The following is an 83,672-nucleotide window of genomic DNA, read 5'->3' as shown; positions in this document are numbered from 1 at the left end:
TTCAGTAGTCTTTTCATCGTTCTGGTAGGTTAGGGACGGTAATGGTACTGGTAATCCGTAAGCACGTTCTTCTCAAAGTCGAGAACGTCCTTCAGGCGCTGGAAACCGTCGTACTCGTAATGCTCCGTGATCCCCCGAGGGTCCGTCTTGCTCGTCATACCTATCAAAGGTTTGTACGTGTAGCTCGTGACCTGTGAATGATCAAGGCTGTCACGCAGCGTCTTCATGTGCGTATTGATTGTCGCATCACTTACAGTGGCCGAATTCAGGCCGTTCAGGATCGTCGCAGAACTGTTTCCCAGAGCCGAAACGACTTCCGAATACGTCGCGTTCTCGATCTTGGCGATTGGATACTGGCCACCATAACCCCACAGGTAAACCGTAGGGGGGGTTGAACCTACAGTAATTTCCAGGACATTACCATAATTATCCAACCTATTGACCACATAATCCAATTTATATCTTAAATCGGCACTATAGTTTGAAACACTTCCTAATGGAGGGACTGTCCCCATCGCCCTGTTGCTGAACTTAAATGAGGAAATTAATGGAGCAATATCAAGATTTAAAGTTGATCCTTTAATGGGTATCCCCTTTCCACCAGCATCGTAGGTAAAAGTTGTTCCCGAAATAACTCTTTGTTCAGTGCCTTTTTGCAGGATATTTACCCGCTCTACTGGAATATCCAAAATATGGCTGTTTAATAGAGGTGCAACCAGAGGATCGGAGCCATTAAAATCTTTTGGATAAAATGTTTTAGATATTAAATTGGTTCCGTCACTTTTATTTTGGAGGATTTCACTATTTTGATAAATGGAATTATAACTATAAATATTATTCTGGGACTGCCCCGGCAAAATAATTGTGGTATCCCTTTCCAATAGTATTACGTCAGAATAAATGTCATATTTTGCTATGAACTTACTTGAATAGAGCGTAGCTTCATCGACTGGTGAAAGATAAGCTATGTTAGAACCAATTTTGACTCCTTTAACAGATTTGATGGAAGGAGCGGGAATTATATACTTATTAGAAATTGATTTTACGATAGCATTGGTATTACTTTTTTGATATATCTTCAATGGTTTACCCCTCTTCCAATCAGTGATCGATAAAGGTGGACTTGGAAATCCAATCCCACTGTTCTTGTCTGGATAGTCGGAGTAATTAGTGAACAGATGTTGGGTCTCTCCATTTTGTTTGCTCTCTCCCTTGCTTATATTGACATTCTTATAACTAACATATCCTCCATTGCTACTGGAAAGAGGATATTTGGATTCAGATTTATAGACCTTATAATCAAATATTTCCATGTAGCCAGCTCCTGGATAAGTTTCGATTGGCACTTTCCTAATTGTCTTTAAGGAATTATGAAAATATTCTGGAATAGTTGATACCTGTCCACTTTCCAAACCGGTAACAGGATCTCGGTAGTCAAAATTTTCCACTTCAATATTATCCTTAAAATTTTTGGTAATTTTCTTTATCCGAAGTCCTGGACCGTCAACATACCCTCCCTGATTTAGCGTCTTAAACTTCCCTGTCATCGATATACTGAAATAGACATATGGAACGCCATTGAACTCTGTTTCTATTGTTCCCTCCAACACATAAGTTCCAGGCAAAAGTTTAAAGATTTGAGGGGATTGGTGAGGAATCTGTACATAGGCATTGGTTGTCTTGTTCCTTACCCCAAGCGTAATAAAACATGAGCAGTTTGCAGAAAAACCCTGTGTATTTACCGTTGGCTTGAATTCAACTTCACCTACAGAGGGGTTTATGACAAACTCCTTTGAAAAATTAAAAAGATAGTCTGAGGTGTTATTATTTCCTGTTAGTGTGGCAAAAACACTGTCCCTATCCATTTCTTCAGGGTTACCCTTATATTTATTGATCTCATAATCAAAGGAAATCTCCCCTTTGGTAGGATAAATTATTTTTTTCAAAACTCCTCTTTTTAAAAAATTAAAATCTGGCCTCCGATCAGCTCCCATCCAGGTTCCCGATACTTGGTATGGAACCAAGGTCGTATTGGTACGACCGTTGTAATATCCCCAATGATCCTGAGAAAAGGAATTCCTGAAAGGGAGATTACCTGGTTCATAAATAAATCTATGCGGTGGGATCAAAGCGTTATCCTGGCCAATCTCTTGCACGGAATCAAGTCTCAACCTAAAATTATCATAAATCGTATTAAAAGGATGGGGGCTCCCAACAAAATCCTTATCCATGTAGGAATGATAAAGTCGAAAAGTCTTTTTGAACTGTCCACGGAGAATTTCGATTTCCTTAAGTCTGAAATCACCTTCCACATCCTTTCGTGGAGTAGTGTCCGGAATAAAATTGATCTGCCCACCTGCAAAGGTTATTTTATTAAGAAACGAGGAAGAAACATTGGTATTTGAAATAAAAACAGATCTAGATTCTTGGGCGTCTACATCTAGGGTGACTGGGATGGTTCTAGTTTCTGCAGTAATTGATGTAAATCTATTTGAATACGTTAGATATTCAAAATCAACTTTATTTCCTAGAACGTCCTCAATCTGTTTCAATAACCATCCTGTATTGGATTGGTTTTCACCCAGGTCATTGGAAGGACCGTTAAATAGAACAGTGGACAAACTTGTGGAACTTTCCATATCGTTAAACTTATACTTCGTTCCGTCCGTATCCGTAATGATCCAAGCATAGCCGGAGATAGCTCTCTGGATCCTAACATTTTTGTCGCCTGGAATTACTAAATACTGACCATCTAAATCGATTACAAAGCGAAAATTCAATGCACCAGCGCTGACAATGTATACATCCGGCTCCCCATCAACTGTTCCCCTGGAAATTGAGTTAATAAATTGGATCTTTTCATTTTCGGTCATTCCATTGTTGATGTATTTTTTCAACTGCGCCCTATCCAGATAAAGATCGTCATCCAATCCGTTTGTCTGCTTCATGACCCTTCCGCCAGCATTTAGGGCCCACCCCATACCTATACGGCTTGAAATCTCATCGACCTTTATTCCGCTAGAATTATAATCCAGCTGAATGGGGAAATTAATTTTCCCAACTGATACATTATATATCGGAATTCCTATTTGCGGAATTCCAGAAGAGAGGTTGACATTCATTTCATAGAACTTACCAATTGATGCCGCCTCGGGAGAAACAAAGTGTTTTGAAATGGTCTCTATCAACATGTTCTTATCCTGTTGGACATTTTGAGCATATAAGTTACTGTAAATCGTCAGATAAAAACCAATGCTTAAGAAGCTAAGGAAAAATGAAAAAGAATATTTCATAAAATATTTTAAAATTAATAATTGGCAATTGATATTATTTAAACCACTATAACAGATTAGAAAAATTATTGGCTTGTGTTATAAATAAAATTCAATATTTGATATTGTTTATCATGACAATGAGTAAAAAAACAAAAAATCCGGTTAACTTTCAACACTTTGTTCCTTCAGCCTGCCATCCTTTCTAATTTTCTTAACCTCTTCTTTGAGTTCCTCAATTTCCTTTTCCTTTTCAATCAGATGAAGGGTAATCTCCTCCAATTTTTTAAGCAACAGCTTATTCAACTCTCCAAGGGATATTCCTTCAGCCTCTACCTCTTTAGCTGTTGGGACATCGGGTAAGTGACCATGGTTCTTAATAAACTCAGCGGTCTCTCTAAGAGGAGGCACTCTATAATCATCCTTAAACACATAATCTGGCCAATTACTGGCTTCAACCTTAATTTCCTGTGAACGTATCTTCCCATTCACAGCTAGATCGAAATCTCCAGGGGTATCGGTCTTGACACCAACCTTCCCTGCAAAATAGAAATTCTCACCGCCATTCGCATTGTTCAATAGTGAGGCAATGGTTGGTTCATTACCATTGACCTCCTCTACCCTCGGTCCATAAAAGTATTGTCTATCATTGGCATTATTATCATAGAACAGGTAAGATCTTATCTTATTGGTCGTACTTCCAGAAATTGATTTGTAATCCGTTATGGATACAACTTTTTTTCCAGTAATTCCATCATAAATCCCACCCAGGCTGACCGTGGAGGCATCTGTACTGGCATGAATATATCCTACGATTAAATACCACTTGTTCAATTCCGGTAAATCTCCATTCCAGAAGTACGCATTGCTATTTAATGTTCCTGCTAAAGTATTCACATTTCCGCAACCAAAATAACTACTTCCATCCGTGGAGTTTGCCTTTTTCATCCAGATGGTATAGCGGTACATTTTTTTGTGGTCCAGGGAAAAATCAGTACTGTTAAAACCTCCATCGTTATTTCCGTCTCCACTCGGCATGGCCTTCCAGAGGACAGCTCGGTTCCCTTGGGGGCCATCCCCCCATTCCCTGAGGTTTTCAGTAGTGGGACCATTTAAGGTAAAGCCAGCAATTGGCCCTTCACCTGCGGCCCACTCATTTAAGTTCAATAAATTTTGCGTATACCCCCTTTGCATGCCGCAAAGCAGAAGTGCAATAAAAAATAACTTTAAAAATTTCATTTCTAAATCGGATAATTTGGTTTGGCAATTTTTAATCGACCGATGTAAGATACTAAAATTCTTTAAAAGAAATATAAAATTTATTTTTAACAGAACCGACCATAAATGTCATTAATAAAAAAATTCTGTGAAATTCTTATTGATGGTATAAAAAAGAAGGAAAATATTTGAAAGTTATAATTACATTTGAACCTTTATCCAATGTATCATCTAAAAACATCAGTACTTTTAGATAAAATTCATTTTTTATAATTCACTGTCTGTTTAAATTAAAAATGAGAAAAACTCCTTAATTTCCTTAGGTTTTTTAAGATCAATTAAACTTTTAACCTAAAAAGGCTATACGATCCTTATAAGAATTATATATATTTACCCTACACTTAATATTATGAATAAGCTGGTTTATTATTTACTGTTTTTTTTACTGATAACCTCTTGTGCCGATTTTATAGAATACCCATTGGAAAAGGAATCTGTAGAATTGAAAGCACCCGCTGATGACCTGAGTACCAGGGACTCAGTTATCACCTTTTGGTGGAATACGCATCAGGATGCCAAATATTATAGAATACAGATCGTATCTCCCAGCTTTGAAAACAGTGCGCAGCTAATCCTTGATTCTCTTGTTGATAAGAATCAATTCCAGATCGAACTCAATCAGGGCGAATATCAATGGCAGGCAAGGCCTGAAAACGATGGTTCCGTAGGATTATTCCAGGAACGGCGAACTTTACGTATTATTAAGTAATGAAAGAGAAAAAGCATAACATTTATATCCTGTTTACCTTAGTACTTGGAATATGGGGCTATGTGATCTATGTGGTCCTTTCAAAATTTTCAGATCATGATCCGCTTCCCCTATCCAATAAGGGCATGGTAGAGGTACGATCGAATTTGGACACTTATCGATGGAAGGAAGATCTTACCTATGACAGCATTCCCTCCGATGCTTTCTTTCAGGAGGTATCCTCGACCGAGAATAAACCTGATGAACAGGTTGATCAGGATGCAGGGCAAGGTTTACCTATGGAAACCTATGACCCTTTGGCCTATGCCCCTGCCCTAGATATCCAATACTTGGGTTTTATCGAAAACTTAAACATGAATCAAAAGGTGGCCTTAGTTCAGATTGCAGGAAAACAGCACTATCTGAAGACCAAACAATCGATTGATGGTTACACCATTCTCTCGATTTACCCGCATGAAATAAAGGTAAAAACCAATTCTCAAACAGTAACCATTTCCAAACAATGAGACCCCTAAAATTTATCATCCCCATGATCATCCTATTTTCTTGTTCAAAGAATGCTTTCAGCCAATATCAAAGGTCGGAATATGAAAAATTATTGGATATAAAGAATAGGATAACGATCAATCATGATGACGGGAGATTGGAGTCTTTTTATATTACAGATGAAAAGACAAATGTACGATCGGAAAAATTCTATTTCTGGTACCAATCCAGAAAGGTCCAAAGGACACAGGGTGGTTTTTCAGGAAAATTACTTCATGGGAGCTATCAAGAATTTTCTGGGAATAAACAATTACGTAGGCAAGGATTTTACAGGAAAGGCCTGCCCCATGGAGAATGGAAATATTGGTCCGACAGCCAGCACCTCCTAAAAGAAGAGCATTGGAACAAAGGCAGCCTGAATGGACTGGTCAGCCTATACAATGAAAAGGGGGGGGTATCAATGAAAGGCCCGATGAAAGATGCCCAGTGGGATGGAAAAATACAGGTATTGGATACTCTTGTGAATGATTATCAATGGAAATATTATCACGAAGGGGTCGAAATCAGTGCGGAGGAATATATTGATCAGAATATATTCCGAAGAACGGCAAATTTCTTCAACTCACTGTGGGATAAGGTATCTCTAGGTAACAGGACCGATAAGATCCTCCCATCTAAAAACCAAGAAATATTACCAGACTTAGATTCCAATTAAATGCTGAAGGCCTCTTCCCTACAGATCTCCATTATTATCTCATTGATACTAGCTATTTTGTTAGGAAGTCTTATTCTGATGTTCTATTACTTTAGGACGCAACAACAGAAATTCGACAGGTGGGAAAACTTAAATGCCGATGTGGAGGCCGCTACAACATTATCGCTCTCAAATTATTTTGCAAACACTTCCGGAGATACCGTGATCTATTTGCCCATACGTTCCAATGATTCAGTGAAGATCAATAAAAAATTTTGGGGAATGCTCGAAGTTGCCTCGATTACCGCAGTTGAAAATTTGGACACATTGAAAAGGAGCTTTCTTATCGGGGAGAAGCCCATGGATTCTACCATCCTTTATATCACAGATGAAGACCGTCCGGTATCCATCAGCGGTAAAACTAAAATTCAGGGAAATGCCTTCTTGCCAAAATCAGGGATCAGACCGGCATTTGTTGACGGGGAATATTACGATGGAATCAAAGAATTGGTAGATGGCAAAATCTTGGAAAGTTCCCAGAAAATGCCACAGGTGAACCTTGAAATATTACGTGCTATCGAATCCAATTTCAAAGGTGTAAATGATAATAACCGGCCGCTATTAAATGGTAATCCTATCCTGAAGAACTCCTTTTTTAATGAGACCCAATTTTTCAGGATAGAATCCCCACAGGTGTTAAGCTTGGATTCTGTTAAGGGTAATATTGTGCTGGTCTGTGACAGTGCCATTACCATAACCGGGCAAACAGTATGGGAAGATGCGATCGTCTTTGCGCCCGTTATAAAAATTGAAAGTAATTTCAGGGGAAAGGGCCAATTTTTTGCGACCGATTCTTTGGTGATCGGAAAGGATGTCGTTCTGGATTACCCTTCGGTAACAGGACTTATTGCGAAAGATAGCGTCAATTCAATGGCTAAAATATCCATTGGAGAAAACACGAAGATAAGAGGCCTGGTATTCCTATACCGGGAAGAGTTAAATGAGCAAATGGACTTGATCGAGCTTGGAAAGAACAGCAACATCCAAGGAAATATCATTAGTTTTGGTCTGCTTAAATATTCGGATCCGCTTGAGATTAATGGTAGTTTATATTGCTATAGAGTTATAACGGAACGACCGAGTTCGCTCTATGAAAATTATTTGATAAATTTAACCCTAGAGCGAAAGAAACTGAATCCCTATTTTATCAGGCCCTATTTTTTTTCGGGAGACCTTCATCTTGAAAAAGGCATTGCATCATGGCTGAATTAAAACGCAGAAAGAAATATCACCTGAAGGCCTCAACCTTGATTGAGGTTCTTATTGCCATGATTATTTTGCTCACCGTATTCTCCATTGGTATACTCATTTTTACCAAACTGACCAGTTCAGTCAAAAGCAATAGTAAACAGGACGTTCAGTGGATGATGAAGCAGATCAAATTTCAATATCTCAACGAACCGGATATTCAAGATCCTGAAACTGCTTGGGAACATCATAATTTTACCGTTCAGGAGGATAGCCTTACAGGTTATCCCGATTTGAGAAAAATAACCATTTATGCAATGGACTTCAATCAAGATAGGCTTACCGATAGCATGGTGTTCTTAAAGAGAATCTATGAAGAATAAATTACATTTGTCTGCATTTACGTTAATGGAACTTACCATTGCTATGTTGATTTCAGCAATATGCCTGGGAATTGCATTTTTTATTTTGAATAGCTTTTATAAATTTGGGACGGTTCAACAGAAAGAAAGGACGGAGAATTTAAATGTCAGTCATTTTTATCATCATATGAACAAAGAGATACGGAATGCTGACGAAGCATATTTCTTGGACAATGTCGTACTGCTTAAAAGGAACGATTACATTTCCCAATACATAATTATGGATTCCTTAATAATTAGAAAGCAGGGGGACATGATTACAGATTCCCTCCTTAGCGTAATAGAAGATATTCAGCCTGAATTTGTAAAAAGCATGGATAATGGATTAATAAAGTCAATTAACATAACCCTAAAAACCAAAAATAGATTGATTCCCTTTGTCCTGTCAAAGGATTACAGTGCAGAACAATTGATAAAAATTTCCAACTAGCTTCTCTTATTATGTCGAAGGTCAATATCTCACGGTACAAAAAAGTTCAGCACCGCTTGTCCAAACCAAATCCAAAGGGGACTCATCGTAAAACTGAAGGCAAATTTGACCTCATCGAATTTCTTAATAGGGATATCAGCTTTGGAAACAAGCAGCTATCGGATAAAAGAAAAGAAGAATTCTATCTTGAATTTAGCACGCTACTCTTATCAGGAATCGATATTCGAACTGCATTTGATTTAATACTGGTTGATCAAAAGAATAAAAAAGGAAGATCGGTCTTTGAACAGATTAAAGAGGACGTCATTACGGGATTCAGCCTCTCGGAAGCCATTAATAAAAGCAATAAATTTAGTTCTTATGAAGTGCACAGTATTAAAATAGGGGAAGAAACGGGGAAAATTGGCGATATACTCCAAGAGTTGGCACTTTATTTCAAAAGCAGGATCTCTCAACGCAGAAAAATCGTTTCCGCCCTCACCTACCCCCTTATCGTTCTTCTGACCTCCTTTGGAGCCGTATTCTTTATGCTGAAATTTGTCGTGCCGATGTTTGCCGATGTATTTAAGAAATTTGGGGGAGAACTTCCCTGGGTGACGCAGTTTATCCTCAATATTTCAGAGCTGATAGATGCCACGTTCTATTTAAACATTCTAGTATTTGCATCCATAATATTCATTTTATATTACAGTCAGAACAAACTATGGTTCCGCAAATGGTCATCATGGATCATTTTAAGGATTCCGTTTGTCAATGATATCGTAAAAAAAATCCACTTGGCGCGATTTGCCAATACGATGAGGCTATTGATCAGTACGAATATTCCTTTGATTCAAGCTATTCAACTGCTCCAACAAATGACCGAATTCTATCCCATACAGGTTTCCCTGGATAAAATTGAACAATCGATACTTCATGGTCAAAGCCTCCATTCCAGCTTGGAAAAGTTCGACTTTTATCCAAAGAAAATGATTCAGTTGATTAAGGTCGGGGAAGAAGTCAATAGGCTGGATTTCTTTTTTGAAAAAATATCACATCAGTACACTGAGGAAATTGAGTATAAAACCTCAACCATATCAACGGTTATGGAGCCGTTGATCATTATCTTTCTGGGCTTGGTAGTTGGATTGATTTTAGTAGCGATGTATCTGCCGATGTTCCAAATGAGCAGCAGCTTTTAAGTTATTTTGGAATTAGAAACAATCTGTCCCCTCGATCAAATAATTCTACATGCATATCCATAATTATAATTCACTATTTTATCCGATCTCGCTGCCGCCCACAGGCAGGCTTGAATTTGGAACGCATCATTCCGTCATAGGTTAGAATGTTTAGATACAGTATTTCCCTTACTGGAAATATGGTTATTAATCCCAAATGAGTCCTTAACAACATTAAAGCAATTATGCAATTACAACTGAGAAAGAATAAAATGAGCATTTCTTTCTTTCGTTCTACAAAAATTTATACATTAAATTGTTTCACAGATTGAATAGGGTTTCATTTAGAGGCGTTCTTGGAAGCATGACTATCCAAATTTCGTTGATAAACCTATGTTATTAAGGTATTATTGAACTATTAATATGACCCAACTATTTTTACGTAAACTAAACGTCTTATTTTAAGTGTTTTGCAAAGTAATAGTTAAATCATTTTGTCCTACTAAAGAACAACAAATACAAGGTATTCTTGCCTAAAAAACGTCCGTAATTAAGACAAGGCCTTATCCATTAGGTGGAAAATTTAGGGTTATTTAAAGTTTCCATTCATTTTAGAGTTTACCATGGTCATGAAAAGATCTTAACTATTCACGTTCTCAGGATAGTTAGCTTTGACTTTGTCTAAATTTCCATCTCTTAATAAGTCCATCCAATCTTGAAGGGTCAAAAATAGTTTTTCCTGATTATCCACTAACACAGAAGCACAGTACTCACCCTAAACTTCTTTCCTCCATCTTTCACCGCCCTGCTGATGCAGTGTTTCCGTGTTTCATATCAAGTCTGGCCTTAGTTGGAAATTTTCCAATAGCGGGCATTTTACGTCTACAGGGAAATAAGACCCCCTAAGAAAGTATTTCTAAAAATATTATTTAAATTCCATGCTAATTTTTCTCAAGCAATTTTATCCTTTCATCTAGAGAATTGATTCTCTCCTCTTTTTCAATCAGGTGAAGGGTTAATTCTTCAATCTTCTTTAATAGTAAAGCGTTCATTTTGCCTAAATCTATTCCCTCCTTTTCAACTGTTGATGCAGACGGTACTTCAGGAAGGTGCCCATATCTTTCGATATGGTTTTTAACATCCGTTAAGGATGGGAGGTCATAGCCATCCTGAAAGACATAATCAGGCCATGGGCTTGCTTCTACCCTGACTTCTTTTGCCCTGACCGTTCCGTTTACTGAAAGTTTTGAAGATGGATTTAAGGTCCCTATTCCCACATTACCGTTAAATGCAACCATTAGATTCTCACCGATTGCCAATTTCCCAACTTTTGTCAGCGCTCTTACAGTCCCCCCTCCATTGGGCAGGATACCGGAAAAAGGCTGTGCGCTATTCCAACCGTATGTATCGGAAATAATCGCCATCGACCCGACATCCCTGGTAAAATTGACTTCAATAAATGTTGAATCCCCATCGTAAGTCAATCTAGCTTCATTCCAATAGCCAGAAGTACTGTTGCTGCTTATAGAAATCCCTCCGGTTACAGACCAATCCTTAAACCATTCTATATCCAGGTGGTAGGGAGTTGATGAACTTCCCGTAGAATAAACGCTTACCTTACCGAAGCCCCGTCCTGATGCGCTATTGACAAAAGCGACTCTCTTCCATCCTGCGGAATTTACCGCAGCACTTACAGGAGTTTGGGCAAATCCTAAAACAGGTAGGCAAAAGGCTAAAAGCGATATTAATAATGATTTCATAATTTTGTTTATAAATGATTAATATTGGATAAATTAAAAGAATCTAATCCTCCATTGATTCGGAAAGCAATTTTATTAAAATAAAATCTCTTGAAAAAATAAATTTTTCACTTTTTCTACCAAAAAGCATTAGCAAACTTTCCTTTCTCAATTATCAGGTAAAAGATAATTTAAATATAGACTTTAAAATTTCTTCAAGGTTCTATTTTCTTGAGACGTATTTCTTTACAAGCGCATTGGAACATTCTACATTGCCTGGAATATGTTGAGTTATTACTGCTTAACACTCATTAGATTCCTTTCTTATCCAAGCTGTAAAAGTTTAATAATGTTAATTTTAATCGGTAATTTTGTCCTATACTGACATAATATTCTTCATGTCCAATTAGGCGACCGTGCACCGTTGCAAAATTTAGAATTTTCGTTGATTCACCACTACTAATTGAAGTTTAATTTCGAATTAAGGACAGGCAATATTATCAGCGATTTTGAGTAAAAAACTCCTTTTCACTTTAGCGAATATTTGGTTACTCATTTGTGTTATTGAAAAAAAACATAGGACATTTAGCAGAAGGAGCAAAATATAGTCATTAATCTTTATTGAACCGATCTCATTCAAATTTGTGAAGCGACTTATTTAACTTTTAACCAATTCCGAACCTAATAGATGCATTTTTTTAGACTAAAAGATTTGTACCGAAGAAAAACGATATACCCCAAAGAGAAATTTCCAATATCCTATCAAAATTTGAATCTTGGAAATTTAGGTTATTATTTTCCTGATTGCATCCCATTTAATCTTTCAGTGAGTTCATTTAATTTATTTTCCATGGATTCGACCTGATGGTCTTTTTCAATTAAATGAAGGGTAAGCTCCTCAATTTTCTTTAATAATAACTTATTCATTTCTCCCACTTTGATTCCTTCTGCTGCTACCTGGCTTGCTTTTGGTATTTCTGGCAAATGCTTGTTGCTGAGAATAAACTTTTCTAGATCACGAAGGTTCATTTTTTCATAACCCTGATCAAAGACATAGTCTGGCCAATTAGTGGATTCTACTTTGACCTCACGGGCCCTGATGTTTCCGTTGACAGAAAGAGACTCCTGAGGATTATTTGTTCCAATTCCAACAAAACCATTAAAGCCGACAACAAACTGGTCCTTTAGGTTGAAACGATGAATCTTTGCCGTGGCGCCAATTGTACCATTTCCGTCTGACAGAGCTCCTGAGTATTCCTTTGCGGGATTCCATCCATAGGGATCTATTTTTACATAGAGATTATTTGCTATAGCGCGAGTAAAATAAACCTCGACAAATGTGGTGTCCTGGGAGGAAGTCACACGAGCGTCACTCCAATAACTTCTATTATTGCTATTGGATTCGATACTTATACCGGATTGGGACAACCAATCTTTATACCAATATATATCCGTATATTCAGGAGCATAACTGCCCCCAGTAGTATAAATGGTTATCTTTCCAAATCCTCTTCCTCCAGACAGATGATTGTATGCAACTTTCTTCCATCCTGGAGAGTTTACGCTTATTAAGGTTTGCCCTAGTACGGTACTGGCTGACATCAGGATTCCAACAAGGAGAAATAATTTTTTCAATTTACTTTTCATCTTTAATAATTCATTTTGATCGAAAATTGCAAAGAAGTTTAAAATGCAAAAGCCAAAAAAAATTCAGGCTTTTTCTTATGCCATTTCCTTATTAAGTTCAATAATTTCTTTACTATCGCAGTTTTCATTTAATCTTTCATTCAATGATTTCATAAGTGCATAGGATGCCAGACCTTTCTTCACAAAATTTATATCCTGAATATAACCTTCGATTAAAATCCAAGCATGATCGTTCATAATTGATTCTTCTTTTGTGCCAACTCTTGCCCAACCGTCTATTTCTCCATTAAAACGTTTGTATATCTTGATTTTATCTATTGTAATCACGGTATAAAAAAAAATTGATAAATTATATTATTTTTTCCATTCAATAGCGAATATTCAACAGTCCTCCAGACACTATTTAATCTTACCCTTGTATTTGAGTTTGAAAAAAGTGTACTGAACCATTTACGCCTTTTGCATACATGGCCAATAGTCTTTGCCACATAGGTTCTGCTTGGTCCCAAGACATTCATAACAAAAGCCCGATTAAATCGGTCTTTGCTCTTGTAATTTCTCTTGCGTCTCGATTAACTTTTGTTTTAACTCTTCTGCGGTATAAAAACCTTTAGGGTATTTTATATGATCTTCTTCAAATTCGGAAAATCTGTCCGAAATAGTGCTTAACTCCGAAAATGCTTTCTTTTCAATATCAGTAAGAGTATCAATATCAATTTCTAAATCATAAGAATAATAAAATTCATCACAAAAGATTATATCGGTAATATTACCCGACAAATACATATCCATCAAATGATATAACCTTCGTTTATCGTTCTTTTCAAACATAACTTATTATTTTATTGCAGGCAAAGAACCAACGGCTTTGGGGTATATTTAAAGTGCATTATTGTAATAGCCTCTTTGTCGTATAAAACCTCTGCATTATATAGCTTGCCGTTCTTCCACATTTGTGAATAATGCATAAGCGCACTTGTTCCTTGCGGATCTTTAACTACAGACATCGGGGCTTTTATTATATCATCCAGAGTTTGTATTGGAATAGCTCTCGCTTTATCAGCCATTCGGCTTGCTGCCTTGCCCGTAAAATTAAATAACTCTGTTCCCGTTTTAGCGGCAACTACTTATATCTATGAAAAACTCTCCTTCAAACCGTTAATAAATTCATTAAAATCATTTGCCACAAAATACAAATTGGTATAATCATTATCGCCTGATGTATTATAATCTACCTCATTTTCATGATCCCAAAAATACACATACCCTTCGTCTTCTAAGTCACAGGAAATACAAATCAAATTCCCTCCAGGGTCATGCGCTATTGGTAATATATTAAGCGGAAGTCTTTTCTCTTCTAACTTATATGTTTTAATGTACTCTTTTAGATTATCATATTCTCCATCGTATATTGCCAAAAACCAATCAATACAAGACTCTGTCCATTTTCCGTTTTCGTTAAACTTAAAGACATTTGGACTACATTGTCCACCATTATTTTTGAGCAAATGTTCTTTGTACTGATTTGGAAAGCTTAAACCGACATATTTTTCAATTTCTTCAATTCGTATCGAGTTCAATTGCTTTTCTGTTTGTGAAAAAGTTACCATAATTAAAACTATTATAATTCTTAATAATACCATAATGAAAATCCTCCGGTATGACCTGTCTTAGAATGAACACCAGTTTCTACTAACTGCATTCTTCCAGTTGTTTGATGATGATGCCATGTATATCCTTTAGGTGTGGAACTATACCCTGCGGCTTTATTTGCCGCTGCAAAATCAGCAACTCTGCTTCCTGTTGGCTTTATTATAACATCACTTAAGCCTTCCTTATATAAATTACCTGAGAAGTCAGGAAAACCTGCCTTATCAAAAGGAACTCCTGTTTTAAGGTGAACCTTTCCAGCTAAATGCCGATTCCTTAACACCTTAGCTGCAAGTTTAGATTGACTTCCTCCTGGAATAAATGCTGCCAATGACAAAAATGTTCCTGTGCCATTACCCTGATAGAGATTGCTGCCAAGAGATATGGCATCACCTAATTGCGCAAGACCCGGGATTTCGGTTGCCCCAAGGATATCTCCTGCCTGCTCCCATTCCTGTGCTGTCTGAGGACCGCCCCAAGGACGATATGGATTTGGTCCAAACAGGTACTGATGTGAAGGAGCTATGTACCTGGTATACCCCCGTCCTTCCTCATAAGCTGAAACGCTAGACTCCATGATCTCGCCTAGCTGCGATCCTCCGAACCGCGAAGCATACACATGAACTGCAGGAAGCCTTACATAGTTCATATCTTCCATCGGAGAATAGAACGACTGTAAAAGCTTCAGGAAGCTACGTGCATCATCTCCGGTAAAAGTGTAATAATAGGAAGCTCCGTTCCCATCGGGTTCCATACCATTGGGGTCAATGTAAAAAATTGGGTCGTTCAGTGCATAAGCATATGGGGAAACCCCGCTATATTTTTCACCAAGTGGATCAACAACATTCCATCTTCCTATCTCCGGGTCATAGAACCTCGCTCCATAGTCCAGCTGATCCTTTATCTCCGGTAGCCTTTCCTTACCGTTGTAAAGATAGTGATTTACCCCTCCCGTTACAAGGGACTTCGTCTTTCCGAATGGGTAATAGTCCTGTTTCTGTATTATTTCAGGAACCGTAGCACTTGCTCCTCTTTTGTAAACGGACCTGACATTCCCCAAATGGTCCATATTATAATAATGGTAGGAATATGTCCCCGAATTGTTCTGTAGGTATCCCTCACCCGTGGTTACCAATTCGATAATAGGAGACCCTGTCCCTACCTTACTATATTCGATGCCCCCCAAATAGTCCCTCACGGTGGTAACTCCGGAAACGACGGACGTCTTTCTGAGCTTATTACCCAATGCATCGTACATTATGGTCAGATTCGTACCAACACCACCTACCGCTTTGGGAAGATTGAGAAGGTTGTAGCTGAAGTTCATCCCGCTCCTATCGGTAAGCGCATTCCCATTTGCATCATAGGTAAAGTTTCCGGTAAGCCCCCCAGATATCCCCATCAGCCTGTTGCTCTTATTCCCGTTTTCGTATGAGTAGGCTATTGTAGCTTGGTTATCACGCTTTAGGCTCAGGATGTTCCCCATATCGTCATAGCTCATTATTTCGGTCATATTCGAACCGTCCGTACCGTTGACAAGTCGATCCAACCTGTCGTAGGTATACGAGAATGAAGATGTTATCACCTGTCCATGTCCCCATTGCTGTCTTGCAATATTACCGTTGTACTGTGCGTTGCTAATTATATTACTATTAGTATCCTTATTATAGTCGATTCTTTGCGTAAAATTAAGAGATGAGGAACCGTTTGTCCATCCCCGTTCGTTATAGGAATAGGTAATGGAATTCAGGAAAGAATTTCCTCCATTTTCACTGTGAACCTTTTTCTTGGTCAATTGTCCGATACTGTTGTATTCAAGCCGTGACTGGATAATCTCGGTTTGTGAATTTACTTTCAACTTCGTATCTATCTGCCTACCTTGGTGGTCATAGGTATGGCTTGAGACCAGCGTCGTTTTCGGGGCGGAGGCAACGGGGCTACCTGTGTGCTCCCTTTTACTGATCAAGTTCTCGCCATTGAAATTATAGGTATTGGTCATGACCTCCATGCCGCCAAGATGGTTCTTTTCCCTAGATTGGACCATCCTGGCCTTTTCGTCGTAATAAAAAACGGAAAGCAATGGACCGGTTCCGTCCACATTATACACCCTTTTACCCGTAGTTAGTCCCTTGGTTTTATTGCTCCTTATTATTCCGGAAGGGAGAAATATAGGAGTTCCGGCATCGGGAAAGGAATAGTCATCATAATAGGTGACCGTGAGAACCGTAATTCCTGAAACTGGAAATGCTAAATTGGTATATTCGGAGGTTTGGTCCCTACTTTCATATAACTTTTCGGCCCCGCTGTCCCTATGGTTTGTGACCGCAGATTGAGCGGCTGGTCGGCTAGTGATTAACGGATTCTTATAGATTCCTGAATTAGCAACTCGCTGAATTCCATCATATTTTGTATATGACCATTCACCATTTGCTCGCTGGTTTGCATCTTGGGTCAATACCACGAGATTAGCAGAGTTGTATACCAGATAATCCCATCCCTTTCCTGGAACTTTCTTCTCCACGAGCCTCCGTTCAGCATCGTATCGATATAGATAGGCATAGCCCAAAAATTCAAGATCCGTTTCCTTGTATTTATCCTTTTTTAGGCCCGGTGGCACAACATACCTCAGATCTCCTGTCTCGTTGTATATTAAATAGGTATCCAATGATTCCGTATTGCTCTTCCATGTCCTTTTCAGGACGGTCTTCCCCTCAAGGTCGACAAATTCCTCGCTGGTCCCCTGATTCCCAGATGTCCAGTTTTCATCCTTTACCACATTCTTCTTCAGGGTACCCTTGGAATAGAAGCTCGTTCCGATCAGGCTGTCCGATTTTATGATCCATTTCCTAACCTCACCAGCGACATTTGCTCCGGTCAGGTTGACAACAGTACGTCCGCCAGAAGCTGTTCTAGCTGCCGATGGCTGCCACGCTGTCCCCGGAAATCCCATTTCTTCCACCCTACCAAGTGGACTTTTCTCCATTACTTTAACAGAGAATGGAGCGAGGTTAGGAGATACAGCTGGATCCCAGCCAGTTCCATCACCGTAAAACTTTGTCTGGGAAATCTTTGCAGAGATCTTGAAGCTCCCATTGTAACTGGTATCTTCTGCATATGGTAGGTAGACCTTTGATTCCCTTCCATAACTGTCATACTCAATGTGCCTCACAACATCGAGTTCATCTGGGCTTGCCATCACCATAACTTCTTGTACCGGCCTACCAAGACCGTCAAGATATTGTAAGGACTGATTTTCTTTATTCGTTGTACGGACCGTGTTGATCTGACCGATCTTGACACTGTCCCTAAAGGTTCTGGTCAATATAAAATTCTTCGATCGAGTAACTTTTGTAGCTAGAAGGGAGGTCCCTCCCGTAACAAAAACACGCAAAGGACCTTGTGCAGTAAAACCGCTCTTCAAGGTGACACTCCTTACCGCACTAATTTCGGTTTCACCATTATAGCTACCGACCTCTCGGTGACCGATCTGTGATTGGGCACTTCCAATGGATAGCATGAGGAAGAGCATTGAACCTATTAGTCTTATTAATTTTGTTTTCATGGCTCCTAAGATTACATACAATATTCCTGAACAACGATCCTCTTAGTTCCCGTCTGACTGAACTGAATATTGGTAAAGTTTGGAGTGGCCCCTCCCATTCCGATATTCTGACAGTGCGTGCCGCTTTTTGATGAAACAATATTTACAAAGCCATCATAATTCGCCCCGGTACCATCGGCAAAAACCTGTACGGAAGAATAGCTCCCCACAGGTATGCTGAACGTTTCAGAAGTCACACCAAAGGTCGGATAAAGATCAAATGTCCCTACATTTGGATCCGTGGACACCATCCTTATCCTCTGGATCCTACCTCCCCAGTCTCCGACATATTCAAGATTCAAGTCTGTATAGGTTATATTGTTATTGCAGGGAGCATTGGAATTAGCCGCTAGCTGACCTTCAATTGTCAGTTCCTCAGCTGCTTTTCTATCGGCGTCTGCCTGGGAAATCGTAGAGGTATACTTTCCTGCGGGGATCGAATAGGAATATGTCCCACCCTGCTGGCCCGCAGCACAGTTGTTCCTTGTAAACTGCTGGCTTTTAGAGGTGCTGAAAAACACTTTACAGTCAATTTGCTCACCTTTGTAGTTATAGCAGAAGAACTGAAGGATGTTTCCCGTAATATCCCGAATCTGCTCCAACCTGCCTTGGCTGTCATAGATATATCGGAGCATGTCTCCCTTTTCGTCAGAAACGCTGCTGATACCGATCAAATTTTTATAGGTCCTGTAATTGACTAAGGACTTTTTGAGGTCGACGTGGTCCCTCAATGTCCTTGCCGTAGAGGTCAGTAACTCATCATTTACCACATTCTCATTGATAGAATTGAGTATGCTTACTGCATTACTTCCTAGAGCGGATAAGACCTCCTGGTAGGAGGAATTACCAATACTTATTACAGGATATCTACCGCCGTATCCCCATAGCTGAACAGATGTAGGCTTAAGCTTCCCCATGACTTCCACCGGATTGCCAAATTTGTCAAACCTATTTACCCTATTCCAGTCGATCATTGTCCCGTTTTCAAGGACCTGCCTCTCACGAAGGAGCAATAGGCCGTTCGTAAGGGAGGCATCATTAGAAAATAGATTCTTTTCAAGTCTAATGGATGTTCCTTTGCTGGTTTCCATCTCCAAAGGAAAAATAACCATGTTACGCTGGGTCATCGTTGGACCAATACCAGCAACAAAGTCGAAGGGATATTTATAGCTGACTGAGATTGTCTGTCCGAAACTATTGGTTCTCTCTTCCTTGGAAAGATAGGTGTTTCTAATCGAACTATAGGTAAAATTCGTCATATCTCTAATTGGACCGGAATTGGAGTATTCAGTTACTATACTTCTGGAAAGGTAATAGAAACAGGGGATAATGGAATAATGCGCAATATTATATCCAAATTTATCCTTGATAGATTGCGATCTGGGTTCATTATCGTTATAGGGATACAGGATGTCAATGCCAGATAAGGCTTGGTTCAGGCTAGAGTTTACAAAACGCCTATTTACTGCCATATTGCTTACAGTGCTGTCGTTGGCATAGGTAAAGAGCTGATAAATATTTTCTTTTTTGAGAACCGTATCATAGCCGTTACCGACTTTTTTAAAGACGGTCTCCCTTTCCATCTTTGGTCCACCCTGAAAGAGGGTATAGACCCTGTTAGTAAATCTTTTTTGAAATAAATGTGTAACCGGCATATTGGAGATGTCGTCATCTTTGAAAATGAAATCGCGCACAGTCTTTCCCCCACCAGAATACTCGGTTACCTGATCGTACCAAAATGAAGATTTTCCGAAATCATATGCTTTATAATCAGAAAGACTCTTTATCTGTATGTTCCTATAAAAATTTGGAACCGTACCAATGTAACCTGGAATAGGCCATCCGTATACCAAAGAAAAAACCTCATCGATCATGGTGTTCATGGTGGGGATCAATTTAATTTTTGCCAAACCATTTTCATTTTTTCCATATTTATAGGATTTTTCAAACTGGAGTGTACTGCTTTCATCGAAATATCGCAATGCCCTAACCCTTAACCCCCCTCCCATCGTAGGGGTTGTCGGAGCAGTTGAGAAACCTGGGTAGGTTTCGCTGTAATTGAACCTATGCGGTTCATAGATTATTTGGGTCGCCCCTCCTGTCGGATAAATGACCTTCTCCATAATGAATGCTCTCATCTTTGTGGTATCTACTTCTCTATCCGCACCATTAATTGACAATGGAAAGTTTGCAGAAAGTGAATTTCCATATGAATTGGTGTGCGTAAGAATCTTTACAGCAGGTGGATGTGCTTGATTGACCTTACCATTGTACATTCCCCATAAATCAATAGATGGAGAATCTTTTGAAAAGTAGTTTGAATTGTACTGGAAGGAATACTTTTCGTTGCCAACCTCTATCCCATTCAATAGAAAATGAGAATAGTTGGTGCCGTTCAGAGGACCATGGGACAGCTTGATATCCTTGATTAGATAACCTTTACTATCCCTAAGGGAAATCCCATTAACCATAGGAATGGAACCTGCCTTAAAGCCGATGTCAACAGTCCCTCCAGGAAAAACAACTTTCGAAAGGAACTTTGCCGTAGGTGAGGAAAATTCTGCGATATTAATATTCCCTCCGACATCGTCTATAGTAGGATTAAAACCATAATCGTCATCTAACTTATACAGCTTATAATCCTTGACTGAAACGGTTGAACTAATTGATGGGGCAAAGGATGATATATTCTTTTCAATCCAATGAAATGCTAATTTTTGACCGTTAACAAGCTCTATTTCTCTTAGTAGCCATGCATGCTCGGTTCCTCCATACTCTTCAAAATAGGCTCTGTCGGTTTCATTATTGAGGTTTCCAAATCGATATAGAGTCCCATCCTCATCAATAACCCTTATTCCCTTGATTTGTCTGTTAGAAAATTCAAGGCTAATCGAAAGATGGTTTCCATAGGATTTTGCTACTGGAATATTTCCATTCCAGCTAAGGAAGAAATTTATAGACTTATTCGGAAGCTGTACAGTAAAGATATCCTTTTGAGGATCATTAAAATCGCTATTATTCAACTGGTATTCCGTAGAATTTGAGGTGCTGACAATTCCCTTTAACGGTTCATAGTAATCCCCATAATCCCCTAAGTTGGGGCCTCCTGTTATTGAACTGAACCTATTGCCCCAATTGCTCTGCGAGTGAATATAGCTTCCTTTGAATGGGAACTTTTCGTCCGCCCTACCAAGGACCTGTCTTGTAACCCTGGGATTGATGCTCAATTGCCAGCCATATCCGAAAGGTAGCGGGGAATCCATAATGGAAATTCCTGAGGTCGAATAGGTCAGCTGGAAGTTCATCGCAAAGGACGAAACCTGTACTCCAAACAGATCAACAGGGATATTGACCATCCCTGATGAAAGGTTGATCTGATTGTCCGTGAATTGTTTGAATTTGCTCGAGGTTGGGTTTGGCGGAATATTGATAAAATTTGTCGAATTGTTATGTTGACCGAAACCTATGATGTACATTACGAGATAGGTGATGATAAGGATGTATCTGTTCATTGCTATTTCCTAATTAGAATCGAAGACTTTCCTATCGTTTTCCTTCAATTTCTCAATTTCATGATTCTGCCTCTTCAGTTCCTTATTGTTCTCAATCAGAAGGAGGGTTAGTTCTTCTATTTTTTTCAGTAGTACCTTGTTCATTTCACCCAAGGATACGCCTTCCGACTCTATTTCCCCGGCAGTTGGTATCTCCGGTAGATGCCCGTTGGTATTTATGAAATGTTCGATATCTTCCAGACTCAAAAGTTTATAGTCTGAATGAAAGACATAATCTGGCCAATTTGTGGTTTCTACTTTAATTTCCTGTGCTCGAATCTTTCCATTTACCGATAGCCTCTCCAAAGGGTTGTCCGTCCCGATACCCACGTTTCCAGCAAGATTTTCGGTAAGAACCCTTCTCCAACTAGACCATCCAGAGGCTATAGTACCAGTTCGGTAGGAAATGCCAGAAAGATAGGAGAATGCCAGTTCATGGGCAGGACCAGCACTATCATCACTCCAGCCCCTAAGTCCTAATACGGTATAATAATTACTCGTGGGGAATCCAACGGACGTTCCCCTTTTAAATTGAGCGGTTAATTTACGACCGTAATCTAATGGAATTGTCCCTATATCCCTGGTATCAGGAATCGAAAGATAAGTTGACTGGGCGGAGACAATGACCGGAATTAAAAATATAGCACCGAAAAATAGGGTAAAAATGCCAGCCTTTAGCATAATTTGTTTGATTTAAAGTTAATAATATTCGTATTGGTTAGTACAATGGCATTCCCTTAACCATTGTGAGGTAAATATATTTACAAAAGAATATAAAATAAAAATTATTTTAAAAAATTTTTACGACAACAATTTATCAATCTTCCAAATTAACTGTAGATAGAAAAACATTCTAAAAATTAATATTTTTTTAATAAAATAAGGTTAATACACACAGGACTTAATTGGAGAAGTCGGTCGATTCACTTGGATCGGATAAAAATAAAAATGATGTTTATCCTATGATAAATCCTGAACAGTTCTATTGAACCGCCACTAATCAGTTGAAAAATAAACACAGGAAGTGAAGTGAAAGTCAATCGGACAGAGATACTAGCAGGTTCTGATCTTTATTCTAACTTTAAAAATGATAATTACGATGATACAGACCAGAGAAAACGAACACCCAATTTAGGCAAGATCAATAGAAGAAACAATGTCAATAATGACCAATGCAACTTAAATCCCGGTATAATCTTACTCTATCATTAAAAAAAATATATTTTCACAACTCTAATCAGACAGCTTTGAAATTGAAGTACCTTTCTCATAAAAAAATAAATCATTATTACTTCTTTATTTTACAAATGACTAATTTGGCATTATACCAAAGCAACAACTTTATTATGAAATTATTATCCTTTTTCTTCCTTTTTACATTTTCTATTATCCTTAAGGGGCAAAATAACGACATTTTCACCACAACCGTAACATTTCCAGCCGATTATGCAATCGGTGATTATGTTGAATTTCTTCAAGTAGCACCTCTTGCCGCAGGATCATCCGGATATTATGAAATATCTATAGCATATACTAGAGGAGGCGTTGCGGCTAGTGCGACTCACATTGCCTCTGCCAGTCATGCCAGTCCAAACGTATGGCGTGAAGCTGGAAGAGTTAATAATAATGTTTATGTCAATGGGAATAATAATTATAATTTTACAATAGATATTAACCCTTCTAATCATAAATTAAGGGTACGTGCTGTCAATACAATGGGTGTTTCAGCTGTAATTCCAGTGATAATTAAAGTAAGATCCATTAATTCCCATGTCAGTTTTAGCTCCTTAAATATTACGGGAAATTCACAAGAGCTCTTACCTTATGCTCCAATGTCTAATGATTGGGACTTAATAGTCGGCAATCTTTATTCTGGAGCAAATGGAAAACAAGCTATTAAAGTTCTGCCAACAGGATTTGTTGGGATAAATACTAGAAATCCTGCCTATAATTTGGATGTAAACGGGAAGATTCGTGCTCAAGAAATTAAAGTTGAAGCTGGAACGTGGCCTGATTATGTTTTTATTAAAGATTATAAATTAAAGCCCTTAGGTGAATTAAAAGATTTTATAATTAAAAACAATCACCTCCCAAATATTCCATCAGCTATAGAAGTCGAAAAAAATGGTGTAGATCTTGGTGAAATGAATCGTAAATTACTCGAAAAAATAGAGGAATTAACTTTATATATAATAGATCAAGGCGAAGAGATAAAAAATATGAAAGAAGAAATTGATAGCCTAAAAAAGAATAAGGATTAAAATGTAAAACTTTCGGAACTGTCATAAATAATTATTTTGTGCGCAAAAAAAATTGCGCCTTTAACATGAGGGCACTTAAAAAGTGCTCCTGAAAAATTTTCGGCTAAAAAATTTTTGAAAACCACGTAGTAAGCCCTTTGAGAATCGATTATTTAAGGAGCAAATGATAGAGGCTTTCAAATAGACAAAAGAAAAGGGCTTAAGAACATAAAAATTCATAAGACCTTTTTTAACAGATACTTTTTCTGTTCCCTCCATATCCTGCCTTTTTGAAAATAATGAATCTTTCGGTGACTTGCACCCCATCTATATAGATCAAGACACCAATGAATACTTATTTAAAGGAGATTGCTGACCTGTGCGGAATCACAAAAGAAATTAACTTTCCATATTGCCCGGCATACATACCTTTGCAACAACAATAACACTTACCAAGGAAGTACCCATCGAATCTGTTTCGAAAATGTTGGGTCACAAATCTCTCACACAAACATAACATTATACAAAAATCGTAGATCTAAAGATAAGCTTAGACATGAAACAATTAAAAGATAAGATGCAGGCAAAGAAGTAGATGTTGTAATTTTATATAAACGGACGTACCTTGGATTGGTGCGTCTGTTTATTTTATCAAGCTCTCATGGTTCTGTCAGAAAAAACAGTTCCAAACCTAAACAATGATCCTTTTCTACCAATCAACCAAGATCAAATCATGCCGGCACCAAGGTCTCTCCAAAACAACATATTCGGCATAACCATTGACAAAAACACCTCCACCGGCACCCATCGACAAAAGAGCAGAAAGAAAGGGCTTTTCAGCACCGATCTCTTAAAATTTATTTTTTCATCCCGAATTAAAGTGATCCTAAGGATAACGGCCAAGAGCAGAACCATACCTGACGCATTTTTTGAACAATCTAATTAATTTAATCAAAATCGTCATTTAATAGCTCATTACTACCCGTATAAGAAAGCCGATTGGATTTAATTTCTTCCATTCTATATCTTAATGGATCAATAAAGTTAGAAACGTCAAAATCCTTAAATCTATCCTTATATTTAAATAATATTTCCTCCAAATAAGACAACAAATTAGTCGAAATTTCCTTTCGAATGATTTCTTCCCCAAGATTAATATACTTGTCCAGTAGAAAAATAGGGTCAACAATAAGACACTCATCTTTGGTGACAAATTTTGAATATGATTTAAGAACATTTTGCTCTACTCTCAATTTATTATAAAGCCTAAGGTAAATCTTGATTATCCTATGGCTGTCGCTACTGGTTCTAACCTTTTTTGAAACTTGTTCCTGCCATTCTGCATCATTCAAGCTATAGATAATGTAATCCAATACCTTTCTAAATATTTTATCATGTTTTCCTGAACCTGTAGAATCTAATTCGTACGTGGAAAAAAGAAATACGCCCATAATAACTTTTATTTGTGAAATAAGAAATTCCGTTTTGGAATTACCCTTTTAGAAGATGTCTCAAATCCCATTCCTTATTGTTAAGCCCGGCATCGATTCCACCACCGACCATATTTATCACATCCCTGACAGCCTTTGATGAAAATTCCTTACGTCCAATGATGCATTTTCGCAAATTAATAATTCTATTATTTTCAAATGCTCCTCTTTGCCACGAAAGCTCATGACAGCCGTCCACAACGGCGTGTTTCCATTTATCTCCTGCACGTCCATTTGCTCACCTCTTTTGAGTAAATGCGCAACAATTCTGTAATTTTTTATAGCGACAGCTTTATGAAGTGCAGTTAGTTCATTTCCTCTATTATTTGCTTTTTGGTTGATGTCCATTCCACAATCCAAAAGAAAATCTATTAATTCTTCGGGTTGATATTTATGATCATAACCAAAACCTGCATATGTTATTAGTAAGTTGCTTTTATCATATCTTTCAGTCATACAAAAGTCAATACCATCTAATTTCAATCTTGCTAAGTTCAGAAGATCATTTTCGTAAATAAGCTTCAATAGGTCTGTAAAATCCATAATTATTTTTCTGGTAGCGAATTTATTGGATACATACATTAACAGCCGAAACCAAAACATATTTGCCGCGGAACGGGTGAAATTCATGTTATTAAAAATAAATCAAATCTGCCCGACAATATTTATCTTTTTCATGTTTGTCTTCAATATTAATCATCACCAAATAAATTCATTCCGGTTTCTTCACTATCAACCCGTCTGTCTCGGATTATCCATCATTCTTTGGATCTCACTATTGACGATTTGCTGTATATCGTCCTTGATGTGCCGGTAATTGCGCCGCACCATTCCTCGGTTACTTTTCTTATAACAGGAATGGGTTGGTATCCTTCTTCCTATGCTTTCTGGGCCTGATGATCATTCAATATCCCACAATGAAATGCTTTCCTTTCGATCTTCTGATCCCGATCATCCGCTATCAGCCCCCCGAATTCTGTTGTTATATCTAAGGTCCTTCCGAAACACCTACTGAAATGCGTAAATATGACCTTGTAACAATCCTTTCTTAATACAGGATATTACTTATCTGTATTTGAGGATCAGAGCAACAAACTCTTCTTCCTTAAATGGCTTGTTAAGGACACCATCGAAACAGAACCGCGAGGACGAGCTGTTCCTTTCGGTTATGTATGGATCGGCCGAATAGGCTATCACCTGGATTTCGCGAAGATCGCGGTCTTCCTTGATCTTTTTCAGAACTGTCCATCCGTCCATATTGTCCATATGGATATCCGTGACCACCGAATGTACGGGATTGCTAAATATGAATTCCAGGGCATCTAGGGATTTGCAGAAGATATATATGTTAGGAAATCCCCTGAAATAACTCTCCAGGAACAGCAGATTTATCGGATTGTCCTCTATAAATACTATTGGAAGGTCAATTGCAAGGTCCTTGAGTGTAGGTACCGTACCCTTTACCTGCCTCATTTCCATTGCATCTATCGGGATTTTAAGGGTAAATTTCGTTCCTTTACCATACCTGCTCTGTAAGGTTAGCTTTCCGTTCATCTGTTCTGCAAACACCCTACTTATGTACATGCCTATCCCAAATCCCTGGGAACCGTTCCTCTTCTCTCCTATAAAGTATTTCTCGAACACCCTCGATTGGTCTTCAGGTCTGATCCCGATTCCCGTATCCCTCACAACAAATTCGAGTTCGTGACCTTTCTTCCCTTCTATTATGGTCGAGAGAACAGTCACCTTCCCCGCTTCGGTATATTTAATGGCATTTGAAACAAGGTTAAGTAAAATCTGCCTCGTCCTAAAAGGATCTCCCATAACCTCAAGATTCTCGGGACAGCCCGGGACATAATTCAATCCGATTCCCTTTTTGATGGCCAGGGTATTGTTTAGACGGACAATTTCATTCAGCAGTTTTCCCGGGGCAAAGAATGAGGGGCTCTCCTTCAGGGCCCCGGCCTCAATACTGTTCAGGTTAAGGATGTCCGTGACCGTGTGGCTTAAGGCCATAATATCGTTCGAAACTGATTCAAGAAACCCCGGAGTCATACCGTTTGACTGTTCCCTTTTCAGCATCTCAACCATCCCTTCCAGGGAAATCAGGGGTGTCCTGATTTCATGGCTGATACTGGCCAGCAGTGTTGATTTCTCTTCAGCCATATTGGAGGCCCTTTTTCGCCTTTCCTCCAACCTTCTTTCATAATCTGTTGACCTGACCTGAAAATAAAGTAGAAAGACGAACATTCCAAGCATCAGGATAAGGGAGATCGAAAGGAGCAGGCTAAACAGACCTGTCTTTTCTCCGAGGAGCCTGGATTCTTTGAGGGAGAGTTTCCGTTTCGCCTCACTTTCAATTTTCCTCAGATCCTCCACACCGGATTTCATCTTGGAAAGCAGCTGATAGTTAAGCCTGATCAGGTCCCTTTCCTTTTTCCTGAGGGAATCGAAGGTCCCTTTCAGTCCCGAAACCCGACCGGCATAGCTCATTCGGTCCCTGCTCAGGATTCCCCGAACCCCTTTTCTCAGCATTTCGATCTGCTGGAAGTTCAGGATATGTTCCCCTTTATCCACTACCAGCGTATCTGCCCTGGCCCTGAATATCCTTTCCAGAAGGCCTGCCTTGGCACGGATAAGCGTATCCTTGGGCAGTGCACGGAAGCTGCTGTCCACCATGATGGAAAACAGGGTGGAGTCCGTCCTTATACTATCTTCTTGGGGGATGAACTTCCAAGTTTCATCCGACTGTAGGTCACCGACCCTGTCCGAAAGGAAGATCATATCGTTTGCAGATCTCTTCAGGTTAGCGAAATCCCTTAACAGCATTTCACGCTCTGCAAGATCGGATCTGCTCTGCGAAAAGATCGTACCCGAACCGGGAGACATCAACAGGGTTCAGCAGGATATCTGCAACGGTGATCACTGCCCGACTCAGACGTGGGTCGTCGTAGTACATATTGGCCACACCCCCTTTATGATACTTCCTCAACTGCGATGGATCCACCTTGAACTCCCTTACCAGAACATCGTAGATCACATCGGCTCGCTCCCTGCTCAACCGCTCGTTGATCGCCGGTGTCCCCGTACCCCTGTCTGCATATCCGGTGATGGTATAGACAAATTCAGGGTTGGTTTCTTTGATCAGCTTTGAAAAGAAGCCCAGGTTGACCCTCGCCTCATTGCTGACCGTACTCCGATTGATGGGGAATGTAACCAGGATCGGAGCAGCGAGCTTGTCCTTTACGCAATCAGTTGTTCTTCTCCCTGGGTGATCTCAATATAGCCATTATGGATAAGGTACGTCAGCATAATCAGACACGAATGCAGCGGGAACCTGTCAGCCGTCAAGAGCGGTTTCTTGCAGATGAAAAGCACTTACTTAAAGCCCTGCCCGAGAAACTCTTTGAAAAGCGATATTATGCGGAGGTGGTTGTTGCCTCCAATAATTGTGTTTTGCTTGCAAGAGATAACAGATATTATTCTGTGCCTTTTCAGTATATCGGTAAAAAAACACAGGTCATCTATACCCGGACATTGGTCAACATCTATTGTGAAGGGAAACAGATCGCAACCCATCCTCGCGAAATCGGTGCTGGATACACTACCCGTTTTGAGCACTTTGCCTCCAATAACGGACATCAGATGAGACGAAGTCCGGACTACTACATCGGCCTAGCTGCACAGCGATCTGCCGGACTGACCCGACTGATCAAACGGATCTTTGATATGGAAAAGACACCTGAGCTCGCTTTCCGAACCTGTGATGGACTGCTTAATCTACAGCGTAAGACCCAGCCGGATGTGTTTGAAGAGGCTTGTGAAATCGCATACAACAATGATCTGCTGGGATACAAACGGGTAGCCGGTATAATACGGCAGTGTGCACTTGCCACGATGCAGCACACCATACAACAAACGACACTATTGCCAGAACATGAAAACATCCGAGGTAAGGGGTATTACAATTAACATCAATAAAATCAAACTAAAAAAATGGAAGAACAAAAGTCAAAATTACAGACACTGCGACTATCGGGCATGGCCGCTTGCCTACAAACACATTATGAAACACGAAAAGTACACGAACTTTCTCTAATCGATGGTCTGCAGATGCTCATTCAGGCCGAAAGTGATGTGAGATGGAACAACCGCTACGACCGATTGCTCAAGAACGCAAACTTTCGTTATACCGCGTCCTTAGAACAGATAGATACCGGAGGACAATGAGGAATTGATCCAGGTATGCTCAGTACACTCGCCGTTGGCAATTATATCAAAAATGGAGAGTCCATCTTGATAACCGGAGCCACGGGTGTGGGCAAATCTATGCAGCTGGCAACAGCATTCGGCCACCAAGCTTGCAGGCAGGGATACTCCGTGACATATTACAATACGAAAAAATTACTGCCCGCACTAAAAATTGCCAGATTGGAGGGAGCTCTGATAAAAAGGCTGGAAAAACTCGCTAAAACTGATCTGCTCATCCTTGATGACTTCGGCTTAACGACCTTAGATGGGCAACAACAGAATGATATGATGGAAATAATCGAGGACCGGCATGCTCGTAGATCCACAATTTTTGTCAGTCAGTTACCTGTGGCTGCATGGTACGACGTCTTTCCCGAACAAACAATCGCAGATGCCATACTCGACAGAATTGTGCATACGGCACATAGGTTTACTATTAAAGGAGAAAGCTTACGTAAAAAAAAGTAACTTTGTCATGCTAAACAAGAAGCACAGTCACGAAAATTGGGGGCATATGACTGGAAATCCTGGGTGCATATCTCCGGAATATACACATACCACGGAGATTAAACTATGTTGGAAAAAATCAATAGGAATTTGGGTAGATAAAAATGAATTTTCAGGTTTGGTATTGACTCATAAATCTGTGAATTACTTAAAAGTTATTGAACAAGACAAAAATAGCACCTTTGATGATTATGCTTATTTAGGTGAAATTACATTTTCCTCTTCGACATTGAGAGAAATGAATGATTGTATTATTCCGAAATCAAAACCAGACGAGAAAGACGACATTCTCTATCTTTTTGAAAATGGAGTAAGAATCAGAATTCATTGTGGGCAGATAAAATTGAATTTTCAAATATGACAAAACTACCTTCATCTCTTCCTCATTAAATTTTCAACCCATCCAAGAAAAACAAAATTGAATTTATGATTTCACTTCTATCATCACCATCTCCTCAAGAGTTACTGATAACCCATCAGTTACAAAATTTACACCACAAAACGCACCACCTTTTGAATGGTGCTTTTTTATTATGTGATATTTTTATTGTTTGTAACAAGATTTCTAATTAACAAAACATATTCTAGTATTTAATATTTATTGTTTTATCCTCGAATACAACTTCAGCATAATATTTTCCTTCGATAGAAGCGATTATTTGCATAGCTCCAAGAGTATATTTAAACGGTCTGGGAAAAGACTCAATATCAGCATTTGTATCAATTTCTGACATAGAAATTTGTTTTAAAAATGGTTCCATTGAAGATATTATTTGGTTACAATATTCCTTTGATTTTGCTAAATCATTATAAAAACATCTATTTATTTCCGCTAGATTATACATAACCATAGCAACATCAAGTTGATATACCTTAGGAAATTTTAAAGCCAATCTTTGATATATTTCCAAAACTTCGTCCCATCCCTTAAAAGCTTGATCTTTATCACCTTTCTTAAATAATGAATTACTATAAATATTTAAAGCCTGTGCATAATCTGCATCATGAGCATCTATACCCTTATTGAAAAACTCTTTTCTTATCTCTAAAGATTTACTAAGTAATATATCTGAATAAGGACTTAGTGGAGAATGTTTATTAATGAAATGCCCATAATTATTTAAAAATTGACCATATTTTAATCTTACATTATCAGACGAAATGTTGACTTTGTCTTGAAAGTATTTCTCCCCTTCCTCAAAATATTTGCGAGCTTTATTTATTTTATCAGTATAATCAACATCATTATTTTTAAATAAATCAGCCCAATCATCATAGCATTTTGATAAATTCAAATAATATGAGCTTTTATACTCTTCAAAATAAGCCGATTTGGCTACTTCAAGTAATAGTCTTTCTGCCTCATTAAATTCTTGATTTTTAATATTAGTAGTTGCTAAATAAATTAATGCTCGATAATATTCACTACCAAAATCGCTCTTACTTTTATAATATTCTATTACATTTATTAAATCCCTATAAATTTCTGAAGTGTCACCTAATACATTATTAAGTTCAGTGCTATTGATTATAAACGTATTGTATACATCATCAGAAATATTTTCCCTCAATAATTTAGCTTGTTCATAATATTTCTTAGCATTATCATAATCATTCATATTTAAGCAAAGATTCATCAAATTCATAGAAACTGCAAAATTTTTCTCAGCATCTAACATTTTCATGTTTTGTTCAATTTTATTCCAGACTTCTAATGATTCCTCAAAAAGATTATTATCTGATAGAAAATTTGCGTAAGAAAATTTGTTTTCAAAATTATCATCAAATTCAATACTTTTCTTAAATAAAGAAATAGAATAATTCACTCTCTCGATATTGTCATAATTGATTGATTCTAATAAAGCTTTAAATAAAAATCCTTTAGAAATTTCTCTTTTAGAATCTTGAATTTTAGCTAATTCATCTTTCAAATTTTCCTCCTGAACAAGTAAGTCATCGGATTTATTTTTTAACTTATCACTACTTAATATATCTCTTGCTTTCTCAAAATTACCTTTGTAAAATTCTTCTTTCGCTTCATTGATAAAGTCAAAATTATATCTTGCTTGTGAAAGTTCATTGTATAAATTAGTGACAGATTTTTCTAAATTAGTTAATTTGGCTCTCTCTTTTTGTAAAAGTTCTCGTTTCTTCTCTAGCCTTGATACATCAGATATATCCTCAATATCTGCTTCCAACTCTTCTATTCTTTCTTTAATCTGTTTATAATCGTGAGAATTTATGATGACTTGTTGGATAATTTGAGATGACTCAGGTAATACTTGTAATAGGTTATTGAAAAATGGTATGCATTCAATGTTAACACCGAAAAAGTCATTAAATGTACCTTGAGCATCCCGAAGTTGTTTAACAATACCAATTAAATACTTTTCATTTTGTATAGTGTAACACACACCACTTCCTGATAATCCCTTTGCTACATCATGTCCGAATTCTATAGCTTGAAACAATGTATCTTCAGATAACGCGCAAAGAAAACCATGTGTAGAAATATCCTTAACACGAACAGGAAACTCTCTTGGACTATTTAGATTTTTTGCTGAAAACCCTTTAAATGAGTAACCAGATAGCTCATTTTTGGGTTGAGCAAATTTTGGATATACAATATTAATATTTGGCTTATGGATTTCCAAAATAGCATAATCAACTTTACTATTAAAATCTGTAATTTCAATAACATTTAGAATCTCTGGATCAGGTGAATCAAACTTTTCGAAATATTCAATTGTTAACAAATCCCTATTCGGAACATCGGTATCATTAACAACTATACAATGGTAACAGGTTAATACGTAATATTTGTTCTCTATCGTAAGAACAATACCTGAACTAATATTCTCTCCATAAGCAACTGATATTTTGACACTAGTATTTTCATTCATATTTTATTTCACTTTGATTATCATAAATTCGACAATTATTTTTCACACATTCTTCATCCATAATAAATTTTCCGGCTCTACTTTCAATTTCACTTAATGGATAATTAAAATAAAGATTTGTTTCTTCTCCTTCATCTTTATTTCTGCTCAAAATTCTCGCTATAACCTCTCTATCAGGATGTTTAGATTTCCCTACACCTCCATGAGTAGATATAATAAAATTTTTACATTTTATCATATTTAAAAGTCCAATACTAGTATTATTTTTACTTCCATGATGTGAAATTTTAACAAAATCAACACATAATCTATTCTTATCTGAATAGCCCAATTCACTTAAAGTTTTGATAATTACCTCTGGTCTTGAATCTGCTAAAAAAAGAATAGACATCTTTGATGTTCTCAGCAGAAATGCAATTGAAGAAGCATTAACAAAATCATTTTCTAAAGTCTTTTGAGGTGAAAATTCTTGTTTCCCAAGTTCTTCAATACTCCCCTTTTCTAATTGAGAAGTTGAAACATTAGATGCTGGAACTGAAATATTCTCTATACTTGCATTCCATTTCTCTTTATATATTTTACATTCCCACTCAGAAGGTGATAGAACTAGTATATCAACCGATCCTATTTTTATATTTATAATATCAGATTGAAATAATATATTATCCTTCCATTTATTATGTACTGATGATGATTCATTTTTTATTATTTCATTATTAAATGAATCTACTTGTGCAAACGAAATTTTAGGAACTTTATCTAACTTTAATTGATCTTTACAATTCGCCCAATACTCTTTTATATTAATACTTTTAATTAATTCTGAGCTAAAAAAAGAAACCAATCCTTGTATATGATCGCCATCTGAGTGAGTTAATACAACTAAATCAATTTTTTTAATATTCTGATTATCAATAAATGTTTTAATAGCAGTTTGATAAGTTCTCGCTGTTCCTCCATCTATTAATATTAAAGTTTCATTCCCTTCATCATCTATGTCTCTTACGAAGAAACAGTCTCCTTCACTTGCTTTTAATAAGTATATTATTGTTGACATAAAAATTACCTATTCTTTTTAAAGTTCTCAGCTTGTTCTAATACATTATTTTACACGTCATCTTGCGTAATTGGTGGATAGCCATATTGATGCAGTTTGACGATGATATCCATCTAAAGTTGCGCTTTGATGTCATCACGATCAGAACAATTGAGATATTTCGCCGTATTATCTACGATCTGTTTTATTTCTCGAGCTAGCTCCAACATTTTGTCGTTATCAAACTCAAAACCATACTGCTTGCAAATCATATCCAAGATATCATAAAAAAAAAAAAAGGCTTTTTCTTCGTAGTCTATACCTAGATCCTCGAAAGAAGCCATCTCTGCATTCAACTTAATTTCCTATTCTATTTCCTCCAAATCAACATAGCTGAGTCAATAAAAAAGCACGTAAATCATCTTTTAGCAAAACCCCTTGATTAGAAGTTGGATTAACCTACTTACCGTATATATTGATAGCCTTCTGTCTCCAAAAGGCTGATATAAGCTTGTTCTAATTGGTGTTCGGTGTATTTCATCTATTGATGTTATTTCTCAACAATTAAATCAAATTTAAATTTGGCTAATGGCTTATCATTAATTGTATTTTCATCTAAATCAGTACCCCATAATATTCGATTCAATTGATTTTTATCTAAATAAAATCTAGAAAATATTTTTTTCATATCATTAATGTAAGTCTGTGAATAAATTTTCTTCTTCCATAATATCTCCTCTACTTCATGCTTTTGAGTGTTATATAGCAATTTTAAATCAGTTATGTCTGAATAATCGTTTAGATTAATATTATTAATAGTATTTTCAACCTCAATCGCTATTTTAACTTTGTTATTTGAGACATAGAATTCAACTTTAGACTTATTAGAAATCTTAAAAACTCTTTCAAGCTTAGTATTGGCTTCACCTGCTTCAAAAAAAGGGTTTAAATTAGGTATAATTTTATTCGTTTTATTACGATTACAATTTGCACATGATGGAATAAAATTAAAAAATGAAGTTGCTAAAAATGGAAAAATAGATTTAGGCATTACATGATCTAAATCGTAAAATGTTGTATACTTATGATTATTTAAAACAGTTATTGTCCCTGAATAATTACAATAAAAGCATGTTTTTAAATTCCATCCTAGTTCATTAAGAATTTTAGGGTATTCAGACTCTCTATATGCATCATATCTTAAAGCCTCCACTACTTTTTTCCCAAAATTGGAAGAAGGAGAGTTTTTTACTCCATCAATATAATAGATAGCGTCAAATTCATTTTTCTTACTAGTGAATTCCGATGGTTTTAAATTTAATAGCTGGTTATATTCTTTATATAATTTTCTTATATAGTTCCTTTGATCAATTGTTGTTGTAACATCTCTAAATAACTTAATTAAACCTCTTAATGGTAATACAAATGGATTATGTCCTGTCAATCTTCTTGTAGTAAAAATTTTGTTGTTAAAATCTTCAACTCTTTTTATTAAGTCATTACTAAGTTCTATCCGCCTCATTATTAACTGTTCTTTGAGTTTAATTCATCAATTCGTTGCTGCAAAATCTTTATTTGATATTCCTTATAATCAATATTCTCTACCAATAAATCTTCTAAACCCTGTTTTATTAATTCTTCACCAATTATCTTTATCCTCTTTCTTAAATTACTTATCTTCTCAATAGTACTATCACTTTTAAGTTTATCAATATCTTCGATTAAATTATTTATATAATGCTGTGCGTAAGCACCAATAGTACCATTTTCTAAAAAGAATTCATCTTTTAATAAATCATATATATTTGCTGCGAAGGAATTGATTAAATCATTAGGTTCCGACTCACCATTTTCTAACTTTAAAACATTTTCAGAAGGGATATCAGACAATATAAAAGGTGAATGACTTACCATCAAAATATTATAGTTAATTTCTTTATAATTGGTAACATCTGCAATCCTATTTAATAAATTAATAAGGTTGGATATATATTGACGTTGATATTCAGGATGTAGATATAATTCAAGTTCGTCAAAGATTAAGTTGATATTATTAAATTTTATCAAACCAGAATCTTCAGTGACAGATTGTAAATTATAAATATGGTAAGCAATGGTCAGCATACTGTTCATTAGATGTTGTTCCCCAGAACTTAAAGATGTATATGAAAAAGTTTTCAATACACCATCTTTAATTAATTTATTTCTATCATCTGATTTTTTTTCACCAGTTTTAACAACTTGAATAGAATGTTCAAATACAGCTAAAGGAATCTCTTCAATTTTATTTTTATTAAGTAAATAATCATTATTAATATTTATTTCAACTGTAAACTCTTTATCGTCTTTTGACAGTACACTTTTATCAACTTCTATACTTTCGAAAATATTATTTATAAAATAATTCTTTGCCTGATTTAATTTGAATGTTATATGACTTGTATCATAATTTAATTCTAATACAAACCTTTTAAAACAAAACTCTCTAAACTCCTTGCTATTATATAGTTTTTCTACTATTTCCCTAGTAGGTTTAATATTGTTTCGGACATTTTTAGAATCAAATTTATATCCATTTAAAAGTTCATAGAATCTAGATGTCTTATCATTAGATATAATTTCATGAAAATCTCGAAACAATGATTTGATTTCAAAAAGATCATATTCATTTAAAGTCTCCTTTTGACCATAAGTATCCAGTCCAATACTATTCGCAACATAATCAAATATATTTTTTCTAACTATCTCTTCCGAATCAGAGTTATTAATATTAGTTAATGAATCATGTTTAAAATTAAAATAATTAAGATCATAAAATAAAAAAAGAAATTTTCTGTATTTTTTATAGTTCCGTGATATTTTATACAATTTCTTAAATACGTACAGGTAAACTAAACTCTTATAAAAATCAATTTTAGATAGTAAATCTTTTTTAGAAAGATCATCATAATTTAATACCCCATCATCTTTTGAAAAAGTAATATAAGGAATATTATTTCTTATTGTGTTTAAGCTAATGAGCCCAAAACTCTCTTCAAAAATAAGTCTATTATATTCCTCTTCAGAAATTCCTAAATTTGATATAAATTGACTTAGAGAATCAAAAGATGACTTTTCTAGTTCCGTAATTTTTAAAATTTTATCTAGTTGAATTTTAAAATGAACATCCTCGATGTAGATATCATCTATTAATTCTACTTTGCCTAAAATTTTTGAATAAAAAATAGCACGAGATTGCATCAATAAATATTCATTATTGATATTAAAGTTACCATTCTCTTTGAAGGGACTGATTACGATTGGTAATTGATAACCATCATTTTTTTTAAAAATGTAATCTAACCAAGGGAGTGTTTCAGAATTCAAGCCATAAATAGAATAGTTAATTACATTGGAGTAAAAATTAAATCTTACTCCATTAGAAACTGTATTACCAGTCTTGTTGAATTTTAAAATATCCCCCCCCCCTTCTGCTGTAAAAGTTGTCAAACTTATGGTCGTTTGAATATTAATATATCTATGAGATATATTAATAATTTCAATATTTCCATGATCATTTAATAGGATAATATCTACACAACAAGGCATATCTAACCATCTAATTTTTTCAATATCAGTATTTATATGCTCTAGATTACTTATTAAAGTAGCGTAATAAAAAAGTTCCAACAAACTGCTCTTACCACTTCCATTTTTACCAACTAATGCAGAAACATTAATATTTTTACCGTATAAGTTTGACGGAACAATAGGTGTATAATTTATACTCGCAATGTGATCATTGTCTTTATCTAACGTATAACTATATTCATTATAAAGTTTGTATATCTCACCCATTTTTAGTGATTTTATCAAGTCTTTTGAAGTTCCCTCTAAGGGACGTATAGCTAATAACTTAAAACTCATTTATGTATAATTATTTTAACAAAATAAGAAAATTCAACAATTCTTCTTCAACTACTTCCTGCCATTCTTCAACCGTCATGTTTTCGAAAATTTTGAAATTGTTTTTTTCTCTAATATTCTTGTTTCCTAAACCTTTTTCAGAAAGAATATCTTTTATTAAAGTTTTGACATTATCTTCTGGTGTAAAATTTGGAAAAGTTTCTAATTCGCAAACATAAACTCTTTCAATACATCTAGGATGATATGATAGTAATTTTCAATAAAACTTCGGAATATTACGTATGCTTGAGTATTTTTTTTCGATTAATATAATCTTGTGCTTTTTGATTTTGTGAGTCTTGTTTATTTTGTTGTTTATCACTATCAATTAATAAAAATAATTTCCGTCCTGAATTATCAAAATAGTCAAGATTTAAAAAGCTATCTATATCAGTTCCACCGCCTAATGGTAATACCAAAACTTTTGGATTTCCAATCAAATTAAAATCTAATAGTTGTCGACAAATTATATCATAAAACTTCAAGTCATTTGTACTTTCTACAAATAAGATACTTTCATGATTATCTCTCAAATTAAATGAAGGTTTAATTCCAAGCTCATCAATAATTTTAAATAAAAATTCTCTCTCATTTCCAGAAACTGCATTTTTCTAATTTGATTGAGCGTTTTTTGTACATAAAACGACACGGGTAATAGCAATCACACCAACCAAACCTCCAGAAAAACCAATTAGAACATCATAGATATTTGGAGAAGTGCGCGCCAGCAATTCCGACTGCGCATCCTTAAAGGGATTCGATAGGAAATACAAAAATGAGACGAAAAGACTTACGGCAGTTGCAATCGCCAAATTCTTACCTGACTTTTTTAATAAATCAAAATCATATGTTCCAAGAGCAAAACCCGCTCCGACAATTGGCCCCATTAAAGGAGAGATCAAAATGGCGCCTATGATTACTGCGGTGGAATTCACATTTAAACCTACAAAGGCTATGACAATGGCACACGCCAATACCCAAAGGTTTGCACCTCGAAAAGAAATATTTGAGATTACATTCTCCAGTACTTTGTCCTGAGAATCATCTCCGGTGTGGAGATTAAAAAACCTTAATATTCTGATCATAAATGTATTGTTGAAAATAATAATAAAAAATCTTATCCAAATATGGAAATGAATAATAATTCATAATCGGAATTGATCACCTTGTAAGATATGTTAATTTCAGTCATCTATTCAAGAGAACACCGAACCTTCTGTAACTAAAGGTCTATACCCAACAAAACGAATAAACAAATCCCATGATTTAGCATTTCCGATAAAAAAGATTAGTAAAAAGCAAAAATAAGCAAAACGATTAAAACCGTTGCTATACAATGCTTTATAAAACAGTAGTCTTAGTTTGGAACTCGGTGTCTGACGGATTTTGGTTGTGAAAATACAACGTTAGGTTACTAATTCGTTACCGATTGATAAAGGTAACTAAATAGCTTAATTGTATATATTTCAGTGTTTTGCACTTCTTTTATATTCCCTTGTAACTCAATGTAAATTAATTTTAAACAATAAACATTTGAGTTATGACGCAGACAAAAAAATCAACGTTCAAACTGCTTTTCTACTTGAAAAAGAACGAATTAAAAAAAAATGGTAACGCTCCGATTATGGCACGTATTACCATTGACGGAACAGCTAAAACTTTGGGAACAAAGTTAGAAATCAATCCAAAAAAATGGGATTTAAAATACGGAAGAGTTGAGGGAAAAAGTGCCACAGCTTTAAGCATCAACCAAAAATTAGATAATATACGTGGGCGTATCGACAAGATTTATGAAGATATGCTCAAGCACGAGGGCTTTGCTACCGCCCAAAAAGTAAAGCTCTCATTCTTGGGCGTTGGTGTTATGGATGATGCAATACTAAAAGTCTTCAACGACCAAAATGAAGATTTTAAAAAATTGGTCAAAAAGGAAGAACGCTCACAAAGTACCTACAACAAGTATATTACAGTTTATAATCATCTTACCACTTTTATCAAAGAACGCTATCATCGTGATGATATGGCTTTTCGGGAATTGACTGGAGATTTTATTAGGGAATTTGATTTTTATCTTCGGTACGATTTACAGTTTACACATAATACGGTTTGGGTTTACACGATGCCTGTGCTAAGTCTGGTGGAATTGTCTATTAAAAAAGGTTTGATGCGTGATAATCCGTTTCAAGATTATGATATCAATATGGAAGAAACCGACAGGGGTTATATTCTTAAAGAAGATGTAGAAAAATTGATGATGTGTGTACCGCCCCACCCACGGTATGAACTTGTAAAGGACCTTTTTATTTTTAGTTGTTTTACCGGGCTTGCCTATGCAGATATTAAAAAACTAACAATGAAAAACATTCAATCTTTCTTTGACGGTCATCAGTGGATCATCAGCAGAAGAAAGAAATCAGATATTGCTTCTAATGTTCGGTTAATGGAAATCCCAAAACGTATCATAGAAAAATACCTTGGTAGCACTCGTAATGAGTTTATCTTTCCAATTCCAACTAATGTAACCTGTAATACTCACATTGGCAAATTAATTGAAAAAGCGGAAATTATTACAGAACAAAAAGTAACCTTTCACACCGCAAGACATACATTTGGAACAATGTTTTTGACCGAAGGTGTACCACTGGAGAGCCTTAGCAAAATGATGGGGCATAAAAACATTTCTACTACACAGATATATGCTAAGATTACTAGCCAAAAGATTAGTAAGGATATGGATTTGATAGCTCCTAAATTTAAGGAGATTGAAGAAGCGTTTTTACGGGTCATATAGTCAATCACAATTTTATAATAACGAGCAGAACTTACCGGTTCTGCTTTTTTTATGTCCATACTTTTTATAGCCAAAGCACATTTACTTTTCTTTCCTATTCCCCTTCTGTAAAAGAGCCTTTTTGGCTAATTCTGGAACAGAAGATTAAAAAATGTTGCCATCTACTCATTCCACACAAAAACAATTTTTCAATCCTCTGTTAGTGTGGCTTTGATAGCCCCACAGCTTTAAAAAAGTGTTATTTCAATTCACTCTGAACAATTTCTCAATGACATCTTCTTGGCTTCCACATTCATTTTCTCCAAAGACTCGTATGCTTTTTTGTCCCATTTCAAGAGCGAAGGTATTTCCGTGTTCTTAACGCATCACAAAGGTCAAGCAAGTTTGAAAAATAATCTCCACCCGTTGGGTAGTATTTTTTTCCAAAACCTTGGTGCTGCTAAACACGAACCTTTTATGCTCGTGAAACTAAACATAGCATACTCCGGCTCTTTAAACGAATAAAAAAAATGTCAGATATGAAGATTAAAAACATTGGAAATGGTAATGAAACGAAACAGCTCCTCCTCTCATTGCCGAATAAATCTAAAAAAAAATCAAAATCAATAACTAAAAATTAAAGGATATGAACATCACAGGAAGACTGACAAGGGATGCGGAAGTACGCACAACGTCACAGGACAAACAAGTAGTAAATTTTTCAGTAGCGACCAACGACAGCTACCGTAACAAACAGGGAGAACGCATAGAGCAAACAACCTATTTCGACTGCTCCTATTGGATAACCCCGAATTTAGCCAAGCTACTCAAAAAAGGCACTTTGGTAGAACTATCAGGACGAGTAAGCACAAGAGCGTGGACAGGTAATGATGGAGAACCAAGAGCAGGACTGAATTTCCACACCTCACAAATCAAATTGCACGGCGGTGGCAAAAAATCGGAAACGGCACAAGCTACCACAGGCACAAACGATAACAAGGCAGAAGACGACCTCCCATTTTAATCAAGAATATTCAATCATTTTTTAACATCAAAATTTCTAACATTATGGCACATAATATCAATTTCAACGAGAGAACAGGATGTTATTCATTTTTTAGCGTACAACAAAAAGCGTGGCACAACTTGGGGCAAATCGTGGAGCAATACCCGACAAGCGAGGAAGCTATCAAACACGCAGGGTTAGATTACGAAGTCGTAAAATCCCCACTTTTTACCAAAGGTTCGGGCATTATCGAAACGGCTAACGGTATAGAGATAGGCAGTAGCGAATTAGAAGTACCTAACTATTTCGCCAACGTACGCACCGATAACAATACAGTATTGGGAGTAGTCGGTAAGGATTACCACATTGTACAAAATCGTGAAGCCTTTAATTTCTTTGATGCCATTGTAGGCGGTGGTGAGGGTATTCTCTATGAAACCGCAGGAGCGTTAGGCAACGGAGAACGCATATTTATTACAGCCAAATTGCCCGATTATATCCGAGTTGGTAGCGGGGATGATGTAACGGAAAAGTACATTTTCCTAACCACTTCGCACGATGGTAGCGGTAGTATCACAGCCGCGTTTACACCTGTTAGAATTGTTTGCCAAAATACGCTGAACGCTTCACTTCGCAATATGACCAATGTAGTCCGTATCAAACATACTTCGGGAGCAAAACAACGTATCGATAACGCTCACAAGATTATGGGACTTGCCAACACATTGAGCAACCAATTAGAGAACATTTTTAACGAGTGGACAAAAGTGAAGGTATCAGACCGAGAGGTGAGAAAGCTAATACAGTTGGCACTTTGCCCAAATGAAGAAACGCTTGACCTCATCAAAAAAGGTGTAGAAGATGAAATCTCCACCGTGTTCAAAAATACGGTTGAGGATGCTTTTGCCTATGCGATGGTAAGCGACACTCAGCAAATGGACACTACCAAAGGCACATTATTCGGAGCGTATAATGCGGTTACAGGCTACTATCAAAACGTGAGAAATTACAAGAACGATGAAGCCAAGTTGCAAAGTATTGTATTGGGTGGTACTGCCCAACTCAAATCACAGAAAGCATTTGAATTGTGTAGTGATTTTGCATTAGAAGGTGCAGAAATCCTAAATCTTAATTAAATAACCACAGGCTACCACTTTAAACGGTGGTAGCCTATAAAAATAAAAACTATGGCAAATTGGTGCGGTAATACGGTTGTTTTTGAGGGAAAACCCGAAGCAATCAAACAGATACAACAGCTTTTCCAAACAATGAAGGAAAAGGAAGATAAGACCGAAGAAGGGCAACTGCCCGACTTTTCGAGCGATACCAACGGTGGATATTTCTTCAATATTTATTGGAACGAGGGAGACGAGGGAGTATTTCAGTATGAAACTAAGTGGTCGCCAAATACAGAAGTGTTAAGAAACATGGCGGAAAAATATAAAGTGAATTTTATACAGGACTATGAGGAAATGGGAAACGGAGTATATGGCAGGGCAAGTTATCAAAATGGGATTTTGGACGATGTGTGTTTGAGCGATGAAGAATTGGAAACCTATTCTTTTGATGAAGAAACGGACACTTACCATTTCGAGAGGGAAACGTACGATAGCGATTGTGAGATATTGGAAACACTTTTAGAACGCAAACTATCATTCCTATGAAAATAACAGACTTGAACGGATGCTCCATTGAGGTAACGAACCTTAAAGAAGCTATTGAAATGGCAAGGCAATACAAAAAGTACCGCCACGAGGATAAAAGTTTCTCCGAGTTCGACAAACGACAAAAAGCCTATTGGGAGGATATGCACGAGAAACTCAAAGCAATAAAAAAGCAAGTAACAATAACTAAAATCGAAAAGCAATGAACACAAATTTTTTCAATCAAATACAGCAGTTGGACTTTACAGGAGTATTGCAACTGAATATTTCAAAAGGAATAGAAAGCAACCTAATTGTAACGGTTATGCTCAACAACGAACAATGCGGAGATAACACCAAAAACGGTATTCCCCCATTGACATTTAACGCCACGCCCCAAGAATTTGACGAGGGATTTTTTGAGCAGATAACCAAACCTATACAAAAGGTATCGGTATTAATGGTGGATATGGAAAAATTCCTAAAACAATTGGAAGAAGTTAAAAAGCAATCCGCAATCGAAAAGGAAAAAACCGAGAAAGCCAAAAAGGAGAAAGAAGCCAAAGACAAGAAGTTTAAAGACGCAATGGCAAAGGTGGACGAGTTGGAGAAAGAGGGCAAATTCCGTGAAGCGTGGATAAAAGTTCCTGATATAACGGAGTTTCCCGAAAAAGCGGACGAGATACGCAAACGCAAAACATCATTGTCCGACAAGTTTGGAACACCGAGCCTTTTTGTGGCAATGGAAGAAGCAAAACCCGAACCGCAAAAAGAGGAAGAAGTTACTGCCGATTATCCCATTGATGAAGCGGACGAAGAAGAACAGTATTAACACTTAAAAACGAGCATTATGTTATTAGCAACCCAATTAGAGCGAGTATTCATACTCAAAGATAAAGGACAGGACATCAGATTGACCGACCCCGAACCACGTTGGAGCGTGGAAGCCGTAATGAATTTTTACGCCAATATGTACCCGATTTTGACCACTGCTAAAGTATCTGCACCGCAAATCAAAGATGATGCAGTAGAGTACAAATTTGAGAGCGTAATGGGAACGAAAGGTTAACCAAAATTATAAAACGATGAATTATGCAACGCAATATCATATCGGGAACAATCAGCATACCCGAACAGAAACGACAACAGCAGTTACACCGACAGTTGGGCGAGTTCGCAAATTGGCTACAAAGACCAAAGGACGCAAACCAAGTACAGAAAGACAAGCAGAAATCCGTACCAATAGCAATGCTACCAATGGTATTCTAAAGTGTACGTTTCTGCCCAAACTGAAAACATCACCATCCGTACAGGCTTGTCAGAAAATGGAGAGAGATTTTTACCAATCCCTTTCCCAACTTGGCGACCATTACAGTATTGAACCAATGCAGACCAAAAATTTTGAGTTTCCCTACAATATAGCATTGGCTATGTGGGATATGGAAGCCAAAATAAGACGCACCCATATCAATTGGGATAGTTTCAAATTGGTACAGGACAGTAAGAAAATCTACTTCAAAAGTGAGGAACGATACAGTACAGGTACAACCTTGTATTATATTCCTATTGTACCACTCTTTCAAATGCTCAAAGACCCCAAGCGTAAAAAGACCACACAGCTACTTATATCAGTATGCAGTTATCTGTACCATATCGCCAAAATTCCATATTACAGGCAGGAAGACAGTTATTTGTATTGGCTCTACGAAATGATGAACGATTGGGTGGAACAAGACGATGAAATAGACGAAACCGAAGCGTACAAAAGTGAGTTGAGAAATGCTGAATATTTAGGCGATAAAATTGAACAAAAGCTATTCAACCGTATTAATCTAAAGATATTTGAACAGCGTTTGAGCCGATTTAAAAGCCTTGATACATTCGACAGGGAATGTTGGCAAGTTGCTTGTAATGCCTTTGCACTTTATACGGAATATCCCAAAGCAAGCATTTTCAGAAACGCACCATTGCCTGAACAAGACCCCTATGATGATGATTACGAAAATGAAGTAATCGGAATGGAAAAGTACATTTCATTTGTCGCAGATACAAAAGGTTGGCTATATGAAAGCATTGCAGACAGCATCAACAATGAATTTAACGAATATGGAGCAATGGAAGAACCTACCATATCCAAGCGATTTGATGGAAGCGAAATACCAACAACCAACCTCGATTTTGAGAACAGTCTGTTTGATTTATTGAATGATTTGAGTGGATTATTATACGAATACAAAATAATAGAAAAATGAATAATACAACCGACATAACAGACCATTTTGGCACATTGTACCATCCAAAATCTGCTTTGGTTTTTTATGAAGCCAAAGGAACTGAAACCGATATGTATGTGGAGCATTTCGATATGGACAGCAACGGAACGCCTATCAATGCCCATCCATTAACCGTAAAGGAAGCTAATGTTTTGGCAAAAGCTTTACAGACCGATGAAGAAAAGAACCCAGCCTTTTTAAAACCAAAAGGAATCTTACCGACAAACATTCTGCATCTCAATCCGAATGTTGAAAAAGGTACAGTATTATGGTACACCAAAGCACAGAAAATGCAACTGTATTTTGTGGATAGTTTGGGCATACCCAGCGGAATGGCACAAGTACCGCCAATGCTTTGGTTTGCCATAAAAATAGCCTTTCGGTATTTGCTTTGGCAAACGACAGAAGACCAACCGAGAAAACGCCATTGCATTACGTACCCTTTTTCAATATCTACGAAAAGGGCAATGTATGTATGGGTACGGTAAGTATTGACATTAAAAATTCGGCTTCGGTTGAGGAATTTATGCAAGCGTGGGAACATTATTTTTTCAATTCCTATTTCAGCCATTCATTATGCGAAAACTTGACGAAAAAAAACATTGTAAACCTTTGGAAAGACCTAGTCAATACAGACAAACCCTTTCCTAAAGAGGTATTGAAAAAGAATAATAAAACCCTTAAAAATTTATTGTGATGAATACAGAAAAAACCGCAGTCCATTTTACAGACGATTATCTGCTCAATCCAACCAATCCGATTTCGGTAAACCTTATCGGAGCAGGTGGCACAGGCTCAAAAGTATTGACCGCTTTAATAGAAATAAACGAAAGTTTGATTGTGTTGGGACACGCAGGGTTACAAGTCCGCCTTTGGGATGATGATGTTATCACATGTGCCAATTTAGGCAGACAGCGTTTTGCAGAAAGTGAAACAGGATTGTACAAATCCTTTGCTTTAATCAATCGTTGCAACCGTTGGGCAGGTACAAATTGGAAAGCCGAAACGGTAAAATTTGAAAAAGATAATTTTGGAAGACCACCCGAAAAAGCAAGAGCAATCATTACCATTACTTGTGTGGACAATGTACAGGCGAGGTTTGGCGTTGCTGAAATTCTTAAAGAAGTAAGTTACCGCAGACACTACCAAGACGAGCCAAAATATTGGTTGGACTTTGGCAACAGCCAACATACAGGACAAGTGCTACTATCTACTATCAGAGAGGTAAAGCAACCCAATTCAGAAAAATACAAAACGGTGGCAAGCCTGCCATTTGTTACTGATGAATTTGGCGAATTACTGAAGCAATCCGAGCAAGAGGACAACACGCCAAGTTGCTCACTTGCCAAAGCGTTGGAACATCAAGATTTATTTATCAATTCATCACTTACACAAATGGGTTGCTCTTTGTTATGGAACTTGTTCCGCAGGGGAATGACCGAATACAAAGGATTTTTTCATAATCTGAAAGACTTCCGTACCCACCCGATTAAAGTTGCCTAAAAGCCAAAATCGGCGGGCAAAAATGCAATTCCTCGCTACGGTCGGAAATGCATTTTTGCATTTAAAATTGGTGCAACCCCTTTACTAAAATGCACCATTCTCACAATCCATTCTCTTCATTTTAGAAAACAGGTTGCGGCATCATTACACGGGATATTCGGTATCCCTTTTGTTGTTTTAGCTGACTTCTTTTCTTTTCACACAGCGACCAAAGAAAAGAAGCAAAAGAACGTCGCTTGGTTTTGAAAAATTTTTAATTTTACGATTACAGAAAATCAATACTTCATGAAAATTTTCAAAATTATTTTAATTCCGTATCATCTTTTAGTTCACTTCATTTTAAAGCCCTTATCAAGGCTAATTTTAAAAAATGAAATCAGCTATTATAATAATCGATTGAAAAAAGTTCTTGAATTCAAAGACGAATTGCATAAAGTTTGTGAACAACAGAAAGTTCAGATAAATGAGTTAAAAAGAAGAATAAATAGAATTAAGTATATTATCAATCAGAACCAAAATAAGACCTTTGAAATATCGCTTACAGAGCAAGAAGAAATTTTTATAATCGCTTTTGATAAGAAAAATGTATTTTGATTACATTAAAATATATGGAGAAAACGGAGAGCATCCATATTTCGACTGTCAAGTTGCCTTACAAACTTTTGGAAATAATTAAAAAATATGTGATTTTACATCGTATAGAAAAGGTTTTGGTTATGGAAAAAGGTTATTAGATTTTACAATAGATAAAGCAAAAGAAAATTCATTTGACAAAATTCATGGAGACTTATCATTTGAAGATAAACAAAGGTTTAATCGATTATTACCCTCTTATAAAAGTCATTTGGATTTAGATATACCATATTCGAAAATTCAAATAGACCGATTATCGGAAAAATAGAAATGAAATTAGCTTAGCTACAATTTACAGTCTTGTCAATGGCTCTTCTAAAATCATCAACATCACTACCAACCAACAAACAACTTGAAAAACCTATATCCAAAGGAGCTTTACCTACTTTCTCATTGTCAATATCACTATGGGAAAGTAGTTTTACTGTAGGACATTCCGTTTTCAATTTGTAAAGTTGCGACAGTATATTCTTATCATAAAAATCGAGGTCGATGATACAAACTTTAGGAAGTTTTTTCAAGGTAGCTAACTGAAACAATCCATCTTCGATTGTTTCGGATTGGAATGTGATTTCAAATCCTGAAGTTTTGAGATCATTGCAGATTAAATCCAAAATCGGGCTTTTATCGTTGATAAATGCAATGCTGATTTCTTGGAGGGAGTTTACAGTGTTCATAATACCATTTTTAATATTAGTGAAGCCCTGCACAAAAAAAAGACGCAGGCAACTACACTCATCGATACTACGCACTGGTACGCCTACCCCGAATTAGCGAACGCCCACGCCATAACGTGAGCGTTCTTACTTATTGACTCTAGGTTACAAAAATTACCAGTTTTTAGTACCAAGACCTAAAGCAAAAACACTTTAAGTATTTTCTATATTTTACGTAGCAAATATACTAAACCCATTTCGATAGAACCATACTCACCCAAAATTTATTACAGACAATGTTTGCTATTGGATATATAATTGTGCTCCAGTATTGTCAGAATATCCGTTTCCTTGTAAATAATCTTACCGCCAATTTGTATATATGGCAAGATTTTATCATCCCTGTATTGTTGTAAAGTCCTTTTGCTTATATGGAGCAGTTTGCACACATCTTCGCCCGCTAAGTAAATTTCTCCGTTCATTACTGGACGGTAGTTTTTCAATATACTTTCGATACGGTTTCTCAACTGCATTATCATTTGCTGTTGTTCGATTACTTCTTCATTGTCATTCGTCAGTAAATCCATTGTCATTGCTATTGTACGGCTGTCCAGCTTCGAGTAAAGCCTGTACGTCCGAGCGTTTGTAATAATTCTTACGGTTCATTTTGGAATAAGGAAGTAAGCCTTTGTCCTTGTAGGTCTGCAAAGTCCGTTTGGTGATGTTTATCATCAAACACACTTCTTGGTTATCGAGCCACTTTTCTTCTTTGAATATCGGTGTATATCTTCGTATGGCATTTTCGGTCATTTCCAAAAGTTCCCTAAGCTCATTCTGCATTCCGTCCAGTACGGATTTTTGTATTGCGATAACTTCCATAATCTGCTCAATTTTTCTGTGGAAGTCGAATTTATAAAGGCTTATTACAAGGTTGGGAAATGTTGTACCTATTGGCATTCAAAGGCAGTGTTTGGCATTGGAACAGTAATATGGAAGGGATTTATTTTGTGATTTGAGGAAAAACCATTTCGGCAGAAGAATATACAAAATAATCTTTGTGTACATTTTAGTCTTGAGATGAGATTTCCCAAAGACGGCTAAGCGCAATAAAAATTCCAATGATTTCAAAGGCTAACTCAAAATTCTACTTCAAAAAAAGAAATCCTTCCTAATGGCTTTATGCTTCATAATTAGCTTTAAAATATCAAGTCAAACAACACAAGAAAAGATTTCCTTTATATCGAAACTGTAATAAATTTTTTTATTATCTTTCATGCTATGGTAAAAAATGATTTTATTTATCTGGATTACAATGCCACAACGCCTGTTGAACAAAGAGTTGTTGATGCGATGTTACCTTATTTTAATGATTTATATGCTAATTCTGGGAGTTCACACCTTTTCGGACTTACCGTAAAAGAGGCGATTGAAGAAGCCGAAGAACAAATCGCTGAACTTATTTCTGCAAATCCGAAAGAAATTATCTACACGTCTGGAGCAACGGAAGCCGTTAATTTAGCTTTAAAAGGCATTGAAAAAACGAATGGCAAAAATCACATCATTACCGTAAAAACTGAACACAAAGCAGTTTTAGATACTTGTTTTTATTTGGAACAGCAAGGATTTTTTGTCACTTATCTTAATGTTGCAAAAGATGGATTAATCAATCTAGAAGAATTGAAAAATGAAATCAACACTAAAACCTTGATGGTATGTGTAATGCTTGTCAATAACGAAACTGGCGTAATTCAGCCCATAAAAGAGATTGCAGAAATTGCTCATCACAAAGATTGCTTTGTTTTTTGTGATGCTACGCAAGCCGTTGGAAAAATTCCCGTGGATATTAAAGTTCTTGGTGTTGATATGATGGCTTTTTCGGCTCACAAATTTTACGGCCCAAAGGGAATTGGCGCGTTGTATATATCTTCAAAAATTAAAAAAAGTATGAGTTCCCAAATTCATGGCGGTGGACAGCAATTCAATTTGAGAAGCGGGACAATGAATGTTCCGGGAATTATCGGAATGGGAAAAGCAGCAAAAATTGCTCTCAGAGAAATGCAGAATTCCGCACAAAAAGTTAAAGAATTGAGAGATAAGCTGGAAAATTCATTATTAAAAATCCCAGATGTTCAAGTCAATGGCAGTACAGAAAATAGAATTTTCAACACAACCAATATTTGTTTTTCCGATGTCAATTCTGAGCATATCATATTGTCTCTCGGAAATATTTGTGTATCAAACGGTTCTGCGTGCAACGCCACAACTTCCAAACCATCTCACGTTCTTAAATCAATGGGTATGAATGACTTAGATGCGATTTCTTCGTTACGATTTAGTTTAGGAAAATTTACTACCCAATCAGAAATCGAAATGGTAGTAGAAAAAATACAAAAAATTGTGTTTCAATTACGAATTAGTTAATTAATGTCCGTCTCCTTTTTTTACCGAAAATACGTGCAAAACCTGTGGAAACAAAGCTTTAACGTACTCTTTCACAGCTCCAGAAGAACCCGGTAAGGTCAAGATCAGCGTATCATCAGAAAAACCTGCAATTCCGCGGGAAAGCATTGAAGTTTTCACTCGGTCCTGTCCATAATTCCTCGCCGTTTCCATAATTCCTGGAATTTCTTTGGTAATGAATGGTAGTACGGCTTCAGGCGTTACATCGCGTTGCGACAAACCTGTTCCGCCTGTAAATAAAAGCAGGTCACAACCTTTATTTTTATAAAATTCAATCAGTTGACGAATCGCAGCGATATCATCTGGAACTATCGAATAATCAATTTCAGTAATACCTTGATTTTTAAGTGCTTCAACCAATAATTTTCCTGAAATATCATTTTTTATTCCTTGGGAAACAGAATCACTGCAAACAACTACCGCAGCCATTAAATTTTCGGTCTCTATTTTTTTCTGACTGTTTTTTCCGCCTTGTTTTTCCAATAGTTTGATGTTGGCTATTTCAATTTTTTTATCGATTGGTTTCAGCATATCATAAATTACCAAAGCCGCAACCGATGCGCCATGCATGGCTTCAACCTCAACGCCAGTTTTATAAATGGTATGAACTTCAACAGTGATATTGATATTCAAATTATTTAATTCATAGCTAATCGAAGCATATTCAACAGGCAAAGGATGGCAATCGGGAATAACGTCGCTGGTTTTTTTTATCGCCAATAAAGCGGAAGCTCTTGCAAATTCTAGAACATTGCCCTTCGGAACGGTTCCGTTTTTTACAGTTTCTATTGTGGCAAGATTTGAAGCTTTGATGGTTGCCGAAGCAATCGCTTTTCGGAGTGTAAAAGTTTTAAAAGTAATATCTACCATTGCTTATTGGTTTATTTTCCATTGATGAGTTTCGTCCTCAAAAATCTCTTTACCCCATATTGGAAGTTCGTTTTTAATGCGCTCTACCACTTCGTTACAGGCCAAAGTTGCTTCTTTTCTGTGCTTTGATGAAGTGAAGACAAAAAGGCAAATTTCTCCTCTATTTACAACACCTAGGCTGTGATAAATGTGCATACAAGTAATATCATATTTCGCAAAAATCTCTTCTCTGATGGCGGTCATTTGGGTTAAAGCCAAATCTTCAAATGAGGTATATTCTATCGCTTTTACCGTTTTATTTTCAACTTTATCTGCCCGAATTTGCCCTAAGAAAATGTGATGTGCTCCGATTTCCGTCTTCGTCGAATGTTTTGTAATGCTTTCTGCAATAAACAAAGGCGAAATAGGACTATTTTGAAATATATTTTTGATTTTACTCATTGATCTCTTTAATTAAATGATTAATACCGCCTTCCAAATGGCTGATTTTGTGTTCCTTTCCTAAAAGTTGATATAAAAGGTGTCCTCCAACAATACTTCTCTTACCAGACTGACAAACGACAATGATATTTCGATTATTAATTTGATTAATGTTTGCCTTTAATTCAGATAAGGGTATTGGTAAATAGGGAATTTCAAGTTTAGGATACTCACTCTTGTCTCGAACATCAATGATAACCGTATCTGGAAGCTTTGCAATTTTATTAAATTCGGACGGTGAAATATTTTTAATGTCATTATGTTCAATTCCGCAATGAAGTTCGTAATTCATTTTTTCAAATTCTTGTATGTTTTGAGGAAAATTCAAATTTACATCTTTAGGAATTTCAAAAATAGCAGTCTGATAATCCAAAACATTGATGGTCATTAATTTGTTGATTAATGGCTCTCCAATACCTGTAATTAATTTAATGACTTCCGTAGCCTGCAATGTTCCGATAATTCCGGGTAAAACGCCCAAAACACCTGCATCATTGCAATCTGGTACTTCTCCAGGTTTTGGAGGTTCAGGGAAAAGATTTCTGTAATTTGTGGTAAATCCTTCTTGATTTAAAAAATTGAAAATAGCAATTTGACCTTCATATTGATAAATTGCACCGAAAATCAAAGGCTTTTCTAAAATCCGACAAACATCATCGAGCAAATAACGGGTTGGGAAATTGTCTGTACAATCTATTATAAAATTATAATCCGAGACAATTTCCACAGCATTTTTAGTTGTTATTCTTTCAGAAATAATATTGATTTTTACTTCCGGATTCATTGCACTAAGTCTTTTAAATGCGGTTTCAGTCTTTAGTTTTCCTATGTCATTTGAAGTATAAAGAATCTGTCGGTGCAAATTGCTGAGCGAAACTTTATCGTCATCTATAATACCAATATTTCCAACGCCGACTGCGGTCAGATATTGAAGAACAGGACAGCCCAAACCTCCGGCTCCAACTACAAGAATCTTTGCAGATGCAAGTTTTTCCTGAGCTTTGATGCCAAAGTTTTGCAATTTAATTTGCCTGTCGTATCGTTTTAAATTCAACATATTTATCCGCCGGAATAAGGTGGCATCAAGGCTACCACATCACTGTTTTTTAATTCTGTATTTTCTAGAATAATTTTTTGATTAACTGCAATTCTCAATTTTAAATCTTTTAATTGAGTGAATTTTTCATTGAGTTGATTCAATAATTCATTGGTATTTTCTGCATCAAATTCAAAATCTGAGCCCAAAATTTCTTTCAATCTGCCAAAGCTGATTATTTTAATCGTTGCCATTAATCTATTTTTTTAAGCTGTATCGTTTTTAGGAATTTTACATACCGCCTTCCCCTTCACATTCTTGATAGCTAAACGGTATTCTTTCAAATGACTGGTAATCTGAATATTATAAATTGTGTGTTTCTGATAATTTTCTAAATCCGCAGACGTGACTACTTTTTTCTCATTGTCTAATGTCATGATTTCAATGCTTTTCGAATGTGCAAATGTTAGTGTTATGAAGAAGAAAGCAAGTAATAAAAGTAAATGTTTCATTTTAAATAGCGCTTGATATTAATTTATAGGAAGCCATCAAAAGTACGACAGCTAATATATATTTTAGTCCGTATTGATTCAGTTTTTTTGAAGCTAGATATGCACCAACCAATCCACCAGCAAATGCGCAGATAATATACAGCCACATATCGCTGGTAAAAGCAATTTCTTTAGTAAACATTCCACCTAAAGCTGCCACAGAATTTACGAAAATAAAGGCGGCACTAATGGTCGCCGTCTGTTTTTGGTTGGTCCATTTCAATAAAACAAGAATAGGAGAAAGTAAGATACCACCACCAATTCCTATCATTCCTGATAATAAACCAATTACTGCACCGAAAAACAATGATATATATATTTGAGGCTCTTTCAATTCGCTGTCGTCTGGACTTTTAAAGAAGAAAAACCGAATCACAGGGAAAAGTAACAAAATACCTAAAATACGTTTGTACAAATTATCGTCGATATGAATCATTCCACCTACAAAAGCCAAAGGGATAGACGCGAGCGCAATAGGAATGAAAGTCTGAAGTTTGAAATGTCCACCTCTGTAATATTGTATAAAAGCGATGAGTGATACGAATAAATTGAGGACAAGTGCTGTCGGTTTCATCTCCTGTGGAGCTACGCCGTACAATGACATCAAAGCAAGATAACCGCTTGCTCCACCGTGTCCGACTGCCGCATACAAAGCAGCGATAATGAATAAAATAAGGTAAAAAAATTCTACATTCATTAGAGGATTTCTATTTTAATAAGATAAGTTCAACCACCTCATCTTTCTCACAACCTTCTGAATTTTCGGGCAGAATCATCAAACAATTGGCTTCTGCAAAAGATTGAAGTCGGTACGATTCCTGCGCGTGAAGCGGTGTTACTTTTCCATCAATAAATGTAGATTTTAGAAAATGAGTGAGACCGGTTTTCTTTTGATATTTGGAGGTTGTAACTGCATTTGTGTTTGAAGTTATTGCTGGTCGTTTCATCAATGTTGAAAACAACGGAGCAATGTATAAATAAAAACAAGTCAGCGCCGAGGAAGGATTTCCCGGTAATCCAAATATCAGTTTTTCTTCTTTAGTTCCAAAGTAGAATGGTTTACCAGGTTTTTGCTTTATTTTATGAAATTGCTTTTCAACCCCACATTTTTCTGTAGTATCAATCACAAAATCATAATCGCCAACACTTACGCCGCCAACCAAAATTACAATGTCTGTCTTTGAAAGTGCCATATCCAAAGTATCTTCAACCTCCAAAGGATTATCTTGAACCCAAAAGCTTTTAATGGTATTAATTCCGCATTGTTTTAAAACGCTTTCCAACTGATAGGAATTGGATTCGAAAACCTGCCCAAAATCTAGATTATTGCCCGGCTTTATCAACTCGTTACCCGTTAAAATTAATGAAACAGAAGGCGGCGAGTAAACATTGACTTCTGAACATCCGATTCCTGCCAAATACCCGATTGCAGCGGCAGAAAGATAGCTGTCTTTACTGATTGCAATGCTGTTTTTTTTTGCATCGCTTCCCGCATCTCTTACATTTGTGCCTTTTTCAAGGTCATTATCTTGAATGATTAGATATTCTTTGTCTTCAATCGTAACTTTTTCCTGCATTATGACGGTGTTTGCGCCAATTGGTAGCGGTGCTCCTGTAAAAATTCGACAAGCGGTTCCATTTTTAAGGTGAAACTGCTCTGTAGTTCCTGCCGACATTTCCCCAACGATTTTTAGTTTTAAATCTTTATCTTCAAAACGAATCGCATAGCCATCCATCGAAGATTGCGAAAAATTCGGAATATCATATTTTGAGTAAATATCTTCAGCAGTTGTATATCCAGATGCTTCTTTTAAGGGAAGAATTTGGTTTTTTCTTGGGGGAATATTTTGTGCGATTATATTATTTGCTTCCGCTACACTAATCATTCTTTCGATTTTAAATTTTCATAATCTGCTTTCGTATCAATATCAATAGCTCCCTTTTCAAATTCAAAAGTTTCAACATCTTTCATATTCTGTTGAATAATTTTTTTTGCCCCTTGTTCGCCTGTAAGCGACAATAAATTTTCAAAATATTTTTTAGAAAATAAAGCCGGAACTCCCAATATATCGGCATATTTTGCCACGATGATTTCTTTTTTTGAACTCTCATTCAATTTTAGCATTTCTAAAAATAAATCACTCGTTAAATAAGGCTGGTCGCATACCAAAATAAAACATTTTTCCATTTCGGGAAACCGATCTATTAAAGTTTTTAATCCTGATTTGATTGAAGAAGCCATTCCAGATTGCCAATCATTATTGATTGATATTGATATATTTTTTTCGGTAATCATAGAAGCTATTTCATGATGATTCGCTCCCAAAACCAAGATGATTTGATTCTTGTAAAACACTTCCAATGCTGTGTTAATCATTCTATCAAGCAATGTTTTTCCTTGATAAATCAGTAATTGTTTTGCAGTTCCCATTCTTGTAGAATTTCCTGCTGCTAATAATATAATTCCCGTATCTTTCATTATCCGCCGATATTAATCATACTTCTGTTTTGAATGATTGATGCGTTGATTTTTTCAAACTGTTCATTCAATTGTCCGCCTTGTGTTTTTGCTTTTGACCAAATCGCAGATTGTATGATTGGTAAAATATCCTGACCGTTTCGAAAGGGTGTCAAAAGGTCGGTTTCGTGTTTTGAGAACAGACAGTTTTTCAATTTTCCATCGGCAGTAAGTCTTATCCGGTTGCATCCGCTGCAAAAAGGTTCGCTCATTGTGCTGATGATAGAGAACCTTCCTTTGTGACCATGAATTTTAAAACTTTTCGCTGTTTCGTGAAAACCGATGGGTTGAGCAACATAGTGGTATTTTTCTTTAATAATATCTAAAATATCTCTTTGCGTCATTACCTGATTGCTGCTCCATTTGTTCCCGCTGAAAGGCATAAATTCTATAAATCGAATGTCTATAAGATTGTTTTTTGTAAATGCAATAAAGTCGGATATTTCATCATCATTAATGCCTTTCATTGCCACAACGTTGATTTTGGTTGTTATGTTGTTATTTAAAAGCAAATCGATATTTTTAACCACTCTGTCAAAATAATCTCGGCGGGTGATTCTTAGGAATTTGTCTTTTTGTAAAGTATCGAGGCTAATATTAATACTGTGAAAATTTGCTTTAACGATTTCTGGAAGCATATCATCAATACGGATACCGTTTGTGGTGCAGGCCAATTGTACTGGTAATTTACCTAAATTTTGGATGATTTTCGAAGCATCTTTTCTTACAAAAGGTTCGCCTCCTGTGAGCCTGATTTTATTAACACCTTGCTGAACAAATAATTTGGCTACGGCATCAATTTCCTCCACTTGCATCAGTTTTGAGTGTGGTGTAAAATCATAATTTTCTTCTGGCATACAGTAAAAACAGCGCAGATTGCAATTATCCGTTAAAGAGATTCTCAAGTAGTTGTGTATTCTTCCAAATTGGTCGGCCAGCATATCTTATTTCTTATTTACTCACAGTATCAGTGTGGATTTTTTCCTTTTTTTCTCTCAGAAACAAACCATTTCTTTGGCTCAAAACAGCTTTGATTTCTGCAATGATCGAAATGGCGATTTCCTCTGAAGTTTCAGCGCCAATATCCAAACCGACAGGCCCGTAAAGTTTATTTAATTCTTCATCTCCAACGTTTATACCAGAACTTTTCACATCGTCAATCATTCTGTCAAGCTTTGTTTTTGGCCCCAAAAGTCCAATATATTTTACAGGCTGATGTATAATGAGTTTTAACAAAGCCAAATCGTAATTATAATTGTGCGTCATCAAAACAAAAATAGTCGATTCGTCTATTTCTATTTTATCAATGATTTCTTCGGGCTTAGCAAATAAAACCTCATCCGCTTTTGGAAATCTCTTTTTCTGTGCGTGAGTTACTCTGCCGTCAGTGATGATGGTTTTCCATCCTAAAATGGAAGCTGTTTCTACTAAAGGTTTTACATCATTTCCGGCTCCAGCGATAATAAGTGTGGTTTGTGGAGGAATATATTGCAGCAGGATTTCATTTGATGAAACTGTACTCAATATATTCTGTTTTTTTTCTAAAACCTTTGAAGAAAAATTCATCAATCCACTTTCTGAAATTCCTTCGGAGTTTAATAAAATTAATTCCTGATTTCTTACAAATCCTACAGTTCCAATTTGTTTGTTTCTTTTTTCTAATGAAAATATCGTTGTGATAACAGATTTATTTCTGTTTTCTATTGTTTTTTCCAAAAGAGATATTGGATTTTGAGTAGCATTTTTATCAATATATTCAAACAAAATATGCACAATCCCATTACACCCCAACTGAACCCCAAATTCTACATCATCAGGATTACTGGTATCGTAAGTGATGAGTTTATTGCTTTTCTGATGAATTGCCAACACGGCTTTTTTTAAAGCATCGCCTTCCAAACATCCCCCACTAATTGCACCTGTAAGTTGCCCATCTTCTGTGACCAACATTCTTGCGCCAGCTTGCCGATAAGATGAACCTTCTACCATCACAACTGTAGCAAGTGCGGCGCGAATTTGTTCCTTTTCTGCTTTTCTATATGCCGCTATAATATCAGCCAATTCACCCATCTTTTAAAACTAAATTTTTTATTTTTATGTTCATTAAAACGCCTTGTTATATAGCATTACATTAACTCCTATTTTATATAATTACTTCATCTTGCGTTGGACTGCCTAATTACAAACATAAGCGATTTGGACATTACGAGTAATCATAGGTATAACCTAGACTTAGCTCTAAATTGCAATAAGTAAAGTTAAAATATTTTACACAACGAAAACTAAAGAAAATCAAATAATAAATTAATGTTTTCAAACAATTGTAGTCTCGTTCAATTTTAATAAACCAAATAAATAAAATTATGCGTTTGATAAAATAAAGAGGTAGTCTCTTATTAAGAGGAGCAAATTATAATATTGCAATATAAATATTTGAAATTCTTAATTATCCCTTTGATTTTCTTTATTTGAAATATAACTTAAATCTTAAATTTGTTATTAGTAAATGACTCGTTTTATTCCAATTACAGTTATTTGTTCCTAGTATAATTTATTTGTTAAAACTCTGAACTAATAAAAAAATTGAGAAAACAACAGTTATTTACTTATTATATTATAACTAAGGTATCGTTTGTTAACAACAACTATTATATGATTACACTAAAAGTAAATGAAAAGGCATATGAAATTGATGCGTCAATAGACATGCCTCTATTGTGGGCATTGAGAGATTTAGTCGGATTAACAGGCACTAAATTTGGGTGCGGAGTGGCTCAATGTGGTGCCTGCACGGTACACCTTGATGGAGAAGCAGTTCGGTCATGTGTTACTAAGGTTGAAAGAGCTGTAGGAAAGAACATCACAACTATTGAAGGTCTTTCTCTTGATAATGACCATCCACTTCAAAAAGCATGGCTAGAATTTGATGTGCCACAGTGTGGATACTGCCAATCTGGTCAGATTATGTCAGCAGCTGTTCTTTTGAGGGAGAACCCTTCACCAACGGATCAAGATATTGATGATGCTATGGCAGGTAATATTTGTAGATGTGGCACCTATCCTAGAATTAGAGCCGCTATTCATCAGGCTGCAAAAACACTAAAGAACAAATAATGAACATGGACAGACGAAATTTTATTAAATCTGGAGCTTTAGTAGCCGGAGGATTGCTGATTTCTTTTACAATACCAGGAGCTAATAAAATGGCAGCAATGGGTGAAGTAGCAACATCTGCTGGACTTCCATTTTCTCCAAATGCTTTCTTGAAAATTGGTACAGATAACTCAATTACAGTACTACTTAGTCACGTTGAAATGGGGCAGGGTATCTGGACTACTCTTCCAATGTTGTTGGCAGAAGAACTTGATGTTGACCTTAATCAGATTATCGTAAAGCATGGCGGTGCAGACGAAGCATTTAATCACCCGGTTTATGGCATACAAATTACAGGAGGCTCTACCACAACTTGGTCTGAATTTGATCGCTATCGTAATGCTGGTGCTACTGCAAGAATTTTATTAACTCAAGTAGCAGCAAAACGTACAGGTGTAGCTATTGAAAATTGTAAAACAGAAAATGGGACTGTTACAGCTGGTGGAAAAAAATTCACTTATGGCGAATTAGCTGCTGATGCAGCACTTTTACCAGTTCCCGAAAAAGTGACATTACGTTCCAAAGATAATTGGAAATATATTGGCAAAAGTGTTAAACGATTAGACGCCGGGGTAAAAACCAACGGAAAAGCTATATTTGGCATGGATATTCAATTCCCTGGTTTATTAACCGCTGTTGTGGCACATTCACCAGTATTTGGGGGAAAAGTAAAATCATTTAATGCAACTGAAGCAAAAGCAATAAAAGGTGTAAGACAAGTGGTTCAAATACCTACTGGCGTTGCTGTTATTGCTGATAACTACTATGCTGCGCAACAAGGTAAAAGAGCGTTACGGGTTACTTGGGTAAATGGTTCAGCCGTTGGAATATCAACCACCAAACAAACAGCAGCTTACAAAAAACTGGCAGCATCTAATGGATTAACAGTACAAAAACAAGGTAACGCATCAGATGGTTTATCAAAATCTACAAAAGTTTTAAAAGCAGAATATGTTTTCCCATATCTCGCCCATGCACCTATGGAACCATTAAATTGTACGGTAAAAATAGAAAATGGCAAATGCGAAATATGGACTGGCACCCAATTACCAGGGGTGGAACAGGCTGCGGCTGCTAAAATTCTAGGATTTGCTCCTGAAAACATCACTATAAACGTTCCGTTTCTAGGTGGCGGATTTGGAAGACGAGCAACTCCTACTGCAGACTTTGTTTCTGAAGCGGTGCATATTGCAAAAGCCTCCGGAAAACCTGTTAAAATGGTTTGGAGTCGCGAAGATGATATAAAAGGTGGTTATTTTAGACCTTTTGTCGTACATAATGTAACAGCAGGTCTTGATATTAAAGGAAGGCCAGTTGCTTGGAATCATAATATTGCATCACAATCCATTATGAAAGGCGCAGCTAACGTATTAGGAGAGCTAAAAGATTCTATTGATGACACCACTGTGGAAGGTGTAAAAGGCTCGCCATATTTCACCAGCATACCAGATCACTTTATAGGATTACACAATACTGAGGAGGCTATACCTGTCTTATGGTTTCGTTCTGTTGGGCATACGCATACAGCTTACGTTATGGAAACAATGATGGATGAAGTTGCACACAATGCCGGTCGTGATCCAGTGGAGTACAGACGTGGTTTCTTTAAAGAACATCCTCGACACTTAGCAGCACTAAATCTTGTTGCTGAAAAAGGTAATTGGAAAAAAGCATTGCCAACGGGTCATTTTAAAGGTGTAGCGGTAGCCGAGGCATTTGGAAGTTATGTAGCAACTATTGCCGAAGTGAGTATTTTGAATGGACAAGTAAAAGTGCACAAAATAGATTGTGCAATTGATTGCGGCTTAGCTGTAAATCCAGAAGGCGTAAAAGCGCAGGTCGAAAGTGGAATTATATTTGGTTTAACCATGGCACTTTATGGTGAAATCACTATCGAGGATGGAAAATTACAGCAAAATAATTTTTATGACTATAAAATAGCTAGGATACACGAAACTCCTGAAATAAATGTTTACATCGTTGAAAGTGACGGAAAAATGGGCGGAGTTGGAGAATGTGCTGTACCACCAACGGCTCCAGCTATTGCCAATGCAATTTTTGCTGCTACAGGCAAACGGATTTACAATCTTCCGCTAATGAACCATAAGCTTTAACTAATAAAGAAGACTAATGATGATTAAAAAATTAAATAATATGATATCAAGAAAGTCAATGATACTCATAGCCTTCGTATCGATAACTGCTTACGTAATTGCAAATTCTTTTAGCAACAAAACTTATATGCCTATAAAAATAGAGCAAATCGGCAATAGTACTTCTGTACAACAAAAAAAGGATAGCATTACCTCCGTAAAAGCCTATATGAAAGTTCATGCTGTATTACAGCACCCACGATGTATGAATTGTCATCCTTCTGGAGATATCCCTCTTCAGGGGGAAGATAGCCATCTGCATGCTATGTTGCCAAAAAGAGGTGTTGACGGAAAGGGGCTTTACGCCATGAAATGTAATAGTTGCCACCAACCCACAAATACCCCCGGTTTACATACTCCTCCCGGTAATCCGAACTGGCATTTGCCGCCAGCAGACATGAAGATGGTCTTTCAGGGTAAGTCGCCTAGCGAGTTGGCAAAACAATTGCTAAACCCAGCTACAAATAATCATAAGAACCACGAGCAACTAATTGAGCATGTGAGTCATGACAAATTGGTAATTGGCGGGTGGAATCCTGGTGAAGGAAGGGAATTGCCTCCAGGAACTCACAAAGAGTTTGTAGAAAATTTCAAGACTTGGCTTGCAACAGGTGCTTATATTCCCTCCGAAAAAATAAAGGCTGATAAAAAATAGATTATTTGTAAGCACGCACTATCTTCTTATAAAATAAATTTAATTGAGGAATCATTAATTAGGAGTTTAGCAGTATAGTATGACGAGCTAGTAATTTGATATGCTTACAAAAGATTCAAACTTCATTCCAAAAGAAAGTTTAAAATTTTCTCTGGAATTTATCTAACTACCCCACAAACGAAATAAATGTAAGATTAGCAAAACGATACGATTCTTTTAGTATTATATCATTCTCCAACTATTTCTATAATTTTATAATGCTGGAGATAAAGTAATCTAACATTGATGCGTAATTAAGAATCTTAATGTAATTTACGAAGCTAATTAACCATTTTTCGCTATTGCAAAAAGCACCTTTTTTGTGCACTCATTTTATAAAAAATTGATTAAGAGTAGTTTAATGCATTATAAATTAGTTTTTTGTCAAATTTTATTAAGTTCATTTTAATTATTATACTATTTTTAGGTACATGAAAAACTTAGAATCGTTAGAAGATTTTTTCCAAAACAATCAAGTTTCTACAGAAGTTGATAAGCTGTTTAATGTTTTTGAATTGGAAGAATTTTGTAAAACTCCGACACATTACAGTAGAAAGGATTATTATAAGATTTCTCTATTAAAAAGTTTTGGAAGGGTTCTTTATGCTGACGGTGAGGTCGATGTTAATCAACCTGCTTTAATGTTTACAAGCCCTATTACGCCATATTCTTGGGAAAGTGCTCCAGGAGACCTAAAAGGATATTTTTGTATATTTAAAGAAGAGTTTTTGAAAGAAAGCAAATTTAGCGAGAGTGTGCAAAACTCTCCCTTATTTAATATATGTGGTACAAAGCCTATATTTTTTCTAAACGAATCTGAATATACTACACTGGAAATTTTTTTTATAAAAATGATCGAAGTTTCAGAGTCTGAATATCAATACAAATATGAACTTTTAAGAAACTACGTTAGCTTGATAATTCACGAAGCGATGCAATTGAGTCCGACCGAATCCTCTGAGCAACCTACAAATGCGTCTAAAAGAATTACAACCCTTTTTCTTGAACTTTTGGAGCAACAATTCCCCATAGTGTCAACTTCTCAACCACTAACATTAAAATCAGCTAGTGATTTTGCAAAAGTACTCTCCGTGCACGTTAATCATCTAAATTTTTCTGTAAGGGAAATCACAGGAAAATCCACTACAGCACACATTACAGACCGTATTTTAGCAGAGGCAAATATATTATTGAGAAATACAGATTGGCCCATAGCAGACATAGCTTTTAGTTTGGGTTTTAATTATCCTACATATTTTAATAATTTTTTTAAAAAGAAGACAGGATGCAGCCCTAAATCATTGAGAAAATAAAGTCGATATTTTAAAACAAAATGCGAAGGAGCGCAACGTTCCATCTACAAATATACAAATAAGGTCTTTTATGCCATTCCGTTTTTACTTCTGATTGTTTTTTCTCTTTTTTCATTTGCGAATACGACCAAATAAAAACAATACCAATAATAATCAAAGCATAAGCAATCCATTTGCCAACACGTTCTATGAAACGTGTAAATACAGATGCTTCAAAGCTCGAAAAACCTTCTGCACCTACAGCATTACGTCTGTAAAATTTCCTGCGACTTATCCAGTAAACAAGCCCTATCCCGATAACAAGCGGAATAATACCAAGTACTAATTGAGCAGTAATTGCATCCATACTTATTGAGATTTTAGTTTAAGTAAATTTAAGAAAAAATGCTTTTATCCGAAAGTCTAAAAGCAAAAAAACCGACCTAAAAAGTCGGTTTTTATCTACGTTTATATTCCTGTTAATCACTACTATTAAACTGAAAACTCAATTGCTTTTCATTCCCAAAATTGTCAGAAATCCAAACATCAAAAGATTGTGATACAGCAGATGCAGAAGTGTAATATAGCCTGAACTGCTCTGTTGGTAACGGATACAAATCGTTCGGCAAGTATGGTGTTTCATTGTAATATCGAAGTGAACCTTGTCCGTCAAATTGGAAATAGCGAAGAAAATACTGCGTGTTGCTGTAATTTCCTGTTCGTTGAATTGTAACTCGTATTTCCACCGTTTGTCCATTGGCAATATCTTTCGATACTGGCATTACTTTGACCTCAAAAGGAAAATCGTTTTGTATTTCGAGGTCATCATCTTTGCTACAAGATACCAAAGAAACCGAAGCTGTGAGGATTGCCAAGATTATGTATATCGGCAATAATCCTACTCTGAATTTGTTAAATATTCCTATCATTTTTTCTGTTTTTAAAAGTTAAATCGTAATCCTCCACCAGCCGATGGACGGAATTGTTTCATATCTGTACCCCATAAAACCTTTGTTCGCCCAGCAAAAACCAATACAAATCGGTCGGACAAATATGTTTCAAAAGTAATTCGTCCACCAGCTCCGTAGATGAAGTTGTCCTCGCTCAAAATCTTCGCACCATCATATAACATCGGTTCGCTCCGGTTGATGGTTTCATATCCTACTACGCCTGTTATCCCGAAGTTCAGCGTAATATTTTTACGGGTATCTCCCAAAAGAAATAGACTATAACCACCTTCGGCAGTAAAAGTTTCTTGCGGAATGCGGATGTCTTTGTACTCGTGGTATTGGTGTGTATATTCCAATGCCCAAAGTTGGTAATTGCCGTTTTTACCGTTCACGGTCATTCCGATGTTGAGGTAATAATCATTGCCGATTTTATCTTTGGATAAAATACCAGCATTTAGTTCAATTCCTTTTTGCTTCGGAAGCATTCTTTGCGCTTGTGCAACCGTGATGCCTACTAAAACGAGCATCACGGTGTAGATATACTTTTTCATATAATTGCTTTTAAAGGTTATTAAAATTTCAGGTGCATATCGTTTATCAATCGGGCTTTTATCAAATCCGAATTTTCTACCTGAAGTGTTTGATGTCTGCCACCGTTTTTCTCGAAAATCTCAATCAGCAAAATCTTATCATCATCAATGGTAAATTGGTCTAACAGAAAAACGTTTTGCTCGATTGTTTTTCCGCCAATTTCGTCCAAAGGTTTGTAAGTTCTAAGCAATATCATTGGTCTTTCCTGCACTACGGTACGTTTTGCTACTTTCTTATCCACGACTTTGAAATTGATAAAATCAATCTGAAAAGGCACATTGGTACGGTTTCTCAATTCCGTATGGAAATAATATTTGCCGTTGTGTATGTAAATTCCTTTCAAAATAAACTGAATACCGAAACTTTTAGCACCAATATGTTTTACAATGCGTTTGTCTTTATTGTAAATAGTTTCCAAAAGTAAACCAGCCAAAGACGGAGAATTGTTACCCAATTCTTCAAAAAGCACATCGTTTCCGTTGGCTTTATCTACTGCTTTTTGCATTGTTAAGAGGTCATAGCTCAACACTTCGGGATAGGAACTGTAATACACATTGAAACTGTAAAAACGTCCGTCATTGGTAATCACCGAAAAATTGGTTTCAGGTTCAAAAGCCCTTACTGATGCTTTTATACGGAGTACGTTTTCTGCATCTTCCGCCTTTCCGGCAATTAAGTATTCACTACCCAAATCCACATAACGAATGGCGGTTGGGAAAATCAAGTGCGAAGTTTTATCGTAAGTCACTTCCATTTTGTAGGATTCTATTTTGCCTAATTCAAGCGGTGTTCTGATGCTGTCTTGCGCATAAGATTGTACGGCAAAGCCAATTATTAAGGAAAATGCCAAAAAGGTTTTTATATATTTTTTCATTGTTTTATTAATTTTAATTCAACATTATTTTTTAGATACTAGGAAAACTTGATGTCCTGCTTTGAGTGTAACTTTTGGGGTTCTTACTTTTTTTGCGAAATAGCCCGAAACACCCTGAACCGCACTTCTGCTGAGGTCGGAGGCAATTTGTTGTCCCGTTGAAGAATTCATACTAAAGCTTGAACCTGTGGCATTACCCATATTGCCCACAATATCTGTAACCGCATTTCTTTCAGCCGAGTATGGAACGTACAAGCCTTGCTGTCCGTCCAAATCGTAAATGCTTATCTCAACAGGAATGATGTTGCCTTCCAATTCTATGGAAGTAATTTTTAATTGTAATCTGCCATTCTGGAATTTAGCATTTGCTGTTACAATAGTTCCTTTTGGAATAGTACGCTGTGGCGTTTGGGCAGGCTCTAACAATCGTAAACGAACACCAGTTTCGCCGATAATCGTTTGAGCATCGTGTACACAAGCTTTGATGCTGTTTTTCGGTTGTACTACTTGCTTTTCGGAACCTGCGGTATAAAATCCACGGTTTTTGGTTTCGTTCCAATCGGCTAAAAAAGAACTATCCGAAGGTTCACGATACAAAGCAGATACGGTGTTTTTTCTTGCAGGCGTAAATGCTACAAAATGTTCTTTTTGATTAGAACTTGAAACTTCTGTCTTAACCTCGGTAGGAACTGTATTTCCTGTATTCGTGTTTTGCGGAAGATATTTTGCCGCCATTTGGTAAAATTTCTCCATTAAAGACAATTGGTCATCAACCGTTACAGAACGAGGCACATTTTTTTCTGCCAGCTTTTCTTTCATATCATCCAATTGCCTGCGGAGTTCCATAGTTTCCGAATTGTCATTCTGATAAAATGAACCCAATGTATTTTGTGCATTGCGGTAACTGTTCAGTGCAGGATTACCGTTTCTTCCCAAATTTTTTCCATCGTCATTATTTTCGCCTTCGTCGGGAAGCTGTTCTTCGCTGTTCTGCGTACTGTCTGTATTCCAATAATCCGAAAGTGTAGCCAGTGCATTGCGTTTTTCCTGCTCTTTGCTTTCAAGTATATCTTGCTCGTAAGCCTTACCTTTGTTAGCAGGCATTCCTGCATCCGTGGCTTGTGGTACGGCATCATTCAGTCCGATATTTTCCAATGAATTTTTATCTTCGCCAGGTTTAAAAATCAAATACATACAACCCACAAAGACAATTCCCATTAAAACAAAAATTAGTGGCTTTTTCAGTTTTTCTACCTTATTCTGTGTACCATCTTGCGGTACATCAGCGGTTGCTGTCGGGCTTCCTTCTGTTACCCGAACAACCGATTTTTTGTTCTCATTTTCTTTCATAAATTTTATTTTTTAGAATTGTTGATAATGTGTCCTGCAATCTTGCAGGGCTTTCATTTTTTTTGAGGACAGGGTTTTCGATATGTTTAATGACCATATCATTTTCCGACTTTGAGGTATCGTACCAAACTTTGCAAATAACACCTGCGGTAAGTAGCAGATAACCCACAAAGAAGTACAGCGTATATTGATGCTGTTTCCGCAATGGTAATGCCTGCCAACGTTCATCAAACTTTTCAAAGTATCTATCCATATCTGCTCTTAAATTTTTCATAATCTGTTTTTTTAACGTTCGATAACTTCTACATCTTTGTTTTCTACCACCGCAAATTTTTCAATATTAAAACCCTGTGGATTGTTGTCTGAACGAACAGAGTTCACGAGATAGCAGGAAGTAATCAGGCTACGTCTGGTTACATTGCTCGAACGGATGATGAATTGTTTGGCATAGGTTTGCACTGCATAAGGATGTTTATCGAAATTGCAAACCACGCTATCCACTTCGATGCGTTGCTGTACATTTCCCGAAATGATGCGGTTGTAATAGCCTTTTTCAGATAAGTCTTTGTAATAATCAAAAGCACTTTTATCGGCAAGGTTGAAGGCTCTGCTCATATTGCTTTCGATAGCATTTTTATCGGGAGCAAGCGTAAAGAAAAGCTCGTGAAAACGTCTAACGTGTTCTCTTGCTTCCACAGGTCGATTGACACTTGCATCTTGCGATAAGGCAAGCATCAAAGATTTACCATCATCCAATACATAGATTTTCTGGCGTTGCTCTTCTGCAAAGCGGTAGGACTGCCATACGGCAAATCCTACCACGCCAATGCAGATAACAGCAAACATAATGGCATACAAACGTATCTGCCGAAAGCTGTTTTCAATATTTCTTAGCGTTTTAAATTCCATTTTTCTAAATGATTAATTGTTTATTTATTCATTAGTTTGCCACCAATGTTTCCGATGGTTGAACCTGCACCAGCTCCGGCAATATTTCCGGTTTTCATTGCTGCCTGATTTACATTTCGGGTAAAGTTTCCTGCTCCGCCTGCTTGTATTACCCAACCTGCTACTGTTGGAATAGTGAAGTAACCAACGATGCCTATTATCATAAAAATGATATACACCGTATTGCCTGTATCGGGTATGTAAGTTGGGTCGGCAAGCATTTCTATATCTCTTTCTATAATTAGAGATTGTATCTTGGCAAGCATAGAACTAAACAAATCAGCTATTGGAAGCCATAGGTAAACACTAACATATCGGGTAAGCCATTGCGTGAGCGTAGATTGAAAACCATCCCAAACAGCAATTGCAAAAGCTATTGGACCGAGTATGGACAGAACGATGAGAAAAAATGTTCGAACGGTATCAATAACCAAAGCGGCTGCCTGAAACAGAACTTCCAACAGATTACGAAACCAATTCTTAACCGATTGCTCCACACTGTGCATTCCACGTTCCATATACATCCCAGACATTGTTACCAAATCAGATGGCGACCAGCCCAATTCTTCGAGCTTCTTATCAAACTCTTCGTCTGAAACAAGGTAAGCCGTTTCGGGATTTCGCAACATTGCTTCTCGTTCCAAAAGGTCTTTTTTAGCCTGCAAATCATTGAGGTCAAGCACCTGATTTTCGAGGATGGCGTGAGTTCCTGTAACCACTGGACTTAATACTCCATTGATAGTTCCTAACACAATTGTTGGGAAAAACATAATGCAAATTCCTAAAGCAAACGGACGAAGCAATGGGTACATATCAATAGGTTCGGCTCGGCTCAAAGCCTGCCATACTTTTATGGCGACATAAAACAACGCTCCCAAACCTGCTACTCCTTTAGCCACTGCCGCCATATCGGCGGACAGTGGTAACATCTCATCATATAATGAACGTAGGACTTCGTGAAGATTATCAAATTCCATAACTACCAATATTTTTGGTTTGGAGTTCCGTAGAGGTCAAGCACTCTTTTGGTATTATTTTGCTTTTTCGCTCTTAAAAAACTCACGGAAATATTTTTATTGGTGTAATAGCGAACCAAACTGTGGTATTCTTTTACTTCTTTGTACACACGGTCGATAATATCCATACGTTCTTTGTCATTCAATGACAAGCTGGAAGCATTTACAATTTGTTTGAGTTCTTTCAGCAGTTCGGTACTTTCATTAAGCAATGCTGAGTAGCCATTGGCGATAGCAACCAGTTCTTGGGCAGAAAAATTCGGGTCGTTCATCATTTTACCGAAATTCTGAACATACATTTCTGAAACATCGCCCACCAAAAGAACTGTTTGTTGCACCTTTCGAGCATCTTTCACGAGGTTGTTTACGGCTTTTAGCTTGTCGTAATATTCTTTTCCTTGCTCGTACACTTTCTTCACTTCATTGAAGTTCTTCACAACATTGCTAACCGTAGAAGAAGTTTGAACGATTTCATTTGCACTGTTGAGAATGCCCGATGCCAGATTTGTAGGGTCGGTTACTACAAATTGTGCTTTTGCTGATGGTGCTACGGCTAACATTAGTGCCGTACACACCAAATACATTAATTTTTTCATTTTCTTGAATTTTTAAAATGTTAATTGATTATTGATTTACCTTATCACGTCGCTGCATAGCGATGTGCTTGATGGCGAGTTCTACATTGCCATCCAATTCAGAAGCGAGTTGCATCACTTCTAATTTTTCGATTTCTTCTGTGGTGTATGCGAGATATTCTTCCAAGCTCACTTCTGTGGCATAAACTGCCGAGTGTGTTCCACCTAAACCTATCCAAACCTCTTTGTACAGACGGTTTATATCATTATTCATATTAATAGAAAGCACTTGTCCTTTTTCTTTGTCGGTCAATCCCAACATTGCCTGTATATCATCAAACTTGTTCATATACTTGCGTTGGTCTAAAAGGATTTTACAATCGGAATTATTGATGATGCTTTCTTTCACAATGGGCGATTGGATAATGTCATCAACTTCCTGTGTTACCACGATTGCTTCTCCAAAAAATTTACGGACAGTTTTAAACAAATATTTGATGTATTCTGCCATTCCTTCTTTGGCAATTGCTTTCCACGCTTCTTCAATTAAAATGAGTTTTCGGATACCTTTAAGTCTTCTCATTTTATTTATGAAAACTTCCATAATAATGATGGTCACGATTGGAAAGAGGATTTTGTGGTCTTTAATCGCATCAATTTCAAACACGATAAAGCGTTTGGAAAGTAGGTCTAATTGTTTATCCGAATTGAGCAGATAATCATATTCGCCACCTTTGTAATAAGGTTCGAGAACGTTGAGGAAATTGGCAATGTCAAAGTCTTTTTCCCTGACTTCTTTTGCTTCCAATACTTTGCGGTAATCGCCTTTTACATATTCATAAAAACCGTTGAAAGATGGATAAACATTATTTTGCTTAATGCGTTCGATGTAACCACTTACAGCATTAGAAAGTGCAACCTCTTCAGAGCGAGTTGGTGGTTCATCATCACGTTTCCAAAGCGTTAATATCAAAGTTTTGATACTTTCACGCTTCTCGATGTCGAACACGCCATCATCGGTGTAGAAAGGATTAAAAGCAATCGGATTGTCTTCGGTATAAGTGAAGTAAACACCGTCTCGCCTTTGGTTTTACCTTTAATGAGTTCGCACAATCCTTGATAAGAATTCCCCGTGTCAACGAGCAAAACGTGAGCACCTTGCTCGTAATATTGGCGTACCATATGGTTTGTAAAGAATGATTTTCCGCTTCCCGATGGACCGAGTATAAACTTGTTACGGTTGGTAATAATTCCACGTTTCATCGGCAAATCTGAAATATCCAAATGGATAGGTTTTCCGGTCAATCGGTCAGCCATTTTTATCCCGAATGGCGAAGGCGAATTGTGGTAATTGGTTTCTTCCGTAAAAAAGCACAAGGCAGGTTCGATAAAAGTGTAAAAACTTTCCTCACTCGGAAAATCTCCAGCATTTCCTGGCATTCCTGCCCAATACAAAGTGGCTACATCTGTAGTATTGTGGCGTGGTTTGCATTCCATTAAAGCCAATGCACTACCGCAATCGTTCTTCAACTGTTTCAGTTCTGCTGGGTCTTCCGACCAAGCCATAATGTTGAAATGCGCACGAATAGAAGATAATCCGAAGCTGTGTGCTTCGTTCAGATACTTTTCAATCCATTCTTTGTTGATTTGGTTGGCACGACTGTACCGAGCCAAAGAATGCATATTCCTTGCAGACTTTTCAAACTTTTGCAGGTTGTCTTCGCTGTTATCTAAAAACAAATATTGGTTGTAGATATGGTTACAGCTCAACAACAAACCTACTGGTGCAGCGAAAGACAAACGACAATCGCTTCGGTCAGTAGATAGCTTTTCAAAACGAGTGTCTGCCGAAACCGTTCCAGGCAAATCGTCTGTATCAGACAAAGTGTGTAGGCTCAATCTTTTGTTGCCAATACGAACTTCTTCTGTTCCGAGTGCGATGTCCTGCATTGGTGTTCCTACTTCTCTCGAAAGTGTCAGGTATTGTTCTAATATTCCCTGTTTTTCTTCCGTTCCGATGATGTCATCTTCTGTTAGGCGTTGCAGGCTTACAAAACCGCTGTCATTCACAATCCGCTCAAACTGTGCAACGGCTTCCATAAATCGGTGTATCGCTTCTTTATCCCTTATTTCTTTCGGGATAAGAGAACCTTTGCATAGCGAACTGAAGTTGCTCTGCATCCGCATTCTTTCCTTTGTGGTCTTCGTCAGGAACAGGTAGCAATAATGGTTCAGGAACGGTCGCTCATTGAAATGGCGTTGATAAGATTTAGCCAAAAAACTCTGGTCTTCTTTTGCCAAATCGGGAGCATAATTTTCCTTAATGTACCAATCCTGTTTGTGAATGACTGTAAAATCGGGTAAGGTCTTGATAGCCTTGTGCCAAGCGGAATGAATGGCTTCATATTCCGCAGAAGCTACCGTAAACAATTCCGGCAAACGCACTTCAAAGCAAGCGGTAATGTCTGCATCTTTAGAAAGAATGCAGTTATTTTCTACCGCTAATAAAGGAAATTTGTTTTCCAGCGTTGAGGTTTTTGCTACATTTCTCATACTACATTTGTTTAGGAGTGAATTTTAAATAGCGATGTACAGGTTTGCGACAGATAATGTGTCTGGGATGTCTTTTTCTTGCACCCACTTTCATTAGTCCGTGTTCTCCATACTTTTTGTTGAGTGAAAAGGTCTGCCACACAATGATCGAAGCCCCGCCTGCTCCGAGGAAAATGCAGATGTAAGAGTTTACGCCTGCCATATACAGTATCATCACGAGGATAAGCATACCGAGCAATCCACCAGCGAAAATGAACAGGTATTGTGCTTTCAGCCCCTTAAATTCCACCGTTCTTCCGATGCCTTTGTTGATATTGTAATTCATAAGGCAAAGGATTAAAGGAAGAATGAACGCAGAATGGTAGCAGCAACAATCAAGAAGATACACGCACCGAACCAGCTTGCCGCAGTCTTGCTCGTGTCGGGGTCGCCCGAACTGAATTTGTTGTACACCTTAACACCGCCTATCAACCCTACGACCGCACCGATGGCATAAATTAACTGGGTTGCCGGATCGAAATAAGAAGTTACCATTTGGGTAGCCTCGTTGATGCCACCCACACCGTTTCCCTGTGCGAACGCACTAATTCCTGACAGCATAGCCACGGCTGCCAGCAAAACTTTTTTTCTTTGTTTTTTCATAATTGAAACACATTATTTTGTTACTATTTTCCCGCACCTTGCGGACTTTCGGGACAAAGGTGTTTCAGAAATAAAGGCGATATAACAAAGTGGCAGTCAGTGGAATTGTTTGGCGGTAGGTGGAATAATAGAATTATTAAATTTTTTCTGAAAATTTGTTTTGTAAGAAAATCTTACATTTATTTGTATGAAATTCTTACAATATGGAGACGATAGAATTAGAAAAAGAAATAATTGAGATCATACAAGAGGTTTGTGATCATCAAGAAGTTGAAGAAGTTGTAAATGGAGATTTTTACCCAGGAAATTTTATCATGAGCCAAGTGTTGGTTTCTATTTTTACACAAATTGAAATAAAAACAGGCATCACTATACCTAATAATTGTTATATTTTTCATGATAGTAAAACAAAAAGACAACTAAATATAAAAGAGGCTGCAACTAAGTTGTTAGCATTGTCTAAAAATTAATAATAAATATAATATGACTGAGAGAGAACAAATTGCTGAAAGGTTAAAAGAAGCAAGAGTTATGTCTGGCTTATCGCAAGAGAATGCTGCAAAAATATTGCAAATACAAAGACCTGCAATCTCCGAGATAGAAAGTGGAAAACGTAAAGTAAGTGCAGAAGAGATTATTCAGTTTGCTAAGTTGTATAAAGTAAGTACTTCGTGGTTATTACTAAAAGAAGAAAATGAAACAGTTTTAGATGAACAAATGAAAGTTGCTGCGCGAGAATTAAGTAACATGAATGAATCTGACAGAAAAAAGCTTTTAGAAATTTTAAGAATACTGCCTAAATAAATGAATGAGCTATATACAAGTGCTATCCGAAAAGCTAGTGAGGTTAGATTAAAATTGGGCTACAGTTTATATGAGCCTATTAACATTTATGACATTTGTTCTAAATTAGAAATTGATGTCCAGTTTGTAGATATTAATATGGAAGGATTTTATGTAAACAATAAAATTATGGATAATATAAACTATCCAAAAATTCTTATTTCACGTTTACGTCCCTTTCCACGAAGAATTTTTACCTGTGGTCATGAACTTGGTCATCATATTTTTAATCATGGATTAAAGTTAGATATTCTGACGGACGAAAATGATACGTCAAACTACAAAAGTGATGACGAAATACTTGTTGATGCATTTTCTGCGCATTTGATAATGCCTATTGCTTGTGTACAATCAGAATTTAAAAAAAGGAAGTTAGATTTCGATTTAGCAACAGAAACAGATTATTATATTGTCAGTTCAGTGCTTGGTGTGGGATACCAAACTCTAATCACACACTGTAAAGTTAACAGGCTAATTAATGATTATAAATATTTAGAATTATCTAAACATACGCCTTCCAAAATATTTAAAAAACACTTTGGTAACGTTGAAGAAAAAGCATATTTCAAGATAATTGATTTTAAGACTAGTAATCTACCAATTGATTTAGAAGTTTCAAATTATTTAGTAATTCCCTCAGACTTTGAAGTTGATACCAATTATTTTGAAAAGATAAAAAATACACAGTTAGGAACATTATATATAGCGAAAAGAGCCGGAATATCATCTATTTATTCAAGCGCTAGTGAAAAAAGTTGCTTTGCTAGAATTCAACCGCAAAACTATATTGGTTTTGCGGAATACCGACATTTAGAAAATTAATAAAATGAGCATACCAGTACTAATAGAAGAAAAAAATTTATCCAAAGCTTGGTATAAAGTTTTACAACATATTATTGATCATTCAGGAAACGAAATCACACCATTAATTTTGACTTTATCTGAATTTGCAGAAGATAAATTGATAAAGAATCAATTAAATATTGATTTATCCCAAAATGAATTAGACTCTATAGAAATTGTTTCTGAAACTATATTTCCACAATCGTTATATCTGTTTAACAAAGGTAATAGAGGTGATTTATTTGATAATTACTTAAAAAATGTTTTGCCAAGGCTTAAAAAAATTGACCAAAGGAATAGCTCTGGAACCTATTTTGAAAGGCTAATAGCATTTGGAGACACTCGGAAAAATCAATTAGAAATTATAATTGATTCATTAAAAGAAGAGTCCAAAATCAAACGTAGATCAAAATCTCAAGCAGCTATTTTTGATCCATTAAAAGATCATAAAAATGGTATGTTTCAAAGTTTTCCTTGCTTACAACATGTTACATTCTATAAATCTGAGAATGGTGGATTGATAATAAATAGCTTTTATGCAATGCAGTATCTGTATCAGAGAGCGTATGGCAATTGGTTAGGATTGATAAATCTAGGAAAATTTGTAGCACAAGAAACAGGATTAGAATTAGAAAGATTTAATTGTTTTGTTGGAGTTGAAAAATTAGACCATTTGACAAAAGCTCAGGCGAAGACACTAATTAGCAAAATGACTGTAGAAAACTAATGAGTATAATAACTAAGAAGGAAAAGTCCTTTACAATATATAAACCTTTATTACCTGCAAAAACTACTGAGGTGTATGATAGCTACTGGAGATTTGCAGTACTAAGACAGGATGTTTTTTTCAGTAGAATAGAAGGTAATAAATATCCTTGGACAAACGACCCAATTTTATCTAAACATAGATTTACAAATGCTTACAGGGCTTCTGACAGAGTAAGTCAGTATCTAATAAAAGAGGTCATTTATAATGATAGCTATTCTAATTCGTCTAATGAGGTACTTTTTAGAATACTTCTATTTAAATTATTTAATAAAATTGAAACTTGGGAGCTACTCAAAAAGAATATTGGAGATTTAGTATATGAAGAATTTGATTTCAACAAATATGATAAGGTATTAAGTAAGGCTTTTTCTGAAAAGAAAACAATATACTCAGCAGCATATATTATGCCTTCAGTAAAACAATTTGGGCATGAAAGGAAACATTCTAATCATTTAAAGCTGATTGACTTTATCTTGAAAAAAGATACTTCTATTCAACTAATGGACTGTAACAAAATGCAACAAGCATTTGATATAATAAAAAGTTTTCCAGGATTAGGAGATTTTTTAGCATACCAAATTTTAATAGACATCAATTACTCCAATATAATTGATTTTTCAGAGTCTGAATTTGTAGTACCTGGTCCTGGTGCGTTAGGTGGAATTAGTAAATGCTTTGAAAATACAGGAGGATTAAGTAATGTTGAAGTCATTAAATTAATGACAGACAGACAAGAAATGGAATTTGAAAGGTTAGGGCTAGATTTTAAAACACTATGGGGAAGGAGATTACAGCTTATAGACTGCCAGAATTTGTTTTGTGAAGTTGATAAATATGCAAGGGTCAAACATCCTGATATAAAAGGAAATAGCGATAGAGTGAGAATTAAACAAGTTTATAAATTAAACTTGAAACCTATCAACTATTGGTTTCCACCAAAATGGGGGATTAATAAAAATATTATTATTGATTAATAGATGAAAAAACAATGATAGAACAAATTAAGAAAGATTTTTTTGACGAGAACTATATATCTGGGGAGCAAATTCCCAGATATTTTAGAGTATCATTTAAAGAAGTTGGAAGTGAAAAAAAGAATGAAGTCCAAGTGATTTTTAATGGATCAAAACAACTTGGAGATATCATTAATGATAATTCCTATGATAATGATTACTATCGTTATCATGATATATTTCATTATTCGTTTGCTGCCTTATTAGGATGGTCTCCGTGTGGAAGAGCTATGATGAAAAGAAAAAGAAAAAGCAATCCTTTGATCGATGAAATTGAAGATGGTGCGAGAGCTATAATTACAGAAGAAGCCATTTCTATGATCATATTTAATGAAGCTAAGAGAAAGAAATTTTTTAAAGGGAAGTCAAAAATATCAAAAACCACTTTGAGAATAATCAGAGAAATGACTGAAAACTTTGAAGTAAATGTACGCACTTCTGAAGAGTGGGAATATGCCATTTTACAATCGTATGCAGCTTTTAGATTTCTAATATCAAATCAAGGTGGTATTATAGAATTTGACACAGTAAACAGAAAATTAAATCATCTACCCCTTTTATAATGATTATTTCTATTGGCTGTGATATAGTAGAACATGATGTTTCTAAAAAGTTGAACTGGGAAAGCGATGAACTTATCCTAGCGAGGATTTTTTCTGAAAGAGAGTTAAAACTCTGTTCAACAAAAAAAACATTACAATTTCTTTCAGGTAGATTCGCAGCAAAAGAAGCTATATTGAAATGTCTGTTTACGGGCATGGAAGATGGAATTTCATTAACAGAGATTGAAATACTAAAAGATGATAGAGGAAAACCAATCATAGTTTTATCAGGGATGCCATTAAAAATATCCAATTTACTAGGAATTCAGAATTGGATTGTTAGCATAAGTCACTCTTCTTCTTTCTCTCAAGCCTTTATTATTGCTGAAGGGTAGACCTCGTTTCTAAACAAACTCCCCAATATCAAAATCCCCCAAATCACTTTTCCGCAAAGCAGAAGAACTGTCCTCGGTTTCAGATGCCAGTGTGCTATCCAAAAGCTCGGCAATTTTTCGGGAAGCACCTTCGATGGAATTTTCCAGTAGGCTGAATAAATCAGTTCCTTGTAATTTTTGAACTATCGCAACTGCTGTTTCCTTTTGAGATTGTTCCAAGTTTTCTTTTTGAAGCAATACCCCCACTGAGCTTAGTTCTTCAAAGGTAACCCCTTGAGCAAGACTGTCATCGCCACCGGAAATTCCGTACCTATTCCATTCCTCTTCCTCTTCATCCAAATCAGGCGTGTTTCTGAAAACTTCGTCCAGCTCTTCCTGCGGAATTTGAATGCCAACGTTTTCATTTTCGTCGTATTCTATGTCTAAATTATCAGGATTTATTTCGTCTTCCTCAATTTGGCTTTTATTGGCAGTGTTTGGCATCAAAAGGCTTCTTACTGGCTTAGGTTGTCCCATAATATCAGGAAGATTTGGGTTAATTTTTTCCTGCATCGGTTTTTGTTCCGACCTTTTTTTGATGATAATTTTATCCTGCGAAAGCAAGGCAATTACAATCAACAAGCATATTACAATTACTATTTCCATAATTAAAAAATGGGTTTAAATTTCTCATTAAAATCATCGGTAATGGCTTTCTCAAATATTTCGAAATGATGTTCCAAAATATTATCGAGGTAAGCATACAGCGGTATTTCATCTTTTCCTATAACCTGTATAATTCGGGATAAACGTTCGTGATATTCCTGCCGAATGTAAATACTTTTATCTCCGCGTTTTGTCATTGAATGCGTTTTCAAAAAATGGTCGCCATAACTTCCGTCAAGAATTTTCTTTGCTCGCTTCGTTTCTTTTTGAGCAGGTTTATTCCTCGAAAATTCCTCTTGTTTCACATCTTCACTTTCTTTTTTTTCGATGGGTTCTGGTGGAAGTTGTATTCCGTCTTTTTTTACGCCATCAACCATCAGGTTCATCATCATTTCCTCGTTAATATCGGGCGTAGCTTTTCTTTTATTATCTTTCTCCATAAGGCTATAATTGAATGATTTTTAAAAATTCTTCGATGAATAAATTCAACTGACAAGCTTTCATCAATCGTTCATCTGGAGGCATTAAAGTTGAACGGAAAACAGTCTTGCTATCCGCTTCACTTTCTTTCCGAAAACGTGTGCTATTCTTGATTTGGCTTTGCATCAGGCTCAATCCCAATTGCTCGATAAGTTGATTATAAACGTCATACAACGGTGTACTTTCTCTACCGTCCACTTGGTTCCAAAAGAGATTAATGGTTTTTATGGATGTTTCTCCTTTTTTCATAATCACATCCTGCAAAATTTGTGTGAAGACGAGCGTACTTTCCATTACTACACGGTCTGCTGTGATGGGCGTAAAAATATGGTGCATTCCAGCCAATGCTTTCAAAATTCCGGACGTATTCACAGTTCCAGGCAAGTCGAAAAATACTACGTCAATAGGAACGGAAGAAGTATCTACAAATTCGTGAGCCACTTCTAATACATTGTCGGCTTTGTTTTGCATAATCGGATAAGCTTTTTTGTTGATGGTGCTAAATTGTTTGTAAGCCAGCTTTTTCAAAGCCTCGTTTTCCATCACCGTAGCCAAATCCCGCGTTTTCATTTTCATCAAACTATGTTGTGGGAAATCCGCATCAAATACAGCTACTTTGTAGCCCAATCGATAGTGCATCGTACTTGCGACGAGCGTGGTAAAACTGCTTTTTCCAACACCGCCTTTTTGAGAAGAAAAGGCAATAAATAGAGGTTTCTTTTGTGTGTCCATATTTTAAAATTTAAAGTTTATGTATTCTTGTTTTCAGTCTTGCAGGCTATACTGATTTCTTTCATGATTGTCATCAATCTTGCTTGCTGGAATTTCTGATTTCTTGCAATCCAGCAATACAACATTCATTCTTGCAATTTATCAGGCAGGATTGCCGTCTTTCTTAACTTCCGTCAAACTTGAAAGCAGGATATTTTGATAGCAAGCCGTCACGTTTTCTTGAATTCTTGCGTTCCTGCAATCAGGCAAGCCGGATTATCTGAAATCTTGAATGTGTTCAATTCGCTTGTCTTGAAGCACGGATTGATTGTCTTCCTGCTAACATTCAAAAGCAAAGAACTCATCATTTTTATTCAATTTTATAGGCTTGGCGGTGTTTGGCGTTCAAAGGCAGAGTTTGTCTGGGTGCGATTTTGCAATAGTCTAATGGGCAGGTCTTTACTTTGTAAAATGATTTTTATTAACCGATTTATGCGAAGTATTTCGACAGAATGGACATTAAACAGAACGGCATCAAGTCGTTTTTCCCTGTTACATTTAATCCGTCCCGAAGGGCGGATTTTTGTGTTCATCAGAACACGGCAAGTTGTGTTTTGAGGCACTCGAAACCGAGTTAGTGCCTCAAAACAACTTGCCCTGTTGGGAGCTAAAAAACGCCTTCCGAAGTCAGCGTTTTGTGTGGATTAAAAATGGATTAGTGATGAACGAGAACAATAACAAAAAACAGAATAAAGGCGGACGGAGAGCTAAGACCGATCCAAGCATCCATCGCCACGTTTTCCGCCTTACGGACGAAGAAAATGCCAAACTTTTATCGCTTTTTGAAGCATCAGGAATGCCCAATAAAGCAAAGTTTATCATTTCTCTGCTGTTCAGCAAGGAAATGAAATCGGTTAAAATTGACAAGGGAACGGTTGATTTTTATATGCGATTAACCTCGTTTCACAGTCAGTTTCGCTCTGTAGGCGTGAACTATAACCAGATTGTAAAGCTGCTGTACAAACATTTTTCGGAGAAGAAAGCCGCAGCGTTTCTCTACAAATTGGAAAAACAGACGTCTGAAATGGCGATGCTATGCCAAAAAATCATTCAGTTAACCGAAGAATTTGAAGCAAAACATTTGAAAAAACAGCTGTAAAAATGATAGCAAAAATCGGAAGAAGCGGAAATTTATACGGAGCATTGGCGTACAATCAGCTCAAAGTGGAGAATGAAAACGGACAGATTTTGTTTGCTAATAAGATGATTGAAACCGCTAACGGTCATTATTCCGTTGCACAATTAGCCCAATCTTTTGCTCCTTACCTGATAGCCAACCGCAATACCGAGAAACATACTTTGCATATTTCGCTCAATCCCGACCCGAAAGACAAGGTAAGCGATGATCGGTACAGGAAAATGGCAGAAGAATATATGCGGGAAATGGGTTACGGCGACCAGCCTTTTGTGGTATTCAAACATACCGATATTGACCGTAGCCATATTCATATCGTATCGGTTTGCGTGGACGAAGAAGGCAAAAAGATTTCGGACAAATTCGAAAAAATGCGGTCTATGAATATTTGCCGTGAACTCGAAAGAAAATACGGTTTGATACCTGCAACGGATAAAGAGCACAAACAGAACGACAAGATTTTTCGTCCGGTAGATTATCGGGCAGGCGATGTAAAAAGCCAAATCGCTTCGGTTGTCCGCAACTTGCCGAATTATTATCAATACCAAACTTTGGGAGAATACAACGCTTTGCTTTCCCTGTTCAATGTTACTACCGAAAAAGTGGAAGGCGAATTGCAGGGGCAGCTACGGCAGGGTTTATTATACATTTCGTTAAATGACAGAGGAGAAAGAGCCGGACATCCATTCAAGGCTTCGCTTTTCGGAAAGAACGCAGGGCTACCAGCTTTAGAATTGCATTTTGCAAAAAGCAAAGAGACTTTAAAAGACCACCCGACAAAGCCAACTATTAAAGCTGCCGTTACCATTGCCCTGCAATCAACAAATGATGAGCAGGGTTTTAAAAAGCAGTTAGGAGAACACGGCATTAACGTTGTGGTTCGTAGAAATGACACAGGACGTATTTATGGTATCACATTTATAGACCACAATTCTAAAAGTGTTTGGAACGGTTCACGTTTAAGCAAGGAACTTTCTGCAAATACCTTTAATGATTATTGGAATAATAATATAAAATCTGGGATTAAAGAGCCAGTTGAACTACAATCGAAAATATCAAGACCAAATGATGCAGATCTTCCTGCGGAAGAACCTCATCATTTCTTCGATTTCTTAAATGCCGAAAAACACGAAGACGGTTTGATTGAGGCATTAGGCGGTTTATTGCCCGAAGCACAGGGAGAAGATTACGAGGAACAGGACTTTGCCAATAAAATGAAGAAGAAAAGGAAACATCAAGGAGGTCAGCGATAACAATCAGACAAATACTGCCACGCACCGCCATTGAATGCCACATTCTTATAGCCACTAAGTAGAGCCTTTAAATTCATGCCCGAACATTAAAACTAAAAAATAATGCAGGGAGAAGATGATTTAAGAGGTTTAGCCAAAATAATGGCTTTTATGAGGGCAGTAAGTATCCTTTTGGTACTAATGCACCTTTATTGGTTTTGCTACGGTTTCTTTATAGAACGTGGCTGGACTTTAGAAATAATCAACAAAATATTACGCAATTTTCAGCGAACAGCAGGACTGTTTTCGCATACCTTATATACCAAAGTATATGCTTTAGTATTATTGGCATTAAGCTGTTTAGGTACAAAGGGTGTAAAGAATGAAAAATAACCTGGTCTAAAATTTACGTGGCTTTGGGGATTGGCTTTGTGCTGTTTTTTCTGAACACACCATTCTTAAAGCTATCTCCAGTAATAGGCACATTCCTGTATATTCTTACTATCTCATTAGGTTATATCGCCTTGCTGATGGCAGGTGTATGGATGAGCCGATTACTCCGTACTAACCTTATGGACGATGTTTTCAATAATGAAAACGAGAGTTTTCAGCAGGAAACCAAACTGATGGAAAATGAGTATTCTGTCAATCTTCCTACCAAGTTTTATTATAAAAATAAATGGAATGACGGCTGGATAAATATCGTCAATCCTTTCCGGGCAACTATTGTTTTGGGAACACCCGGTTCTGGAAAATCGTATGCGATTGTAAATAATTATATCAAACAGCAGATTGAAAAAGGCTTCAGTATGTACATCTACGATTTTAAGTTTGATGACCTTTCTACCATTGCTTACAATCATTTGTTGAAACATAACGATAAGTACAAAGTTCAACCCAAATTCTACGTTATCAACTTTGATGACCCACGGAAGAGCCATCGTTGCAATCCGCTTAATCCCGACTTTATGACGGATATTTCCGATGCCTACGAAGCAGCTTACACAATAATGCTAAATCTCAACCGTAGCTGGATACAGAAACAAGGCGATTTCTTTGTAGAAAGTCCGATTATTTTGCTAGCAGCCATTATTTGGTATTTGAAAATTTATGAAGATGGAAAGTTTTGTACTTTTCCGCACGCTATTGAATTGCTGAACAAGAAGTATTCAGATGTTTTCACGATTTTAACTTCATATCCCGATTTAGAAAACTATCTTTCTCCTTTTATGGATGCGTGGCAAGGTGGCGCACAAGACCAACTGCAAGGACAAATTGCATCAGCAAAAATACCTTTGTCAAGAATGATTTCTCCGCAGTTGTACTGGGTAATGACAGGCGATGATTTTTCTTTAGACATCAACAACCCAAAAGAACCTAAGATTTTGTGCGTTGGTAATAATCCCGACCGTCAAAATATTTATTCAGCAGCGTTGGGATTGTACAATTCGAGGATTGTAAAGCTCATTAACAAAAAGGGACAATTAAAGAGTTCAGTTATCATAGATGAGTTGCCGACGATCTACTTTAGAGGATTAGATAATTTAATTGCAAC

Annotated in this window: 83 protein-coding genes and 5 pseudogenes; 38 read left to right on the top strand and 50 right to left on the bottom strand. The window is 36.6% G+C overall.

Translation table 11 applies throughout. From position 1 onward, the window contains the following. Positions 1–29 precede the first annotated feature (29 nt). Positions 30–3,293 (bottom strand): hypothetical protein, encoded by a 3,264-nt coding sequence (locus E0Y80_RS17415; protein ID WP_156308954.1) that lies wholly within the window; start codon positions 3,291–3,293, stop codon positions 30–32. A 144-nt stretch (positions 3,294–3,437) separates the two neighbouring features. Next, the gene (locus tag E0Y80_RS17410; protein WP_231596086.1) at positions 3,438–4,511 is read right to left on the bottom strand and encodes a tail fiber protein; all 1,074 of its coding nucleotides are present in this window, start codon (positions 4,509–4,511) and stop codon (positions 3,438–3,440) included. Between the two features lie 388 nt (positions 4,512–4,899). On the opposite strand from E0Y80_RS17410, the gene E0Y80_RS17405 reads away from it, so the two are divergent. From E0Y80_RS17405 to E0Y80_RS17375, 7 genes are read left to right on the top strand one after another with little or no spacing between them, the layout of a single operon-like run. Beyond that, positions 4,900–5,259: a hypothetical protein gene (locus tag E0Y80_RS17405; protein ID WP_156308953.1), complete on the top strand. Its 360-nt coding sequence runs from the start codon at positions 4,900–4,902 to the stop codon at positions 5,257–5,259. Then, a complete protein-coding gene (locus tag E0Y80_RS17400) occupies positions 5,259–5,765 on the top strand; it encodes a hypothetical protein (RefSeq protein WP_156308952.1) in 507 nt (168 codons plus the stop codon). Before E0Y80_RS17405 ends, E0Y80_RS17400 begins: the two co-directional genes overlap by 1 nt. Positions 5,766–5,788: 23 nt before the next feature. Then, positions 5,789–6,460: a toxin-antitoxin system YwqK family antitoxin gene (locus tag E0Y80_RS17395; RefSeq protein WP_156308951.1), complete on the top strand. Its 672-nt coding sequence runs from the start codon at positions 5,789–5,791 to the stop codon at positions 6,458–6,460. Then, positions 6,461–7,711: a hypothetical protein gene (locus E0Y80_RS17390; protein WP_156308950.1), complete on the top strand. Its 1,251-nt coding sequence runs from the start codon at positions 6,461–6,463 to the stop codon at positions 7,709–7,711. Further along, positions 7,699–8,070 (top strand): type IV pilus modification PilV family protein, encoded by a 372-nt coding sequence (locus E0Y80_RS17385; protein ID WP_156308949.1) that lies wholly within the window; start codon positions 7,699–7,701, stop codon positions 8,068–8,070. Before E0Y80_RS17390 ends, E0Y80_RS17385 begins: the two co-directional genes overlap by 13 nt. Continuing rightward, the gene (locus E0Y80_RS17380; RefSeq protein ID WP_156308948.1) at positions 8,060–8,539 is read left to right on the top strand and encodes a prepilin-type N-terminal cleavage/methylation domain-containing protein; all 480 of its coding nucleotides are present in this window, start codon (positions 8,060–8,062) and stop codon (positions 8,537–8,539) included. The genes E0Y80_RS17385 and E0Y80_RS17380 overlap by 11 nt, the downstream gene beginning before the upstream one ends. 11 nt (positions 8,540–8,550) lie before the next feature. Then, complete coding sequence (locus E0Y80_RS17375; RefSeq protein ID WP_156308947.1) at positions 8,551–9,720, top strand: type II secretion system F family protein; 1,170 nt, start codon at positions 8,551–8,553, stop codon at positions 9,718–9,720. A gap of 920 nt (positions 9,721–10,640) precedes the next feature. Here E0Y80_RS17375 and E0Y80_RS17370 read toward each other — a convergent pair. The 9 genes from E0Y80_RS17370 to E0Y80_RS20665 form a co-directional block, all read right to left on the bottom strand. Beyond that, the gene (locus tag E0Y80_RS17370) at positions 10,641–11,459 is read right to left on the bottom strand and encodes a hypothetical protein (RefSeq protein ID WP_156308946.1); all 819 of its coding nucleotides are present in this window, start codon (positions 11,457–11,459) and stop codon (positions 10,641–10,643) included. 771 nt (positions 11,460–12,230) lie between these two features. Beyond that, positions 12,231–13,085, bottom strand: coding sequence for a hypothetical protein (locus tag E0Y80_RS17365; protein WP_156308945.1), 855 nt, complete (start codon positions 13,083–13,085; stop codon positions 12,231–12,233). A 75-nt stretch (positions 13,086–13,160) separates the two neighbouring features. Next, complete coding sequence (locus E0Y80_RS17360) at positions 13,161–13,412, bottom strand: hypothetical protein (RefSeq protein WP_156308944.1); 252 nt, start codon at positions 13,410–13,412, stop codon at positions 13,161–13,163. A 204-nt stretch (positions 13,413–13,616) separates the two neighbouring features. Then, positions 13,617–13,916 (bottom strand): magnesium and cobalt transport protein CorA, encoded by a 300-nt coding sequence (locus E0Y80_RS17355; protein ID WP_156308943.1) that lies wholly within the window; start codon positions 13,914–13,916, stop codon positions 13,617–13,619. Between the two features lie 11 nt (positions 13,917–13,927). Continuing rightward, entirely contained in the window at positions 13,928–14,152 is a 225-nt protein-coding gene (locus tag E0Y80_RS17350; RefSeq protein WP_156308942.1) for a hypothetical protein, read from the bottom strand. A gap of 66 nt (positions 14,153–14,218) precedes the next feature. Then, positions 14,219–14,695, bottom strand: coding sequence for an SMI1/KNR4 family protein (locus E0Y80_RS17345; RefSeq protein WP_197091649.1), 477 nt, complete (start codon positions 14,693–14,695; stop codon positions 14,219–14,221). A 20-nt stretch (positions 14,696–14,715) separates the two neighbouring features. Beyond that, positions 14,716–18,297, bottom strand: coding sequence for a DUF6443 domain-containing protein (locus E0Y80_RS17340; RefSeq protein ID WP_156308940.1), 3,582 nt, complete (start codon positions 18,295–18,297; stop codon positions 14,716–14,718). 11 nt (positions 18,298–18,308) lie between these two features. After that, positions 18,309–21,848 carry a DUF5977 domain-containing protein gene (locus E0Y80_RS17335; RefSeq protein ID WP_156308939.1) on the bottom strand — a complete coding sequence of 1,180 codons (3,540 nt, stop codon included), beginning with the start codon at positions 21,846–21,848 and terminating at the stop codon, positions 18,309–18,311. Between the two features lie 9 nt (positions 21,849–21,857). Continuing rightward, positions 21,858–22,568 (bottom strand): hypothetical protein, encoded by a 711-nt coding sequence (locus tag E0Y80_RS20665; RefSeq protein ID WP_197091648.1) that lies wholly within the window; start codon positions 22,566–22,568, stop codon positions 21,858–21,860. 566 nt (positions 22,569–23,134) lie between these two features. Here E0Y80_RS20665 and E0Y80_RS17325 point away from each other — a divergent pair. Both E0Y80_RS17325 and E0Y80_RS20810 read left to right on the top strand, forming a co-directional pair. Next, positions 23,135–24,148 (top strand): hypothetical protein, encoded by a 1,014-nt coding sequence (locus E0Y80_RS17325; protein WP_156308938.1) that lies wholly within the window; start codon positions 23,135–23,137, stop codon positions 24,146–24,148. A gap of 326 nt (positions 24,149–24,474) precedes the next feature. Next, positions 24,475–24,722, top strand: a pseudogene (locus E0Y80_RS20810) (tyrosine-type recombinase/integrase); the annotation flags it as partial. Between the two features lie 352 nt (positions 24,723–25,074). On the opposite strand, the gene E0Y80_RS17320 reads toward E0Y80_RS20810, so the two are convergent. The 4 genes from E0Y80_RS17320 to E0Y80_RS21025 all read right to left on the bottom strand — a co-directional run bounded on the left by E0Y80_RS17320 (position 25,075) and on the right by E0Y80_RS21025 (position 28,822). Beyond that, positions 25,075–25,578: a HicA family toxin-antitoxin system gene (locus E0Y80_RS17320; protein WP_156308937.1), complete on the bottom strand. Its 504-nt coding sequence runs from the start codon at positions 25,576–25,578 to the stop codon at positions 25,075–25,077. Positions 25,579–25,695: 117 nt separating this feature from the next. After that, entirely contained in the window at positions 25,696–26,160 is a 465-nt protein-coding gene (locus E0Y80_RS17315) for an ankyrin repeat domain-containing protein (protein ID WP_197091646.1), read from the bottom strand. A gap of 522 nt (positions 26,161–26,682) precedes the next feature. Continuing rightward, entirely contained in the window at positions 26,683–28,506 is a 1,824-nt protein-coding gene (locus tag E0Y80_RS17310) for an ATP-binding response regulator (RefSeq protein WP_156308935.1), read from the bottom strand. After that, entirely contained in the window at positions 28,448–28,822 is a 375-nt protein-coding gene (locus E0Y80_RS21025) for an OmpA family protein (RefSeq protein ID WP_394350246.1), read from the bottom strand. Before E0Y80_RS21025 ends, E0Y80_RS17310 begins: the two co-directional genes overlap by 59 nt. Before the next feature lie 86 nt (positions 28,823–28,908). Between E0Y80_RS21025 and E0Y80_RS17300 the strand changes: the two genes are divergently transcribed. From E0Y80_RS17300 to E0Y80_RS17290, 3 genes and pseudogenes are all read left to right on the top strand, one after another. Continuing rightward, a complete protein-coding gene (locus E0Y80_RS17300; protein ID WP_156308934.1) occupies positions 28,909–29,589 on the top strand; it encodes a Mu transposase domain-containing protein in 681 nt (226 codons plus the stop codon). A 24-nt stretch (positions 29,590–29,613) separates the two neighbouring features. Further along, positions 29,614–30,336 (top strand): annotated as a pseudogene (istB, locus tag E0Y80_RS17295) (IS21-like element helper ATPase IstB). A 7-nt stretch (positions 30,337–30,343) separates the two neighbouring features. After that, positions 30,344–30,736, top strand: a complete 393-nt coding sequence (locus E0Y80_RS17290; RefSeq protein WP_156308933.1) for a hypothetical protein — start codon at positions 30,344–30,346, stop codon at positions 30,734–30,736. 223 nt (positions 30,737–30,959) lie between these two features. Here the strand turns inward: E0Y80_RS17290 and E0Y80_RS17285 are convergent, their stop codons facing one another. From E0Y80_RS17285 to E0Y80_RS17255, 7 genes are all read right to left on the bottom strand, one after another. Further along, positions 30,960–33,278, bottom strand: coding sequence for a coiled-coil domain-containing protein (locus E0Y80_RS17285; protein ID WP_156308932.1), 2,319 nt, complete (start codon positions 33,276–33,278; stop codon positions 30,960–30,962). Next, the gene (locus tag E0Y80_RS17280) at positions 33,271–34,335 is read right to left on the bottom strand and encodes a ComEC/Rec2 family competence protein (protein ID WP_156308931.1); all 1,065 of its coding nucleotides are present in this window, start codon (positions 34,333–34,335) and stop codon (positions 33,271–33,273) included. Before E0Y80_RS17280 ends, E0Y80_RS17285 begins: the two co-directional genes overlap by 8 nt. A 113-nt stretch (positions 34,336–34,448) precedes the next feature. Then, positions 34,449–34,670, bottom strand: coding sequence for a DUF3387 domain-containing protein (locus tag E0Y80_RS17275; protein ID WP_262885871.1), 222 nt, complete (start codon positions 34,668–34,670; stop codon positions 34,449–34,451). 194 nt (positions 34,671–34,864) lie between these two features. Beyond that, the gene (locus E0Y80_RS17270; protein WP_156308930.1) at positions 34,865–35,836 is read right to left on the bottom strand and encodes an HNH endonuclease; all 972 of its coding nucleotides are present in this window, start codon (positions 35,834–35,836) and stop codon (positions 34,865–34,867) included. Positions 35,837–35,838: 2 nt separating this feature from the next. Continuing rightward, complete coding sequence (locus E0Y80_RS17265) at positions 35,839–38,220, bottom strand: AAA family ATPase (RefSeq protein ID WP_156308929.1); 2,382 nt, start codon at positions 38,218–38,220, stop codon at positions 35,839–35,841. Between the two features lie 275 nt (positions 38,221–38,495). Continuing rightward, positions 38,496–38,792, bottom strand: coding sequence for a hypothetical protein (locus E0Y80_RS17260; protein WP_156308928.1), 297 nt, complete (start codon positions 38,790–38,792; stop codon positions 38,496–38,498). A 78-nt stretch (positions 38,793–38,870) separates the two neighbouring features. Further along, positions 38,871–39,344, bottom strand: a complete 474-nt coding sequence (locus E0Y80_RS17255; RefSeq protein ID WP_231596085.1) for a DUF389 domain-containing protein — start codon at positions 39,342–39,344, stop codon at positions 38,871–38,873. Positions 39,345–39,799: 455 nt separating this feature from the next. Between E0Y80_RS17255 and E0Y80_RS17250 the strand changes: the two genes are divergently transcribed. From E0Y80_RS17250 to E0Y80_RS17200, 11 genes and pseudogenes are all read left to right on the top strand, one after another. Then, the gene (locus E0Y80_RS17250) at positions 39,800–41,050 is read left to right on the top strand and encodes a site-specific integrase (protein ID WP_156308927.1); all 1,251 of its coding nucleotides are present in this window, start codon (positions 39,800–39,802) and stop codon (positions 41,048–41,050) included. Positions 41,051–41,675: 625 nt separating this feature from the next. Continuing rightward, positions 41,676–42,053: a single-stranded DNA-binding protein gene (locus tag E0Y80_RS17245; protein WP_156308926.1), complete on the top strand. Its 378-nt coding sequence runs from the start codon at positions 41,676–41,678 to the stop codon at positions 42,051–42,053. 44 nt (positions 42,054–42,097) lie between these two features. Then, positions 42,098–43,171, top strand: a complete 1,074-nt coding sequence (locus tag E0Y80_RS17240; RefSeq protein WP_156308925.1) for a DUF932 domain-containing protein — start codon at positions 42,098–42,100, stop codon at positions 43,169–43,171. A 51-nt stretch (positions 43,172–43,222) separates the two neighbouring features. Next, on the top strand, positions 43,223–43,699 hold the full coding sequence (locus E0Y80_RS17235; protein WP_156308924.1) for a DUF1281 family ferredoxin-like fold protein: 477 nt from the start codon (positions 43,223–43,225) through the stop codon (positions 43,697–43,699). Continuing rightward, entirely contained in the window at positions 43,696–43,905 is a 210-nt protein-coding gene (locus E0Y80_RS17230) for a hypothetical protein (protein WP_156308923.1), read from the top strand. The genes E0Y80_RS17235 and E0Y80_RS17230 overlap by 4 nt, the downstream gene beginning before the upstream one ends. Continuing rightward, a complete protein-coding gene (locus tag E0Y80_RS17225; protein WP_156308922.1) occupies positions 43,902–44,510 on the top strand; it encodes a PRTRC system protein E in 609 nt (202 codons plus the stop codon). Before E0Y80_RS17230 ends, E0Y80_RS17225 begins: the two co-directional genes overlap by 4 nt. A gap of 18 nt (positions 44,511–44,528) precedes the next feature. Beyond that, complete coding sequence (locus E0Y80_RS17220) at positions 44,529–44,747, top strand: PRTRC system protein C (RefSeq protein WP_037438461.1); 219 nt, start codon at positions 44,529–44,531, stop codon at positions 44,745–44,747. Between the two features lie 16 nt (positions 44,748–44,763). Continuing rightward, positions 44,764–45,930 carry a hypothetical protein gene (locus tag E0Y80_RS17215; protein ID WP_156308921.1) on the top strand — a complete coding sequence of 389 codons (1,167 nt, stop codon included), beginning with the start codon at positions 44,764–44,766 and terminating at the stop codon, positions 45,928–45,930. After that, positions 45,927–46,648: pseudogene (locus tag E0Y80_RS17210) on the top strand (PRTRC system protein B). Before E0Y80_RS17215 ends, E0Y80_RS17210 begins: the two are co-directional and overlap by 4 nt. Beyond that, entirely contained in the window at positions 46,648–47,454 is an 807-nt protein-coding gene (locus tag E0Y80_RS17205; RefSeq protein WP_156308920.1) for a PRTRC system ThiF family protein, read from the top strand. Before E0Y80_RS17210 ends, E0Y80_RS17205 begins: the two are co-directional and overlap by 1 nt. 285 nt (positions 47,455–47,739) lie before the next feature. Next, positions 47,740–48,048: a hypothetical protein gene (locus E0Y80_RS17200; RefSeq protein ID WP_156308919.1), complete on the top strand. Its 309-nt coding sequence runs from the start codon at positions 47,740–47,742 to the stop codon at positions 48,046–48,048. Positions 48,049–48,368: 320 nt separating this feature from the next. On the opposite strand, the gene E0Y80_RS17195 is transcribed toward E0Y80_RS17200, so the two are convergent. The 3 genes from E0Y80_RS17195 to E0Y80_RS17185 form a co-directional block, all read right to left on the bottom strand. After that, positions 48,369–48,764, bottom strand: coding sequence for a DNA-binding response regulator (locus E0Y80_RS17195; RefSeq protein ID WP_156308918.1), 396 nt, complete (start codon positions 48,762–48,764; stop codon positions 48,369–48,371). Between the two features lie 266 nt (positions 48,765–49,030). Beyond that, positions 49,031–49,330, bottom strand: coding sequence for a helix-turn-helix domain-containing protein (locus E0Y80_RS17190; RefSeq protein WP_156308917.1), 300 nt, complete (start codon positions 49,328–49,330; stop codon positions 49,031–49,033). Then, positions 49,311–49,622 carry a helix-turn-helix domain-containing protein gene (locus tag E0Y80_RS17185; protein ID WP_156308916.1) on the bottom strand — a complete coding sequence of 104 codons (312 nt, stop codon included), beginning with the start codon at positions 49,620–49,622 and terminating at the stop codon, positions 49,311–49,313. Before E0Y80_RS17185 ends, E0Y80_RS17190 begins: the two co-directional genes overlap by 20 nt. Before the next feature lie 399 nt (positions 49,623–50,021). Here E0Y80_RS17185 and E0Y80_RS17180 point away from each other — a divergent pair, with 399 nt between their 5' ends. After that, positions 50,022–51,164, top strand: a complete 1,143-nt coding sequence (locus E0Y80_RS17180; protein ID WP_156308915.1) for a cysteine desulfurase family protein — start codon at positions 50,022–50,024, stop codon at positions 51,162–51,164. Here the strand turns inward: E0Y80_RS17180 and moaCB are convergent, their stop codons facing one another. From moaCB to E0Y80_RS17130, 10 genes are all read right to left on the bottom strand, one after another. Beyond that, complete coding sequence (gene moaCB, locus E0Y80_RS17175) at positions 51,165–52,073, bottom strand: bifunctional molybdenum cofactor biosynthesis protein MoaC/MoaB (RefSeq protein WP_156308914.1); 909 nt, start codon at positions 52,071–52,073, stop codon at positions 51,165–51,167. A gap of 3 nt (positions 52,074–52,076) precedes the next feature. Beyond that, entirely contained in the window at positions 52,077–52,514 is a 438-nt protein-coding gene (locus E0Y80_RS17170) for a molybdenum cofactor biosynthesis protein MoaE (protein WP_156308913.1), read from the bottom strand. Next, positions 52,507–53,610: a HesA/MoeB/ThiF family protein gene (locus tag E0Y80_RS17165; RefSeq protein ID WP_156308912.1), complete on the bottom strand. Its 1,104-nt coding sequence runs from the start codon at positions 53,608–53,610 to the stop codon at positions 52,507–52,509. Before E0Y80_RS17165 ends, E0Y80_RS17170 begins: the two co-directional genes overlap by 8 nt. A gap of 2 nt (positions 53,611–53,612) precedes the next feature. Continuing rightward, complete coding sequence (locus E0Y80_RS17160) at positions 53,613–53,843, bottom strand: MoaD/ThiS family protein (RefSeq protein ID WP_156308911.1); 231 nt, start codon at positions 53,841–53,843, stop codon at positions 53,613–53,615. Between the two features lie 12 nt (positions 53,844–53,855). Next, the gene (locus E0Y80_RS17155; RefSeq protein WP_156308910.1) at positions 53,856–54,026 is read right to left on the bottom strand and encodes a hypothetical protein; all 171 of its coding nucleotides are present in this window, start codon (positions 54,024–54,026) and stop codon (positions 53,856–53,858) included. 76 nt (positions 54,027–54,102) lie between these two features. Then, a complete protein-coding gene (locus E0Y80_RS17150) occupies positions 54,103–54,837 on the bottom strand; it encodes a sulfite exporter TauE/SafE family protein (protein ID WP_156308909.1) in 735 nt (244 codons plus the stop codon). 10 nt (positions 54,838–54,847) lie between these two features. Further along, positions 54,848–56,026, bottom strand: coding sequence for a molybdopterin molybdotransferase MoeA (locus E0Y80_RS17145; RefSeq protein ID WP_156308908.1), 1,179 nt, complete (start codon positions 56,024–56,026; stop codon positions 54,848–54,850). Further along, the gene (locus E0Y80_RS17140; protein ID WP_156308907.1) at positions 56,023–56,619 is read right to left on the bottom strand and encodes a nucleotidyltransferase family protein; all 597 of its coding nucleotides are present in this window, start codon (positions 56,617–56,619) and stop codon (positions 56,023–56,025) included. The genes E0Y80_RS17145 and E0Y80_RS17140 overlap by 4 nt, the downstream gene beginning before the upstream one ends. Beyond that, positions 56,619–57,599 carry a GTP 3',8-cyclase MoaA gene (gene moaA, locus E0Y80_RS17135; protein ID WP_156308906.1) on the bottom strand — a complete coding sequence of 327 codons (981 nt, stop codon included), beginning with the start codon at positions 57,597–57,599 and terminating at the stop codon, positions 56,619–56,621. The genes E0Y80_RS17140 and moaA overlap by 1 nt, the downstream gene beginning before the upstream one ends. A 10-nt stretch (positions 57,600–57,609) precedes the next feature. Then, positions 57,610–58,728: an XdhC family protein gene (locus E0Y80_RS17130; RefSeq protein WP_156308905.1), complete on the bottom strand. Its 1,119-nt coding sequence runs from the start codon at positions 58,726–58,728 to the stop codon at positions 57,610–57,612. A 582-nt stretch (positions 58,729–59,310) separates the two neighbouring features. Between E0Y80_RS17130 and E0Y80_RS17125 the strand changes: the two genes are divergently transcribed. From E0Y80_RS17125 to E0Y80_RS17110, 4 genes are all read left to right on the top strand, one after another. Further along, the gene (locus E0Y80_RS17125) at positions 59,311–59,772 is read left to right on the top strand and encodes a (2Fe-2S)-binding protein (protein ID WP_156308904.1); all 462 of its coding nucleotides are present in this window, start codon (positions 59,311–59,313) and stop codon (positions 59,770–59,772) included. A 5-nt stretch (positions 59,773–59,777) separates the two neighbouring features. Beyond that, the gene (locus E0Y80_RS17120) at positions 59,778–61,925 is read left to right on the top strand and encodes a xanthine dehydrogenase family protein molybdopterin-binding subunit (protein ID WP_197091643.1); all 2,148 of its coding nucleotides are present in this window, start codon (positions 59,778–59,780) and stop codon (positions 61,923–61,925) included. A 58-nt stretch (positions 61,926–61,983) separates the two neighbouring features. Beyond that, positions 61,984–62,619 carry a hypothetical protein gene (locus tag E0Y80_RS17115; protein WP_197091642.1) on the top strand — a complete coding sequence of 212 codons (636 nt, stop codon included), beginning with the start codon at positions 61,984–61,986 and terminating at the stop codon, positions 62,617–62,619. A gap of 470 nt (positions 62,620–63,089) precedes the next feature. Then, complete coding sequence (locus E0Y80_RS17110) at positions 63,090–63,971, top strand: helix-turn-helix domain-containing protein (protein ID WP_156308902.1); 882 nt, start codon at positions 63,090–63,092, stop codon at positions 63,969–63,971. A gap of 10 nt (positions 63,972–63,981) precedes the next feature. On the opposite strand, the gene E0Y80_RS17105 is transcribed toward E0Y80_RS17110, so the two are convergent. The 12 genes and pseudogenes from E0Y80_RS17105 to E0Y80_RS17050 form a co-directional block, all read right to left on the bottom strand. Then, positions 63,982–64,317, bottom strand: a complete 336-nt coding sequence (locus tag E0Y80_RS17105) for a molybdenum ABC transporter permease (protein WP_156308901.1) — start codon at positions 64,315–64,317, stop codon at positions 63,982–63,984. Positions 64,318–64,429: 112 nt separating this feature from the next. Further along, positions 64,430–64,879, bottom strand: coding sequence for a DUF3872 domain-containing protein (locus E0Y80_RS17100; protein ID WP_156308900.1), 450 nt, complete (start codon positions 64,877–64,879; stop codon positions 64,430–64,432). An 11-nt stretch (positions 64,880–64,890) separates the two neighbouring features. Further along, positions 64,891–65,451: a conjugal transfer protein TraO gene (locus E0Y80_RS17095; protein ID WP_156308899.1), complete on the bottom strand. Its 561-nt coding sequence runs from the start codon at positions 65,449–65,451 to the stop codon at positions 64,891–64,893. Between the two features lie 20 nt (positions 65,452–65,471). Continuing rightward, positions 65,472–66,365: a conjugative transposon protein TraN gene (traN, locus tag E0Y80_RS17090; protein ID WP_156308898.1), complete on the bottom strand. Its 894-nt coding sequence runs from the start codon at positions 66,363–66,365 to the stop codon at positions 65,472–65,474. A gap of 24 nt (positions 66,366–66,389) precedes the next feature. Further along, positions 66,390–67,715: a conjugative transposon protein TraM gene (traM, locus tag E0Y80_RS17085; RefSeq protein WP_156308897.1), complete on the bottom strand. Its 1,326-nt coding sequence runs from the start codon at positions 67,713–67,715 to the stop codon at positions 66,390–66,392. Next, positions 67,702–67,989, bottom strand: a complete 288-nt coding sequence (locus tag E0Y80_RS17080; protein ID WP_156308896.1) for a nitrogen regulatory IIA protein — start codon at positions 67,987–67,989, stop codon at positions 67,702–67,704. The genes traM and E0Y80_RS17080 overlap by 14 nt, the downstream gene beginning before the upstream one ends. An 11-nt stretch (positions 67,990–68,000) precedes the next feature. Next, positions 68,001–68,624, bottom strand: a complete 624-nt coding sequence (gene traK, locus E0Y80_RS17075; protein ID WP_156308895.1) for a conjugative transposon protein TraK — start codon at positions 68,622–68,624, stop codon at positions 68,001–68,003. A 20-nt stretch (positions 68,625–68,644) separates the two neighbouring features. Next, positions 68,645–69,640, bottom strand: coding sequence for a conjugative transposon protein TraJ (gene traJ / locus E0Y80_RS17070; protein WP_156308894.1), 996 nt, complete (start codon positions 69,638–69,640; stop codon positions 68,645–68,647). Between the two features lie 2 nt (positions 69,641–69,642). Beyond that, positions 69,643–70,275 carry a DUF4141 domain-containing protein gene (locus tag E0Y80_RS17065; protein ID WP_156308893.1) on the bottom strand — a complete coding sequence of 211 codons (633 nt, stop codon included), beginning with the start codon at positions 70,273–70,275 and terminating at the stop codon, positions 69,643–69,645. A 28-nt stretch (positions 70,276–70,303) separates the two neighbouring features. Continuing rightward, positions 70,304–72,807 (bottom strand): annotated as a pseudogene (locus E0Y80_RS17060) (TraG family conjugative transposon ATPase). A gap of 1 nt (position 72,808) precedes the next feature. Next, positions 72,809–73,132: a DUF4133 domain-containing protein gene (locus tag E0Y80_RS17055; RefSeq protein ID WP_156308892.1), complete on the bottom strand. Its 324-nt coding sequence runs from the start codon at positions 73,130–73,132 to the stop codon at positions 72,809–72,811. A gap of 11 nt (positions 73,133–73,143) precedes the next feature. Then, positions 73,144–73,449 (bottom strand): DUF4134 domain-containing protein, encoded by a 306-nt coding sequence (locus tag E0Y80_RS17050; protein ID WP_156308891.1) that lies wholly within the window; start codon positions 73,447–73,449, stop codon positions 73,144–73,146. Positions 73,450–73,652: 203 nt separating this feature from the next. Between E0Y80_RS17050 and E0Y80_RS17045 the strand changes: the two genes are divergently transcribed. Genes E0Y80_RS17045 through acpS form a run of 7 tightly spaced genes read left to right on the top strand, consistent with a single transcriptional unit; the run spans position 73,653 to position 77,854 of the window. After that, positions 73,653–73,919, top strand: coding sequence for a hypothetical protein (locus E0Y80_RS17045; RefSeq protein WP_156308890.1), 267 nt, complete (start codon positions 73,653–73,655; stop codon positions 73,917–73,919). A 13-nt stretch (positions 73,920–73,932) separates the two neighbouring features. Continuing rightward, positions 73,933–74,253 carry a helix-turn-helix domain-containing protein gene (locus E0Y80_RS17040; RefSeq protein ID WP_156308889.1) on the top strand — a complete coding sequence of 107 codons (321 nt, stop codon included), beginning with the start codon at positions 73,933–73,935 and terminating at the stop codon, positions 74,251–74,253. Further along, a complete protein-coding gene (locus E0Y80_RS17035; RefSeq protein ID WP_156308888.1) occupies positions 74,254–75,114 on the top strand; it encodes an ImmA/IrrE family metallo-endopeptidase in 861 nt (286 codons plus the stop codon). A gap of 4 nt (positions 75,115–75,118) precedes the next feature. After that, positions 75,119–75,862 (top strand): thymidylate synthase family protein, encoded by a 744-nt coding sequence (locus tag E0Y80_RS17030; RefSeq protein ID WP_156308887.1) that lies wholly within the window; start codon positions 75,119–75,121, stop codon positions 75,860–75,862. After that, entirely contained in the window at positions 75,862–76,878 is a 1,017-nt protein-coding gene (locus tag E0Y80_RS17025; protein WP_156308886.1) for a nucleotide kinase domain-containing protein, read from the top strand. The genes E0Y80_RS17030 and E0Y80_RS17025 overlap by 1 nt, the downstream gene beginning before the upstream one ends. 14 nt (positions 76,879–76,892) lie before the next feature. Beyond that, entirely contained in the window at positions 76,893–77,480 is a 588-nt protein-coding gene (locus E0Y80_RS17020) for a nucleotide pyrophosphohydrolase (RefSeq protein ID WP_156308885.1), read from the top strand. Then, entirely contained in the window at positions 77,480–77,854 is a 375-nt protein-coding gene (acpS, locus tag E0Y80_RS17015) for a holo-ACP synthase (protein ID WP_156308884.1), read from the top strand. Before E0Y80_RS17020 ends, acpS begins: the two co-directional genes overlap by 1 nt. A gap of 9 nt (positions 77,855–77,863) precedes the next feature. On the opposite strand, the gene E0Y80_RS17010 is transcribed toward acpS, so the two are convergent. The 3 genes from E0Y80_RS17010 to E0Y80_RS17000 are packed head-to-tail and all read right to left on the bottom strand — an operon-like array spanning position 77,864 to position 79,711. Beyond that, on the bottom strand, positions 77,864–78,499 hold the full coding sequence (locus E0Y80_RS17010) for a conjugal transfer protein TraD (protein ID WP_156308883.1): 636 nt from the start codon (positions 78,497–78,499) through the stop codon (positions 77,864–77,866). Positions 78,500–78,501: 2 nt separating this feature from the next. Continuing rightward, the gene (locus E0Y80_RS17005; RefSeq protein WP_156308882.1) at positions 78,502–78,939 is read right to left on the bottom strand and encodes a DUF3408 domain-containing protein; all 438 of its coding nucleotides are present in this window, start codon (positions 78,937–78,939) and stop codon (positions 78,502–78,504) included. Between the two features lie 4 nt (positions 78,940–78,943). Beyond that, positions 78,944–79,711: a ParA family protein gene (locus E0Y80_RS17000; protein ID WP_156308881.1), complete on the bottom strand. Its 768-nt coding sequence runs from the start codon at positions 79,709–79,711 to the stop codon at positions 78,944–78,946. A gap of 700 nt (positions 79,712–80,411) precedes the next feature. On the opposite strand from E0Y80_RS17000, the gene mobA reads away from it, so the two are divergent. The 3 genes and pseudogenes from mobA to E0Y80_RS16985 all read left to right on the top strand — a co-directional run. Next, entirely contained in the window at positions 80,412–80,849 is a 438-nt protein-coding gene (gene mobA / locus E0Y80_RS16995; protein ID WP_156308880.1) for a conjugal transfer protein MobA, read from the top strand. A 2-nt stretch (positions 80,850–80,851) separates the two neighbouring features. Beyond that, complete coding sequence (gene mobB / locus E0Y80_RS16990; RefSeq protein WP_156308879.1) at positions 80,852–82,138, top strand: conjugal transfer protein MobB; 1,287 nt, start codon at positions 80,852–80,854, stop codon at positions 82,136–82,138. A gap of 102 nt (positions 82,139–82,240) precedes the next feature. Continuing rightward, positions 82,241–83,672: pseudogene (locus E0Y80_RS16985) on the top strand (YWFCY domain-containing protein); the annotation flags it as partial.

The sequence above is a fragment of the Sphingobacterium endophyticum genome, assembly GCF_009733535.1.
GTDB classification, from domain to species: Bacteria; Bacteroidota; Bacteroidia; order Sphingobacteriales; family Sphingobacteriaceae; genus Sphingobacterium; species Sphingobacterium endophyticum.
This window is presented reverse-complemented; position numbering and strand designations above follow the sequence as displayed.

What these genes read in the sequence shown, in the direction of transcription:
- E0Y80_RS17105 (WP_156308901.1), bottom strand. Translation starts at nt 64,317, where the DNA reads ATGGATGCAATTACTGCTCAATTAGTACTTGGTATTATTCCGCTTGTT.
- E0Y80_RS17170 (WP_156308913.1), bottom strand. Translation starts at nt 52,514, where the DNA reads ATGAGTAAAATCAAAAATATATTTCAAAATAGTCCTATTTCGCCTTTG.
- E0Y80_RS17340 (WP_156308940.1), bottom strand. Translation starts at nt 18,297, where the DNA reads ATGAAAACAAAATTAATAAGACTAATAGGTTCAATGCTCTTCCTCATG.
- E0Y80_RS17045 (WP_156308890.1), top strand. Translation starts at nt 73,653, where the DNA reads ATGGAGACGATAGAATTAGAAAAAGAAATAATTGAGATCATACAAGAG.
- E0Y80_RS17345 (WP_197091649.1), bottom strand. Translation starts at nt 14,695, where the DNA reads ATGGTAACTTTTTCACAAACAGAAAAGCAATTGAACTCGATACGAATT.
- E0Y80_RS20665 (WP_197091648.1), bottom strand. Translation starts at nt 22,568, where the DNA reads ATGCTAAAGGCTGGCATTTTTACCCTATTTTTCGGTGCTATATTTTTA.
- E0Y80_RS17220 (WP_037438461.1), top strand. Translation starts at nt 44,529, where the DNA reads ATGTTATTAGCAACCCAATTAGAGCGAGTATTCATACTCAAAGATAAA.
- E0Y80_RS17335 (WP_156308939.1), bottom strand. Translation starts at nt 21,848, where the DNA reads ATGAACAGATACATCCTTATCATCACCTATCTCGTAATGTACATCATA.
- E0Y80_RS17400 (WP_156308952.1), top strand. Translation starts at nt 5,259, where the DNA reads ATGAAAGAGAAAAAGCATAACATTTATATCCTGTTTACCTTAGTACTT.
- E0Y80_RS17095 (WP_156308899.1), bottom strand. Translation starts at nt 65,451, where the DNA reads ATGAAAAAGTATATCTACACCGTGATGCTCGTTTTAGTAGGCATCACG.
- E0Y80_RS17195 (WP_156308918.1), bottom strand. Translation starts at nt 48,764, where the DNA reads ATGAACACTGTAAACTCCCTCCAAGAAATCAGCATTGCATTTATCAAC.
- E0Y80_RS17375 (WP_156308947.1), top strand. Translation starts at nt 8,551, where the DNA reads ATGTCGAAGGTCAATATCTCACGGTACAAAAAAGTTCAGCACCGCTTG.
- E0Y80_RS17050 (WP_156308891.1), bottom strand. Translation starts at nt 73,449, where the DNA reads ATGAAAAAACAAAGAAAAAAAGTTTTGCTGGCAGCCGTGGCTATGCTG.
- E0Y80_RS17300 (WP_156308934.1), top strand. Translation starts at nt 28,909, where the DNA reads ATGGATAAGGTACGTCAGCATAATCAGACACGAATGCAGCGGGAACCT.
- E0Y80_RS17010 (WP_156308883.1), bottom strand. Translation starts at nt 78,499, where the DNA reads ATGGAAATAGTAATTGTAATATGCTTGTTGATTGTAATTGCCTTGCTT.
- E0Y80_RS17055 (WP_156308892.1), bottom strand. Translation starts at nt 73,132, where the DNA reads ATGAATTACAATATCAACAAAGGCATCGGAAGAACGGTGGAATTTAAG.
- moaCB (WP_156308914.1), bottom strand. Translation starts at nt 52,073, where the DNA reads ATGGTAGATATTACTTTTAAAACTTTTACACTCCGAAAAGCGATTGCT.
- E0Y80_RS17370 (WP_156308946.1), bottom strand. Translation starts at nt 11,459, where the DNA reads ATGAAATCATTATTAATATCGCTTTTAGCCTTTTGCCTACCTGTTTTA.
- traM (WP_156308897.1), bottom strand. Translation starts at nt 67,715, where the DNA reads ATGAAAGAAAATGAGAACAAAAAATCGGTTGTTCGGGTAACAGAAGGA.
- E0Y80_RS17240 (WP_156308925.1), top strand. Translation starts at nt 42,098, where the DNA reads ATGGCACATAATATCAATTTCAACGAGAGAACAGGATGTTATTCATTT.
- E0Y80_RS17185 (WP_156308916.1), bottom strand. Translation starts at nt 49,622, where the DNA reads ATGGAAGTTATCGCAATACAAAAATCCGTACTGGACGGAATGCAGAAT.
- E0Y80_RS17310 (WP_156308935.1), bottom strand. Translation starts at nt 28,506, where the DNA reads ATGTCTCCCGGTTCGGGTACGATCTTTTCGCAGAGCAGATCCGATCTT.
- E0Y80_RS17235 (WP_156308924.1), top strand. Translation starts at nt 43,223, where the DNA reads ATGGCAAATTGGTGCGGTAATACGGTTGTTTTTGAGGGAAAACCCGAA.
- E0Y80_RS17320 (WP_156308937.1), bottom strand. Translation starts at nt 25,578, where the DNA reads ATGGGCGTATTTCTTTTTTCCACGTACGAATTAGATTCTACAGGTTCA.
- E0Y80_RS17270 (WP_156308930.1), bottom strand. Translation starts at nt 35,836, where the DNA reads ATGAGGCGGATAGAACTTAGTAATGACTTAATAAAAAGAGTTGAAGAT.
- E0Y80_RS17150 (WP_156308909.1), bottom strand. Translation starts at nt 54,837, where the DNA reads ATGAATGTAGAATTTTTTTACCTTATTTTATTCATTATCGCTGCTTTG.
- moaA (WP_156308906.1), bottom strand. Translation starts at nt 57,599, where the DNA reads ATGCTGGCCGACCAATTTGGAAGAATACACAACTACTTGAGAATCTCT.
- E0Y80_RS17165 (WP_156308912.1), bottom strand. Translation starts at nt 53,610, where the DNA reads ATGTTGAATTTAAAACGATACGACAGGCAAATTAAATTGCAAAACTTT.
- E0Y80_RS17030 (WP_156308887.1), top strand. Translation starts at nt 75,119, where the DNA reads ATGAGCATACCAGTACTAATAGAAGAAAAAAATTTATCCAAAGCTTGG.
- E0Y80_RS17255 (WP_231596085.1), bottom strand. Translation starts at nt 39,344, where the DNA reads ATGATCAGAATATTAAGGTTTTTTAATCTCCACACCGGAGATGATTCT.
- E0Y80_RS17290 (WP_156308933.1), top strand. Translation starts at nt 30,344, where the DNA reads ATGCTAAACAAGAAGCACAGTCACGAAAATTGGGGGCATATGACTGGA.
- E0Y80_RS17160 (WP_156308911.1), bottom strand. Translation starts at nt 53,843, where the DNA reads ATGGCAACGATTAAAATAATCAGCTTTGGCAGATTGAAAGAAATTTTG.
- E0Y80_RS17065 (WP_156308893.1), bottom strand. Translation starts at nt 70,275, where the DNA reads ATGAAAAAATTAATGTATTTGGTGTGTACGGCACTAATGTTAGCCGTA.
- E0Y80_RS17250 (WP_156308927.1), top strand. Translation starts at nt 39,800, where the DNA reads ATGACGCAGACAAAAAAATCAACGTTCAAACTGCTTTTCTACTTGAAA.
- E0Y80_RS17315 (WP_197091646.1), bottom strand. Translation starts at nt 26,160, where the DNA reads ATGGATTTTACAGACCTATTGAAGCTTATTTACGAAAATGATCTTCTG.
- E0Y80_RS17100 (WP_156308900.1), bottom strand. Translation starts at nt 64,879, where the DNA reads ATGATAGGAATATTTAACAAATTCAGAGTAGGATTATTGCCGATATAC.
- E0Y80_RS17125 (WP_156308904.1), top strand. Translation starts at nt 59,311, where the DNA reads ATGATTACACTAAAAGTAAATGAAAAGGCATATGAAATTGATGCGTCA.
- E0Y80_RS17285 (WP_156308932.1), bottom strand. Translation starts at nt 33,278, where the DNA reads ATGAATGAAAATACTAGTGTCAAAATATCAGTTGCTTATGGAGAGAAT.
- E0Y80_RS17130 (WP_156308905.1), bottom strand. Translation starts at nt 58,728, where the DNA reads ATGGGTGAATTGGCTGATATTATAGCGGCATATAGAAAAGCAGAAAAG.
- E0Y80_RS17245 (WP_156308926.1), top strand. Translation starts at nt 41,676, where the DNA reads ATGAACATCACAGGAAGACTGACAAGGGATGCGGAAGTACGCACAACG.
- E0Y80_RS17395 (WP_156308951.1), top strand. Translation starts at nt 5,789, where the DNA reads ATGATCATCCTATTTTCTTGTTCAAAGAATGCTTTCAGCCAATATCAA.
- E0Y80_RS17035 (WP_156308888.1), top strand. Translation starts at nt 74,254, where the DNA reads ATGAATGAGCTATATACAAGTGCTATCCGAAAAGCTAGTGAGGTTAGA.
- traJ (WP_156308894.1), bottom strand. Translation starts at nt 69,640, where the DNA reads ATGGAATTTGATAATCTTCACGAAGTCCTACGTTCATTATATGATGAG.
- mobB (WP_156308879.1), top strand. Translation starts at nt 80,852, where the DNA reads ATGATAGCAAAAATCGGAAGAAGCGGAAATTTATACGGAGCATTGGCG.
- E0Y80_RS17410 (WP_231596086.1), bottom strand. Translation starts at nt 4,511, where the DNA reads ATGAAATTTTTAAAGTTATTTTTTATTGCACTTCTGCTTTGCGGCATG.
- E0Y80_RS17140 (WP_156308907.1), bottom strand. Translation starts at nt 56,619, where the DNA reads ATGAAAGATACGGGAATTATATTATTAGCAGCAGGAAATTCTACAAGA.
- E0Y80_RS17110 (WP_156308902.1), top strand. Translation starts at nt 63,090, where the DNA reads ATGAAAAACTTAGAATCGTTAGAAGATTTTTTCCAAAACAATCAAGTT.
- E0Y80_RS17190 (WP_156308917.1), bottom strand. Translation starts at nt 49,330, where the DNA reads ATGGATTTACTGACGAATGACAATGAAGAAGTAATCGAACAACAGCAA.
- E0Y80_RS17415 (WP_156308954.1), bottom strand. Translation starts at nt 3,293, where the DNA reads ATGAAATATTCTTTTTCATTTTTCCTTAGCTTCTTAAGCATTGGTTTT.
- E0Y80_RS17390 (WP_156308950.1), top strand. Translation starts at nt 6,461, where the DNA reads ATGCTGAAGGCCTCTTCCCTACAGATCTCCATTATTATCTCATTGATA.
- E0Y80_RS17120 (WP_197091643.1), top strand. Translation starts at nt 59,778, where the DNA reads ATGGACAGACGAAATTTTATTAAATCTGGAGCTTTAGTAGCCGGAGGA.
- E0Y80_RS17350 (WP_156308942.1), bottom strand. Translation starts at nt 14,152, where the DNA reads ATGGCTGATAAAGCGAGAGCTATTCCAATACAAACTCTGGATGATATA.
- E0Y80_RS17380 (WP_156308948.1), top strand. Translation starts at nt 8,060, where the DNA reads ATGAAGAATAAATTACATTTGTCTGCATTTACGTTAATGGAACTTACC.
- E0Y80_RS17405 (WP_156308953.1), top strand. Translation starts at nt 4,900, where the DNA reads ATGAATAAGCTGGTTTATTATTTACTGTTTTTTTTACTGATAACCTCT.
- E0Y80_RS17355 (WP_156308943.1), bottom strand. Translation starts at nt 13,916, where the DNA reads ATGTTTGAAAAGAACGATAAACGAAGGTTATATCATTTGATGGATATG.
- traN (WP_156308898.1), bottom strand. Translation starts at nt 66,365, where the DNA reads ATGAAAAAATATATAAAAACCTTTTTGGCATTTTCCTTAATAATTGGC.
- E0Y80_RS17025 (WP_156308886.1), top strand. Translation starts at nt 75,862, where the DNA reads ATGAGTATAATAACTAAGAAGGAAAAGTCCTTTACAATATATAAACCT.
- mobA (WP_156308880.1), top strand. Translation starts at nt 80,412, where the DNA reads ATGAACGAGAACAATAACAAAAAACAGAATAAAGGCGGACGGAGAGCT.
- traK (WP_156308895.1), bottom strand. Translation starts at nt 68,624, where the DNA reads ATGGAATTTAAAACGCTAAGAAATATTGAAAACAGCTTTCGGCAGATA.
- E0Y80_RS17005 (WP_156308882.1), bottom strand. Translation starts at nt 78,939, where the DNA reads ATGGAGAAAGATAATAAAAGAAAAGCTACGCCCGATATTAACGAGGAA.
- E0Y80_RS17155 (WP_156308910.1), bottom strand. Translation starts at nt 54,026, where the DNA reads ATGACATTAGACAATGAGAAAAAAGTAGTCACGTCTGCGGATTTAGAA.
- E0Y80_RS17180 (WP_156308915.1), top strand. Translation starts at nt 50,022, where the DNA reads ATGGTAAAAAATGATTTTATTTATCTGGATTACAATGCCACAACGCCT.
- E0Y80_RS17040 (WP_156308889.1), top strand. Translation starts at nt 73,933, where the DNA reads ATGACTGAGAGAGAACAAATTGCTGAAAGGTTAAAAGAAGCAAGAGTT.
- E0Y80_RS17230 (WP_156308923.1), top strand. Translation starts at nt 43,696, where the DNA reads ATGAAAATAACAGACTTGAACGGATGCTCCATTGAGGTAACGAACCTT.
- E0Y80_RS17365 (WP_156308945.1), bottom strand. Translation starts at nt 13,085, where the DNA reads ATGAAAAGTAAATTGAAAAAATTATTTCTCCTTGTTGGAATCCTGATG.
- E0Y80_RS17115 (WP_197091642.1), top strand. Translation starts at nt 61,984, where the DNA reads ATGATACTCATAGCCTTCGTATCGATAACTGCTTACGTAATTGCAAAT.
- E0Y80_RS17215 (WP_156308921.1), top strand. Translation starts at nt 44,764, where the DNA reads ATGAATTATGCAACGCAATATCATATCGGGAACAATCAGCATACCCGA.
- acpS (WP_156308884.1), top strand. Translation starts at nt 77,480, where the DNA reads ATGATTATTTCTATTGGCTGTGATATAGTAGAACATGATGTTTCTAAA.
- E0Y80_RS17000 (WP_156308881.1), bottom strand. Translation starts at nt 79,711, where the DNA reads ATGGACACACAAAAGAAACCTCTATTTATTGCCTTTTCTTCTCAAAAA.
- E0Y80_RS17200 (WP_156308919.1), top strand. Translation starts at nt 47,740, where the DNA reads ATGAAAATTTTCAAAATTATTTTAATTCCGTATCATCTTTTAGTTCAC.
- E0Y80_RS17080 (WP_156308896.1), bottom strand. Translation starts at nt 67,989, where the DNA reads ATGAAAAATTTAAGAGCAGATATGGATAGATACTTTGAAAAGTTTGAT.
- E0Y80_RS17205 (WP_156308920.1), top strand. Translation starts at nt 46,648, where the DNA reads ATGAATACAGAAAAAACCGCAGTCCATTTTACAGACGATTATCTGCTC.
- E0Y80_RS17280 (WP_156308931.1), bottom strand. Translation starts at nt 34,335, where the DNA reads ATGTCAACAATAATATACTTATTAAAAGCAAGTGAAGGAGACTGTTTC.
- E0Y80_RS17225 (WP_156308922.1), top strand. Translation starts at nt 43,902, where the DNA reads ATGAACACAAATTTTTTCAATCAAATACAGCAGTTGGACTTTACAGGA.
- E0Y80_RS17265 (WP_156308929.1), bottom strand. Translation starts at nt 38,220, where the DNA reads ATGAGTTTTAAGTTATTAGCTATACGTCCCTTAGAGGGAACTTCAAAA.
- E0Y80_RS17145 (WP_156308908.1), bottom strand. Translation starts at nt 56,026, where the DNA reads ATGATTAGTGTAGCGGAAGCAAATAATATAATCGCACAAAATATTCCC.
- E0Y80_RS17020 (WP_156308885.1), top strand. Translation starts at nt 76,893, where the DNA reads ATGATAGAACAAATTAAGAAAGATTTTTTTGACGAGAACTATATATCT.
- E0Y80_RS17385 (WP_156308949.1), top strand. Translation starts at nt 7,699, where the DNA reads ATGGCTGAATTAAAACGCAGAAAGAAATATCACCTGAAGGCCTCAACC.